The 115343-nt window shown below is 52.3% G+C and carries 96 protein-coding genes and 1 pseudogene (2 of these 97 only partly in view); 54 read left to right on the top strand and 43 right to left on the bottom strand.

The features are described from left to right. The 8 genes and pseudogenes from GW591_RS17040 to GW591_RS17005 all read left to right on the top strand — a co-directional run. On the top strand, positions 1-1061 hold the final stretch of the coding sequence (locus GW591_RS17040; RefSeq protein WP_166861066.1) for a host specificity protein J. 2125 nt of this gene lie to the left of the window's left edge; 1061 of the gene's 3186 nt are visible here — the last part of the coding sequence; the start codon falls outside the window, past its left edge; the stop codon is at positions 1059-1061. Then, a complete protein-coding gene (locus GW591_RS17035) occupies positions 1062-1376 on the top strand; it encodes a hypothetical protein (RefSeq protein ID WP_166861064.1) in 315 nt (104 codons plus the stop codon). A 1-nt stretch (position 1377) separates the two neighbouring features. After that, positions 1378-2052, top strand: coding sequence for a hypothetical protein (locus GW591_RS17030; RefSeq protein WP_166861061.1), 675 nt, complete (start codon positions 1378-1380; stop codon positions 2050-2052). A 124-nt stretch (positions 2053-2176) separates the two neighbouring features. Next, positions 2177-2413, top strand: coding sequence for a phage exclusion lipoprotein Cor (gene cor / locus GW591_RS17025; protein ID WP_166861059.1), 237 nt, complete (start codon positions 2177-2179; stop codon positions 2411-2413). A 58-nt stretch (positions 2414-2471) separates the two neighbouring features. Next, entirely contained in the window at positions 2472-3749 is a 1278-nt protein-coding gene (locus GW591_RS17020; protein WP_166861057.1) for a tail fiber domain-containing protein, read from the top strand. Positions 3750-4925: 1176 nt separating this feature from the next. Further along, positions 4926-5381, top strand: a complete 456-nt coding sequence (locus tag GW591_RS17015; protein WP_166861055.1) for a DUF5680 domain-containing protein — start codon at positions 4926-4928, stop codon at positions 5379-5381. A 712-nt stretch (positions 5382-6093) separates the two neighbouring features. After that, a pseudogene (locus GW591_RS17010) lies at positions 6094-6699 on the top strand (porin); the annotation flags it as partial. A gap of 211 nt (positions 6700-6910) precedes the next feature. Next, positions 6911-7396: an RrF2 family transcriptional regulator gene (locus GW591_RS17005; RefSeq protein WP_013577760.1), complete on the top strand. Its 486-nt coding sequence runs from the start codon at positions 6911-6913 to the stop codon at positions 7394-7396. A gap of 103 nt (positions 7397-7499) precedes the next feature. On the opposite strand, the gene GW591_RS17000 is transcribed toward GW591_RS17005, so the two are convergent. Both GW591_RS17000 and GW591_RS16995 read right to left on the bottom strand, forming a co-directional pair. Further along, a complete protein-coding gene (locus GW591_RS17000; RefSeq protein WP_013577759.1) occupies positions 7500-10652 on the bottom strand; it encodes an efflux RND transporter permease subunit in 3153 nt (1050 codons plus the stop codon). Positions 10653-10668: 16 nt separating this feature from the next. Continuing rightward, positions 10669-11805, bottom strand: a complete 1137-nt coding sequence (locus GW591_RS16995) for an efflux RND transporter periplasmic adaptor subunit (RefSeq protein ID WP_223509661.1) — start codon at positions 11803-11805, stop codon at positions 10669-10671. Between the two features lie 443 nt (positions 11806-12248). Here GW591_RS16995 and GW591_RS16990 point away from each other — a divergent pair, with 443 nt between their 5' ends. The 3 genes from GW591_RS16990 (at position 12249) to GW591_RS16980 (ending at position 14470) form a co-directional block, all read left to right on the top strand. After that, positions 12249-12605 (top strand): helix-turn-helix domain-containing protein, encoded by a 357-nt coding sequence (locus GW591_RS16990; RefSeq protein ID WP_013577757.1) that lies wholly within the window; start codon positions 12249-12251, stop codon positions 12603-12605. Between the two features lie 396 nt (positions 12606-13001). Then, on the top strand, positions 13002-13763 hold the full coding sequence (gene kduD / locus GW591_RS16985) for a 2-dehydro-3-deoxy-D-gluconate 5-dehydrogenase KduD (protein WP_166861051.1): 762 nt from the start codon (positions 13002-13004) through the stop codon (positions 13761-13763). A gap of 68 nt (positions 13764-13831) precedes the next feature. Further along, positions 13832-14470: an RpiB/LacA/LacB family sugar-phosphate isomerase gene (locus GW591_RS16980; protein WP_013577754.1), complete on the top strand. Its 639-nt coding sequence runs from the start codon at positions 13832-13834 to the stop codon at positions 14468-14470. 68 nt (positions 14471-14538) lie between these two features. Here the strand turns inward: GW591_RS16980 and GW591_RS16975 are convergent, their stop codons facing one another. Both GW591_RS16975 and GW591_RS16970 read right to left on the bottom strand, forming a co-directional pair. Then, positions 14539-14859: a cupin domain-containing protein gene (locus tag GW591_RS16975; RefSeq protein ID WP_013577753.1), complete on the bottom strand. Its 321-nt coding sequence runs from the start codon at positions 14857-14859 to the stop codon at positions 14539-14541. Positions 14860-14862: 3 nt separating this feature from the next. Then, positions 14863-16044 carry an oligogalacturonate lyase family protein gene (locus tag GW591_RS16970; protein WP_013577752.1) on the bottom strand — a complete coding sequence of 394 codons (1182 nt, stop codon included), beginning with the start codon at positions 16042-16044 and terminating at the stop codon, positions 14863-14865. A 292-nt stretch (positions 16045-16336) separates the two neighbouring features. On the opposite strand from GW591_RS16970, the gene proP reads away from it, so the two are divergent. Together proP and amyA are read left to right on the top strand one after the other, a co-directional pair. After that, complete coding sequence (gene proP, locus GW591_RS16965; protein ID WP_013577751.1) at positions 16337-17839, top strand: glycine betaine/L-proline transporter ProP; 1503 nt, start codon at positions 16337-16339, stop codon at positions 17837-17839. A gap of 122 nt (positions 17840-17961) precedes the next feature. Continuing rightward, positions 17962-19443: an alpha-amylase gene (amyA, locus tag GW591_RS16960; protein ID WP_153375346.1), complete on the top strand. Its 1482-nt coding sequence runs from the start codon at positions 17962-17964 to the stop codon at positions 19441-19443. A 32-nt stretch (positions 19444-19475) separates the two neighbouring features. Here amyA and GW591_RS16955 read toward each other — a convergent pair whose 3' ends face one another. Genes GW591_RS16955 through GW591_RS16945 form a run of 3 tightly spaced genes read right to left on the bottom strand, consistent with a single transcriptional unit; the run spans position 19476 to position 23110 of the window. Beyond that, positions 19476-20819, bottom strand: a complete 1344-nt coding sequence (locus GW591_RS16955) for a hypothetical protein (RefSeq protein WP_318645857.1) — start codon at positions 20817-20819, stop codon at positions 19476-19478. Positions 20820-20847: 28 nt separating this feature from the next. Beyond that, positions 20848-21420, bottom strand: a complete 573-nt coding sequence (locus GW591_RS16950; protein WP_119262279.1) for a J domain-containing protein — start codon at positions 21418-21420, stop codon at positions 20848-20850. 4 nt (positions 21421-21424) lie between these two features. Next, entirely contained in the window at positions 21425-23110 is a 1686-nt protein-coding gene (locus tag GW591_RS16945) for an Hsp70 family protein (protein ID WP_013577747.1), read from the bottom strand. A gap of 201 nt (positions 23111-23311) precedes the next feature. Here GW591_RS16945 and GW591_RS16940 point away from each other — a divergent pair, with 201 nt between their 5' ends. Together GW591_RS16940 and GW591_RS16935 are read left to right on the top strand one after the other, a co-directional pair. Further along, on the top strand, positions 23312-23923 hold the full coding sequence (locus tag GW591_RS16940) for a TetR/AcrR family transcriptional regulator (protein ID WP_166861047.1): 612 nt from the start codon (positions 23312-23314) through the stop codon (positions 23921-23923). A gap of 113 nt (positions 23924-24036) precedes the next feature. Further along, entirely contained in the window at positions 24037-24717 is a 681-nt protein-coding gene (locus tag GW591_RS16935) for a type 1 glutamine amidotransferase domain-containing protein (protein ID WP_166861045.1), read from the top strand. A gap of 64 nt (positions 24718-24781) precedes the next feature. Here GW591_RS16935 and fbaB read toward each other — a convergent pair whose 3' ends face one another. The 8 genes from fbaB to GW591_RS16895 all read right to left on the bottom strand — a co-directional run bounded on the left by fbaB (position 24782) and on the right by GW591_RS16895 (position 36822). Further along, on the bottom strand, positions 24782-25831 hold the full coding sequence (fbaB, locus tag GW591_RS16930) for a class I fructose-bisphosphate aldolase (protein WP_112151362.1): 1050 nt from the start codon (positions 25829-25831) through the stop codon (positions 24782-24784). A gap of 193 nt (positions 25832-26024) precedes the next feature. Then, on the bottom strand, positions 26025-28400 hold the full coding sequence (locus GW591_RS16925) for a virulence factor SrfC family protein (RefSeq protein WP_191996263.1): 2376 nt from the start codon (positions 28398-28400) through the stop codon (positions 26025-26027). Continuing rightward, entirely contained in the window at positions 28397-31369 is a 2973-nt protein-coding gene (locus GW591_RS16920; protein WP_166861043.1) for a virulence factor SrfB, read from the bottom strand. Before GW591_RS16920 ends, GW591_RS16925 begins: the two co-directional genes overlap by 4 nt. A gap of 4 nt (positions 31370-31373) precedes the next feature. Continuing rightward, entirely contained in the window at positions 31374-32723 is a 1350-nt protein-coding gene (locus tag GW591_RS16915) for an SrfA family protein (protein ID WP_166861041.1), read from the bottom strand. A gap of 209 nt (positions 32724-32932) precedes the next feature. After that, positions 32933-33340 carry a hypothetical protein gene (locus GW591_RS16910; RefSeq protein ID WP_013577740.1) on the bottom strand — a complete coding sequence of 136 codons (408 nt, stop codon included), beginning with the start codon at positions 33338-33340 and terminating at the stop codon, positions 32933-32935. 243 nt (positions 33341-33583) lie between these two features. Then, the gene (locus tag GW591_RS16905; protein ID WP_112197988.1) at positions 33584-34474 is read right to left on the bottom strand and encodes a dihydrodipicolinate synthase family protein; all 891 of its coding nucleotides are present in this window, start codon (positions 34472-34474) and stop codon (positions 33584-33586) included. A gap of 50 nt (positions 34475-34524) precedes the next feature. Then, positions 34525-35970: a DHA2 family efflux MFS transporter permease subunit gene (locus GW591_RS16900; RefSeq protein ID WP_013577738.1), complete on the bottom strand. Its 1446-nt coding sequence runs from the start codon at positions 35968-35970 to the stop codon at positions 34525-34527. Between the two features lie 129 nt (positions 35971-36099). Next, positions 36100-36822 (bottom strand): 2-phosphosulfolactate phosphatase, encoded by a 723-nt coding sequence (locus GW591_RS16895; RefSeq protein ID WP_112151367.1) that lies wholly within the window; start codon positions 36820-36822, stop codon positions 36100-36102. Between the two features lie 140 nt (positions 36823-36962). Here GW591_RS16895 and GW591_RS16890 point away from each other — a divergent pair, with 140 nt between their 5' ends. Beyond that, positions 36963-37886 (top strand): DMT family transporter, encoded by a 924-nt coding sequence (locus GW591_RS16890; RefSeq protein ID WP_013577736.1) that lies wholly within the window; start codon positions 36963-36965, stop codon positions 37884-37886. A 20-nt stretch (positions 37887-37906) separates the two neighbouring features. Here GW591_RS16890 and GW591_RS16885 read toward each other — a convergent pair whose 3' ends face one another. Then, on the bottom strand, positions 37907-39154 hold the full coding sequence (locus GW591_RS16885; protein ID WP_013577735.1) for an LVIVD repeat-containing protein: 1248 nt from the start codon (positions 39152-39154) through the stop codon (positions 37907-37909). A 9-nt stretch (positions 39155-39163) separates the two neighbouring features. After that, positions 39164-40231: a sugar ABC transporter substrate-binding protein gene (locus GW591_RS16880; protein ID WP_112151368.1), complete on the bottom strand. Its 1068-nt coding sequence runs from the start codon at positions 40229-40231 to the stop codon at positions 39164-39166. 221 nt (positions 40232-40452) lie between these two features. On the opposite strand from GW591_RS16880, the gene GW591_RS16875 reads away from it, so the two are divergent. Continuing rightward, positions 40453-41535 (top strand): oxidoreductase, encoded by a 1083-nt coding sequence (locus GW591_RS16875; protein WP_013577733.1) that lies wholly within the window; start codon positions 40453-40455, stop codon positions 41533-41535. Between the two features lie 51 nt (positions 41536-41586). Here GW591_RS16875 and GW591_RS16870 read toward each other — a convergent pair whose 3' ends face one another. From GW591_RS16870 to phoC, 4 genes are all read right to left on the bottom strand, one after another. Then, positions 41587-41898, bottom strand: coding sequence for a hypothetical protein (locus GW591_RS16870; RefSeq protein ID WP_013577732.1), 312 nt, complete (start codon positions 41896-41898; stop codon positions 41587-41589). After that, positions 41876-42400, bottom strand: a complete 525-nt coding sequence (locus tag GW591_RS16865; protein ID WP_013577731.1) for a DUF2778 domain-containing protein — start codon at positions 42398-42400, stop codon at positions 41876-41878. The genes GW591_RS16870 and GW591_RS16865 overlap by 23 nt, the downstream gene beginning before the upstream one ends. Positions 42401-42412: 12 nt before the next feature. Then, positions 42413-42904 carry an Hcp family type VI secretion system effector gene (locus GW591_RS16860; RefSeq protein WP_112197991.1) on the bottom strand — a complete coding sequence of 164 codons (492 nt, stop codon included), beginning with the start codon at positions 42902-42904 and terminating at the stop codon, positions 42413-42415. A 168-nt stretch (positions 42905-43072) separates the two neighbouring features. Further along, a complete protein-coding gene (phoC, locus tag GW591_RS16855) occupies positions 43073-43810 on the bottom strand; it encodes an acid phosphatase PhoC (RefSeq protein WP_013577729.1) in 738 nt (245 codons plus the stop codon). 296 nt (positions 43811-44106) lie between these two features. Here phoC and GW591_RS16850 point away from each other — a divergent pair, with 296 nt between their 5' ends. From GW591_RS16850 to GW591_RS16800, 11 genes are all read left to right on the top strand, one after another. After that, entirely contained in the window at positions 44107-45087 is a 981-nt protein-coding gene (locus GW591_RS16850; protein WP_119262285.1) for a VirK/YbjX family protein, read from the top strand. 386 nt (positions 45088-45473) lie between these two features. Next, complete coding sequence (locus GW591_RS16845) at positions 45474-47039, top strand: MFS transporter (protein WP_014416485.1); 1566 nt, start codon at positions 45474-45476, stop codon at positions 47037-47039. 86 nt (positions 47040-47125) lie between these two features. Continuing rightward, entirely contained in the window at positions 47126-49294 is a 2169-nt protein-coding gene (locus GW591_RS16840; RefSeq protein WP_119262286.1) for a right-handed parallel beta-helix repeat-containing protein, read from the top strand. 68 nt (positions 49295-49362) lie between these two features. Further along, the gene (locus GW591_RS16835; RefSeq protein ID WP_013577725.1) at positions 49363-50043 is read left to right on the top strand and encodes an oligogalacturonate-specific porin KdgM family protein; all 681 of its coding nucleotides are present in this window, start codon (positions 49363-49365) and stop codon (positions 50041-50043) included. A 345-nt stretch (positions 50044-50388) separates the two neighbouring features. After that, positions 50389-50634 carry a hypothetical protein gene (locus GW591_RS16830; RefSeq protein ID WP_014416483.1) on the top strand — a complete coding sequence of 82 codons (246 nt, stop codon included), beginning with the start codon at positions 50389-50391 and terminating at the stop codon, positions 50632-50634. 308 nt (positions 50635-50942) lie between these two features. Beyond that, a complete protein-coding gene (gene mgtA / locus GW591_RS16825) occupies positions 50943-53657 on the top strand; it encodes a magnesium-translocating P-type ATPase (protein ID WP_166861039.1) in 2715 nt (904 codons plus the stop codon). Between the two features lie 121 nt (positions 53658-53778). After that, positions 53779-55452, top strand: a complete 1674-nt coding sequence (locus GW591_RS16820) for a Na/Pi cotransporter family protein (RefSeq protein WP_121019916.1) — start codon at positions 53779-53781, stop codon at positions 55450-55452. 31 nt (positions 55453-55483) lie between these two features. After that, on the top strand, positions 55484-55849 hold the full coding sequence (locus GW591_RS16815; RefSeq protein WP_013577721.1) for a DUF2493 domain-containing protein: 366 nt from the start codon (positions 55484-55486) through the stop codon (positions 55847-55849). A gap of 181 nt (positions 55850-56030) precedes the next feature. Further along, entirely contained in the window at positions 56031-56825 is a 795-nt protein-coding gene (gene otsB / locus GW591_RS16810) for a trehalose-phosphatase (protein ID WP_191996262.1), read from the top strand. Next, complete coding sequence (gene otsA, locus GW591_RS16805) at positions 56822-58228, top strand: alpha,alpha-trehalose-phosphate synthase (protein ID WP_112197996.1); 1407 nt, start codon at positions 56822-56824, stop codon at positions 58226-58228. Before otsB ends, otsA begins: the two co-directional genes overlap by 4 nt. Positions 58229-58255: 27 nt before the next feature. Further along, positions 58256-59926 (top strand): alpha,alpha-trehalase, encoded by a 1671-nt coding sequence (locus GW591_RS16800; protein ID WP_013577718.1) that lies wholly within the window; start codon positions 58256-58258, stop codon positions 59924-59926. Here GW591_RS16800 and GW591_RS16795 read toward each other — a convergent pair. Beyond that, positions 59917-60807 carry a LysR substrate-binding domain-containing protein gene (locus GW591_RS16795; RefSeq protein WP_166861036.1) on the bottom strand — a complete coding sequence of 297 codons (891 nt, stop codon included), beginning with the start codon at positions 60805-60807 and terminating at the stop codon, positions 59917-59919. The genes GW591_RS16800 and GW591_RS16795 overlap by 10 nt on opposite strands. Positions 60808-60914: 107 nt before the next feature. On the opposite strand from GW591_RS16795, the gene GW591_RS16790 reads away from it, so the two are divergent. Both GW591_RS16790 and GW591_RS16785 read left to right on the top strand, forming a co-directional pair. After that, positions 60915-61640 carry a sulfite exporter TauE/SafE family protein gene (locus GW591_RS16790; protein WP_013577716.1) on the top strand — a complete coding sequence of 242 codons (726 nt, stop codon included), beginning with the start codon at positions 60915-60917 and terminating at the stop codon, positions 61638-61640. Positions 61641-61643: 3 nt separating this feature from the next. Next, positions 61644-62042, top strand: a complete 399-nt coding sequence (locus GW591_RS16785; RefSeq protein WP_013577715.1) for a YybH family protein — start codon at positions 61644-61646, stop codon at positions 62040-62042. A 43-nt stretch (positions 62043-62085) separates the two neighbouring features. Here the strand turns inward: GW591_RS16785 and GW591_RS16780 are convergent, their stop codons facing one another. Then, positions 62086-63075, bottom strand: a complete 990-nt coding sequence (locus tag GW591_RS16780; protein ID WP_121019914.1) for a nitrilase family protein — start codon at positions 63073-63075, stop codon at positions 62086-62088. Between the two features lie 114 nt (positions 63076-63189). Between GW591_RS16780 and GW591_RS16775 the strand changes: the two genes are divergently transcribed. Next, positions 63190-64065: a LysR family transcriptional regulator gene (locus GW591_RS16775; RefSeq protein WP_119262289.1), complete on the top strand. Its 876-nt coding sequence runs from the start codon at positions 63190-63192 to the stop codon at positions 64063-64065. Between the two features lie 115 nt (positions 64066-64180). Here GW591_RS16775 and GW591_RS16770 read toward each other — a convergent pair whose 3' ends face one another. Beyond that, entirely contained in the window at positions 64181-64645 is a 465-nt protein-coding gene (locus tag GW591_RS16770; RefSeq protein WP_013577712.1) for a GNAT family N-acetyltransferase, read from the bottom strand. A gap of 193 nt (positions 64646-64838) precedes the next feature. Between GW591_RS16770 and GW591_RS16765 the strand changes: the two genes are divergently transcribed. Beyond that, positions 64839-65234: a YebG family protein gene (locus GW591_RS16765; protein ID WP_013577711.1), complete on the top strand. Its 396-nt coding sequence runs from the start codon at positions 64839-64841 to the stop codon at positions 65232-65234. Positions 65235-65286: 52 nt separating this feature from the next. Here the strand turns inward: GW591_RS16765 and GW591_RS16760 are convergent, their stop codons facing one another. Continuing rightward, complete coding sequence (locus GW591_RS16760) at positions 65287-65919, bottom strand: helix-turn-helix domain-containing protein (protein ID WP_013577710.1); 633 nt, start codon at positions 65917-65919, stop codon at positions 65287-65289. Positions 65920-66053: 134 nt separating this feature from the next. Between GW591_RS16760 and GW591_RS16755 the strand changes: the two genes are divergently transcribed. Beyond that, on the top strand, positions 66054-67448 hold the full coding sequence (locus tag GW591_RS16755) for a M24 family metallopeptidase (RefSeq protein WP_119262290.1): 1395 nt from the start codon (positions 66054-66056) through the stop codon (positions 67446-67448). A gap of 220 nt (positions 67449-67668) precedes the next feature. Then, complete coding sequence (gene fhuE / locus GW591_RS16750) at positions 67669-69879, top strand: ferric-rhodotorulic acid/ferric-coprogen receptor FhuE (RefSeq protein ID WP_166861034.1); 2211 nt, start codon at positions 67669-67671, stop codon at positions 69877-69879. A 70-nt stretch (positions 69880-69949) separates the two neighbouring features. Here fhuE and GW591_RS16745 read toward each other — a convergent pair whose 3' ends face one another. After that, positions 69950-71284: a glycoside hydrolase family 10 protein gene (locus tag GW591_RS16745; protein ID WP_049804369.1), complete on the bottom strand. Its 1335-nt coding sequence runs from the start codon at positions 71282-71284 to the stop codon at positions 69950-69952. Positions 71285-71563: 279 nt separating this feature from the next. Between GW591_RS16745 and GW591_RS16740 the strand changes: the two genes are divergently transcribed. From GW591_RS16740 to arsC, 3 genes are read left to right on the top strand one after another with little or no spacing between them, the layout of a single operon-like run. Then, the gene (locus GW591_RS16740; RefSeq protein ID WP_013578301.1) at positions 71564-71884 is read left to right on the top strand and encodes a metalloregulator ArsR/SmtB family transcription factor; all 321 of its coding nucleotides are present in this window, start codon (positions 71564-71566) and stop codon (positions 71882-71884) included. Positions 71885-71928: 44 nt separating this feature from the next. Next, positions 71929-73218, top strand: a complete 1290-nt coding sequence (locus GW591_RS16735; RefSeq protein ID WP_119262291.1) for an arsenic transporter — start codon at positions 71929-71931, stop codon at positions 73216-73218. Between the two features lie 51 nt (positions 73219-73269). After that, on the top strand, positions 73270-73701 hold the full coding sequence (gene arsC, locus GW591_RS16730; RefSeq protein WP_037032937.1) for a glutaredoxin-dependent arsenate reductase: 432 nt from the start codon (positions 73270-73272) through the stop codon (positions 73699-73701). Between the two features lie 71 nt (positions 73702-73772). Here arsC and GW591_RS16725 read toward each other — a convergent pair whose 3' ends face one another. The 3 genes from GW591_RS16725 to GW591_RS16715 form a co-directional block, all read right to left on the bottom strand. Further along, the gene (locus GW591_RS16725; RefSeq protein ID WP_013578298.1) at positions 73773-75326 is read right to left on the bottom strand and encodes a peptide MFS transporter; all 1554 of its coding nucleotides are present in this window, start codon (positions 75324-75326) and stop codon (positions 73773-73775) included. Between the two features lie 263 nt (positions 75327-75589). Beyond that, positions 75590-76681, bottom strand: coding sequence for an ABC transporter substrate-binding protein (locus GW591_RS16720; RefSeq protein ID WP_119262292.1), 1092 nt, complete (start codon positions 76679-76681; stop codon positions 75590-75592). Positions 76682-76718: 37 nt separating this feature from the next. Then, positions 76719-78848, bottom strand: coding sequence for a TonB-dependent siderophore receptor (locus GW591_RS16715; RefSeq protein ID WP_166861032.1), 2130 nt, complete (start codon positions 78846-78848; stop codon positions 76719-76721). Positions 78849-79191: 343 nt separating this feature from the next. Between GW591_RS16715 and GW591_RS16710 the strand changes: the two genes are divergently transcribed. Continuing rightward, positions 79192-80100: a MurR/RpiR family transcriptional regulator gene (locus tag GW591_RS16710; RefSeq protein ID WP_013578295.1), complete on the top strand. Its 909-nt coding sequence runs from the start codon at positions 79192-79194 to the stop codon at positions 80098-80100. Positions 80101-80305: 205 nt separating this feature from the next. On the opposite strand, the gene GW591_RS16705 is transcribed toward GW591_RS16710, so the two are convergent. Continuing rightward, positions 80306-80527 (bottom strand): hypothetical protein, encoded by a 222-nt coding sequence (locus tag GW591_RS16705; RefSeq protein ID WP_013578293.1) that lies wholly within the window; start codon positions 80525-80527, stop codon positions 80306-80308. A 314-nt stretch (positions 80528-80841) separates the two neighbouring features. After that, complete coding sequence (locus GW591_RS16700) at positions 80842-81747, bottom strand: SDR family oxidoreductase (protein ID WP_166861029.1); 906 nt, start codon at positions 81745-81747, stop codon at positions 80842-80844. Between the two features lie 329 nt (positions 81748-82076). Here GW591_RS16700 and GW591_RS16695 point away from each other — a divergent pair, with 329 nt between their 5' ends. From GW591_RS16695 to dcuR, 3 genes are all read left to right on the top strand, one after another. After that, positions 82077-82394 carry an RcnB family protein gene (locus tag GW591_RS16695; protein ID WP_013578291.1) on the top strand — a complete coding sequence of 106 codons (318 nt, stop codon included), beginning with the start codon at positions 82077-82079 and terminating at the stop codon, positions 82392-82394. Between the two features lie 239 nt (positions 82395-82633). Further along, positions 82634-84253, top strand: coding sequence for a sensor histidine kinase (locus GW591_RS16690; protein ID WP_037032932.1), 1620 nt, complete (start codon positions 82634-82636; stop codon positions 84251-84253). Beyond that, a complete protein-coding gene (gene dcuR, locus GW591_RS16685) occupies positions 84250-84969 on the top strand; it encodes a two-component system response regulator DcuR (protein ID WP_014416701.1) in 720 nt (239 codons plus the stop codon). Before GW591_RS16690 ends, dcuR begins: the two co-directional genes overlap by 4 nt. Here dcuR and GW591_RS16680 read toward each other — a convergent pair. Together GW591_RS16680 and GW591_RS16675 are read right to left on the bottom strand one after the other, a co-directional pair. Then, on the bottom strand, positions 84963-85925 hold the full coding sequence (locus GW591_RS16680; protein ID WP_121019910.1) for an FAD:protein FMN transferase: 963 nt from the start codon (positions 85923-85925) through the stop codon (positions 84963-84965). The two genes, dcuR and GW591_RS16680, sit on opposite strands and share 7 nt — an antisense overlap. Before the next feature lie 24 nt (positions 85926-85949). Continuing rightward, complete coding sequence (locus GW591_RS16675) at positions 85950-88727, bottom strand: flavocytochrome c (protein ID WP_013578287.1); 2778 nt, start codon at positions 88725-88727, stop codon at positions 85950-85952. Between the two features lie 748 nt (positions 88728-89475). On the opposite strand from GW591_RS16675, the gene GW591_RS16670 reads away from it, so the two are divergent. After that, on the top strand, positions 89476-90987 hold the full coding sequence (locus tag GW591_RS16670; protein WP_013578286.1) for an anion permease: 1512 nt from the start codon (positions 89476-89478) through the stop codon (positions 90985-90987). 190 nt (positions 90988-91177) lie between these two features. Continuing rightward, positions 91178-92824 carry a class I fumarate hydratase FumA gene (gene fumA / locus GW591_RS16665; protein ID WP_013578285.1) on the top strand — a complete coding sequence of 549 codons (1647 nt, stop codon included), beginning with the start codon at positions 91178-91180 and terminating at the stop codon, positions 92822-92824. A gap of 76 nt (positions 92825-92900) precedes the next feature. On the opposite strand, the gene GW591_RS16660 is transcribed toward fumA, so the two are convergent. Beyond that, positions 92901-93845 (bottom strand): AEC family transporter, encoded by a 945-nt coding sequence (locus GW591_RS16660; RefSeq protein ID WP_153375296.1) that lies wholly within the window; start codon positions 93843-93845, stop codon positions 92901-92903. Positions 93846-94340: 495 nt separating this feature from the next. On the opposite strand from GW591_RS16660, the gene GW591_RS16655 reads away from it, so the two are divergent. Further along, positions 94341-96026 (top strand): NAD-dependent malic enzyme, encoded by a 1686-nt coding sequence (locus tag GW591_RS16655; protein ID WP_014416698.1) that lies wholly within the window; start codon positions 94341-94343, stop codon positions 96024-96026. 46 nt (positions 96027-96072) lie between these two features. On the opposite strand, the gene GW591_RS16650 is transcribed toward GW591_RS16655, so the two are convergent. Continuing rightward, positions 96073-96846, bottom strand: a complete 774-nt coding sequence (locus tag GW591_RS16650) for a DUF3750 domain-containing protein (protein ID WP_013578282.1) — start codon at positions 96844-96846, stop codon at positions 96073-96075. Positions 96847-98401: 1555 nt separating this feature from the next. Between GW591_RS16650 and GW591_RS16645 the strand changes: the two genes are divergently transcribed. The 7 genes from GW591_RS16645 (at position 98402) to mtr (ending at position 107209) form a co-directional block, all read left to right on the top strand. After that, a complete protein-coding gene (locus GW591_RS16645; protein ID WP_166861027.1) occupies positions 98402-99079 on the top strand; it encodes an SDR family oxidoreductase in 678 nt (225 codons plus the stop codon). An 88-nt stretch (positions 99080-99167) separates the two neighbouring features. Continuing rightward, the gene (locus GW591_RS16640; RefSeq protein WP_225444950.1) at positions 99168-99770 is read left to right on the top strand and encodes a TetR/AcrR family transcriptional regulator; all 603 of its coding nucleotides are present in this window, start codon (positions 99168-99170) and stop codon (positions 99768-99770) included. Positions 99771-99830: 60 nt separating this feature from the next. Then, positions 99831-100754 carry an alpha/beta fold hydrolase gene (locus tag GW591_RS16635; RefSeq protein ID WP_121019908.1) on the top strand — a complete coding sequence of 308 codons (924 nt, stop codon included), beginning with the start codon at positions 99831-99833 and terminating at the stop codon, positions 100752-100754. 138 nt (positions 100755-100892) lie between these two features. Beyond that, complete coding sequence (locus tag GW591_RS16630) at positions 100893-102131, top strand: MFS transporter (protein WP_013578276.1); 1239 nt, start codon at positions 100893-100895, stop codon at positions 102129-102131. Positions 102132-102482: 351 nt separating this feature from the next. After that, positions 102483-104216 carry an ABC-F family ATP-binding cassette domain-containing protein gene (locus GW591_RS16625; protein WP_014416697.1) on the top strand — a complete coding sequence of 578 codons (1734 nt, stop codon included), beginning with the start codon at positions 102483-102485 and terminating at the stop codon, positions 104214-104216. A 70-nt stretch (positions 104217-104286) separates the two neighbouring features. Continuing rightward, entirely contained in the window at positions 104287-105021 is a 735-nt protein-coding gene (locus GW591_RS16620; RefSeq protein WP_014416696.1) for a pirin family protein, read from the top strand. A gap of 943 nt (positions 105022-105964) precedes the next feature. Then, on the top strand, positions 105965-107209 hold the full coding sequence (gene mtr, locus GW591_RS16615) for a tryptophan permease (RefSeq protein WP_013578205.1): 1245 nt from the start codon (positions 105965-105967) through the stop codon (positions 107207-107209). A 166-nt stretch (positions 107210-107375) separates the two neighbouring features. Here mtr and GW591_RS16610 read toward each other — a convergent pair whose 3' ends face one another. The 5 genes from GW591_RS16610 to GW591_RS16590 all read right to left on the bottom strand — a co-directional run bounded on the left by GW591_RS16610 (position 107376) and on the right by GW591_RS16590 (position 111054). Continuing rightward, positions 107376-107555, bottom strand: a complete 180-nt coding sequence (locus GW591_RS16610; RefSeq protein WP_013578204.1) for a hypothetical protein — start codon at positions 107553-107555, stop codon at positions 107376-107378. Positions 107556-107694: 139 nt separating this feature from the next. Continuing rightward, positions 107695-108549: a metal ABC transporter permease gene (locus tag GW591_RS16605; RefSeq protein WP_119262296.1), complete on the bottom strand. Its 855-nt coding sequence runs from the start codon at positions 108547-108549 to the stop codon at positions 107695-107697. Further along, complete coding sequence (locus GW591_RS16600; protein WP_013578202.1) at positions 108546-109400, bottom strand: metal ABC transporter permease; 855 nt, start codon at positions 109398-109400, stop codon at positions 108546-108548. Before GW591_RS16600 ends, GW591_RS16605 begins: the two co-directional genes overlap by 4 nt. Continuing rightward, positions 109397-110176 (bottom strand): ATP-binding cassette domain-containing protein, encoded by a 780-nt coding sequence (locus tag GW591_RS16595; RefSeq protein ID WP_037032910.1) that lies wholly within the window; start codon positions 110174-110176, stop codon positions 109397-109399. The genes GW591_RS16600 and GW591_RS16595 overlap by 4 nt, the downstream gene beginning before the upstream one ends. Beyond that, positions 110173-111054, bottom strand: a complete 882-nt coding sequence (locus GW591_RS16590) for a metal ABC transporter substrate-binding protein (RefSeq protein ID WP_370447456.1) — start codon at positions 111052-111054, stop codon at positions 110173-110175. Before GW591_RS16590 ends, GW591_RS16595 begins: the two co-directional genes overlap by 4 nt. Positions 111055-111301: 247 nt before the next feature. Here GW591_RS16590 and mntR point away from each other — a divergent pair, with 247 nt between their 5' ends. From mntR to GW591_RS16575, 3 genes are all read left to right on the top strand, one after another. Continuing rightward, complete coding sequence (gene mntR / locus GW591_RS16585; protein ID WP_013578199.1) at positions 111302-111745, top strand: manganese-binding transcriptional regulator MntR; 444 nt, start codon at positions 111302-111304, stop codon at positions 111743-111745. Between the two features lie 259 nt (positions 111746-112004). Next, positions 112005-112352 carry a hypothetical protein gene (locus tag GW591_RS16580; RefSeq protein ID WP_013578198.1) on the top strand — a complete coding sequence of 116 codons (348 nt, stop codon included), beginning with the start codon at positions 112005-112007 and terminating at the stop codon, positions 112350-112352. A gap of 14 nt (positions 112353-112366) precedes the next feature. After that, positions 112367-112906: a glycine zipper family protein gene (locus GW591_RS16575; protein WP_119262297.1), complete on the top strand. Its 540-nt coding sequence runs from the start codon at positions 112367-112369 to the stop codon at positions 112904-112906. Positions 112907-112984: 78 nt separating this feature from the next. Here the strand turns inward: GW591_RS16575 and GW591_RS16570 are convergent, their stop codons facing one another. From GW591_RS16570 to GW591_RS16560, 3 genes are all read right to left on the bottom strand, one after another. Continuing rightward, complete coding sequence (locus tag GW591_RS16570; RefSeq protein ID WP_013578196.1) at positions 112985-113797, bottom strand: Cof-type HAD-IIB family hydrolase; 813 nt, start codon at positions 113795-113797, stop codon at positions 112985-112987. A gap of 116 nt (positions 113798-113913) precedes the next feature. Beyond that, on the bottom strand, positions 113914-115086 hold the full coding sequence (locus GW591_RS16565) for an MFS transporter (protein WP_112151393.1): 1173 nt from the start codon (positions 115084-115086) through the stop codon (positions 113914-113916). Positions 115087-115173: 87 nt separating this feature from the next. Next, positions 115174-115343, bottom strand: the 3' portion of a protein-coding gene (locus tag GW591_RS16560) for an ROK family protein (RefSeq protein ID WP_112197327.1). It continues 829 nt past the right edge of the window; the window shows 170 of its 999 coding nt (coding positions 830-999); the start codon falls outside the window, past its right edge; it ends in the stop codon at positions 115174-115176.

Below are 115343 nucleotides of genomic sequence, written 5' to 3'. Positions count from 1 at the left end.
TTGAGGTTACGCTGACCGGTAAAGAGGGTAATCCACCGAAGCCGGTAGGTTTCACGGCCACCGGTATTAACTGGGGTATTCAGCTGAATTGGGGCTTCCCGGAAAACACTTCAGACACCCTAAAAACAGAGATTCAGTACACGCCGAACTCTGATCAATCTAATCCGCTGTTGCTGTCCGACGTTCCCTATCCGCAGGCAATTTATACGCAACTGGGGTTAAGGGCAGGTCAGGTATTCTGGTACCGCGCTCAGCTGGTGGATAAAACCGGAAATGAGTCGGGCTATACCGACTGGATCCGGGGGATGGTGAACGACAATGCAGATGATTATCTGGGCGATATTGCGGATGACTTCCTGAGTTCTGCCGATGGTGACCGGCTGACTGGTGATATTGAAACCAACATCGATGCCATCTTGCAGAATGCACTAAACCTCAACTCGACCATTGATCACCAGTTCGCTCAGAACGGTGAGGTACGCGCTAATATTTTGACTGTAAAAACTACTGTCGCCGAGGTTGATCAGGCGATGGCTGATTTAACAACTCAGGTGCAGGCACAAATCGGTGACGTGACTGCGGCGCTCGAGGACAAACTGACAGCTGTTGTTGATGCCAGCGGCGCTTCAGCTATTTACACCCTGAAAACGGGCGTGCGGATCGGTGGAGTGATGTACAACGCCGGGATGTCTATTGCCGTACTGGCGCAGGCAGGCCAGCCGGTGGTGACGCGAGTGGGCTTTAACGCAAACCAGTTCGTGCTGATGTCGGGATCAGGTGACACGCAGTATTCACCATTTGCCGTGGTGAATGGCCAGGTGTTTATCAGTGATGCGTTTATCCAGGACGGGACGATTACAAATGCGAAGATCGGCAACTTCATTCAGTCTAACAACTACGTAGCGGGTGTATCCGGCTGGCGTTTGGATAAGGGCGGTACTTTCGTGAACTACGGTTCTGGTTCCGGCGGAAAGATGAAAACCACTAACACGACGATCAGTGTCGCTGACGCCAGCGGCGTACTGCGAGTCCAAATTGGTGAGCTGACAGGGGTATTCTAATTGGCTAGCTATGGTATTCAAACATGGAGCGCCTCGGGAACGCCGAATAATACTGGTTTAGTAAAGATCCTGATACTGGGTTCTGTCTATCTCTCAAAAGACCAGGTATCCGGGGCATGGTCGTATTCGGTACCGCCAGGTTATAAGGTGGCCGCGATGCAGTCGCCAGTTATGGGAGCCGAGCTTTCATCAGCCCGACGCAAAATAACCACGACAACGACCGGCGTCTCGCTTTCGAGCGCCGGTGCAGATTATTCAACCGGTACATTCACGGCAGCTGAGGGTTGGCTGATCGTCTACTTAGTGAAGCAATGACATGGCAAATTACGGGGCAATACTGGTCGATGAGTACGGTATTCCGTTCTCAACACCAGACACGACGCCGATGAGTCTGGTCTCAAAGAATGTGTACAACTTTGGCGGAAGCGGAGGTGATATTAATTTGGCCGTATCCGTATCCAGCCCCTTTGTTCTCGCCTTCAAGTCCGATGTAACCGGTGTTTATGGAAGGTTGAGTAATAATAGTGGTGTATACACACTCACGGTAGGCAGGCTTGCTGGTGGGAGTGTGGGAAATGTCACTGTTTATATTTTTGGTATCGTCATCCCTCAGCCCAAACCGGCGTGGGGGATAGCGATAAACAATGCTCAGGGACAGTGCATACTGACCAATGAAACCAAGGTCATGAATCCACCTATCGCTGTTGGAACGCCGGGTAATCCGGCCAACCTTGGGTACAACATAGATACCACACTCAGTGGGAATTATGCGGTAATGCCGCAGATGACTGGCTTAATGGTAGGTGTCATTCATTCTGGGGGGGCAACGCGCCCTTTCCAGTCACCCATTCAGACCTATGCATATTTCAACGGTTCAACCACTCGAATATCCTCCACACAGACAGTCAGTCCGGGAGGCGATCAGCTTGAAAATGTTGGCTATGCAAATTCAAACGACATGATATATACAATTGATATATCCGCTTATTAATCAATGCATTGCTACTTACGATCGTTTTTAACGATCAATTTCTATTAATTGATCTATCAAACTAATTATACCGCCATAAATATCGTTGTTATCGTTCCAGTATCAATATTCAAGGGACAGAAAAATGACAAAAATCATGATGGCAATTGGTCTGGCGGTTTTGGTCTCCGGGTGCTCAGGCATCCTTGAGAAGCAGCATCCTATCTGTAGTGGTACGGCACTCATTGGCGGGCAAGAAACGTCGGTGCAGATTTATGGCGTCCGTCAGGTCGCTCATCAAACTCAGTATCAGGCTGGCGATCCGTTCGGCTGGCGCTGGGTCAGTAAAACTAATTTCATCCGCACAACGTGCGATAAATGATGCAACCCTAATTATCTAAAACCCGCTCCGGCGGGTTTTTTTATGCCTGGAGCAAAACATGTCGGCAGGAACCATCGCATTAACCAATAACTCAGCAACCGTGTCGGGTACCGGAACCGCGTTTACCACCGACTTAAAAACAAACGACTTTATCGTCGTTATTGTTGGTGGTGTGACCTATACCTTAGGAGTCAAAGTAATAGCATCCGCAACATCACTAACGTTAATCACCCCATATGGCGGACCAACCGCCACCGGTAACGCATGGACAGCGGTACCCAATGCGACACTTGTAGGGATTACCGCTCAAGTCGCTGCAGATGTGGCCAAAGCCATTCGCGGTTTGAATCTGGACAAGGCCAATTGGCAACAGGTATTCAGTGGAACGGGTACAATCACGGTGACGCTGCCCGACGGGTCTACTTATACCGGCCCTGCATGGAGCAACATCACGACGTCATTGGCAGCGAAAGCGGCTAAAGGTGCTAATGGGGATATTACGTCACTTACCGGCTTAACGACTGCACTGTCGATAGGCCAGGGCGGTACAGGAGCAACGACAGCCGCGGCAGCACGCACGGCTCTGGGGGCCGCTCCATTGGCGTCACCGGCATTCTCCGGTAACGGCTCGATATCAGGTAACTTTACCGTGGGAGCGCAAGTTTCAGCGGGGCCTGCAGGGTTTTACACTCAAGGATTAAATAACCCAGCAGTTCAAGGCTCTTATATCGGTTGGAACGGAACCGGCCTAGTTGGAGGTGCTGATTTCCTGTGTAATCGTGGGACTGGCGATGGAGGCTTCCGCTTCCGTACTGTCAATAATACAAACACAGCGGTAATCACAGATTTCACCATGCTCAATACGGGTCAAGGTGTCTCGTCTGCGGGGTGGGTGGCAGTATCTGACATTGACGTTAAGATGAACGTTGTCGAAATTGAACCGGAAAAAGCGCTATCAGCACTCACCTCATGGCGGACTTGCTCATGGGATTACTGCGATGTCCCGAGCGAATACGACGAAGCCGGAAAAGTAATTTCGGTAACAAAGGGCGCTAAAGGTTTTGGTTTCATTGCGCAGGACGTCCAGAAAGATTGTCCTGATGCAGTCACATTGACTAAAAACCCGCAGCTTTATATCGACGAGGAAGGGGAGTTCTTCGCGAAAGAGGATACGCTATCGCTCAACACCCTTGGGGTATCAGCTGCATATACTGGTGCTGCTATTAAAGCATTAAAGAAACGCAATGAAGACCAGGCAGAACTTATCTCAGCTTTATCCGAACGGCTAAAACAGATCGAGTCAACGCTTGGGATTAACAACAAACCTGCTTCATAACTTTCTTTCCTTACCGAAAAGTAACCGACATAAACAAAAAAGCCTTCGCGAACGAAGGCTAGTGAATTATCACCAAATTTAGTTTAGGAACAGGAGTGTTACTCCTCTGTTGAGGATAGCTCATGAAGTAGATTTGGCTTAAGTAAATGTAGTTTGTAGTTAAAAAAACCCGCGTTAACGGCGGGTTATCAGAAGATAGGCACTCATGGCGCCTTGGCAGGCTTGCTGCTCTTGTGTCAGCTATTCTTAGTTTAGATGAATTTTGAATAAAGTTTATAAGCGGTAGATACTTTACAAAAAATCTCCGGTTAACATGACTAATATCATTTTTGTTAGTCGGAGTTACTATGCAAGGTGTTGATTCTGCCTATCAAGAGGCATGCAGGATGATTGGTGAGTGTTACCTTATGCTTGCGGAAGATGAGGGGGGAGTCAGTCGGAGGCGTATGGTTATATGGCTGGAGCGAGTCCAGGAAGAAGTTGTTGATTCGAACAGTAAACAAAATGATGCCTTACAGTTAGCGATACAACGCCTAAAGGGTTGGTAGTATACAGGCAAAAAACTCGGCTCTGTGGCCGGTTTGGATTAGTTAAATGACTTAACTAAATAATTTTTGCGGTGCATTCCAAAGGGAAGGGTTATTAAGGTGTATTAGCTCAGACTTGACCTGACACAACTACGGCACAGAGCCAAATCTGATCAGACAGGCAGTTCTGTGCCAGAAGCGGAAGTTGTTAACATATAGTGCATTAATCAACAGGGAGCAGGTCATCATGAATGTGCTGATCTGATCCTGATTGCGGCCAAAAGTCCGATTTATTCAACAAAGCCAGGGATGGTGCTAAAAGATTATATCCAGCCATAGGGGTAATTGAAAAAATTGAGTGCACAAGTGATTATTAGTAATGAGATGTATTATTTAGATTGATTTTGTAAAAAAGCTTCAAATAAATTCCGTTCTTAAGGTTTTTCTAAGGTTACTCATGCATAGTTAGCATCATGAGTAATACGGACTCTCATAGTTGACGTTAAAATTTCATGGGAAGCGAAGATTCCGACATATTTATAAAACAACTTTTATGAATGCTAAGTATTTTTAAATTTCATACCTTTTTAATACATTGACAATTCTAAGGACTTATTATCTGCATGAGATTAAAATTTCGAGAGTGTAAATGGAAGAGTTTTTAATAAAAGCAAATCGTTTTCTTTATAGAAACCCTGAAAATGTAATTATAAATTCATTAACAGGGGGGGATATGAAAGTCATTGAATATAATGATGGTGGCTATACCTATAGAAATTACTTTACGGAGGGGAGGAATATTTACGGGCAAGTAATTATTTCATTTAAAAAATTCCCCATATGGGTTATGCAGTATCAAGGCGGTGCAACCAATGATAGAATTGATGAAATAACCATTCGCAAAATGAAAGCTTTATCAATGAAAAATCAAGGCCTTGCAGATGAACTCTATCCTATTAGAGGGCCTCGAGAAAATAAATCTTCGGGTTTCTTTTATTCCAATACTCTTTTTGGTTCTATCCAAAAATTCCAGGGACAAGAAACAATACAATTTAATGACGAAACATATTACAATCTAATTTTATCAGGAGGGATGTTAGTATGATTCTCCCCCCTTCACTAAGATTCCGGCATACCGACCACAGCTAGCTGACATCAATTGGCCGGAAGCAGTCGTTTAACCAGCTTCTAACCATAGATTGTCTGGACTGATCCGATAGACGATCCTACCCTATAGTTCAACTACAAAATGTCATTTCTGACATCAGTTGATATCCGCTTCTCGCTCTCAGCAGACCTTCAGCGTCACGTTTTTGTCTGCTGTGTGCCACAAAATTTCGGCATTTGATGCTAGTTAGTATCCTAATTTCTAATCAACCTCTTCATCATAGGAGTGAGTAAATTGAAAATTGATTGGCATAGCTCATTACTGACCAGTGCCACTAGCATTGATAAAAAATCGAGGGTTATTCCGGTGGGCAAAATGAGCATGCTGTCGCCAAAATAGGTCAAGATATCCCAAAGCAAGACGTAGCCCTCGACGATGAATAGTAAATACTTCAAAAGAATCAATCGGAAAGTGTGGCATCTCAAGGTAATGGGCTGAACTGTGTTTTTCTATCCATCACACGCTTTGTCCATTCGGCCAAGATCAGCGCATTGACATTCGGCACACCGGCCATATTTCTTTTGTTGTACACCCGCTTAACAAGCATAAACTACCATGCACAAAACAAACTGGGTATGCATACAGCAATATTTGTCTTAGTAAAATAAAACCTTTCTGCAAAACTAAATTTATTCCTCATGAATTCATGGGGATGCGTGGTGGGATTTATTTACGCAAACAAGCTGAAAATCAAGTTAATAATCATATTAAACATATAGTTAATGGACATTTCACTTCCTACGACTTCGGTATGGGTATCACTGCGGGTGCCGCGTATGCATCATCTGACCGTACAAACGATCAGACGACTTCTGCAGGTGAGAATTTTGCAGGAGGGGATAAAGCTGATGTCTGGACTGTGGGTACAAAATATGACGCAAACAATGTCTATCTCGCTACGATGTATTCCGAAACGCGTAATATGACAATGTTTGGTGAGAGTGGTGTTGCAAACAAAACGCAGAACTTCGAAGTAACCGCACAATATCAATTTGATTTTGGATTACGTCCTGAAGTGTCTTACCTGCAATCTAAAGGTAAGGATTTGACTGCAGACGGCAGTAATACTTCTGATAACAACGATAAAGATCTGGTTAAATATGTTTCTGTTGGCGCGAGTTATTACTTCAACAAAAATATGTCCACCTACGTTGATTACAAAATTAACCTGCTGGACAACGATGATAATTTCTACGAAACCAACAAAATCTCTACCGATGATATCGTGGGTGTAGGCTTACAATATCAGTTCTAATCTCCGAAACTTCTCATAAAAGAATCTGAGTACCAAAACCCATCTCCGGATGGGTTTTTTTGTGCCTTAAATCGTGGCTTTCTGTGCGTTTAAGAGGTGTCTGCCTTCAATAATGCAACAGTGTTTGTTATATTATTGACCAGATCACGTATAGGGGATTTCCTCTGTGATACGGTGCTTCACCTAAGACTTGGTTTCTCAGGACAATGACATGTTAGATTATCGCTTTCCGACAGCTATGCAGATGGTGTTTTGTATCGCTCAGTCCCAAAAGGCTGGCCAGCGCTGCACCAGTGCGATTTTAGCAACGGGTCTGGAAGCCAACTCCAGTTTTATCCGCAAACTGATGGTGCCACTGACTCAGCATGGCATTATCGTCTCCACACTTGGTCGCACCGGCTCGATTACACTTGGCCGTCCGGCGGAAGAAATCACACTTCGTGATATTTATTGCGCGGTGATTGAAGATAAACGTCTGTGGGCAGCGCGCCCGGACGTGCCCGCCCGCTGTGTGGTCAGCGCCAATGCCTGCACCTATTTCAAAAACATTGTCAGCGAAGCCGAAGAAGCGTCGTTTCAGGTGTTAGCCCGTCATACCGTTGCGGATGCCCTGGCTGAGTTTGAACGCGGTGGCAAATACAAATGTACCAAAGATTTAGCGGCGCAAAACCCAGAAGATTCGCTCTGTTTGAAATAGAGCGCTGATACGCAAGACGCTGCGCACCGCTCTCAATAAAGCATATAAAAAAAAGCCGGGAGATCATTCTCCCGGCTTTTTGCATTCTGTTGATCTTAACGTTTTACACCGTTTGCGTTTCTAAAACGACTTTCTTACGCGTCACCAGCTTGCGCAGTGCGACGTAGAAAACAGGGGTCAGGAACAACCCGAACAACGTCACACCCAGCATACCGGAGAATACGGTAATACCGGTGACACCGCGCACTTCCGCACCCGCGCCGTGACCCAGAATCAACGGGATAGTCCCGGCGATAAACGCAATCGAGGTCATGACGATAGGGCGCAGACGCAGACGGCATGCCTCAAGCGCGGATTCGATAATCCCTTTACCTTGCAGTTCAAGCTCGCGGGCGAACTCAACAATCAGAATCGCGTTCTTACATGCCAGTCCCATCAGCACCACCAGTCCGACCTGTACAAACACGTTGTTGTCGCCACCGGTCAGCCACACGCCAAACAGGGCCGATAGCATGGTCATTGGCACAATCAGGATTACCGCCAGCGGCAGCGTCCAGCTCTCATACAGGGCGGCCAGCACCAGAAACGCCAGTAACACGGACATCGGGAACACAATCAGTGCAGCATTGCCTTGTGTGGATTGCTGATAGCTCAGGTCGGTCCATTCGATATTCATGCCGTTCGGTAACAGGTTTTTCGACATTGCAGTCAGCTCGGTCATTGCCTGCGTCGAAGAAAGCACGCGGGGATCAGCGTCACCGATTAAATCTGCTGCCGGATAGCCGTTATAGCGGATCACCGGATCGGGACCGTAAGTGGTGGTGATATTCAGCATACTGCCGATTGGCACCATTTCACCTTTATCGTTACGGGTACGCAGATTGGCAATGTCTTCCACGGTGTCACGGAACTGGCCATCGGCCTGTGCCATTACTTTCCAGGTACGTCCGAACCGGTTGAAATCATTGATATAGGACGAGCCGAGATACACCTGCAGCGTACTGAACAGTTCGTCCAGCGATACGCCCTGCGCCTTGGCTTTATCACGGTCAATATGCGCGTCCAACTGCGGCACGTTAGCCTGATATGAAGAAATCGGATACCCCATTCCCGGCGTTTGCATGATAGCGCCGGACATGGTGTTAATCGCGGTTTGCAATGCACCGTAACCCAGCCCTGCACGATCCTGTATATACAGAGAATAACCTGATCCCTGACCCAATCCGAGGATCGGCGGCGGCATAATGGAGAAGGCGAACCCTTCCTGGATCTGCGAAATCTTGGCGTTGATTTCCGCATTAATCTCCGCCGCTGTACGGGTACGTTCGCTCAGTGGTTTCAACGCGAAGAACACCGTACCGGTATTCGGCGTATTGGTGAACTGCAAAGCGTTCAACCCGGGGAACGCCACCGCATCAATTACGCCATCAGTACTTAACCCCATTGCGCTGATTTTGCGGATCACCGCATCAGTGCGGGATAAGGACGCGCCTTCCGGCATTTTCACGCCCGCGATCAGATACAGTTTATCCTGCGTCGGGATAAAGCCCCCCGGCACGGCTTTGAACATAAAGGCCGCCGCACACAACAGCAGAATGTAAACCACAAATACCGCGCCACGACGCCCAAGTGTTTTAGACACTGCATTCTGATAACGGTGTGAACTGGCATTAAAGAACCGGTTGAACGGTCGGAAAATCCAGCCGAACAGGCGGTCGATAAGCCGCGACGGCATGTCTTTCGGTGCACCGTGCGATTTAAGCAGCAATGCCGCAAGAGCAGGGGACAACGTCAGTGAGTTGATGGCCGAGATCACGGTTGAAATGGCGATGGTCACCGCAAACTGCTTGTAGAACTGACCGGTCACGCCCGACAAAAACGCCATCGGCACGAACACCGCACACAGCACCAGCGCGATAGCCACTATCGGCCCTGAAACTTCCCGCATCGCCTGGTGCGCAGCGTCCCTTGGCGCGAGTCCCTCCTCGATGTTTCGCTCGACGTTTTCCACCACCACAATGGCATCATCGACCACTATCCCTATCGCCAGCACCAGCCCGAACAGACTGAGTGTGTTAAGCGAAAATCCGAGCAAATACAGAATGCTGAATGTCCCGATCACAGATATGGGTACCGCCAGCAAAGGAATGATCGACGCGCGCCAGGTTTGCAGGAACAGAATAACCACCAGCACGACCAGCACGACGGCTTCCAGCAATGTGTGAACCACCGCACTGATGGAATCACGGACAAACACCGTCGGGTCGTACGGCGCACGCCAGGTCATGCCTTCCGGGAACCGGGTTGCCAGTTCATCCATTTTGGCTCGCACCGCGTCTGACAAATCGATCGCATTCGCGCCAGGCGACTGGAAGATACCGATCCCGACTGCATCTTTATTATTAAGTTGCGCGCGCAGGGCATAACTGCCGGACCCCATTTCGATACGCGCCACATCACGAAGACGGACAATTTCGCCATTATCACCGCTTTTCAGGATGATTTTGCCGAACTCATCTTCATCTTTCAGACGACCCTGGGCATTGATGGAAAGCAGATAATCACTGTCTTTCGGCATCGGTTCTGCGCCCAGCTGACCGGCAGACACCTGTACGTTCTGTTCCTGCATTGCCTTCACAATGTCAGAAGCCGTCAGACCCCGCGCCGCGACTTTGTTCGGATCCAGCCACACGCGCATGGCATATTCGCCTGCACCGAAAATCTGGATCTGCCCGACACCCGGCAAACGTGCCAGCTCGTCTTTCACCTTCAGCGTGGCGTAGTTGCTCAGATACAGCGAATCATATTTACCCGAAGGTGACACCAGATGCACCACCAGCGTCAACGTTGGCGATTGTTTCTGCGTGGTCACGCCCTGACGGCGGACATCTTCAGGCAGACGGGCTTCGGCCTGGGCCACACGGTTTTGCACCTGAACCTGTGCCTGATCCGGATCGGTTCCCGGACGGAAAGTGACTGTCGTCACCAGCACACCATCAGAACCGGCCACGGATTTCATGTACACCATGTTTTCAACACCGTTGATCGCTTCTTCCAGCGGCGTCGCCACGGTTTCAGCAATCACTTTCGGGTTAGCACCCGGATATTCAGCGCGAACCTGCACGCTTGGCGGTACCACGTTCGGGTATTCGCTGACCGGCAGCAGGGGAATGGCAATCGCCCCGGTGACTAAAATCAGAATCGACAAGACGGCCGCAAAAATCGGCCTGTCGATGAAAAAGCGGGAAAAGTCCATGAGTCAGGATTCTCTTTTATTGAACGGCAGGAGCGGCTGGCGTGACAGTATTAGCCGCCATGCTGACGGTTTTGGCATTGACCGGCATGCCCGGCATGAACACTTTTTGTACGCCATCGATGATGACGCGATCGCCTGCTTCAAGGCCTTTCTGCACGATGCGTAAGCCGCCGTATATACGGCCAATTTCAACATCACGTCGCTGCGCCTTGCCGTCTTTATCCACCACATAAACGAATTTACGATCCTGATCGGTAAGGATGGCTTTATCGTCCACCAGCAGGGCGTTGAACTGTGCGCTGCCTGGCATTTGAACGCGGGCAAACAATCCCGGCGTAAATGTGCGGTCGCGGTTATCCAGCAGAGCACGCATGCGGATCGTGCCTGTGCCGGAGTTCAGCTGATTGTCAGTAAAATCGACGACGCCCTGATGCGGGTAGCCGTTTTCACCCACCAGCCCGACATGAACCGGTAAGCGACTTTGCGGGCTGTCATTGAATTTCCCTTCGCGGGCCTGCGCCTGATAGCGCAGGAACGTCCCTTCATCGACATCGAAATACACGTAGACCGTGTCGAGTGACACCACCGTGGTCAGTACACTGGCACTGTCGCCCGCTGTTACCAGATTGCCGGTCGTGATCATCGCACGGCTGGCGCGACCATCAATCGGGGAGATGACACGGGTGAAATCAAGATTCAACTGTGCCATGTCCAGCTGTGCCTGAGCTGCCAGCACATCTGACTGTGCCTGCGAAGCGGCCGAACGACGTTGCTCCGCAGCTTCTTTCGACACAGCCAGCGAACCGATCAGCGCTTCCGTACGGGCGGATTCACTTCTCGCCAGACTGGCCTGATTGCGCGCACGCACCAGTTCAGCCTGCGCCTGTTCCTGCGCGGCGCGGTAAGTGCGGTCGTCGATGGTGAACAGCACCTGACCCTTTTTCACTTCCTGACCTTCCTGATAATTCACTTTATCGATATAGCCGGACACGCGGGGGCGCAACTGAACACTTTGTACCGCTTCCACACGTCCGTTAAACGCATCCCACTGGCTGATTGGTTTGATTAACACATCTGCCGCGCTGACTTGCGGAGCAGGTGGTGCAGCATTTTGCGCCACGCTGTTGTCACACCCGGCGAGCAGGGCAACCATCAGCGCAACCCCTGAAAGGCGCAACGTCAAAGGCGTACCGCCGGAGCGGCCGCGTACAACAACCTGTGATTTTTGCAGGTTCATCATTATTTTTATTTCCAGTGAGTAAGTACTGCCAGGCAATACACCGGCCTGTCCGCCGGGTAACGTCCTTTGCCTGATCTGACTTTTTTGGGACTTGCGCCGTTCATCAGCACAATAATGTATCAAATATTGATACAATTGATTCGAGGGGATTGTAGGGATGCGCTTACTAAAGTGCAAGAATTACTGTTACACTTTCTGTGCTATTTTACAGAACGTTTACTTCGGGAAAGAGACTATCCGGTAACGGCCAATTAAATGCAATAGTAAAACTTGCATTTAATCGAAAACTGGGTCAACGTATTAAAAGACGAGTCGCCCTCGGGGGGCGCAAACAAAAAAGAAGCAGGAGACTTGCCATGAGAACCGAGGATTTCATTCACGACCTGATCGAGTGGATCGATCACAATCTGGAAGAACGTCTGGATATTAAAACTGTTGCCAAACGGGCAGGGTATTCCCGCTGGTATCTGCAGCGTATGTTTAAAGAGCACACCGGCTTGCCGATGGGTGAATACATTCGTGAGAAAAAACTGAAGAAATCTGCCGATATGCTGGCCAGTAGTGGCGAACCTATTGTCAGCGTTGCGATTTCTCTGGGCTTCGACTCACAGCAATCTTTCACCCGCAGTTTCAAACGCCAGTTTGGTCAGACTCCGGGCGACTGGCGTCGTGGTCTGAACCTGGCAACGGAATGTCAGGGCTGCCTGCACTAACGGTTGCCTCTGCTTAAGCTCTCCGCTTACCTGGTGAGCGTGTACCGCTGGCCCGGCTTCCCTGCCGGGCAGTGAGTTTTTCTCTCCCTCATAAACTTCCCTTTCCTCTCCAGAATTCCTCCAGATGATTAATTTCATCAGGCGCTTTGCTGCGCATTTTTCCTGTTTACAGCGTTCTGTTTCTGGCATTTGCCCGACCCCCTGCGTCAGGACGTGATCAACCCAACAAAAAACGACATCAAAGTTCACATAAATTGAAATGACGTTTCAATTTCTTGAGTTGCGGGAGTTTTATCGCTAAACTCCTTTTATCATTTCGGCGCCGGGCACAGCCCGACAACCAATAATCCTGCGGAAAAGCGTATTCGCCTCCGTTTTATGCATAAAGGAACCATCATGATTCTGGATAATTTCTCGCTTCAGGGAAAAGTCGCGGTAGTGACCGGTTGCGATACCGGTTTAGGTCAGGGTATGGCAATCGGCCTCGCCGAAGCCGGTTGTGACATTGTTGGGATCAACATTGTCGAGCCCACAGAAACTATCGAACGCGTTGGCGCAACAGGCCGCCGTTTCCTGAGCCTGACGGCTGATCTGAGCGACACGAAAGTCATTCCGGCGCTGCTCGAACGCGCTGTCGCAGAAATGGGACATCTGGATATTCTGGTCAATAACGCCGGGATCATCCGCCGTGAAGATGCCATCGAGTTCAGCGAAAAGAACTGGGATGATGTGATGAATCTGAACATCAAATCCGTGTTCTTCATGTCACAGGCTGTCGCGAAGCAATTTATTGCTCAGGGCAACGGCGGCAAAATCATTAATATCGCGTCGATGCTTTCCTATCAGGGCGGTATCCGCGTGCCTTCTTATACCGCATCGAAAAGCGCCGTCATGGGTGTGACTCGTCTGCTGGCCAATGAATGGGCGAAACACAACATCAACGTGAACGCGATTGCACCGGGTTATATGGCGACCAACAACACTCAGCAACTTCGTGCCGATGAAGCACGCAGCGAAGAGATTCTGGGGCGTATTCCTGCTGGCCGCTGGGGCTTGCCATCTGATCTGATGGGGCCGGTTGTGTTCCTGTCTTCACCGGCTTCCGACTATATCAATGGCTACACGATTGCCGTTGACGGCGGCTGGCTGGCGCGTTAATCACGCTAATTACTGACAAATATTCACCGACAGCAGCGGATCACACCGCTGCCCAAAGAGGAAATCTCATGAAAATTGCATTGATGATGGAAAACAGTCAGGCCGCTAAAAACGCGATCATCCTGAAAGAACTCAACGCCGTGGCATCGGAAAAAGAGTATCCGGTCTACAACGTGGGCATGTCTGACGAACAGGATCACCACCTGACATACATCCATCTGGGCATCATGGCCAGTATTCTGCTCAATTCTAAAGCTGTGGATTTTGTCGTTGCAGGCTGCGGCACCGGTCAGGGCGCACTGATGTCTCTGAACATTCACCCGGGCGTTAACTGCGGTTATTGCATTGATCCGGCGGATGCCTTCCTGTTCGCGCAAATCAACAACGGCAACGCCTTATCACTGCCATTCGCTAAAGGCTTCGGCTGGGGCGCTGAGCTGAACGTGCGTTTCATCTTTGAAAAGGCCTTTACCGGTGTGAAAGGAGAAGGCTATCCGGCTGACCGCAAAGAACCTCAGGTGCGCAACGCCGGTATTCTGAATCAGGTGAAAGCCGCAGTGGTAAAAGAAAACTATCTGGATACGCTGCGTGCTATCGATCCTGAACTGGTAAAAACCGCTGTCACCGGCGAACGTTTCCAGAAATGTTTCTTCGAAAACTGCCAGAACAAAGAGATCGAAACCTTTGTGCGTGAAATCCTCGCATAAGATTTTGTTTTCTGTGGGGTCAAAAAAACCGGTGCTCATGGCACCGGTTTTTTTATGATCAGAAAGAATTATAAAAAATCTTGTCGTTGCGGCGTGAACGTGTCGAGCAACACACCTTTTTCCAGACAGACGCAGCCGTGCATGATGTACGGTTTTTTATACAGCGTATCGCCTGCGCTTACTTCACGGGTTTCTTCACCGATCGTGAATTTAAAGCGACCGGACAACACATATGTCAGCTGTTCATGCACGTGGTTATGCATCGGTCCAATGGCGCCTTCTTCAAAATACACTTCAACGGCCATCATGGTGCCGTCATGCGCCAGAACGCGACGGCTCACACCGTCACCCAGATCCTGTAAGGGAATATCTTTTTTAAACGTAAACATCGGTTAGTCCTTGCGTAATGAACTGAGGAGGGCATCCGGGATTTCCGCCAGATACAGTGCCGGTAAGCCTTCGTAATCGGTGGTGAAAAGCACGTGACGGTCATCGGGCGAGAAAGATGGGTGCGGATGCGTCACCTGCCGGTCGCCATCAAGCACTTGCCATGAACTGTTATGCGCGGCCAGAGGAGCATGCTGACGGGTTTTGGCATCGAAAATATACAACCACGGATCGTTTTCAATCGTATGGCTGGCAGTATCTTTCACATCTACCGGCGTACCGGAACCGTCACCGACCAGCAGCGTACCATTCTCGTTGCTCATCAGATGCGAACAGGCCGGCATAGTCATCAGACAGACATCTTCACCAGTTTGCGGATCGAACCGGCGGATGTGGCGGTCATGCTGGCCTTTCAGATAAGACACATACATCAGCGCAGAACCGTCCGGTACCCAGAATTCATGTGTGCAGCTTTCGCCTGGCGCATGCTCTTTCACTTTACGCACATTGCTGCCGTCTTCATTCACCAGCCACATGCGTGCATCAACCAGATCGTGAGGGCCTTCGTGGCAGAAAGCGACGGTGTTGTCATCAAACGGGCGATAAATCGGGTGTCCGAGCCATTCGTTTTTCTCGTGGATCACACGGGATTTCCCGCTGAGTAAATCGACGCGCAACAGACGGCAGTGCGGATTGCTGTGATAAAACGCCTGGAAGATTTTCCAGTCTGACAGGGGCGTCCAGTCCTCACGACTGATCTCGATACCCACCAGACGGGTGCATTCGCTGTTGGCCACCCAGGTGCCGTAGCCAACCCATTCTTCCGGCACCTGATACACGGTGTGCTCACTAAAATCAGCCAGTTTTACGCGCTGCAGGCTACGTTCATTTTTGACGTAGTAAAGATACTGATCGTCCGGAGAGAGGAAACCGCCAAAAGTATTATCGCCTTTGCCTTCCGTCAGTTGCACCGCATTCTGTGTTTTCAAATCCAGCAGGTAATAGTTGCGGTTGCCGTCAAACTCACCGGCAAACAACAGTTTATTGCCATCACGGGTAAAGCATTTTTGATAGAAATAATTGCGATGACACAACACATCGGGCGGCGTTAAACGGGTTACCCGCGCACCGGTCTGAGGGTCCTGAACGGTATGGAAATTAAATTGAATCTGAGAACCTTTTGCCATGATTCACCCCACAAGTAGTTTGAAATCAGCCGGTGTTCTGGCTTCCCTTTCATTAATTAAAATGCAGTTTCATTAATTTGAAAACACATTACCACTTAGTGAGATAAAACGGCGTCGGGTGAAAACAAAAGTGCAAAGCTGATCACAAAACGGTTGGCTTTTGCCACAGCGTAAAACCATCCTATAATGATATAGCTTACTCAAATGCTATTGATACTCTGGATGATTAAAGAGTACGAACAAAATATCTCACGCTTACACGGTGGAGTATTTTAGAAAAGGGATGTAAAAGATGAGATTAAGAAAAAAACGTGTGAAACCTATGCAAATCAATGACATTACTATCATTGACGACACCAAACTGAAAAAAGCCATTACCGCCGCAGCACTGGGCAATGCGATGGAATGGTTTGATTTCGGTGTGTATGGATTTGTGGCCTTTGCTTTAGGGCAGGTGTTTTTCCCGGGTGCAGACCCGGGTATTCAAATGATTGCCGCCCTGGCAACCTTTTCCGTACCGTTCCTTGTCAGGCCTCTGGGCGGCCTGTTCTTCGGTGCGCTTGGCGACAAATTTGGTCGCCAGAAAGTCCTTTCCGTCACCATCATCATCATGTCCGTCAGCACCTTCTGTATCGGGCTGATACCCGGTTATAACTCCATCGGTATCTGGGCGCCCATTTTGCTGTTACTGGCAAAATTAGCGCAGGGTTTCTCGGTGGGTGGCGAATATACCGGTGCAGCGATTTTCGTTGCGGAATATTCTCCTGACAGGAAACGCGGCTTCCTCGGTAGCTGGCTGGATTTCGGTTCCATCGCCGGTTTTATTCTCGGTGCGGGCGTCGTGGTATTGATTTCCAGCATTGTGGGTGAGGCGAACTTCCTCGAATGGGGCTGGCGTATTCCGTTCTTCATCGCTGCGCCGCTGGGCCTGATCGGTATTTATCTGCGTCATGCGCTGGAAGAAACCCCGACATTCCAGCAGCACGTGGATAAAATCGACAGTGATGCACGCAAAGACATCGCTGAACCGCCAAGAGTCTCGTTCCGTGAAATCCTGACCAAGCAATGGCGGCCTCTGATTATCTGTGTCGGCATGGTGATTGCCACAAACGTCACCTACTACATGCTGCTGACCTACATGCCGAGCTATCTGTCCCACAGCCTGCATTACTCTGAAGATCACGGTGTGCTGATCATCATCGCCATCATGGTCGGTATGCTGTTTGTACAGCCATTCATGGGGATGCTGAGCGACCGCTTTGGCCGTAAGCCTTTCGTGATCATCGGCAGCATCGGCCTGTTCATTCTGGCTATCCCGTGCTTCATTCTGATTAACAGTGATGTGATAGGCCTGATTTTCTTAGGTCTGCTGATCCTCGCGGTGCTACTGAACTGCTTCATCGGTGTGATGGCGTCAACGTTACCGGCAATGTTCCCGACGCATATCCGTTACAGCGCGCTGGCGATTGCTTTCAACATTTCAGTACTGATTGCGGGTCTGACGCCCACGATCGCGGCGTGGCTGGTAGAAACAACCAATAACCTGTACATGCCCGCGTATTACCTGATGGTGGTGGCGATGATTGGTCTGGTGACCGGTATCTTTATGAAAGAAACCGCCAACCGTCCGCTGAAAGGCGCCACACCGGCGGCCTCAGACCGTGCGGAAGCGCGTGAAATCCTCCAGGAACATCACGATAACATCGAACAGAAAATTGAAGATATTGATGCGCAGATTGTTGAACTTGAAGCAAAAAGAAAAAATCTGATTGCTCAGCATCCTGATATCAACTGATTCCGTTTTCCAACATGCCCATAGCCGGTCACTTTGCTGACCGGCTTTTTTTTGCCTTTTACCGCATTTTTTTCGTTCCTGCTCCATACTTCATTTCCTGGTCATCTGAATGGAAAGTCTGTATGCAGAATCCTACGTTGTTTCAGTTCTTTCACTGGTATTACCCGGATGGGGGGAAGCTCTGGCCGGAGGTGGCCGAAAAAGCAGCCTGGCTGGCTGAGGTTGGCATTACCGCTGCCTGGCTCCCGCCCGCCTATAAAGGCGAATCCGGGGGATATTCGGTTGGCTATGACACATATGATTTGTTTGATCTGGGCGAGTTTGAACAGAAAGGCTCCCGGGCCACCAAATATGGCGACAAAGAGGGATTACTTGCGGCCATCGGCGCGCTGAAACAGCATAAGCTGGGCGTCATTCTTGACGTGGTGCTCAATCATAAAATGGGGGCGGATGAGAAAGAACGCGTGCAGGTTAACCGCGTTAACATTGATAACCGTGAAGAAATCAGTGATGACATCATTGAAGCGGAAGCGTGGACACGTTTCATTTTTGCCGCCCGTGAGGGCCGGTATTCGAAATTTATCTGGGATTTTCACTGCTTCAGCGGTGTCGACCATATTGAAAACCCGGATGAACAGGGCATTTTCAAAATCGTTAACGACTACACCGGCGGCGGCTGGAACGATCAGGTCGACGACGAGTTTGGCAATTACGATTATCTGATGGGAGCCAACGTCGATTTTCGCAATAACGCGGTCAGCGAGGAACTCAAATACTGGGGCCGCTGGATCATGGAACAAACGAACTGTACCGGTTTCCGTCTTGATGCAGTGAAACATATTCCGGCCTGGTTCTATAAAGAATGGATTGACCATATTCAGGCGGAAGCCGAACAGCCGATGTATCTGGTCGCGGAATACTGGTCATTCGATGTCCAGACGCTGCAAAATTACATCCATCAGGTGGAGGGCAAAACCATGCTGTTCGATGCGCCGTTGCAGCTGAATTTCCACCATGCTTCGAAGCAGGGAGCGGATTTTGACCTGACCACCATTTTTGATAACACCCTGGTTGCCGCCGATGCGGAGCATGCCGTGACCCTGGTGGCCAATCACGACACGCAGCCGTTACAGTCTCTTGAAGCACCGGTTGAGCCGTGGTTCAAACCGCTGGCCTACGCGTTAATCCTGTTGCGGGAACAGGGCGTGCCGATCGTATTTTATCCGGATTTATTCGGCGCAAGTTACGAGGATGAAGGGGACGACGGTAACAATTACACGATTGAACTGCCTGCGATTGTGCCACTGGAAGCGCTGATCAGAGCCCGTCAGCGCTACGCATGGGGGGCACAAACCGATTATTTCGATCACCCGAACTGCATTGCGTTTTCACGCAGCGGCACCGCAGAACACCCGGGCTGCGTGGTGGTGATGTCCAACGGCGAAGCAGGTGAGAAAACGATTGATCTGGGCGACAACTTCGCCGGTAAAAAATGGCGGGACGTGCTGGAAAACCGCGAGGATATCATTACAACCGACGAGCAAGGCAGCGCGCAATTTTACTGCGCTGCCGGAAGCGTCAGTGTCTGGACTCTGGCAGAGTAAAACAACAGCGGGTGGATTAACCACCCGCAACCTTAACGGAAGCCGAAAGCAATCAGCAGGGAATACCCCCCCAGTAATGCGATAAACGCTACAGCTCTGACGATTCCGGCACTTTTTCCCATCAACTGCCGCGGCAGCATCGCCAATATGATAATCGCGTTTAACGGCACGCCGTACCATTTCCAGTGTTTTGGTGCCATCATCCAGAGCACGCAAAAACTGCTGGCACTGAGTACACCATAATTGGTGAATGCCATAACCATATTTCCTGCGTCAGGCTTAAACATCGTGAAGAAGCCCAGCATTATTTTCACCATAATCGCGGTCGAGAGCACCGACAACACACATTCTGTCGCGCATAACATACGCGGGCGGTAACGCAACTTTCGCTCCAGGTAACGGTAACCGTGAATATACAACCCGATAATCGCGATGAGTAAGATACGCGAGCGCCACGGCTCTGAATGCTCACGCGTCGTCAGCATGATCAACAAAAGCCAGAAGCCGTTCAGGAAAACAGTTCCCCAACTTAGCGCTACCCGGGTTTCAGACAGGGTTTTCAGCAGCACAGAATTTAAATAGGGTAATAACGCAGGGTGATACATTCTGATCTCTCTGAGTTTATTGCTCAGTGATGTCATAAAATCGGGCACCAGCTTTGCCCACCAGGGCACGCTTGCACCTTCAACCGTGAGTAACCGCAAGCGCAACCGATTCAGTGTTGAATCCTGATATGCACGTACCATCACCGACCAGTAACGTTTCGCACCAGTCATCTCAACCTGACGTTGCAGGGCCGCCAGCCTGTAAGGTGAGATGCCACCGGGCTGATAATGGTCGACATCCCAGCCCATAATGTCGGAGACCTTGATTAGAAGTGCGGAATATAACCCTTCACGATCACTTAATTGCGCTGCCAGTTCCTGACTGAACAATTCGTGCAGTTCAAGGTTTTGCAGCACATTGCTCTTGAGAAAAACATCCAGACGCTTAAGGCCGGCAGTTTCATCGTCCATCATTTCATCAGTAATTTCAGTTGCCTGTGAAATGATTTTTCGCCGTAGCGCAGTATCACGATAGGTTTCCTGCCTGATCTCATTGACGGGGTTAAACGGAGCAGGTTTTTGCAAAAAGGTCTGTGGGACAACCTCAGCAGATGGCTTATGTATTGTGACAACGTCACTGATTGTCGCGTCATTCCCCTGATTTTTCGCCGCATCAAAGGCTTCACGCAAACGTTGATACCCTTCCGGGTCCTGGTCCGGACGGGTATTTTTCAGCTGTCGGGCATAAGCCCGTTTAATCACGCTGAGATCCTGAGTGGGCTCAATGCCTAAAACTGACCAAATTCCCTGGCTGCTCATTCCATCGCCCACGTCATTAATCCTGAATTCAAAAGAAACATCAGTCTTCACCCCAGCGTGTACCGGAATCATCCCGGCAACGACTTCCGGCAGTATTTTCAATTTGCTGATGCAACGCATCAAGCTGACAAAGCGAAATCCCGACGGGCTGATAATGGTCAATTTCCCATCCCATCAGCGCGGCAACGTTCACCAGCACCGGGCGGGTCAGTCCTTCACGCTCCGCCAGATCCCACGCCAGCTGCTGACTGAACATTTCGCGCAACTGAAGATTTTGCAGCAATTCTTCTGACAGACAAACTTTCAGCAACGCCACGCCAGCCTGTTCATTTTCCAGCAGCAGGCTGACGGTATCGGATACCAGATGGTGGACCTGCGTCCGGCTGATTAATGCGTCATCAGTCATCGGCAAAAGGGGAGATGAATAAGTGACAGCGTCACTGGCATTCCACACATAATCGCCGCGCCGGGCTGATTCAAACGCTTCCCGCAGACGCTGATACGCTTCGGGATCCTGATCGGGTCGCGTGTTTTTGAGCTGCCGTGCATAGGCCCGCTTGATCGCGCTGATGTCCTGCGTGGCTTCTATCCCCAAAACTGACCAGATCGCCATCGGGTTATTCCCACTCACTGCGCAGATGCACCAGCAGCGCCTCAAATTCCTTACGCGCTGCCGCAATCTGCCGGGCATCCTGCGTGTCGAGCACATGTTCAAAGCGATACAGCTGAGCAGCGATAAACTGCCGCTGGTCGCCAAGGCTTTGTTCATAATACGCGTTGGCTTCTGCTACCAGCTGGCGGTTTACCAGTTGCTCACGGGGATGCTGTTTGATGTTTTCCAGTTTCAGCAGACTTGCGGTAATTTGCGCAGGTGTCAGGCTGCCCGGCGCTTTCTCAATCACCAGTTTTTCCACCTGTCCGGTGCTGGTGATTTTACATTCCACTTCCAGAATGCCGTCGAGCGTGTAAGTGAAACGCACCTCGGCGCTCATTTCACCTGCCGGGCGCGGAGGCACATCAACGGCCAGCGATCCGAGCAGTATATTGTCGGCGACCCGCCGTGCTTCACCCTGATAAATGGACAGATTCAGGTACTTTTGCTGATCGGAGATCGTGACAATCGTTTCCACGCGACTCACCGGTACAAAGCTGTTTCGCTCAATCAGCGGCAGAAAATGACCGTCTTCGTAGCCGTCGCCTTTAGGGCGGGAAATTCCGATGCCGAGCGTAAACGGCATCACATCGGTCAGCACGATGTCATCGAGCGCCTGATCCTGCAAGACCAGTCCGGCCTGAATACCGGCACCAAGCGCCACGGCTTCGTCCGGTTGTAACTCACTGCGTGGGAAGCGCCCGAACAGACGGGCCACCGCCTGACGCACCAGTGGCATTCGCGTTGCACCGCCCACCAGCACCACATGATCCACTTCATCGGCGGAGAACCTGGCATCGCGCAGCGCCTGAATCACCGGTTTTTTCATCCGCTCCAGCGTACTTTCACAGCATTGCGCCAGAATTTCAGTGGTCAGCGTCCAGTTCAGCGATCTGTCATTCCACTGGTATCTGAGTGGCGTGCTGTCTTGTGTGGTCAGCTGGCATTTCGCTTTTTCCGCCAGCGTAATCAACTGTCCGAAAAGGGCGTTATCGTCTTTATCCAGCTCCGGATACTGCGCCAGCATCCAGCCAGCAAGACTGCGGGTAAAATCATCGCCACCGAGGAACACGTCGCCGCTGCTGGCCCGCACTTCAATCACGCCTTCGAACATATCGATAATTGAAACGTCAAACGTGCCGCCCCCCAGATCGAACACCAGGAATTTCTGCTCCTGCTGATTCACCAGCCCGTAGGCCAGTGACGCCGCCGTCGGTTCATTGAGCAGACGTTCAACATGCAGTCCCGCCAGTTCACCGGCAGCCTTCACGGCCTTGCGCTGAATATCATTAAAATAAGCAGGAACGGTGATAATGGCGCGCTTCACCTCACAGCCACAATGTTGCTCAACATCCGCTTTCAGGCTGCGCAGCAGAAGGGCGGAGAGCTCTTCCGCACGAAAGTTTTGATGTCCAAGCCGGAACTGATGCTCCGTGCCCATGAAACGTTTAAAACTGGAAAGGGTGAGGTCAGGGTGGGTAAATAACCGCGCCTGTGCAGGCGCGCCGACCAGGACATGACCGTTATCATCGAGACCGATCACTGAGGGTGTCAGATTTTTTCCATAGACGTTAGGAACCAGAACGGACTGACCGTCTTGCCAGATGGCAACTGCGCAGTTTGAAGTGCCTAAATCTATTCCTATCAACATCCGTATCACCCCAGAAGCGTAAACTGTATATAACCGAAAGAACTTTCATCGGCCAAATTTACAGAAAGTTGAGGAGATTTTGTAGATTGCCGGATTTAATTCCTGACGAAAAACCGACATTTACCGGCACTGAGGAACAGTGGACATCAATTTTTTTCTTAACCACTAGACGACTGGTCTAATTCAATGTATTGTCAGCCCATGAACACGACAAAAGCATCTGACACAGGCAAAACTGACCAGCGTAAACACATTCTTGCTGTGGGGCAGTCCCTCATGGCGAAGAAAGGTTTCTCGGCAGTCGGCCTGAATGAAATTCTGACCACCGCGTCCGTACCGAAGGGGTCGTTTTATTACTACTTCACGTCGAAAGATGCATTTGGTGAGGAACTGCTGAAAAGCTATTTTCAGGATTACCTGTCTGCGATGGATGTTACCCTGGCCCAGCCGGGGCTGACGATGGCGCAGCGTCTGATGAATTACTGGCAGCAATGGCAGGAGAGTCAGTCATTTTACGACTGCCAGGGTAAATGCCTCGCCGTGAAACTGGGTGCCGAAGTGGCGGATCTTTCTGAACCGATGCGTCAGGCGCTGAATGACGGCACTTCCGGCATTATCAGCCGCATTGCCCGGGTGATTGAAACGGGAATTAAAGAAGGATCGATGGCCGTCAATGATGCGCCGCTGATTGCCGCACAAGGGCTGTATCAGTTGTGGCTCGGGTCAAGTGTGATGGTGAAAATTTTACGTAATACGCAACCTTTTGACGCCGCCATGACGATGACACAACAGATTATCCATCAGCCGCAGTAAGCTGATGCGTAACAAATGACACCTCACGTTGAGGTGTTTTTTTGAAAGTGATTACAAGACGACTGGTCTACTATATAAGTATCTCAACTGCTTCAACTACCTGGATAAACAACATGAAAATTCTGATGGTTCTGACTTCGCACGACAAACTGGGCAACACGGGCCGTAAAACGGGTTTCTGGCTGGAAGAGCTGGCAGCACCGTATTACGCTTTTAAAGATGCAGGCGCAGAAATTGTGCTGGCATCCCCGGCTGGCGGCCAGCCACCGCTGGATCCGAAAAGTAACGAGCCGGATTTCCAGACGCAGCAAACCCACCGCTTTGAAGCCGATGAACAGGCGAGGGCGCAACTGGCCTCCACCGTGCGTCTGGACAGCATTTCTCAGGCTGATTTTGATGCAGTCTTTTATCCGGGCGGTCATGGCCCGTTGTGGGATCTGGCGGAAGATACAACCTCCATTGAGCTGATCCAGTCATTCCAGGCTGCGGGTAAACACGTTGCGCTGGTGTGTCATGCGCCTGGCGTGCTGCGTCATGTGAAAGATGCACAGGGTAATCCGCTGGTACAGGGCAAAAAAGTCACCGGTTTCACCAACAGCGAAGAAGCGGCGGTTGAGCTGACCGACGTAGTGCCTTTCCTGGTGGAAGATGAACTGAAAGCACTGGGTGGTGTGTATTCGAAAGGCGCTGACTGGGGTTCTTACGTAGTGCAGGATGGTCTGCTGATCACCGGGCAGAATCCGGGTTCTTCCGCAGAAGCGGCAGAATTGTTAGTTCAGCAACTGAGCAAATAATCGAAACAAGTAAACATGGCCGGAAGGGCAATCTTCCGGCCTTTTTTATTGTGCAAAATCAGGATCAGGCAATCGTCACTTTCGTATCCAGGTACACATCCTGAACGGCATTAATCAAGCCCACGCCTTCTTTCATTGATTTCTTGAAGGCTTTACGCCCCAGAATCAGTCCCATCCCGCCAGCGCGTTTATTGATGACCGCTGTACGCACGGATTCCTGAATATCATTTTCACCTGCGGCACCGCCGGAATTAATCAATCCGGCCCGCCCCATGTAACAGTTCGCCAGCTGATAACGCACCAGATCAATCGGGTGCTCGGTCGTCAGTTTGGAATAGACGCGGTCATCGGTATAACCGAATTTAACCGCTTTGTAGCCACCATTATTTTCTGCCATTTTCTGTTTCACAATGTCTGCGCCGATGGTCGCTGCAAGATGGTTTGCCTGGCCGGTTAAGTCGGCGCTGGAATGGTAATCTTTGCCGTCTTTCACAAACGCCGGATTACGCAAATATGCCCACAACACTGTCACCATGCCCAGTTCATGCGCCCGCTCGAAAGCGGCTGAAATTTCTTCTATCTGGCGACGTGACTCTTCTGAGCCAAAATAAATGGTCGCGCCCACAGCCTGCGCACCGAGATTAAACGCCTGTTCCACACTGGCATACAGTGTCTGGTCATATTGTGTCGGATAACTCAGGGTTTCGTTGTGATTGAGTTTGACCAGGAACGGAATTTTATGGGCGTAGCGGCGTGAAACGGAAGCCAGTACGCCGTAAGTTGACGCTACGCAGTTACAGCCTGCCTCGATCGCCAGTTCAACAATATTTTTAGGATCGAAATACAACGGGTTCGCGGCAAACGAGGCGCCCGCAGAGTGTTCAACACCCTGATCGACCGGCAGAATCGACAGATAACCGGTACCGGCTAACCGTCCGGTGTTATACAAGTTTTGCATCGCAGCCAGTACGCGCGGCGAACGGTTATTGTCGATCATCACACGGTCAACAAAATCGGCGCCCGGCAGGTATAGCTGGTCTGAGGTGATGGTGGAACATTGATGCTGAAGAAGTGAATCGGCTTCTTTGCCTAACAACTTAGTGATATCAGTCATAATGGACTCCGTTTCTGCTCTGTGCGGGGCACAAAGCGGTGAATGATATTTTCTTACCCCACTAGGTATAGACGGATTACGCCGGGTTTGTGTGACTCATGCTGCGGTTATGTCTCTGTTTGACGTCAGCCACGCGCAGACACTCACTGTAAAAAAAAACCGGAACAGCATTGTGCGGTTCCGGTTTTTGATATTAGTTGTTGGCTTTCAGTGTATTGAGTAATCGCTCCAGACTTTCCCGCCGCTGCGCAGGGATTTCCCCGCCCGCCGCGTAACCGGCGTTGCGCATGATGCTTTCCTGCAAACCGACCAGCCAGTCGTAAATGTAAAACGCCGTGGAATTGGTCGGCGTGGCAGAAAGTTTTGTCAGGCGGCGGGATGACTTCCAGCTTGCAACGCTTTTCTTCGGCTTGGCAAAAATCTTATTGCCCTTATTGATACGGCTTTCCGGGCGTCCGGCTTCTGCTTGCTTCTCAAAGCCCAGCCAGGCAACAAAATCACCGAGCACCGTCAGGGCACGTGAAACCTGACGATCCGCATGATGCTCATGTTCACGCGTCCCCGCAGATAACGTACCACTGAGTGAACGTACCAGCGCATCGCCCATGTTCAGACGGAAACTGGCGGTGATCAACTCTTCCATCAGCAACTCGACTGTTGGCTTAGCCACGCCAAGCAGGGCGATCAGCGGTTCGTTTTCCGGCAGGCTGCGCAGATGGTTAATCCAGTAACGCTGTACCTGGCGCGCAAACGCCGTGCCGTCGTCCGGTTTTTCCTGCCAGACCTGCACGTCCTGCTGCTCAGCGAATAAATCGATATCAATACCAATACCAAAACTTTCCACGCCAGATTCATCCTGCTCGCCCGTTTCGGCCTGCTTACCGGCATGTTCGTGATAAATACGGTGCAGTTCGTCGCGGCCGGGCAGCAGTTTTTCCAGCAGCTCGCCGTGAACACCCGTGCGGGTTTGCAGCGCTTTAATGACGGTCTGCACCGTACGTTGCTTTTGTGCCGGATCGGCTTTGTCGCCCGCCTGATACCAGCGTCCGAGCAGGTTATCCGCCAGTTCACGACGCAGCTCGTCACGTATTTCGCTCAGACGGTTCAGCCTGATTTCCGGACGAATTTCAGCCGCCAGATAATCTGCCATACGTTGCAGACCGCGATCATCCATCGCCAGCAGCGCGCCCCAGGCATCACCCGGATTGCCCACATGACGCTGAACGGCCTCGTCGAAATGTGCCGATCCGCTCACGCGGCGATCGAACGGCGTGAATACCCACACCAGTCCCGGTTTGCGGCGGTCACGCACCTGCGTGTTTTCGCCGTGCATTTCTTTGACCCAGTATTCCAGCGTGCGGCCCACGGCAACCACGTCATCACGCACGTCAGCCGCCGTGCAAACCATCAGCATGTTCATTTCATGCCGGTCGGTATAACGCTCCGGCAGATAAGAAATTTTTGCGCGGAACAGATCGGAATATTCATCCTCACCGCTTTCATCAGTCAGCGCGCCATAACCCGGCAGATCCAGTAAATCGATCTGTTCGAACAGGACTTCGCGTGGTGGGGAAAGCAGGGGTATTTGCACTTCAGAGGCAAGCATGGTCAGCTCAGCCAGTGACAACGTCACAGATGGCCCGCTTTCATCTCCCCATTGCGGGCAAACCGGGATCTGAATATCCCAGCCGGGCGACTGACTGAAAATACCGTCTGCCGGTTGCATGGCGTCATCAACCAGAATGCTCAACGGTGCCAGCAGGCTTTCTGCACCGCTGAGGTGTTGCAGCGTGTGGGCATAGTGGCGATACGCTGCCGTCAGCGCAGGGTCGTTACCCCATAGCAGAGAGAACAGACGTGCGCGATCGTCGATGTTCAGATAAGGCGCGAGCTTCACCGCCACTGGCCAGTAATGTGCATTCAGATGGCGGAAACGGCGGGGATCGAGGCGAATCATGGAATCCCATAATCCCATAATCTGTTCGCTGGTAAAGCCGTCTACCGGCTCCGGCTGACGGTGCATCATCAGTTTACTGAGGTGCTCGGTGATTTGCTGTGTGTCCGCCACGGGGTAATGACTGTCCGGCTGGAAAGCGCGGATAACGATGCGGGCAAGATCGGCTTCATTGAGCAGCAGCACACGAACCGGAAATGCGCGATCCCTGACGTCTGCCTGACGGGTAAAACGGGTGGCGAAACGCGCCACACGGTTACCGGGGTTAATCTGGGTCAGATAATCGAGCGTGACACCCCCGAGACGAGTCTCCAGCCGTCCGTAATTACCGGCCGCCAGCGAACAAATCAGGTACGATTTCCCGGCCTGAGAATGCCCGTAAAAACCCAGTGCTGGCGGCAGTTCACAGGCCTGTGCCAGGCGCTGTGCTTTCTCGCGACAGCGTGTTAACTGCAAATTCAGCCGGTCGGCTTCCAGATCAAGACGCGGAGCTTCAGCGCGTGTGGCGTCGACCCAGCCCAGCGCCTCGCCGATGGTGTCAGATACCGCCGCAAACTGACGCTGCAAAACATTGGTGGTCAGACCGGCGTTTGTTTCTGTCGTGCTTGTTGTCATGAGACGAATACGCTCCCACTGTCGATCCAGTAATGGCTCTCGCCCAGTGTATTTAGCCGCAGGCGCAGGTGATGAGGAGGCACTTTGGTGCCGTTATCCAGCACCGCGCTGGCAATATCAAAAAATTCCGGCGTCGGATGATCTTCCCCTTTTTTCACCGCCAGTTTCACCCGCAGCACACTGTCACCCGCCACTTTACGCGCCAGTTCAGGTTCCGCGATGGACAGGGTATACAGCGGCGAGGCCGGCCAGCGGTCATTTTCCAGCTGGCGGAAGCCCAGACAAATGGCACCGCGAATGCGGAAACTGGCCGCACTATCGAGTTTGTAATCATGGGCATCAAGATCGATATCACCGTAACAAACGTTATCTTCAGTCAGCACCTGATTGCCGTCGAGCATACCGAGATAGCGCACGGTCGAATACGGCTGGAAATCACCGGCTTTGAAATAGAAGCCCGGCAGACGTAAATCCAGCGCCAGCAGACACAGCATTGCGCCGACGGCTGCTGTGGATTTCGGGTTGTCGATGCGCCCGAGTTTGTTAAACGGATACCAGCCGCTGGTGTGATAACCATCGAGTGACAGCATACGGTTGATCGGCAGCGGTTGCAGATGGCGGAACAACGCCTGAATGCCGGGGAAACGCGAAGGACGACCGGTCAGCAGCAACACATCGCAGTCATGCAACGACACCACTTCACACAGCGAACGCAGGTTCTGCGTAATGCTCATGCGGTTGGATAAAAACTCACTGTGCAGCTTGCTGAGTTTCAGTACCAGCGGTACCTGAAGAATATCAAATACCGCCGAACCGGCAGGCAGAACGCGCTGGATTTCGGTATGCAGATAATCCAGCACTTTCAGCGTCGGTGTCTGTTCCAGCAATTCACCGAATGGCGCATCAATTTCTGCGTGGGTATCCAGCGGATCAAAGCGTTCGTAAACTTCCAGCACTGACCGCGCCAGCGGGATAAAAATTTGCAGCGTACTTTGCTGACGCAAGGTGGCATGCCCGTCCATGCGCCCCTCGCTACCAAACAGGCGCGTCATCAGGCTGTCCGGGTTAGCCAGTCCGGCTTTCTTCAGCGCCGCATGTAACGCAGGTAAAATATAGAGCTGAATGACATCCAGCAGAATATCGTCGCCCGCCACTTTAAAGCCTTCGCGGAACAGCAAACGCGGGGTGATTTTGACATTATTCCCCATCCCGTCATCGAGCCAGTATTGCGTGATGGCCAGATCGGTCGTCCCGCCGCCGATGTCAATCGAGGCGATACGGAGGGTTTTGCCCACCGGTTCATCGTCGGCCAGTTCGCGGTCAGGACGCGCCATGCTGGCAAAAAACTCGCCGGTATGACCACCAAAATTCACCTGCGTTTCGTTGTAGAGATACACCATTTGGCCGCAGGTTGCTTCGTCCCATTCCATCTGCACATCCGGCACCGGCACGCTGCTTTTGGCTTTGTCGTTCTGGTTTTTAAACGCGTCGTCAGAGGGATGCCAGCCCATGGATTTCCACACCAGCCCGATGGCTTCCTGCATACGGCGGCGGAAAATTTCACGCTCCGGTTTCGGCATCGCCGAGGGCAGGGTCAGAATAATATTGCGTAACTGGCGCGGTGCGGAAGATCGCAGCATACGGGTGCGCTGCGCCGGGCTGTTAATTTGCATCAGCGCCTGCGCCAGCAGTTCCGACAGCATCAGCGTCATCACCGAGCTGCGGCTGTAATGGGCGGAGAACACCGGCAGGCGATCTTCCGCAGGCAGATCAGACAGCGGCTGACCGTCGTCATTGATCAGAAATGTCAGCGGCATGGCTGCAGCGACCGGCTCGGTAATCGCACCATGACCGCCCTGGCTGAAACGCCAGCCCGGCGTATAACTGTCTTCATCCCACAAATAACGGCGCGGGCTGGAAATCCCGGTCGATCCTTCCGTTCCTTCGCGCAACAGTGCCAGACGACTGGCTTCCCGACCGGCGCGTAAAATTGACGGCCAGATAAAGGCGTCATCACGGCCGCTTTCGACGGAGAAGTTCGGTTTACCAAAGCGAGCCTGGGCGAACTCCACCCGGCTCTCGAACAGTTCGTTATAGAGAAAATGCGGCTGAGAGAGGTCGCGCAGTTGCAGTTCGCAGGTTTGCTTCAGGCCATCGGTTTCGCCTGCATGGTCTTCCACCAGAATGCCGCAGGTGTGCGAGTTACCCACATCCAGAATCAGATCGACGTTAATCGCCGGTTCCTGCAACGTCGCGCCATTAATTTTCAGTTCAGGGATACCAAGCTGGCTGCCGAGCATTTCCAGCAGATTCAGATAATGTGCCTGATATTCGAATTCACGCAGGGCGACTTTAATATTGCGCGCTTCACGTTCCTCGCGGATAGCGGACTGCTCGGTGAACACTTCACGTAACCAGCCGTCCACCCAGGTCTGATCGAGGAAATCGGGCAGTTCTTCGTTATGCCATGCCAGCGCAAAGCTGATGCCGTTTTTGACGTCATCCGGTGTCGGTGCGAGCTGGGTTTGTTCGTCATCGCCTTCCACTACGCGGGTATCAAAGGCAATCACGACGCGGTGCGTGCTGCCATCCGCTTCCGGGGTATCCAGTTCACGGATTTGCACCCGCGCCCAGTTGTCGGGACCGGCCATAAAGGTGCGCGGCGGATTAAAGCGCAGGAACGGCAACGGCAGCCAGATCTGGTCAAGCAGTTTCAGCGACTGTTCCAGCGGGAAACTGAATTCAGGACGCACCACTTCCGGCGCACCGCCATCCACTCCCGGTAAAAAGTGACGACCATTTTGCGGGTTATAGTCGAGGCGCAATAACGGGCCGTTGGCGCTCTTGCGCACAAATTTGGCAGGCAGTCCGTCATCCCACACCGGCTTCAGCGCGAAGTCGAGGAACTGGATGCCGCTGTCGCGGATCAGGGTAATCTTTTGTTTAAAATCTGTAAGGGTTGCCAGCATGCTGTTATTTACCTTCACGCTTAATGGTCATTGGGTAAACCGTGTCGCCGGTATAGCGACCCTGACACACGGCAGCGCCAGTCGCGCCCTGAGTACAACTGATTTCCGGCATCTGATAACGGGAACCGTCGCTGCATTTCGCCCGGTAACGGCTGTTAATCACCAGATTTCCTGATTGCATCAGACCGGCATTTGCCACCGTGCGGCAGGTCACGCCCGCGCCGTAGGTAATTTTTACCGTACCCTGACCCTGTTTAAACTGATAACGCAACACCGGCGGTTTACCGGTAACCGGATCTTTGATATCCACCACCACATTCCAGTTACCGTTGAGAAATTTGGTCGAGCCGATTTTTACCGCATCAGGTGGCATCACTAAGGCATTTTTGCTGACAGGCACAGCCGGTACAGCAGCGACCGGTGTTTTTTCCACTTCCGCGACGGGCTCCGGAGAAGGCACCACCACGGCGGCCGGTGCGACCGGTAACGGTGTCGGTTCCGGCGTCTTCACTTCGGGGGATTTCACTTCTGTAGCCACCAGTGGCGGGGCAATCACCGCCGGTTCCGTTGTCGCAGCAGGTTTCGGCGCTTCGGTCTTCGCGGTTTCAACTTTTGGCGCAGGCGTACGGGAATATAACCAGCCTGCGGCAGAACCGGCGACGACCAGCGCCGCGACCGGCAGTGCCCAGATCAGCGGAGATTTTTTACGGCGCGGGGTCGCAACCGGTTCCGGCGCCGTAACTTCCTGTTCAGCCGCGCGGGCTTCAATGGTTTTAATTACCCGCACAGGTTCCGGCTTTTCAATGACCGGTTCCGGCGCTTTGATTTTTTCTGCTGCCAGCGACAGCGCTGGCAGGGGTTCATCGGCGGTCAGCGTATTGCGCAGCGCCGCAAAAGGATCAGGATTACTGACGCTGTCGAGGCTCAGGAAGCCCCAGAAGGTCAGTACAGGCTGCCCTCCGACCAGATACACATGGTTTTGATCCGGAAAACGGAAGGCTTTTTCCAGTAACGAGCCAAAAAACTGTGTGGCGGGTTTCTCAGAAGATTTTGCCGCTTTGCTGATTTGCGACACGGTGTCGAGACAGTTCTCGAGCTGGCGCAAAGCCGATGCGCGCGCGGTATCTGTGGCAGCGGCCCAGGAAACGACTTTACCTTCACGGGGGGAATACCAGTCGAGGCGGTCACCGGCCTCATTAAGCTGCGGGATCGCCAGACAGTCGGCAATCACCGGTTGTTTACGCAGACGTAAGGTTTCGCGTAATTGCAGGGCTGATGCGTAAACCGGTAGCCCGTTTTCGCCCAGTGCAAGGATGTCATTGAGACTGCCACTGCGTAAAAATGATTTTGCCACGCCTGAATAGCCTTTATGTGTTTTGCTCCGCGCCAGCGCGCAGGCAGAAAAGGTTCATGATGCTGCCACTTTAGGCGATTTAAGCGAAATCAAACGGGTGAATAAGCGATAAAAAGGGTGGCTGTTTGTGGCGTGGAGCGCGAGGCAAAAGAGGGGAAACCCGTACGGGGGCAAAACGCACTGTCAGCCCCCATGTGGTCGTCAGAAAATTACAGGTGGAAGTTATCGTACAGATGGCGTTCTATCGCCATCAGTTTGTTACGGTCATAATGACCAAAAAACAGCGGCCCGCCAATGGCGTTGATCGCAGCGCCACTGGCTGTGATCGCCGCCGATTTAAAATCACCGGCTTTTATCGCCCCCGCAGTATCACGTGCAAATACCCGGGCTTCTGAAAGTGAAGCCGATGTTTCGTAAAGGCGTCCGTTTGTCACCGCAGTAATATTGCGTGAGATGCTTTGGTACGCCTGCTCCGAAATACCGACATTGGCCTCGCGCAGCATTCTGTTAACGCAATACACCGCCTGCGCGTAAATCGAGAACTTGGTGGTTCTGATTATTTGTTGCTCAAGCTGCCCTCTGCGAAAGAGTCCCTGACCATTATCACCGTATGGCATTATCATTCCTTTTGACTTTCAGTTAAAAACAAACCTCTCCGCGCGGCGGAAAATAGCCTTTCAGCCGCGACGCATAATAATAGAAAGCGATTTATTCCGACCCCTTAAAATCAGAAAAAAGTGATATGACGCAAGGATAAAACGGCAGGGTAACACGCTGTAAGATAATGACATTCACGCTGTGAATGTCATTAGATTTAGAAAGGAACTTAATTAATAATCCACCCTGTTTCAGGCAGTTTTTCAGTGCTGAAATAAGGTATCAAGCACGGAAGTAAGATGCTGACGGGCATCGGCCGACAACGACTGAAGCGGTAACGGCAGACAAGGGGCCGATACCAGGCCAAGAATTTCCGCTGCGGCGGCCACAACGCGCAGGCTGCCGTGCTGACGGAACAGCGCCCAGAGCGGCTCTAACTGAGCAGACAGTGCCTGCGCAGTCTGCGCATCGCCTTTTTGCGCCGCGCGGGTGATCGCCAGCGGAATTTCCGGGAACAATCCGGCAATGACGGAGTACCAGACATCGCCGCCTTGCGTCAGCACCGTGGCGGCCGCCAGATCGCCCGCCGCGCCAAGTGTCACATGAGAAGGGACAAGTCGACGGAGTTGGTCAAGCCGTTTACGCGTGACGAGCGGATCCGCTGAAAGTCCGGGAATTTTGATACTGCCCACATGCGGCAACTGCGCGATACGTCCGTAAAGCTCATCGGTGAAATCGAAATGCGTGGTGGCCGGATTGTCGTAAACACACAACGGCACGGAAAGATGTCGGCTGACGGTTTCATACAGCGTAAACACTTCATCTTGCGTCAGTTTCTGATACGACACCGGTGCCAGCAACACGGCGCTGACGCCTGCCCGCTGGGCATCTTCTGCAAGATGCAATACATCGGAAGTCCGCACCGAGCCGATACTGACCATCACCGGAATACCATTGGCGTGTTCTACTGCCAGCCGCGCAACGCGGTCGCGTTCACTGTGCTTCAGATAGGCATAACTGCCCGTCGAGCCGAGCGCACCAATGGAGTCCACACCCGCACTGACCAGCCGTTCCATCAGCCTGACAAAAGATTTCTCATCAATACCTTTTTCAGTCAGCGGCGTAAGAGGAAAAGCACTTAATCCTGTGAACATCGGGTTCTCCCGTAAGGGTTAATTAACACGACTCATCATAGAGCAGCGATTCACTTTTTGCCCGAAACGGAGGAACCGGCATCCGGTTTCAGGCGCAACATATCCAGCCAGCCGATCAACGTCAGCACAGCAATAACCACGAAGGAGATTTTGAAACTCATGCCGGGCACAGACGCCCAGTCCAGCGCATCAACCAGTTGTTCACCAAGACGGGTACCGAGCGCGCCGACGGTAATCCCAAGCCCGACAGACAGTTGCAATACCGTGCTAAACAGGGTATTGGCATCGGCCATTTGTTTCGCAGGCACGTCGGAAAACGCCAGCGTGCTGATGCCGGTGAACTGCATCGAACGGCTCAGGCCGCCGAGAAACAGCAATACCATCACCAGCCAGTCAGGCGTGTCAGGCGTAAGAAACGCGCAGAACAACAGCGAGAAAACGCTCAGCAGACCGTTAACCACCAGCACCGGGCGAAAACCGAAACGACGGATCAGCGGCGTAGTGGCCGGTTTCATCGCCAGATTACCGGCAAATACCGCCAGCACCAGCAAGCCGGCATGGAAGGGATCCATGCCAAATCCGACCTGCAACATCAGCGGCAGCAGGAACGGCACGGCGCTGATGGTCACGCGAAACAGAGAACCGCCCCCCATACTGATACGAAACGTCGGAATGACTATCGCCCCGAGATGAACCATCGGTTCGGGGTCGCGATAAAGATGCCGGATAGCCAGCACCGAAAGCACCACTCCCGTCACCAGCAACAGTATGGCGGCGGTCCATAAAATGTGGTCCTGACTGATCAGCTCCAGACCGGTCACCAGCGAAAGCATCGCCAGACCGGTCAGTACAAACCCCGGTTTGTCGAAATGCTTCGGCTCCGCGGAAGGTTCCTGCGGAAACAGACGCCATGCCAGCATCATCGCGATAATCCCGAGCGGCACATTGATATAGAAAATCCAGTGCCACGAGGCGTAATGGGTAATAAACCCGCCGAGCGGTGGCCCGAGGATTGGCGCGACCAGCGCAGGCCAGGTCAGGGTGGCAATAGCTTTAATCAGCTGCGGCTTCGGCGTCGTTTTCAACACCGTCAGACGCCCGACCGGCACCATCAACGCGCCGCCGATCCCCTGAATAATACGCAGAATGATAAATTCACTGACGCTGGAGGCCATTGCACAAAACAGTGAGGCCAGCGTGAAAACGCCGAGCGCAAACGTGAACACGTTGCGGGCACCAAAACGCTCCGCCGCCCAGCCGCTGGCAGGGATCAATACCGCCAGCGTGAGCATATAGGCGCTCATCCCGGCATTCAGATCAACAGCAGATACCCCGAAAGAAATCGCCATTTGCGGCAGTGCGGTGGCTATCACCGTACCGTCGATAAACTCCATGAAGAAAGCAGCGGCAACCAATAAAGCAATAACGGAGATCCCGGTATTAACTGCGGAATCTCCCTGCGGATGTTCTGACGCATCCGGTTTACTGTGGCTCATTGTGTTCTGTCCCGGAAAAACCCACTCGCTACACGCTGCAGCAAAAGATAGATGATAAGTATTAAACCTATCACACACCTTTATACGGGTTATAGATCAAATGAAGATCAAAAAGAGCGATTTTTACGCTTAGTCGGCCGACGTGAAAAAATCATCCTGCAACTGACAAGCGAAATCACTGACATCTTCCTGCAGACACAGCGCAACATCAGCAGCAAAACCGCGTCGGGTGAGTTCGCGTGCTGAGCCGCAATCTGCAAGTTCTGCAAGCGTCAGGTTTTGATAAACCGTCTGCGCCGCGCGGGCTTCTGCTGACAACTGACGATTGCGCAGCCGTGAAATCAATCCCCCCGCAGCGACCAGATCTTCAAGCGCCGGGCGAAGACTATTGTCCGGCCATTTTTCACCGGCGGGGATCACCAGAATGCGTGGATACTTTTCACAGGCACGCGCCGTGGCGGTGAGATTGCGCAAGCAGGCGGTGAAAATCGCAGCATTGTGTGTTTTGGCTTGAAAGGTCAGCGCCGATCCGTTCGGCGAAGGCAATACCAGCCGCGTTCCGCTAACCATTTCCTGCAGAGAGCAGGGCGAAAGGGTGAACCCCGGCCCCTGAAAACGCCGGTCAAATTGCGCGCACTGCGCATTCCGCTCAGCGGCATATTGCTGCGCGCTGGCATCCTTCCACGGATACGGAAACACCGTTCCACCGCGCGCGGTGGCGATACTCACGCAGGTAGAAAACGACATGACATCAATAATCACGATGCAATCGGCATCTGCCGCCAGATGCTCCACCGCCTGCGCGCCCCATTCCAGACGCACGTCAAAATCAGCTTGTGAGAAATCAGTCATTACAGCGCCTTCATCAGAATTACAAAGCAAGAAAAAGAGGGTTTTTCGGGCGGAACATTCACTACACTGATTAACACGTTTTAGTTATTCGCCTGCATCAATAAAACAAGACATCAGACAATGTTCAATAGGGGATGTGAATGAAAAGTGGGGATTATTGCCGATTGCTACTGCTGGCGGCGATCTGGGGTGGCAGTTTTCTGTTTATGCGCGTGGCGGCTCCGGCGTTCGGTGCCATCAATACGGCGTTTCTTCGCGTACTGTTCGGATTTGTCGGACTGGTCGTGATCCTTGCGGTACTGAGAACGCCGCGTGATTATCAGCATAAATTTGGCCGCTCGCTGCTGCTCGGGGTGATCAACTCCGGTTTGCCTTTTCTGATGTATTGTCTGGCAGCACGTTGGTTACCCGCCGGTTATTCCGCCATTCTCAACGCCACTACGCCGCTGATGGGTGTCGTGCTCGGCGGTTTATTCTTTCATGAAACCGTGACGCTGAAAAAAGCGCTCGGTGTACTCACCGGCCTGTTCGGCATTACCTTGCTCACCACCACCGGCAGCGCGGAATCGGTGCCGCAATTACTGGCGGGCGTCATTGCCTGCCTGGTGGCAACCGGCTGTTATGCAGTGGCTGGTTTCCTGACACGACGCTGGATCAGCGAACGCGGCGGGTTGGATCCCAAACTGGTGGCGACCGGTAGCCAGCTCGGCGCGACACTGTTCCTGTTGCCCTTTTTCCTTTATACCTCGGCTACCGAAGCGCCGGTGACCTGGGCGCAACCGCTGGTCTGGCTCTGTGTGCTGGCCGTCGGGTTTATCTGTACGGCATGGGCGTACATTCTGTATTTCCGCCTGATAGCCGATATCGGCCCGCTGCGCAGCATGACCGTGACATTTCTGATCCCGCCGTTCGGTATTCTGTGGGGTTATCTGCTGCTGAATGAAACGCTGTCAGAAGGTTTTTTTGCGGGCGGCATTCTGATTTGCGTGGCGGTGTGGCTGGTCCTCAGTCCGGGCAAGTCAGTGGCAGGAAAAACAAAAACGCCCGCACCCGGAACCCGATAAGTTCACAGGCGGGCAAGGGATCAGCCGAGATATTCGATAATGGATAATCCGCCGTTATAGTCGGTGCTGTAGATAATTCCCTGCGCATCGACAAACACGTCGCAGGACTGAATCACCTGCGGCCTGCCAGGACGTTTATCCATCATGGTAACGGGCGCAGCGGGCACCAGCGCACCGGTTTCTTTCGGCTGGTACGGATTGCTGATGTCGTACGCACGTACACCCGCATTCTGGTAGGTCGCGAAAATCAGCGTTGAACTGATAAAGCTGCCCGGCCGGTTTTCATGCAAATTGTGCGGCCCGAAATGCGCCCCTTTGCTGACGTAATCCCGTTCCTCCGGCTGCGGAAAGGTCGAAATACTCACCGGATTCGACGGCTCGCGCACGTCAAACAGCCAGATCAACTTCTCGCCATCTTCCTGATTATCCAGCACTGCCTCGTCGAGCACGACCAGCAAATCCCGGTCCGGCAACGGCAGCGCGGTATGCGTGCCGCCGCCAAATGGCGGGCTCCAGTTGCGGTGAGCAATCAGTTGTGGCGCGCTGCGGTCTTTGATATCCAGCAACGTCAGGCCCCCGTCACGCCAGCTGGCATATGCCGTATCCCCGCTGATAATGGCATGGTGCAGCGCATAACGTTTACCTTCCGGCCAGTCCGGCGTTTCACCGCCTGCGGTATGCATCCCCGGCAGCCACCAGCGTCCGGCGACCTGCGGATTGCGCGGGTCGGCCAGATCAATCGTCAGGAAAATATAATCGCTGTAGCCATCAATCAGGGCTGAAACGTACGCCCAGCGCCCGCCGACATACCAGATGCGATGTACGCCGATACCTTCCAGCGCGAGAAAGCTGATTTCTTTTGGTTGATCGGGCACCGAAATATCAAAGATACGCACACCGGCGCTCCAGCCACGCTGCTGCGTACCCTGAACCGTCTCGCTGACGGAGCGGGTGTAATAGACTTTTTCATCGGCGAAGCGGACATCCGCGAACAAATCGCGGGCGTTGATCACCAGCAGCAAATCGTCATGCGCCTGCAGATGCACATTCCAGGTGCCCGGCGGTGCCGCCACAAAACCGGCAGGGCGCGGATTTTTGGCATCACGCACATCCACAATGGAGAAACCCTGCGACACCATGTGGCCGATATACGCGTAGCCACGATGGACCATTACCTGTACGCCGTCAGGTTTTCCGCCCTGATCGCTGTGGCCGATCAGTCGCATATTACGACTGTATTCCGGGGTCGGGAGAGATTGCGTTGTCATAGTCCGGCCTTATTTTTTGTGCTGCGCTTCAAGGGTTGCGAACCACGGCGCGATGAAATCATCAGATTTGCCCCAGCCCGGAATCACTTTCGCCAGCGATGCGACGTTCACGGCATCAGGGTTGCTTGTCAGCAACGCCTGCGGGATAGCCGAGGCTTTGAATTCATAAGTCTCTGGCGTTTTTTCACCGGCAATTTTGTTAGCGACCAGACGCAGGTTGATCGCGCCGATCAGTTTCGGATCCACCGCCACGCTGAGTTTCCACGGGCTGTTGGCCGCACGCATCAGACCGATATCCTGATTGGAAATATCGATGCTGTAGAGTTTGATTTCAGTGCGGCCATTCTCCTGCAAGGCTTTATACGCCCCCTGACTGAAGGCATCCCAGGTGCCCCAGATCGCGTCGATTTTTCCTTTCGGGTATTTCGCCAGCAGCGCGCCGATTTTATTGGCGGTATCGCCCTGAACATCCGACGACACGGCGCCGACCGATTCCAGCTCATGAATGCCAGGATGGGCGGCTAATACTTTTTTATAGGCATCCTGACGACGTTCCATCGGCGGGAAACCGGCCACCCACAGTTTGACGATATTGGCTTTACCGTTGAAATCTTTTACCAGTTGCCCGACGGAAAGATCGGTGAGCGAGGCGTCATCCTGTTGCGTGACCGTCACGCCGGGAATATCGCCGTTCACCGCCGTATCGAACACGGATACCGCAATGCCGCTGGCGGTAATACGTTTCAGCAAATCGGTGGAATACGGGTCACGCCCCTGCGACAAAATAATACCGTCGTATTTCTGGCTGATGGCCTGATTGACGAAATCCTGGAATTTCGCGTCATCGCCGTTACTGAGGAAAGTACTCACCTGAAAGCCCAGTTTGCGGCCTTCCTGAATGGCGCCGGACACAAACTGCGTGGTGTTGTCATCTGAGCCCAGATTGCGGATCACCGCTATGCGGACCGGCCCTTTATGATCGGCAATGGCTTTCGGCACCGGTGCAGTATCTGCGGCGAAAGATGGAAAAACGGAGAGCAAACTTAACGCCAGTAACGACGCGGAGAACAGTTTCATGTTTATTACCCTGTGTGGTTAATCATCATTTAACGGGAGGACAATTCACGCGAGCCCTTTGTGCAGGCTTTTATAGTGGGTTAATGAATTGATTGTCCGAGTTTTCATGACCGGGTAACACTTGGCAACGAACGAAAAGGCATAAGTTAATGCCAAAGAGTATTAGCCATCCGGATGTCCGGGCGTAGGATGTTAACAGCTTCTAAATTAAGGATTTCCCCATGAGTGATACAGATATCCGTGTGGTTACCGGCCCTGCCAACTACTTTTCTTCCCCCGGTGCCATCGACCGGCTGGCGCAGTTTTATACGCCGCAACAACTGGATAACGCGCTGTGGATTTACGGCGAGCGTGCACTAGTGGCTGCGCAAGATTTCCTGCCGCAAGCGTTTACTGCCCCGCAGGCGAAGCGTGTGTTGTTCGCGGCACATTGCAGCGAAACTGAAGTACAGCGCATTGCGCATATCGGCGGCAATGACCGGCAGGTGGTGATCGGCATCGGCGGCGGTGCGGTGCTGGATACCGCCAAAGTGGTGGCGCGTCGTCTGGGATTGCCGGTAGTGGCCATTCCGACCATTGCCGCGACCTGTGCGGCCTGGACGCCATTGTCTGTGTGGTATAACGACGAAGGGCAGGCGCTGCGTTACGAAATATTCAACGACGCCAACCATCTGGTGCTGGTCGAACCGCGCATTATTCTGCGCGCACCGAAGGAATATCTGCTGGCCGGGATCGGCGATACGCTGGCGAAATGGTACGAAGCGGTGGTACTCAGCCCGCAGCCGGAAAAACTGCCCTTAACCGTGCAGCTCGGCCTGAATACCGCGCTGACCATTCGGGATGTGTTGCTCAACGAAAGCGAAGCGGCATTACAGGCGCAGGACGATAATCAACTGACGCAGCCATTCCTCAATGTGCTCGACGCCATTATTGCGGGCGGCGGATTAGTGGGCGGGCTGGGCGACCGGTATACGCGTATCGCAGCGGCGCATTCGGTGCATAACGGCCTGACCGCGCTGCCCCAAACTGACGCCTTCCTGCACGGCACCAAAGTCGCTTACGGCATTCTGGTGCAAAGCGCGCTGCTCAATCAACCGGAAGTGGTGCAGCAGTTAACCGCGCTGTACAAAGTGCTGGATCTGCCGGTCAGTCTGGCGCAGTTGCAGGTGGATATTCATGATGAGAAACAGCTTTCCCGACTGATTGAGCGCACGCTCCAGCCCGGAGAATCCATTCATCTGTTGCCGGGAAACCCCAACGCCGAACAACTGCGTCTGGCATTTGAGTTTGTTGAGAATAAATAAGGTATCGGGGTCTTTAATTCCCTGAACAGAAAAACCCGGCATCAGCCGGGTTTACTTTATATTTTTACGTTTAACGACCTTAATGCCTGCCTTCACAATTGCCTCAATCATAACCATTATCAACAAGGTTGGAATTAATCCTGTGACGGAGAGCAACACGACAAAAATATCATCCTGCAATCCAGGCCATGGGGGGGCTCCGTAATCTGGTTTCATCAGTTGATCAAAATAATCCGCGATGGCTATCGATTTGATGTATTCATAATCAATCAGCCAGCCGGGGAAGGGCGACAGCAGGTAGTAATCTATAAAAATAAAAAGCGCCAGCCGCACCGCTATCTTACAGAATAAGGCATGGCGCATTCATATCCCCCGTAACTTCGATTTCTCCATATGCCTTCAGATGTATGATTGGGATGTCTCTAGTGTGCGAATTCAACAACGCGCTTCTGAGCTTGTCAAAATCGGCATGATACATGAATGTTAAACACCCATCTGATACGCCGGTACCATCCGGTCGCAATGGATGCAAACGGAAACTTCTGCGCAAGGTCTCACCGATATAAGTTGAATCATCAATCAAGCCATCTTGTCGATACAGGGCAAACCAAGATGAGTAATCATTACCCGTGCGAATATGCTTTTCGTACTCCTTTAATCTCGACCTCACTCCCCCTCTGGGGCGGTCAACAATCCAGTATTTACCCGTCGGAATTGGCCCATTCTCATTACCTCCACAACCTATTCTGTTTGTGTGCGGGAATAAGCCTGAAAATACAGGAAAGATCCCAACCCCAGCACAATAAAGTTTTGCAATTTTTCCACTCTCATAAAGGCGATTAAAATCCACTCTGCATGAAATCATCCCTGTCTCCGTTTATGCGTAAATGCTGGAGTTCCACTGATCGGTAAAACTGATATGTCCGTCGAGGTACAACCATGTAATTTTCTGATACCCAAGGCCAATGGACTCCGTGGGCATACTGGCCTGTCCGTCAGCTTGTTTGAAATTGTGCATATGTGGATTGATGTTAAGTATACGCACGCCTTCCATTGTCATATTCAAAAACTCTTCCTCCATACCAGCCGCATTAATGCGATACCATTTAATCACCGCCTTTTGCAGCTTTTCGCTGGTGGCGACGGCACGGTAGAGGTAGGGAGTAGATTTATCGAACTCTTTTACAAGTCCCATGGTTTGATGAACACGGGTAGATGTCAGCCGACCGGTATTGCCATCGAAGGGTACGGAAAGACCATGCGTGAAGCTTTGAATCTCGATCGCGCCTTCACGGCTTAAAACCTCAGAACTGCCATAAAGTAGTGCGCCATTTGCATCGTATAGCCAGAGATATGCGGGGCTAGCCATAATGAAACTCCTTTTTAAAATGAGGAATGACGTTATGCCTGCGAAGGGGAGTTAACAATTAGTGACCGTTGCAAAAAAGCAATTTTCAGAAATTTAGTATCAATGAGAGATGTGGCATTACAGACTCCCCGGCTTTTACGAAGATCAGGCCGGGGAGGCCAGCAATATTTACGGATGCTGCTTCGCAAACTCTTCTTTGGCTTTTTGCAACTGTTGCTGGAAAGCAGAGTTGGTATGCAGGGTTGCCACTACTGCGGAACCGACGATGCGCGCGGCATCGACATCACTTTGCCAGTGGTAGCCGCAAATTACCCGGCTCTGACCTAAATCGAAACCGCGTTGCAGGATTTGGTCCTGGCGCTGCGGGTTAATTTCGGTCAGCACCAGCGCGGTGGCCCAGCCAATTGAGGTGTGGCCGGAAGGATACGAACCGTTTTTCGACAGTTTATCCTGCTCGGTGGTGTTACAGGTCGGCACGCCGTAGAAGGCAAACGGACGAATGCGCATGTACTTTTCTTTGGCGGAACGCGTCGCCAGATCACCTGCATCTTCAATCATATTGGTCAGCAGTTTGTGCAGTTCCGGGGTGTCTTTGGCGGTGATTGGCGAACCAAAGGCACCGGAGAAGGCGTTCGCGACACCACCCGCACTCAGGTTGGCATCTTCTGCCGCCAGTTTGCCACGTTCAGTTGAGCGCAGCAGACGACCCTGTTCATACATGGCCTGATCGTTCAAAAAAGCAATACTGCCCACTGCGGGTGGTGGCGGAAGCAGCGCCAGACTGTTAATCGCCTGATCGTTTTTTAAGTAGTAGAGGTCTGGTTTGGTGGTCGCATCGTTGCCGGTCAGGGCAAACGCATTGACAGTGAAAAGACTGGCGAGGCAAAAAGTAGTAATAATTTTCATCAAAGTTTCCTTACAACTGCTGAATGATCATCACGAATTCATTTTCGTAACATTTCCCAACATTTCTAAGTTAACCAAATTCTGTGCAATAGCGTTTGTATGATGTCCGAAAACGAGAAACTCATCACGCATATCAATAGATATCAGGCAGTGAGACTGCTTTCAGTCACCCCGGATAAACGGCAGCTAAACGGCCCGCACTTATTCCGACAACCTCGCTTCTCTTTAAAACCACGTTGTAAAGAGGTTTAAAAATTGGGTGATACCGTGATTATTTCAGGCATCGGAAATAGATCATGGAACACATCCCTCTCAATGAAACCGAATCACTCAGCGAAGCGTATCCCGTTGAACACACCATTAAAAAAACCAGCGGATTCAGCCTGTTTGTCGATCTTCTGAGCGGAACGTGCGTGCCGGACACCCTGTGGCGCGACCGGATGTTCCGGGTCAAATACGCCGTGCGCACCTTACTGCATCCGCTCGATACCCTGAAGGTGTTGAATAAGATGGCTGCTGAGCCGGTCTGGCAGGAAGCTTTCACCGTACAGACCAAATTGCCGAGTAAAATTCATAAGCCGTATCTGCACCTCGGTTTACATTCTGCCGGACGTGCTGATGCACTGGTTGATCACTATACATTCGTCAAAAACCTGGAAAACGTCCGCCTGCGCAATACTTTTCTGAGCGCAACCGGCAACACCATCACCCGGTTCACCGGCAAAGACGGTGAAGCTTTCCAGGTGGTGCTGGGTTCCATCGGCAAATCTGAGCGCGAAGGCGAGGCCAACATGTTCCTTTATATGGAGGACACGCTGCTTGCGGCGCTGACGTTTAGCATTGTGAAACGTCCGCAAGGGAGGACACTGATTATCGGCGGCTTCCAGGGGGCACATCGCTCAACGCCACATGAAGTGATTAAACAGGCGACCAAATCCTGTTACGGGTTGTTCCCGAAACGCCTGCTGCTGGAAAGCCTGCAACGTGTCGCGGCCGAAACCGGCGTACAGCGCATTCTTGCGGTCAGCGATACCGGCCATGTGTTCCGCAGCCTGCGCTACCGTCACCGCAAGAAAAACGTATTTGTCGCCAGTTATAACGAATTCTGGGATTCCATCAGCGCCACGCCCGCGTCTTCAGCCTTATATCACGTACCACTGGAACTGCCGCGCAAACCGATGGAAGAGATTGCCAGCAAGAAACGTTCCGAATACCGCAAGCGTTATACCTTGCTTGATGAATTGCATGAGAGCACAGCGTCTTTACTGAACGCCTGACCTCAGATTTACCCGTAAATCACCCGCTGTATCAGGGGCCAGGGAACGGCCTTTTGTTCAGTCCCCCCAACGCTTATGCCTGACCTTCAACGAAAATTCTGATACGGATGTAAAATTCCCGCATGGGTTAAGTGGCGGTTTTGTAGAGCAATAGTCAGTTAATCATTCGATTTAAAACTAATACGATCTGAACCATCTCGTGAATTGTGTATTTTTGATGGTGAGGAATGTTACACGTATCGCAAAATCTTATCGCCAGCCGCCCCCTGCTGTTTTAAATGTGATGTTATTCACATCTATTCATTCATCCCGCCTATATAAAACGTCATCTCTATAAAAACAAAACACCGGTTCATTTTATAAATATCTCTCTGGGCGGATAACCTATGAACGCAGAAAAACCTATTTTATTTAAACATCAGCTGGCGTATGGCGGCGGAAATCTGTTGGGCAGCGGTGCACTGGCGATTGCCGGGATCTGGCTGCTGTACTTCTACACCACATTTTGTGGCCTGACGCTGCTACAGGCATCGGCGATCTTCTCCGTCGCCAGCATCATCGATGCCATCAGTAACCCGCTGATGGGTTATCTCTCGGATAACTTTGGTAAAACACGCCTCGGCAAACGTTTTGGCCGCCGCCGTTTCTTCATTTTACTCGGCGTGCCACTGATGATGTTCTATCCGTTGCTGTGGGTTGAAGGCTTCGGATTCTGGTATTACCTCTCGACTTACGTGATGTTCGAGCTGATTTACACCTCGGTGATGGTGCCGTATGAAACGCTCGCGACCGAAATGACTACCGATTTCTCCGCCCGTTCAAAACTGACCGGCTATAAAGCGATTTTCGGCAAAGTAGCGAACTTCCTCGCCGCGTTCATTCCGGGCCAGTTCATTCTGATCTACGGCAAAGACTCCGCGCAGCCGTTTTTCTACACCGCACTGACGTATGGCGTGATCTTGTTTATCGCCCTGGGTATGTTGTATCTCTCTTCCTGGGAACGCCCGGTAGAAGAAACCACGCCGGTCGATGAGAAGAAAATGACCCTCGGCAAAACCATGCTGACGCTGGTTCGCGACATGAAATCGACATTCCACCTGCGTGTGTTCCGTAAGCATCTGGGCATGTATCTGTGTGGCTTCGGGGCAGAATGGCTGTTTGCTTCCGTTTTCACCTACTTCATCATTTTCGTGCTGCAATATGATCCGACGATGGTTGCCGGCCTGAGCAGCCTGAACTCGATGCTGCAACTGTTCTCTACCGCGATATTTATCGGCATCTGCGTCAGGCACGGGTTCAGCAAGCCTTACATTCTGGCGCTGGGCATCGTGATTTTCTCGGTCATTTGCTACAGCCTGCTGCACGTCCTGCATCTGCCGCAGCAATATGCCACAGCGGCCATGCTGACTATCACGGTCATCTTCGGTATCGGTACCGGCGGCGTGTATTACATTCCGTGGACGGTTTATACCTTCCTGGCGGACATTGACGAAGCCTTCACCGGTCGTCGCCGCGAGGGGATTTACGCCGGTGCGATGACCTTCTCCGGCAAACTGATGCGCTCGGTGATTGTTTTCGTGATGGGTGCCATTTTGAGCTTCTACGGCTTCCAGTCTAAATCTCATACCCAGCCTGAAAGTGCGGTGATGGCGATTGCGCTGGTGTTCTGTATCGGTGTTATTGCGCTGGCGCTGATGGCTATCGTGTTCAGTAATCAGATGAAACTGAACCGCAAAACTCACCTTGTGGTGCTGGGCGAAGTAGCACGTATCAAAGCGGGCGGGCAGATTAGCCAGGTTCAGCCGGAAGTACGGGCGGTGATGGAAGAACTGATTGGTTATCCGTATGAACAGTGCTGGGGTAACAGCGTCGTCTGCCGCAAAATTTTCGATACGCCTGCCGTTGAGGTCACCGAACCCAAACCGATGGTGAGTACCACACAACAACCTTAACACCTGATTTAACTCTATTTTTCCACTTTTCCGACTGGCCGGGTCACCGGCCAGTGACCCCTCACGTTTTTAGGATAAGAACGATTATGTGGGCATCAAAATTTGTCATTGTCGCGCTGTCCCTCGGAATGAGCGTACAAAGCCTGGCCGCTGCATTGCCGGATACCGGCAAACTGGTCTGGCACAGCATCACATTTGGTCAGTCAACCGACGTCAATTTCGCCACCAACGTTCTGCCGGAGAAAATCGGCATGAACGAAACCTTACTGGCAGATGGCAAAGCAGTTCCGGCGGCGGGCACCGTGCTCAGCACGCCGTTCACACTCGAAAGCCGTGGCGGCAAAGTCGGTAACAGTCACGACGGCTTAACTTATTTCTATACACGCTTACCGGCGGAGGTGAATTTCCAGCTTGAAGCGGAGATCACACTCAACCAGTTCGGGCCGGAAAATGGTGCGAAACCCGCCGGGCAGGAAGGGGCCGGATTACTGGTACGCGATATTCTGGGCAATCCGCGTGAGCCGGTGACCAAACCGGGCATTGAGGAGTTACCGGCAGCATCAAATATGGTGATGAACAGCGTCATGGCCATCGGCGATAAACCGCCGGTGCTGGCGATGATTGCCCGTCAGGGCGTACAGCAACCCTGGGGAAATACAGGCATCAGCATGGTACGTGAAAGCTATCATCCGCTGAGTACGCCAGCCCGTTTTTCGCTGCGACTGACCCGCACGGACAACGGTTTTACCGTCGCCTATGCGCCACAAGGCAGTGATCAGTGGGTAAGCAAATCCGTGCAGCGCGCGGACAGCGTGACACAACTGGATAAAACCGGGTATTACGTCGGTTTTTTCGCCTCACGCAATGCCAAAATGACGGTAGATCACGCAAAGCTGACACTCAGCGAAGCGCATACTCAGCCCTCTGCGCCGTATGTGACACCGTCACTTAATGCGCGTATTGAGGTGATGTCATCGCCGGTCATTACCCGCCGCGACAGCGTGTTCCAGTTACGTACTAACGGTGACGGACAGGTGCAGGTTGTTCAGAATGGCAAACCGCTGTTGCCGCAAAAAGCGGTACGCGGTGGTGAAGTGGTCGCCGTTGCGTTTCATGCTGAACAACCGGTGACAGCGCTGAAAATAACCTACACACCGGCAGACGGCAAACCGGTGACGCAGGAATTTGCGGTGAGTATGGCGCTGGTCAGCAATCCTGACCAGTTGTATGTTTCACCGGCTGGCGCGGCAGGTAATGACGGCTCGGCTGAACATCCGCTGGATTTTAACAGTGCCGTTAATCTTTTAGCACCGGGCGGCACGCTGTGGCTGAAAGAGGGTGATTATCCGGAAAGCGTGATCCCGGCAACCGCCAGCGGCACCGAAAAAAACCGGAAAACCCTGCGTTCCCAGGGCGACAACGTAGTGTTTAACGGCCTGACACTCAATGCCAGCTACTGGAATATTCAGGGCATTACCGTTACGCAAAAAAGCTTTCATATTGCCGGAAGCTATAACCATATCGACCGCGTTAAGGCGCATCACGCCGATGATACCGGCATCTGGGTGGCATCGCCGGACGGCATCGGGCGGGCATTATGGGCCAGCCATAATCTCATCAGCAATGCTGAATCCTGGGGAAATCAGGATCCGGGGCGCAAGAACGCCGACGGATTTGCCGTCAAAATGCGCGTGGGCGAGGGTAACCGGCTGGTGAACTGTTATTCCCACGACAACATTGACGATGGTTTCGACCTGTTCAACAAAATCGAAGACGGCCCGAACGGCAGTGTGACCATTGAGCACAGCCTGTCAGTGAACAACGGCAGCAATGGCTTCAAACTGGGTGGTGAAGGATTACCGGTCAGCCATGTGGTGCGTCACAACGTCGCGGTAGGCAACGGCATGGACGGCTTTACCGACAACTTCAATCCGGGTGCGCTGGTTATCGAAGACAACCGCGCAGTCGATAACAAACGCTTCAACTTCCTGTTCCGGCCTTCGCCATACACCACGGCTGACAAGCAGGGCACTTTTAAGGACAACATTTCGCTGCGCACCACCGCAGGAAAGTATGACGATGCCGTGACCGGTAATGTGGATAACAGTAATTATTTTTACGCTGACCACAAAACGGTGAATACAAAGCATCAGGAAATTAAACCGGGAGATTATATTTCTCTGCGGTTGCCGGATCCGATTACCCGTCTTTCAGACGGCGGATTTAATTACGCTGACTTTTTGAAAAACAAATAAAGCGGCGTTATTAACAGTCAATACTTTATATAAAACAATACTACTCAATATCTCTGGGACTTATAAAAATGAAAAATAGCAGACTGATGATCTGCGGTTTACTGCTGGCCAGCGCCAGCAGTCAGGCCGTCACAATTGACCTTCGCCACGAATGGCTCGATGACAGTAAACAACATAAAGACAGGGCGCTGGTCTCCCACCGCTTCGCCAACGGGTTCGGTTTCTCGCTGGAGGCCAAATGGAAATCCGGCGGCGACAATGAGAATAAACCCTTTAATAATCTGGTAGATAATGGTACAGAAAGCACCATCAGCTATCAGGTTAAAGTGACGCCAGAAGTGTTCGTCCAGCCGGGATTCACGCTGGAGTCCAGCTCTGACAGCAGTATCTACAAACCATTTTTAACTGCGGGATATACCTTTGACAGCGGCATTTATTTCAATGCCCGTTATCGTTATGAATATACCCGTTATACCAAAGAAAATACCGAAGACCGTAAAACCAATCGCGGCGAAATATGGCTGGGTTACCGTCTGGCAGACTGGCGATTTGAATATAACTATATTTATAAACACAGCGATCAGATCCTGTATGACAACGACAAATGGGATTATGAGCAGGATTTAAAGGTCGCGTATAATATTAACAAGCAATGGACGCCTTATGCCGAGATCGGTGATGTTTCGGTCAGGAAAACCACCGACGAAAGGCAAACCCGTTTACGCCTGGGGATCCAATATAATTTCTGACGTTATCACATTACGGTGTGACGTCTGTCAGCCGGTCAGCGCATGCTGTCCGGCTATTTCCTCACTGAAATATAAACGAAACATATTAAGCAGTTTTTGCGGGTTGACAATAATAGGGCGCATGGGTAAATTGCACGAGCCGGAAGTAGCGGCCTTTATTAACTTTACATAAGAGACTAATGGACACTGTAACCAGTAACTTGCCGGATGACGCTGAAATAGCGCACCGGAACAGTAAACATAAAATCGATTGTGATCATTTCACCGTTTGGGTGCGCCTCACCAGAGCCTGATGCTCTGGTGTAATCTCACCTCAACCTGAATGTCACGGTCCCGAGGTGTGTTATGAAGTTCAAATCTACCCTTTTTTCTGATGTCAAAACCCTGACATCCATTTTGCGTGTACGCCCGTCCCGCGACCGGACGCTGGCTGCGCATAAGAAAGACTCTCCATCCATTTTTTCTTCTAAAATCAGCAGGGTGAACGCACGCATCACCACATGGCGTGTCAGCCCTGTCACCGGTCAACTGGAGCAACGTTGCATCGTTTCTGACAGCGAAGAACCCCAAAGTCGGTTATCCCTCATCTGATTCAGTCCCGGCATTACGCTGCGCTGAACATCGTCCTGACTGATGCCTGACGGCACTGTCTTTTTATTATCCGCGAAATAGAAATTCTTCGCGTAATAAAAAACACAGAAAAGTTACGCGTCAATAAAAGACACACTATCGGTTTCACTCTGTTTAGGCCCTTTTTAATTAAAGGATAATAAACGGCGGGGAATTCTGCGCGATATGAATTTAATACCGATCACTGAAATGACGTGAAGGGTTTTTACTGCCTGAAATAACAGGCGACATTATTCCCCTGCACGTTATCCGGTGACAGGAGCACCACCATGACTGTACAAAACAACAATACACTCGAAAGAAAAACAGCAGAAAGAAAGAAACAGGCGCTCTCCATGCGCGCGGCTCAGGAAGCCAAAAATGGCATCGACGTGACGCTGATTAATGTTAATGCCAGCCGCGCGGGCCTCACGCATGGTGAAGCGGCGAAACGGCTGGAGAAAGAAGGCTACAACGAAGTGGCACACGACAGGCCACCTCACGCGCTGGTTCAGTTAATCAAAGCATTCAACAACCCGTTTATTTATGTGCTCGCCGTGCTGGCGATAATCAGCTTCTTTACCGATTACTGGCTGCCGCTGCGCGCCGGAGAAGAAACGGATCTGGTGTCGGTTTACATCATTTGCGCGATGGTCGGCCTCAGCGGGCTGGTGCGTTTCTGGCAGGAATACCGTTCGGCAAAATCCGCCGAAGCGCTGAAAGCCATGGTTCGCACCACTGCCACCGTGTTGCGCCGCGACATGCCGGGCAGGCAGGGCAAACTGTGTGAAATCCCGATGCGTCAGTTGGTGGTCGGTGACATCGTGCAGCTTTACGCCGGGGATATGATCCCGGCCGATGTGCGGCTGATCGAATCCCGTGACTTATTTATCAGTCAGGCAGTGCTGACCGGTGAAGCGTTGCCGGTCGAAAAATACGACACGATGGGCGATGTTGCCCCTAAATCGGCCAGCGCCCTCAATGAGGAAAACGAAAACCTGCTGGATATTCCCAACATCTGTTTCATGGGCACCAACGTGGTCAGTGGCACCGCGCAGGCGGTGGTCGTGGCGACCGGCGCACGGACGTATTTCGGATCGCTTGCCAAAGCCATTGTCGGTACCCGCGCTCAAACGGCCTTTGATCGCGGCGTGAACAGCGTCAGCGGGTTGCTGATCCGTTTCATGCTGGTAATGGTGCCGGTGGTGTTCCTGCTCAACGGCATGACTAAAGGTGAATGGTGGGATGCGCTGCTGTTCGCGGTGGCGGTAGCCGTGGGTCTGACGCCGGAAATGCTGCCAATGATCGTCAGCGCCAATCTGGCGAAAGGCGCAGTGGCAATGGCGAAGCGCAAAGTGGTCGTAAAACGCCTGAACGCTATCCAGAACCTTGGCGCCATGGACGTGCTGTGTACGGACAAAACCGGCACGCTGACGCAAGATAAAATCATTCTTGAGCACCACATCGATACGCACGGTCAGAACAATGATTCCGTGCTGCAACTGGCGTGGCTGAACAGTTTTCATCAGAGCGGCATCAAAAACCTGATGGATCAGGCGGTGATTTACTTCTCCGAAAACACACCGGGCTTCGTCAGGCCGCAGGGCTACCGCAAGGTCGATGAAATGCCGTTCGATTTTATCCGTCGTCGCCTGTCGATCGTGGTGAAGGATCCGCTGGAGAATCACCTGCTGGTGTGCAAAGGCGCGGTGGAAGAAATGCTCAGTATTTCCACCCATATGCATGAAAACGGCAAAGTGGTGGCACTGAATCCTTCACGTCGTAACGCGTTACTGGCGATGGCCAACGACTACAACCAGGATGGCTTCCGTGTGCTGGTGGTGGCGACCAGGACGATCCTGAAAGCCGACGTCAAAAAACAGTATGGCACTGACGATGAGCATGATCTGATCATCAGCGGATTCCTGACCTTCCTTGATCCGCCGAAAGAATCTGCGGGTCCGGCGATTGCCGCACTGCGTGATATCGGTGTGACGGTGAAAGTGCTGACCGGCGATAACGCCATCGTGACCAGCCGTATCTGCCGTCAGGTCGGTCTGGAGCCGGGTGAACCGTTACTCGGCTCGCAGGTTGAACGCCTCGATGATGCCTCACTGCGCCAGCTGGTGGAAGAACGCACGGTGTTTGCCAAGCTGACGCCGCTGCAAAAATCCCGCGTGCTGAAAGCGTTGCAGGCCAACGGCCACACTGTCGGATTTTTGGGCGACGGGATCAACGACGCGCCTGCGCTGCGGGATGCTGATGTCGGCATTTCCGTCGACAGCGGCACCGATATCGCCAAAGAGTCAGCCGATATTATCCTGCTGGAAAAAAGCCTGATGGTGCTGGAAGAAGGCGTGCTGAAAGGGCGCGAGACTTTCGGCAATATCATGAAATACCTCAATATGACGGCCAGTTCTAACTTCGGCAACGTGTTCTCTGTGCTGGTCGCCAGTGCGTTTATTCCGTTCCTGCCGATGCTGGCGATTCATTTGCTGCTGCAAAACCTGATGTATGACATCTCACAGCTGGCTCTGCCGTGGGACAAAATCGACAAGGAGTTCCTGAAAAAACCGCGTAAGTGGGACGCAAAAAACATCGGCCGCTTTATGGTATGGATTGGCCCGACCTCATCGATTTTCGATATGACCACCTTTGCGCTGATGTGGTTTGTGTTCAGCGCCAACAGTGAATCGATGCAGACGCTGTTCCAGTCTGGCTGGTTTGTGGAAGGGCTGCTGTCACAAACACTGGTGGTGCATATGCTGCGCACCCGGAAGATCCCGTTCATTCAGAGCACTGCCGCCTGGCCGGTGATGCTGATGACCGGTCTGGTCATGGCGGTCGGTATCTACGTGCCGTTCTCTCCGCTCGGACCGATTGTCGGATTGCAGGCGCTGCCGTGGGAATACTTCCCGTGGCTGGCCGGTACGCTGCTGGCTTACTGCTGCGTGGCACAAGGTATGAAAACGATTTATATCCGCCGTTTCAAACAGTGGTTCTGATCTGCTGAACTGTTATACGCAGAAACCGGGTGCCGTCGCGATGACGGCACCTGCACCCGCTGTGATGCGCGTTAACCGCTGTAACGAATAACAATGACAACCCTGAAAAAGGGGAGCCGCTATGTCTATGACCCACACTGTAACAACCATGACCTCCCAATCCGGCACTACGCTGCTGGTCAATCTGGCAGGCGCTATTGCGCTGCTGCTGTGGGGATCTCACATGATTTCGACCGCGCTGCAACGTGGCTTCGGCACACCGTTACGCCACTGGATGGGCCATCATCTGTCCAGCCGCTGGATGGCGTTGCTCGCCGGGATCGGTATTACCGGTTTGCTGCAAAGCAGCACCGCAGTCAGCCTGATGGCCACCTCTTTTACCGCCGCGGGCACGCTCAGCCTGGCGCCCGCGCTGGCGGTCATGCTCGGCGCAAATGTCGGTTCCACCCTGGTGGTGCAACTGATGAGTTTCAACACCGCGATCGCCATACCGTTGCTGATACTGAGCGGTTTTGTCGTGTTCAAAATGCGCGACCATTCCGGGTTTGAAAGTGCAGGCTGCGCGCTGATCGGCCTCGGACTGATGTTGCTGGCACTCAGCCTGCTGAGTGCCATACTCGGACACATCGAAAACACGGAAGTATTCAGCGCTGTGATGCAGGGATTAGAAGGCGATACGCTGATTGCCCTGATGGTGGCCATCATTCTCACGCTGGTGTGTCATTCCAGCGTGGCAGTGATTTTGCTGATTGCCTCACTCGCCGCCACGGGCGTGATGACGCCGGTGACCGCCATGGTGCTGGTGCTGGGTGCCAATATCGGTGGCGCACTGCCGCCGGTGCTGAACGCCGGTTCGGCGGTGGCGCGCCGTCTGCCGCTGGGTAATCTGCTGGTGCGCGGCGCGGGCTGTGTTTTCGCGCTGGCCCTGATGCCGCTGCTCAGCCATGTTGCCGCGGGTCTTGCGCTGACCACGCCGCAACTTGTTGTGTGGTTTCACACCGCGTTCAGCGCCGTGCTGGCCGGGGTATTTATCGGGCTGACCGGCCCGCTGGCCCGTGTGCTGGAAAGGGTTTTCCCGGAGGAACAACCTGCCGCTGATGCAGAAATGCCGGTGTATCTCGACGAAACCGGGCTTGATGTGGCTTATATCGGGCTTTCCAATTCAGTGCGTGAATCCCTGCGGCTGGCCGACATGCTTAACCTGATGCTCGAACGGCTGCGGACGTTATTCAAGACTGCAGATAATCAGTCTGCGGCTGAAATCCGCCGGTTAGATCATTCGCTTGACGGTCTGAGTGCGGCAATCCGCGCCTATCTGGCGGATTTAGGACAGGAAGGGCTGAGTGACAGCGATGCCGACCGCGCGCAGGAAATCCTGATGTTTGTGATTAACATTGAGCACGCCGGAGACATTCTTTCCACCAGCCTCACCGAGCTGGCGACACGCCGTGCCCGCCGCAATGTACCTTTCAGCGACGTTGAACTGCACAACATGGGTTTGCTGCACACGGAGATCCTGAACAGCCAGCGCCTGGCGGTCACCGCATTCCTGGGTGAAGATCTCTCAGCCGCGCATCAGCTGGTTTCGCGCAAAGAGGTGATCCGCCAGATTGAAGCCAGGGCAAGCCGCGAGCATTTCAAAAATCTGCGTGATGATAAAAATGCCTGGGCGGAATCCGGCGATATTTTCCAGCGTGTGCTGCGTGATTACCGGCGCGTTCATCATCATATCGCTGCGGTGGCGTATCCGGTGATTGATCGCCTGAGCGATGACGCCACGGACACCCGGAAGTAAAAACAAAATGATAAAAACAGAAGGATAGAACATGAGGGTACTGATTTGCGCGGGGCGCTTTTATGCAGATATCAACAGGGTACAACGGGCACTGGATGCGTTTTCGCAATCACACCCGATAAGCGTGCTGATCCACGGCGGACATCAGTCGCTGGGCGCGATGATCGAACGCTGGGCACGCACCGCCGATGTGCACATTGTCCGTTATCCCGCTAACTGGTCACTGCACGGTAAATACGCCGAAATACGCCGCAATCTCTTTATGATGAAAGACAGCCAGCCGGATGTGGTGCTGGCTTTTTCCGGCGGAGAGGACACGCAGGATTGCATAAAACTGGCGCAGCATTCCGGCATCAGTGTGATAGTCAATGCGGCAGAAACCGGCCCCGGTTCTTAACCCCCGGACGGGCAGCCGGCAGGGATTTTTTGCCGGAAATGCCCGCCTGACGCGGTCTGGATTAATCTGATAATCGCTGCAACTCTCCTGTTCAGAGCTATATTTACCTATTGATAATTCATTTCAGAGGTTTTCAACGCAATGACGCGTTGAGCTGTAACTCATTAAAAGGAGAGTCACTTTGACTGCAGAAATTCAGGAAAATACAACCGAAACACCGCTTCTCCCTGTATTGGACAGTCGCCAATACGCCTTCTTTTTCGATGTCGATGGCACACTTGCTGAAATCCGCGCTGAACCGGATGCCGTCACCATCCCCGCTGAAGTTCGTGATCATCTGCAAACGCTGTTTGCGGCCTCTTCCGGCGCGCTGGCGCTGGTGTCGGGGCGTCCGGTGGAACAGCTTGATCAGTTGGTCAGCCCGCTGGTTCTCCCTGCTGCGGGCGTTCATGGGGCTGAAATGCGCGACGGCAACGGCACTCTGCACCGTGTCACCTTACCCGATGATGTGGCGCAAGCGGTGCAACAGACCCTCGAAGCGGGCATGGCCGCACTGCCGGGTACCTTGCTCGAAACCAAAGGCATGGCTTTTGCTTTACATTATCGTCAGGCGATGCTGCATCAGCAGCAGGTATTAGCACTGGCTGAATCCGTGGTGGCAAAATTCCCTGAGCTTGTTCTTCAGCCGGGTAAATGCGTTCTCGAGATTAAACCCCGCGGAAAAGATAAAGGTGCAGCGATTTATACGTTTATGCAACAGACGCCATTTTCCGGGCGTATTCCGGTATTCGTCGGCGATGACCTGACCGATGAAAAAGGGTTCGAAGTGGTTAACGCCATGCAGGGGATCACGGTGAAAGTCGGCGAAGGTTCAAGTCTGGCGCATTATCGCGTCAAAACCGTTCGCGATGTTTACCGTTGGATCGAGGCGTTACAACGTCACACATTAACATTTAACAAGGAGTCTGAATTATGAGTCGCCTGGTGGTTGTCTCTAACCGAATTGCCATTCCTGACGGTTCCAAATCCGCCGGAGGACTGGCCGTGGGCATTCTGGATGCGCTGAAAAATACATCAGGCCTCTGGTTTGGCTGGAATGGTGAGATAAGTGAAATATCGGGCGAAGAAGAGGATGACCTGAATCTGATGGAAGATGACGGCATTACTTACGCTTCGGTTCCGCTTAATCAAAACGATTACGATCTGTATTACTGCCAGTTTTCCAATGCCGTACTTTGGCCAGCACTTCATTATCGTATTGATCTGGTGGATTTCCAGCGTGAAGCCTGGGACGGTTACTGCCGGGTCAATGACATGCTGGCGAAAAGATTGCAGCCGCTGATCAAAGCAGACGATATCTTGTGGATCCACGATTATCATTTACTGCCGTTTGCCGCTGCGCTGCGCAAACTCGGCGTAAAAAACCGCATAGGTTTCTTCCTGCATATTCCGTTCCCGACCCCGGAAATTTTTAATGCGGTGCCGACGCACGATGAATTGCTCAAGATGATGTGTGAGTATGATTTACTGGGCTTCCAGACCGAAGGGGACCGCCTGGCGTTTCTGGATAATCTCAAGGCACTGACCGATATTGAAGATTGCGACGCGCATCAGCATCAGGCATTTGGCAAAACCTTTGCCACTGGCGTATACCCGATCAGCATTGCGCCGGAAAGCATAAAGGAAATGGCCGAAGGCCCGCTGCCACCGAAAATGGCGGCGATGGAACGTGAACTTCGCGAAGCGAAAAACATCATTTCCTGCGAGCGTCTCGATTACACCAAAGGGCTGCCGGAACGTTTTCTGGCCTTTGAGGCATTGCTGGAAAAATTCCCGCAGCATCGCGGTAAAGTGCGCTATTCGCAAATCGCTCCGACATCACGCGGCGACGTGCAGGCTTATCAGGAACTTCGTCATCAGCTGGAAACCGAGGTGGGGCGCATCAACGGTAAATACGGTGGCATCAACCAGACGCCGCTGTTTTACCTCAACCAGCATTTCCAGCGCAGCCTGCTGATGAAATTATTCCGTCTGACGGATGTCGGGCTGGTAACGCCGCTGCGTGATGGCATGAATCTGGTGGCGAAAGAATATGTCGCCGCGCAGGATCCGCAAGATCCCGGCGTTCTTGTTTTGTCACAATTTGCCGGTGCGGCGAATGAACTAACGTCGGCGCTAATCGTCAACCCTTATGACCGTGATGACGTGGCGGCGGCGCTGGATAAAGCGCTGACCATGCCGCTGGAAGAACGGCTTGAGCGTTATAACGACATGATGGCGGTGCTGCGTAAAAATGATATTGCGAACTGGGGCGAAACCTATTTGCGCGATTTATACGCCATTTCGCCACAGGGAGAAAAAAACAACGCTGTCGCATAAACTTTCTAAGCAAGAGGCTTGCTGCATATGCAAAATGCGAATTACCAGACGAATGAAAACGCGCTGTTTGACAGCGAAAACGCTGATAGCGAAGAGACGCGTCTGAGCGAGCTCGAGCCCATTGAACTGATCCTTGACCGGATGATGGATGCGGAACCGGAACCGGGGATGATCGAAGGTTTGCCGCCTTCTGATGCCTTAACGCCTGCCGACCGTTATCTGGAATTGTTTACCAGTGTGCAATCTTCAGGGCTTTTCGAGGACAGCAAAACCTTTCCCGACTGCCCGCCGAAAATGGATCCGCTGGACATATTGCTGCGTTATCGGCGGATAAAAAACCATCCGGGCTTCAACCTGAAACGATTTGTGGACGCGCATTTCTGGCTGCCGGAACATCGTGATGATGAATACGTCTCCGACCCCGGCGATTCGCTGAAAGAGCACATCGACAAACTGTGGCCGGTGCTCACGCGCCAGCCGGAAGACCACGTGCCCTGGTCGTCACTGATGCCGTTGCCCCAGGCCTATGTGGTGCCGGGCGGGCGTTTCAGTGAAACCTATTACTGGGATTCTTACTTTTCGATGTTAGGGCTGGCGGAAAGTGGCCGTAATGATCTGTTGCGCACCATGGCGGATAATTTCGCCTGGATTATCGAGATGTACGGCCATATTCCTAACGGCAACCGCACGTATTATCTCAGCCGTTCCCAGCCACCGGTGTTTGCGCTGATGGTCGAACTGTTCGAGGAAGACGGCGTGCGCGGTGCGCGGCGTTACCTTGACCATCTGAAAATGGAATATGAGTTCTGGATGGACGGCGCGGATTCTCTGGCCCCGAATCAGGCTTACCGGCATGTGGTTTGCCTGCCGGATGGCACGCTGCTCAACCGTTACTGGGATGACAGGGACACACCGCGCGATGAATCGTGGCGCGAAGATGTCGAAACCGCGAAACTTTCGAGCCGCCCGGCGAATGAGGTTTACCGCGATTTGCGCGCTGGCGCGGAATCCGGCTGGGATTATTCGTCGCGCTGGTTGCGTGACGGGCATCGTCTCGCCAGCATCCGCACCACGCAATTTATCCCGGTGGATCTGAATGCGTTTCTGCACAAGCTGGAAAGTACCATTGCCAATATTTCCGGACTGAAAGGGGATAAAGTCACCGAAACGTTATTCCGCCGGAAAGCCGAAACACGCCGCGAGGCCATCAACTGTTATCTGTGGGATGACAACGAAGGTTGTTTCCGTGATTACGACTGGCACCGTCAGCAAATGGCGCTGTTTTCCGCCGCCAGCGTGGTGCCTTTGTATGTCGGACTTGCCAGCCATTATCAGGCCGAACGTCTGTCAGACGCCGTGCGTACCCGCTTACTCACTCCCGGCGGCATCATGGCGACAGAGTATGAAACCGGTCAACAGTGGGATAAACCCAACGGCTGGGCACCGCTGCAATGGATGGCGATTCAGGGCTTTAAGCAATACGGCAATGATGTGCTGGGCGATGAAATTGCCCGTAACTGGCTGAAAACCGTGAATCAGTATTATCAGCAACACCATAAACTGATTGAGAAATACCACATTTCAGGCGACACATCCCGCGAAGGCGGCGGCGGGGAATATCCGCTGCAGGACGGTTTCGGCTGGACCAACGGCGTCGTGCGGCGGTTGATTGGTTTATATGGTGAGAATTACGACTGATTGCCGCATTCCACCTGGGCCACCAGCCAGCGTTCAAACGCCTGGTGGAGCAGGGTTTTCTGCACGCCCACTGGCGTCAGGGCGTGGTAATGGCAGGGCGCGACGGTAATCTGCGGGAACATCGGTATCAGATTCCCGCGACGGATTTCCGCCGACAACGTACTGACCGGCCCCAGCCCGACGCCAATTCCTTCCAGCATCGCATGCAACGAAACGTGAAAATGATCGTAACGGCGAAAGCCGCTGACCGGCGGTTTCTCCAGCCCTGCCGCCGCCAGCCATAAATTCCAGTGTCCGGGACGGGTGAGGGTTTCAACGCGCGGACATTTCAGCACGTCCTCCGGCGTCTCCAGCGGAAAACGTTTGAGCAGCGCCGGTGCGGCCATCAGGCAATGGGTATCGGCCAGAAAAGGGATCGCGGAATATTCCGTGGCACCGGTTTCACGACGGATCAGCAAATCGTAATGCCCCACAATGTGTAACTGCTCGGTATTGGCCGTAGAGATTTGCAGATTTGCCTCAGGAAATTGCGTATAAAAATCATCAAGGCGAGGCAGCAGCCATTTCAGGCTCATGGTGGTTGGCACGCTGACATTGAACACGTTATTCCGCCCGCCATTACCGTAGCGCAGGGCGATATCCGACAGGGTATCGAACGCACCGCCCAGCTCGCGTGCCAGCGTCAGCGCATAAGGTGTCGGCACCCGCCGCTGGCCTTCTTTACGAAATAAATTCACCCCAAACCACTTTTCCACCCCCTGAATATGGCGGCTTACCGCGCCGTGCGTAATGCATAACTCCTGTGCTGCGGCGGTAAAACTCCCGGCATGACAGGCGACAAGAAAGGCGCGGAGGGCCGTTATCGGGGGAAGGGCATGCATGGTCGTTCCTTTTTAATCACGATTATGTGACTTTTTATCACGGGTTACGCCATTTCCTAAACGCTATCATCGCCCGCATTCCCCCTGAGAAAAGGAAATGTGACGTGATGTATGTGGTGATTGCTCTGACGGGCATACTGGCGGGTGTGATCAGCGGCGTTGTCGGCACCGGCGGTTCCATCATGCTGTTGCCGGCGCTGACGTATACTTTCGGCCCGAAAACTGCGATTCCGGTGATGGCGATTGCCGCTATTGTCGGCAATATCTCCCGCGTGCTTCTCTGGCGCAAAGACATCAACATTCGGGCATTTTTGCTGTACGCCATGCCCGGCATTCCCGCCGCCGTTCTCGGCGCAAATACCCTGTGGGAAATGCCCGCCACGCTGTCGAATATGTGTATCGGCGCGTTCTTCTTGTTGCTGATCCCTTTGCGTCATTACGCCCGTTGCCGGGCTTTTACCCTCAGCAGTGCGCAACTGGCGATGGCAGGCGCGCTGACAGGGTTTCTGACCGGTGTGGTATTTTCAACCGGCCCGCTGACCATTCCGGTTTTCGCCGGTTACGGGCTGGTGAAAGGCGCGCTGCTGTCCACCGAGGCTGCCGCCTCGTTCGCGATTTATTTCGCCAAAGCCTCAGCGTTCAGCGTGATTGGTGCAATGCCGTGGCCGGTGTTTTTGAGCGGCTTGCTGGTGGGTGGCGCACTGACGACAGGGATGCTTATTGGCAAAAAATTTGTTATTAAGATGTCAGAGACATCCTTCAACCGCCTGATCGACATCATGTTATTTCTGGCGGGTATCTCTTTACTCTGGAACTCAGCAAAAGGACATTAACGGATGAGTACACACCCGATCCGCCAGGTTATCGAAGCCTGTGACAAAGCCATATCCGTCAGGGATTTTGACGCACTGATGGCGCATTATGCCGAAGAGGCGGCGCTGGTAATTAAACCGGGCATGATTGCCCGCGGCAAAACCGACATCCGCAAAGCCTTTATCGCCATCTCGGATTATTTTCAGGATCAGCTGGTGGTAGAACAGGGCGAAATGCAGGTGATTGAAGGGGCAGAGGATGCGCTGGTGATCATGGAAACGGTGCTGCATTTTCCCGACGGACAGGGCGGAAAGGTGACCACTACCCGCCGTGCCACCTATGTTTTCCGCCATGAACCGGACGGTCGCTGGCTGTGTACCATCGATAATTCATATGGCACATCGCTGTTGGATCAGGAATAAGGCTCCGCAAGGAGCCTTTTTCGCTTCATCCATCCACGGTGATTTAGCGTTTTGGGATCCCCGGTAATTCCTCAGAAAAACGTGCCGTCATTGCATCCCGCTCATAGCCCTGATATTCAGTCAGAATATGATACAAATCGGGTCTGCGGCCTGCCATCCAGCGCCTGCCGGTACTCATCGGGATCAGCGATAAATCCAGATCCGCGCTGACCATCGCATCCGCAGCAACCCAGGTTTCATCGACGATCCGGCCATAAGGGTCGAGGATCATCGCGTTACCGGTGCGTACTTCATCATCATCCGCACCGACGCCGTTACTGAACAAAATAAACATGCCGTTATCGTGAGCGCGTGAGGGCAACCAGCGCATCAGCCATTCCCGGCCGCTGGGACCTTTAAACGCTGCGGTAATCTCTTCTTTGCGTTCAGCACGCTGCTGCCACAATGCCAGCGGTATCGGTTTCATGCCGTGCGGGCTGCGTGAATGTGTGCCGCCTGTCTGATGCGGTGCCAGTAAAATATCTGCTCCCAGCAGGGCGGTGGCACGGGCATTTTCCACCAGATTGTTGTCCCAGCAGATGAGGATCCCGACCTTCACGCCCCAGGGGGTCCCGAACACGGTATAACTGTCGCCGCAACTGAAAGCCTCATGCTCAAAGGCGTGCATTTTGCGGTGGATGTGTAACGAACCGTCAGGCATGCAGGCGGCGTAGGCATTATACAGACGCCCGTCAGCGGCACGTTCGATAAATCCGGCGCCAATCAGCATCTGATGTTTCACGGCCAGCGAGCGGATCAGCGCAACAGAGGGGCCGGTGTCGGCTGGCTCCGCCAGTGCCTGAACGCCAGCAGCATCGAGTTTGGGCACGTGCCAGTAACCGGTGATACACATTTCCGGAAAGGCCAAAATATTGACGCCTTCAATAGCCGCTTTTTCGATAAAACGCTCCATAATTAACAGGTTATATTTTTTGTTACCCGCCTGATGCTGAAATTGAATGACCGCTGCTTTGAGTGTTTTGGGGTCCGACATGATCTTCTCCATACGTCTTCAGGGATTTCGGTTGACGCTGGTATTAGAGCAATGCGACTGATAACTTTATAATGAAATGATTTCCAAATCTGATAACCCAATGGAATATATAAAGTGAACACACGTTTGCTCAGGGCTTTTGTCACACTGGCTGAAAAAGGGAATTATGCGCAGGCAGCGCAGGCGCTTTCCGTTTCACAACCGGCACTCACCAAACAGATCAATCTGCTGGAATCGACGCTGAACGTGGCGCTTTTTGCCCGCGGACGACAAGGCAGTGCGCTGACAGCCGCAGGCCAGCGGCTTTTGCCGGAAGCGGAGAAAGTATTGCGACAAATGGCCGCGTTTATGCAACATGCCAGCCAGGTTGAAAAGGGGGGAGAAGGGCTGCTGGCTGCCGGATTCGGCCTGTCGAGTTTCATCCTGGCGCCACAATGTATTGCGAAATTCCGCGCAGCATATCCCGGCGTGGATATCACGCTGGAAGATCTGCCTTCCGCGCAGCAATACGACATGCTGCAACGCGGGGAACTGCACATTGGTTTTGTGCGTGTCCCGCCGCCTGCACCGCTCAGTTACCACGCGCTGTTTGAGGATAAACTGGTGCTGGTGGTGTCTGAAGATAACGGCGAGGATATGAGTGAAAGGCTCAGGAACCGTCCGTTACTGCGTTTGTATACTGAGCGGGCGGGGGGGCTGAATGCGCAGACAGACCGTTTTTTACAGGAGAATCTGTTTCATGTTTCATCGGTTCAACTGGCGGAGGATATCCAGACTATTGTCGCACTGGTAGCGGCCGGGATCGGCGTGGCGTTGCTACCCGAAAGCGTCGTGCATATTGCGCCGCCGGAGCTGAAAATACTTCCGCTCACCGGCCCTGCGACGCGCTGGCAGGTGGGGATTGCATGGGACGCCCGGAATGAAGATGTCATTCGCGATAACTTTGTGCGGATGGTGACTGAAAATCTCAAAGCCGCTGCCTGTATATAGAACGGTCCGGAATGTGGCCCGCGCCATCAGGCCGACGGCGATAAGTTCACCAATGCGAAAGACCCTGACCAGAATTCAGTTTCTGTTTCCAGCCGTGCGTTCAGGAAAGCCTGAACTACCCGTCTTTGTTCAGGTAAATTCCTGGCCGGGTGATGACCCAGGTGTAGTCAGGTTCGTTAACCGGTGTGTAACCAAACTTTTGATACAACCACGGCGCGGTAGAAGTAAAGAGTGCCATCCGGCGAAGTTTTGCTGTGACCGGATGCGACTGCACACATTCGATCAGCCATGCGCCCAGATTTTTCCCCTGATAATCTTCCAGCACATAGACATCACACAGGTAAGCAAAGGTGGCGTAGTCCGTGATAAAGCGGGCGTAACCGATCTGTTTTCCGTCGTCGAACAACCCGAAGTTCAGGCTGTTTTCTGCGCCAGCGCGCACCGTCTGTTCGTCAATGCCCGGCGCCCAGCTTGACCGGGTCAGGTAGGCGTGAATTGCCGGAATATCCAGTTTTTGAAAATCGGTAGTGATCAGATAAGTGTCTTTGGTCCAGTTGCATACAGCTTTCAGGTTTGTCACGGGAACCTCACAAGTTCGTTGAAAACAGGTCGTTTTCTACCTTACCGGCTAACGCTGAGAAATTCACCCGCGTTATAGTTGCCAGGGTATGTGCCCGGCCTTTGACGCGCCGCACTATAAAAATCAGGCCGGATGATGTATCCTGCACTGATTATTGGTATGCTGTATATAATTACAGTATAAGGAGCGAATCATGGCTGTTGAAACAAAATTTGTTGTGGTCAGAAAAGGTGAAGAGAAAATGACTTTTGCCAATAAGAAAGAAGCAGACGCTTACGACAAGATGCTGGACATGGCGGATGCTTTTACTGAATGGCTGTTACAGAGCAATATCGGGATGGATGAAGCACTGGCGGAAAACATTGCACTTCACCTCGCCGAGCAGAAAGACACCGTCCAGCATATTCTGCGCACCAGCAAATTGCCGGAAGCAGAAATCGCACACCAGCCCGCTGCTGAAACGCCAGCAGAAGCAGAAGCAGAAGAAGTGGTCGCAGAAAACGTGGCTGCTGAAGAAAATGCTGCCGAAGAAAATGTTGCCGAAAAACCTGCCACTGCCAAAAAAGTCCGTGCGGTAAAAGCCGCGTAACTGAGAGAACAGCGTGCGTAACGGCACGCTTTCTTCCCCCCTGATACCACGCTCAGTATTTCAGTGGCAAACGGATCACTTCTTTCAGAATACCGTTGTGGAGCCTCACATATCCCCCCTGTTTCAATTGTGAAAGCACTTTCATGATCGTGCTGCGTGAAAGGTGCGTCTTAAGCTGAATGTAATGGGCAGCAGGAATATTTTCGCGTATTTCCGGCGGTTCTTTCATGAGTTCCATGAGCTGGTGGCGCAGAATTTCATAGGATGTTGGTGCCGTCAGCATTGTGCTTTTGACATAGAGATTGTTGGTCATCCTGAAAAAGTGCTTTGCCATTGGCTCCCACAACTCCAGACGATCAATCAGGGCATGCATCTCCGCCACGGTGGAGACGGCAATCTCAGATTCATCCTGCGCCTGAATAAACATTCTGGCCTCTGAGGGCACCGCACCGCCAATACCAATGATGCCCGGCACTGACAACGTGCCTATCAGCACAGGTTCGTCGTTATGAAAGGTTTTAAACCAGCCTTTGCGAATGAAATAACAATAAAATTCCCCCCTCTCATACAGATGGAAGCGCGAGCCCGCGGGGACAGTACGGAACTGGAGATAGGGAATAAGTTCGGCAAATAGCTCAGCGGTAGCCTGACTGAGGTCTTTGCCCTTATCACTCTCGGTAACCATCGTTATTAACCTCGTCAGGCAGCAACAGCAGGGAATTACCTTAAATTTAGCAGAGTTCCCTGTCCGGTGAATGCGGCCTTAAGAGGCCGTTTGGGGCATAATCCTCTTTCCCCCGCCATGCAAAAGGACACGCAATGAAAGCTGAACATGAGTATTCACTGAAAACCCTCCCGGCTCCCGCGACTTACCCTCACATTCCCACCCCGGTATTATCCGATGAAACCATGGCGTCACGCCTGCGTCATATCCTTCACGCGATGCAACAGCATCAGCTCGACAGCCTGGTGATTTATGCCGACAAAGAACACGGCGGCAATTTCGAATATCTTGCGGGTTTTATCCCGCGCTTTGAAGAAGCCTTGCTGGTGGTGCGCGCGACCGGTGAACTGACTTATGTTATGGGGAATGAAAATCTGAAACTGGTTCCCCATGCGCGCAACGCGGGTCGCTGCCTGCATGCGCCGGTGTTTTCCCTGCCCAACCAGCCGATGAAACATCATCAGCCGCTGCACGATTTGCTTAAATCTGCCGGTATTGCTGACGCGCAGCACGTTGGCATTGCAGGCTGGAAACTGTTCAGATGTGACCCTGTCACGGATAAAACCACCTTTGATGTGCCCGCGTTTGTCCTCGACGCAGTCCGAAAGGCCGCGGGCGTGGCTGGAGATGTGGTCAACGCCACCGGTCTGTTTACCTCGCCAGAAAATGGTGCGCGGCGGATTAATACCGCTAATGAAGTGGCGTTTTATGAATACGGCGCCAACCTGGCCTCCACTCAGGTGCTTGCGGCGCTGGATACGATTGCACCCGGCAAATCAGAAAAAGAAATCGGTCAGTTACTGGCAGGAGAAGGCCAGCACGGGAACGTGATTATGATTGCCGCGACGGGCGAGCGTTTCGCCCATGCGAATCTGTATCCTTCCGACAAAACTATCCGGCATGGCGATAAGTTTTCGCTCACCGCCGGATACAAAGGAGGCCTCACCAGCCGTGCGGCGTATGTGGTGGCGGCGGAAAATGAATTACCGGAAGAGGTTTCGGACTGGTTGCAGCGGCTCGCGATACCCTATTACCACACGGTAGTAACCTGGCTTGAAGCACTGCGCATCGGGCTGACCGGCGGCGAGCTTTATCAGCTTGTTGAGCAAACGCTGCCACAGAGCATCTATCACTGGCATCTCAATCCCGGCCATCTGGTTGCAGATGAGGAGTGGTTGTGTTCTCCGGTATACGGTGGCTCAGTGATCCCGTTTGAAAGTGGCATGTTGTTTCAGATTGATATTATTCCGTCATTACCCGGCTATGGTGGCAGCAGCATCGAAGATACGGTAGGGCTGGCAGATGAATCACTGCGAAAAGAGCTGGAAACGCAGTTCCCGGAGGTCTGGCAGCGTATGGTCACCCGTAAAAAATACCTGACGGACGTGCTGAGTATTCGCCTTTCCGAGGACGTGATTCTGCTTTCCAATACTGTCGGTTACCTGCGGCCTTTCCTGCTGGATAAGTCGCGGGCTTTGGTGCGGACGTAAAGCAATTTTCCTCATCATTAAACCCGGTGAAGTTCTTCGCCGGGTTCTTATTTTCCTCTGAATTTTTTGCATTCATAATTTGTTACTTATTAAGATGAATCCTCTGCGCGACAGGGTTAATGTTAATAATTACTATTCACATTCTCATTTCGAGCTGTTCTGGTTAAAACAATAAATAGAAACAGACTCGCCCTTAAAAAAATTGCTATGGGAATGTGTTATGTCTTTGAATGGCAGGGTATATGACGTGCAGCAGGGTGCGTTAAAGGTAAGAAAAACATTTACGGTTTCCACACTGGCGCTGGCGATTTTTGTTCTGGTGAATCCGGCGCAGGCCGCTGAAACCGGCAGTGGGACGACAGGCACCGCGAATACCGCCGCATCCGGCTCGCAGCAGGATATGGTGATTGAAGGTTCGGCGACCGCCGCTGCCAGCGACGGGCAGGATTACGCGGTCAAAACCACCACTGCGGGCACCAAAATGAACCTGACGCCGCGCGATATTCCGCAGTCGGTCAGTGTGATCACCAAACAGCGCATGCAGGATCAGAACCTCCAGTCGGTGGGCGACGTGCTGAATAACACCACCGGCATCTCGACGGAAGTCATCGACAGCGAACGCGTATCCTATTTCTCCCGCGGTTTTTACATCAATAATTACACTTACGACGACATTCCAACGTCCGTCAGCGACACCTGGAATTTTGGTGATGCCGCCGAAGACACCGCGATTTATGACCGCATCGAAGTGGTGCGTGGCGCCACAGGCCTGATGACCGGGGCGGGCAATCCGGCCGCCTCTGTCAACATGGTGCGTAAACACGCCGACAGCAAAGAATTCACCGGCGATATCAGCGCCAGTTACGGAAGCTGGAACAAACAGCGTTACGTGCTCGATGCTTCCGGCCCGCTGAATCAGGAAGGTTCGGTGCGCGGGCGCGTGGTAGCCGGTTATCAGGATCAGGACAGCTGGCTGGATCGCTATCACAAGCGTAAAAAATTCTTCTACGGCGTGGTGGATGCCGATGTGACCGATAACACCACCGTGTCGCTCGGTTACGATTATCAGGAAAATAACACCGGCAACCCGACCTGGGGCGGCCTGCCAACCTGGTACACAGACGGCTCGCGCACGCATTATGACCGCAGTACCAACACTTCCGCCGACTGGACGAATTATGCTATTCAGTCGCGTAAAGTGTTCGCCAACGTTAAACATGACTTTGATAACGGCTGGACATTCCGTGTAAACGGCACACATGGCGAGCAAACGTTTAATGATAAATTGCTGTATCTGATGGATTTCCCGGATCACACGACGGGCACTGGTCTCAGCGGTTTTGGCAGTAAAGACCGTGGCACGCGCAAAGTGGATTCCCTCGACACTTACGCCACCGGGCCGTTTGAACTGTTTGGCCGTCAGCACCAGATGGTGGCTGGCGTCAGTTACAGCCGCCAGCACAACCAGACTTACAGCGCAGACGGTTCTCTCGACAGCGACACAATTGGCAGTTTTGGCAACAGCTGGAACGGCAATGTCAGCGAGCCGGAGTGGGGAGACTGGTATCTGAATGCGGACGATGTCATCCGCCAGAAAGCCGGTTATTTCGCCACCCGCTTCTCACTGGCGGATCCGCTTTCGCTGATCGTTGGCGCACGTTATACCCAATGGAGCACCAATGGCAGCAGCGGCAGCATGAGCAAGAACAACATCACGCCATACGGCGGTCTGGTGTATGACATCAACGACACCTGGTCGGCATACGCCAGTTATACGTCCATCTTCCAGCCGCAGACTGACCGCGATATCAACGGCCATTATCTGTCCCCAACCACCGGGAAAAATTACGAAACCGGGCTTAAATCCGCGTGGATGGACGGTCGTCTGACCGCCACAATGGCAGTATTCCGTATCGAACAGGATAACGTGGCACAGGAAGATGGCAGCAATTACGTTAACGGCTCCAGCGAGCAGGCGTATGTCGCGGTCAGCGGCACCGTCAGCAAAGGCGCTGAGTTTGAGATCAACGGCGCGGTGACCGACAACCTGCAAATGACCTTTGGTGCGACGCGTTATGTGGCGAAAGACGAAACCGGCAACCGTCTCAACAGCAATATGCCGCAGACCCAGCTGAAATTGTTCAGCCGCTACCAGCTACCGATGATGCCGGATCTGACCGTCGGCGGCGGTGTAAACTGGCAGAACCGCACCTTCCAGGATGCCACCGGGCCGGACGGCGAAACGCATCGTGTATCGCAGGGCAGTACCGCGCTGGTGGACCTGTTCACGCGTTATCAGGTGACAAAACAGCTGTCCGTGCAGGCCAACATCAACAACCTGTTTGACCGCACGTACTACTCGTGGCTCAGTGATTACGCCGTTTACGGTGAACCGCGCAATGTCTCGGTCAGCGCAAATTACACGTTCTGATATGAAGGTTTAACGCGCAATAAAAAAAAGGCACCGCCTGCGTGTTCAGGCGGTGCCTTACTGTCTTATTTCAGCTTCCCCAGCGGCTTTTCAGGTAACGGACCGCGTCCAGCGTCTGCGGCTGGTTGAGGTAGTTTTCGCGGAACAAAATCGTGCCGTTAATTTGCGGTACGGATTCATTCATATCGAGCTGTTTCTTCAGCTCCGGCACGCCGCCGCTGACCATCCAGTCCGGTTCATTTTTGGATGGTTCACCCACTTTATACAACGCCACACCAATGTAGAGCCGCGTATGTGTGGGCTTGACCACATTTGCCCACCAGTTTGCCAGCACGTCATAACGCGCCGCCTTGCGGGAGAATGGCCAGTACAGTTGCGGTGCAATATAATCGAGCAAACCTTGTTGCACCCATAGGCGGGTATCCGCATAGGCTTCATCGTAAGCCGCTGCGCCGGAAGTTTGTGAACCTGCCGGATCATGCGACACGTTACGCCAGACACCCGCCGGACTGACGCCAAATTCCACACCCGGTTTCAGCTGTTTTATGGTGCGTGAAACCTGCTCAATCAGCATCTGGGTATTGTGACGCCGCCAGTCGGCTTTAGAAGCGTAACCCTGACCGTACTTCCGGAACGTCAGGCTGTCATCCAGCGAGGAACCCGGTGATTCGGAATAAAAATAGTCATCAAACTGCACACCATCGACAGGATAACGCGCCACCACTTCCGCCACGATGCTGGTGATCCAGTCGCGCGCCTCAGGAATACCAGGGTCCACCACGAAACGATCCCCGGAGGTTCGGATCCAGTCGCGGTGCAGCACAAACACGCTGGCAGGGTGCAGTGGCAATGTCTGATTCAGTTCCGCCACAGTCGAAGGTTTGGTGTTCACAGACACACGGTAAGGGTTAAACCACGCATGAACTTTCATCCCGCGCTTGTGCGCTTCATCGAGCATAAACTGCAACGGGTCATAACCCGGATCCTGACCAATTTTACCCGTCAGCATATCTGACCACGGCAAAATTTTTGAAGGCCAGAACGCAGTACCGTCAGGTTTTACCTGGAAGAAAACCGTATTGATGCCCAGACTTTTAAGCTTATCCAGCTTGGCAGTCAGCGCTTGCTGCTGCTGGCTGATGCGCAAAGACGCACTGCCAGCATTCACCGAATTAACCGGTGGCCAGTCGAGGCGGGAAACGGTCGCCAGCCAGACGCCGCGCACGGGTTCATGACTCTGCACAGGTTGACCAGGAAGAGGGTGCTTCGCCACTGGCGGCAGCGGCGTCACCAGTGATTTTGGCGGTGTCGAGGCACAGCCAGCCACCAGTAACAGCGCAAAAGCCACAACGGCACCAGGGTGTTTGACGGCGGTGACGCAAGGAAAATGACGGGAAAAAGCGATGATAAACTCCGGTGATGTCTGGTCGTCGCGCGAAAAGAAACATTTTCTTATTATTGAAATTAAAGTCAATCACTCATGCACTTAGCGCTGACGTCAGCGCAATCTGCAAACCTGCCAGGATTCCGATTTCTGGAATCTGATATTATATTTAACATAATCATGATTATGCGCACCTAAAGCAGGCGCCATATTTCCCTGAGTTCATTTCTGAAATCTGTGCTTTGAAAGCCATCATATATGGATTAGCATATGTTTTACTAATCCACAACGGGACTCAATATGTTACAGCCTGCGCAGCTTTTTAAACTGCTTGCCGACGAAACGCGCTCGACTATTGTGATGCTTCTCAGGGAATCAGGAGAACTTTGCGTTTGCGATATCTGTGCCGCAACAGCGGAATCACAACCCAAGATCTCCCGTCACATCGCGCTGTTACGTGAAGCCGGACTGGTCACAGACCGCCGGGAAGGAAAATGGGTACATTACCGCCTCTCACCACAAATGCCTGCATGGTCAGCGGCGATTATCGATTCTGCATGGAACTGTGACCGCGAAAACATACGCCGCAAGCTGAATAATAAGTCACCGGTTTCATGTTAAAACCATAAACACATTCACTATAAAAAATATGTAGGGAGTCGATCATGTTGCTGGCAGGTACTATTTTTTTACTCACCCTGATTCTGGTTATCTGGCAGCCCCGCGGGCTGGGCATTGGCTGGAGCGCCATGCTGGGTGCGGGTCTGGCATTACTGACGGGTGTCGTTCACCCGGGTGATATTCCGGTTGTCTGGCAAATAGTCTGGAACGCAACGGCCACTTTTATTGCCGTTATCATTATCAGCCTGCTGCTGGATGAATCGGGTTTCTTCGAGTGGGCGGCACTGCATGTTGCACGCTGGGGAAACGGACGCGGGCGTCTGTTATTTACCTGGATTATTTTACTGGGCGCGGTGGTCGCTGCCCTGTTCGCCAATGATGGTGCCGCACTGATTCTGACGCCGATTGTCATGGCGATGCTGCTGGCTCTGGGTTTCAGTCGCGGCGCGACATTAGCCTTTGTCATGGCAGCCGGGTTTATCGCGGATGTTGCCAGCCTGCCGCTGATCGTCTCAAATCTGGTGAATATTGTCTCGGCTGATTTCTTCAACCTGGGATTCACGGAATATGCGTCCGTCATGGGCCCGGTTAATCTGGCAGCCATTGCGACAACACTGGTCATGCTGCACCTGTTTTTCCGCAAAGACATCCCGCCGGTTTACGATATTTCTCTGCTGAAACAGCCTGCTGAGGCTGTCCGCGATGCCAGCACCTTCAAAGCAGGCTGGCTGGTTCTGATCCTTCTGCTGGCGGGTTTCTTTGGTCTTGAACCCCTCGGCGTACCGGTCAGCCTGGTCGCCGCTGTCGGCGCACTGATCCTTTATATTATCGCCAGGAAAGGTCACATCATTAATACCGGCAAAGTGCTGCGCGGCGCGCCGTGGCAAATCGTCATTTTCTCGCTGGGTATGTATCTGGTGGTTTATGGTTTACGTAATGCCGGGCTGACGCACGCCCTGTCTGCCGTGCTGAATCAGCTGGCAGAACAGGGTTTATGGGCCTCTACGCTGGGAACCGGCTTTATCACCGCCTTCCTCTCTTCCATCATGAACAATATGCCGACCGTGCTGATCGGGGCGCTGTCGATTGATGGCAGCACAGCCACGGGAGTCATTAAAGAGGCGATGATTTATGCCAACGTGATCGGCAGCGATCTGGGGCCAAAAATCACCCCGATTGGCAGCCTGGCAACACTGTTATGGTTGCATGTGTTGTCACAGAAGAATATGACGATTACCTGGGGATATTACTTCCGGGTGGGTATTGTCATGACTCTGCCTGTGCTGTTTGTCACGCTGGCAGCTTTAGCGCTGCGGTTGTCTGTGGCGCTGTAACGGATGTTTAACGCCTGACCTCACACTAAGATTGAAAAAGAGAACCTCCTGATGAGCAATATCACTATTTATCACAACCCGGCCTGTGGTACATCGCGCAATACCCTTGAGCTGATCCGCAACAGCGGCGCTGAGCCAACCGTGATTTTTTATCTTGAAACCCCACCGGCCCGTGAAGAACTGGTAAAACTGATTGCGGATATGGGTATTCCCGTGCGGGCCTTGTTACGCAAAAATGTCGAGCCGTATGAGCAATTAAAACTGGCAGACAATCATTTCAGCGACGATCAACTGATCGACTTCATGTTGCAGTACCCGATTCTGATCAACCGGCCGGTGGTTGTCACGCCGCTGGGCACCCGGTTATGCCGCCCTTCTGAGGAGGTATTAGCAATCTTGCCTGATGCGCAACGTGGCGCGTTCACCAAGGAAGACGGTGAAGCAGTTATTGATGAAAACGGCAAACGTATAACGAAAATCTAAAAAAAATAAGGCCGGTCATCAGACCGGCCTTATTGATTCTTAGCGGTATTCGACAAACACCTTACCCGCCATCAGGCATGTGATACCGGTTTTTGTTCTGTCTTAGACTGGGCGTTTTCCAGCATTCTGCGAACCGGAATGATCAGGACGAACAGCACCGCAGCGCAGATCAGCAACGCAATGGAGCAACGGGCGAACAGGTCAGGCAGCATATCCAGCTGATCGGCTTTTACGTGTCCGCCAATCAAACCGGCCGCCAGATTCCCCAGCGCACTGGCACAGAACCACAGGCCCATCATCTGACCGCGCATTCTTTCCGGCGCCAGCAGCGTCATGGTCGCCAGACCAATCGGACTCAGGCACAGCTCACCGAGCGTCAGCATCAGAATGCTGCCCACCAGCCATAATGGCGATACACCTGCCCCGCCGCTGTTCAGCACGTTCTGGGCAGCCATCATCATGATCCCGAAGCCCGCCGCCGCGCATAAAATGCCGATGATGAACTTGGTGATGCTGCTCGGGCGCACGTTTTTACGCGCCAGCAACGGCCATGCCCAGCTGAATACCGGTGCCAGCAGGATGATAAACAACGCATTGATGGACTGGAACCAGACGGCAGGAATTTCAAAATCACCGATCATGCGGTTGGTGTAGTCGTTGGCGAACAGGTTGAACGAGGTCGGTTTCTGCTCAAACGCAGACCAGAAGAAAGCAGCCGAGACCAGCAAAATAAAGCACACCAGCAGTCGGGCGCGCTCTTTCCGGTTCAGTCCGGCAAACAGGAACAGATAGATAAAATAGAGCGCAACGGACGCCGCAATCACATACACCAGCACGCTGGCGACGGCAACCGGGTTAATGACGATCACGCCCTGCGAGATCAGCGCAACGATGATTGCCACACCGGCGGCCAGCGCCAGCAGCCAGACACCTACACCGTTTTTCTTAGCAACCGGACTGTTCCAGGTGGAATCCAGTCCCACTTCGCTGTCGTAACGTTTCATGGCCGGCACGGCGTACAGACGGAAGATAATCAGCGCCACCAGCATACCGATCCCCCCGATACCAAAGCCCCAATGCCAGCCATGCGTTTTTATCAGCCAGCCGGAAATCAGCGGCGCGATAAACGACCCCATGTTAATGCCCATATAAAACAGTGAGAAACCGCCATCACGACGCGCATCACCTTTTTTATACAGCGTGCCCACCATGACCGAGATGCACGTTTTGAACAGGCCGGAGCCGAGAACAATAAACATCAGGCCGATAAAGAACAGGCTGTCGCCCATGAAAGCGGAAAGCGCAATCGACAGGTGGCCGAGCGCAATCAGAATCGATCCGTACCAGACCGCCCTCTGCTGCCCGAGCCAGTTATCTGCCAGCCAGCCGCCCGGCAGCGCCGCCAGATACATACAGCCAGCAAATATACCGACGATAGCTGATGCGTTTTCACGCGCAAGCCCCATACCGCCGTCGTAAACCGTCGCCGCCATAAACAGGATCAGTAAAGGACGGATGCCATAAAACGAGAACCGCTCCCACATTTCAGTGAAGAACAATGAGCCGAGCGGATAAGGATGGCCGAAGAAGGTCCGGCTTTCGTTTTTATTAACAGAGGAATGCATAAATTCTCCAGAGAAAGTCTGTCGTAATCGTTGTGAATACCCTTGCCCGGCGGCTGTCTTGCAGCCGCTCTTAAGCATTCAGCGCTTATTATTTGATTGCCGAATACCGGTATTGTCTGGCATTAACCGCAGAAGTTTTAGAGGAAAAGTCGACTAATGTCCACTTTTACAGATTTTATAGCGGCAGAAAACCGGACATGGCAGGTGAATTTACGAAGAAAAAAGCCCCTCAGGATAAAATATGCATTCAGAACAACGCCCCTTCACCGGTTGCCGTTGGCAAAATATGTGCCGGTATAGGGGATTGGCAGGTAGTCATGAAAGATCTGTTTTAATGTCTGCTCAGGTTCGATATCCGCAAACACATCAGGATAAAGGGTTTTTGCCATGAACTCGGTCGCGGCAACATGCCACGGGCTGAGGTAGAAATTATGCCATATCATCCCGGTGCGGCCGTTATGCAACGCTTTAAGTTCACGCAATCCATTCTGCCTGGCAGTCAGTTCCCGCAGACTTTGTTGTGCCATTTCCGGTGATATGGCGGGCCCCAGTTTCAAATCATTCTGATCATCAGGAGAACCTGCACCCGTGGCGAAATAAACCTCAGGTTGCGCCATGATAACCGTTTCTTCATTCAGCTGGCCAAAGACACCCTGCACCGTTTTGCTGGCGATATTATCCCCTCCGGCAAAATTCAGCAGTTCACCAAGACTGCCTTTCACGGCAGTCACGCAACATTCATTGCGACGTCCAAGATGTAACTGAAGCAGCACCGTCGGTTTGTGGCCGGAATAAGCGGCCAGACGATCATGGATAACCTGCATATGAGTATCGTAAAAGTGATTAAATGCCTGGGCGCGTGCAGTCTGGTTAAGCACCTCGCCCAGAATACTCACACTGCGCGTAGTATTTTTCAGCAGATGGACACGAAGATCGATTTTCACTATCGGGATATGCGCAGCGTTGAGCATTTCTTTAAGACGCAAATCGGCATCGTCATAGCGCGCAAGGCTGGGCAGGATCACCAGATCTGGTTTCAGCGCCAGCACCTTTTCAGGGTTCATATCATTTGTTCCCCCCAACCCCAGCGACGGAATCGTCAATATATGCGGAAAACGCTGCGCAAAAATGTCCCAGGTCTGGCTGTCATACTTCTTCAGATCGAGTGGCCAGCCGACAATCCGTCTGACAGGATCACCCGTTTCCAGAAGGGCCAGCGTATAAAGCATCCGGCTTTCGCCCAGCACGATACGTTGCGGATTATCGGGAATGTCCACATGATTACCGTCGATATCGATCACTGTGCGGGCCTGTACGCCAAAGCCCGTCAGCAACAACATAAACAGCACAGTCATAACAGAATATCTACGCGCTCGCGGAGTCAACCGCAGATCAGAATTCAACACTTGCCTGCACCATAAGATTACGGGTTTCACCTTCGCGCACGCGCAGGTTACCGCCGCTGGACGTGTAATAATGTTTGTTGAACAGGTTATTCAGGTTGAGTTTCAGCTGCGTCTTCTCCCCGAACAGACGGTTGTTCCACGCAACAAAACTGTCAGCCACAACATAATCAGGTAACGTGAAACTGTTCTCCGGGTCTCCCGCACGGGTGCCGACATAACGCGCCCCGCCGCCGACACGGAAATCACCCGGCAGGCCGTTAATCACCAGATTATGGCTCAGATAGAGCGCGCCCGAATGGCGCGGCGCATTCTGCAAACGGTTGCCGTTATTCGCAGAGTTTTCACCATCATCCACAATTTCGGCTTTGTCATAGCTGTAATTGGCACTGACTTCCCAGTCAGGAAGGATCTCACCATTCAGCTCAAATTCCGCCCCGCTGGAGCGTGCTTTATCAATGGCGCGTGTTTCGCCGTTAATGCTCAGTGACATGTCCCGCTCATCGATACGGTACAGCGCCACGCTGGCAAACATGCGTGGCGTAATCTGCCATTTACTGCCCACTTCCCAGGTAGTGCCTTGTTCAGGTTTTCCTACGTTGCCGTCATCGTCTACATCCGTTGAGGGTGTAAAGGATTTGCTGACGCTGCTGTAAAGAGACACCTCTGGCGTGACTTTATAAATCAGACCGGCCTGAGGTAAAAACTTATTCCCTTCGGAATCAAGCGTCTGAACGACGGGATCAAAGCCTTTTGAGGCTCGTTGCTCATAATGTTGATAACGGCCGCCAAGCACCGCAATCCAGTCCGGTGTCAGTGAAATGCTGTCTTTGGCATACACCGAACGACTGTGTATCCGGTTCAGGTTATTGCCGTTAGCCGTATTCTCAGTCGTGCTGTCGGCGACCGGGGAGAGAATGTCGTATTGCGGATCCATAAAGTTAAAGCTGCTGTTGGCTTTGCCCTGGTATTGATGCGCACGATAAGTCTGGTTCATCTCATAATCAGTGCCCAGCACAAGATCATGATTCATAGCCAGAATGTCCTGTGAACCCAGCAGATCCCAGGAAACATATTTGGTCTTGTGATTAAAACCGCGATTGGCATCCGCCCTGCGCGTCACGGCGCCGGTTGTCGCGTTAACCGCTGTCACCCTGACTTCGTCATTATTGTAGCGGCGCTGGTTCCATCCCAGCGTCAGGCGGGTGCTCCAGTCATCGCTGAACTGCCAGTCATAATGGGCGTTCAGCGTTTTATTATGACCCCAGGCGCGGTTTGACTTGTCATCCAGCCGGTCCTTATAGCCAATATCGATCGGTTTACCGTTAATAAAAGCGGTTCCGCGATCGTATGGAATGTCGTAGCGGTAATCAGAATAGCTGATCAGGAAACTGGCCTTTTCGCCGTACCACTGCAGTGAAGGCGAAATCAGGGTGTGTTTATCACTGCCAAAATTACGCCAGTAATCCTGATCCTGTTTTTCCGCAATCATGCGAAAAGCAAAACCATTACCCAGCGGGCCGGTGACATCCACTGTCCCTGCTCCGCCACCTTCACTGGCGTAACGTCCGCTGACTTTGGTGTGCCAGTCATACTGCGGTTTTTTACTGACCAGGTTGATGACACCCCCGGGGTTTTGGATCCCGTAGAGTAATGACGCGGAACCTTTCAGCACTTCAACCCGCTCGGTGGTGGCATCAAAATTGAGACCCTGACTGCTGCGGACGCCGTCGCGATAAATGGACCCATCAGAGTTGGAACCAAAACCACGCCGGACAAATCCATCTTCCGTGCCCGCGAGCGTATTCCCCTCACTGACACCGCTGACAAAACGCATCGCATCAGAAAGACTTGTGGCCTGATAATCGTCAAGTTGTTGTCGGGTCACGACGCTGACCGATTGTGCCTCGTTAAGGCGCGGTGTGGGCGTTTTACTGGCAACAGAACTGGTGCCTGCGCTGTATCCCTGATCGTTCGCCTCATTTCCTGTGATGGTCAGCGTGTCGCTGTCTGCGGCTGAATACCCTGTAACAGGCGCCAGCATCGCAACGCCATAAATAGCAGCAAGAATCGCCGGATGGCCTTTTCTTTTAAAATCAAACAGTTTTTTATTATTCATTTCAATCAACCCGGTGTTAAATATAACGCACTTCCCCGTAATGCAATTGATAATCATTCCAACATGCAGATATGTAGTAGTAAATGATATGTTTCAGAATTTTGCTACAGGAAGAAATCATGACTTTACGGCAGGCATCTTGCTTTCAGCAGAACTTAACAAACTGTTTTTAAATAATTTTTATTGAAACCTGACGTTTCAGGCGCATAGGGTTCCGGTTCAGCACAGAAGAATTTGAATATTTTTGCTGCTAAAAACGCTACATTGTTAAAATAAACCCACAGTGTGAATGCTTTGCATTCACCGGTAAGCCTTTCAAAACTAAAAGGATCGGTAAAATTACATGGCTGCCATTCCGGTAAAAAGACGTATTGATGTTTTCGGTGAACGCTACCGCGCCCGGGCGCCCTCACTGTCTCCCGGCTTGCAGGCGGTGGTGTCTTATATCCACAACAACCGTGAATCGGCGCTGGAAGCCACGGCAATGGATATTGCAGCCGCGACAGAAGTTTCGGATGCCACTGTAGTACGCGCCGTTCAGGCACTCGGTTTCGCCGGATTACGCGACATGAAAAAGACGCTGGAAGCCTGGTTTGGTACGGCGGTGAACTCGGAAGAGAAGATGAGCACGACGGTCAGCGAACTGGCCAGCGATATCAATTCGGGTATCAACTTCGTTCTCGACGGGCATAAACGTGCCTGCGATACGCTGGCGGAGCCCGCTAACCGGCAGGCCATTTCTGAAGCTATCGCGCTGCTGATTAATGCGCGCCAGGTGGCGGTGTTTGGTCTGAACGCTTCAGGCATTTTAGCGGACTACAGCACACGGCTTTTTAGCCGGATTGGCATTCCGGCAGTATCACTTAACCGCTCAGGCATTGCGCTGGCGGAACAGCTCATAAACCTGCAACGCGGCGATGTCCTGATCATGATGGCGCAGAAAAGTGCTCATCGTGAGGGCAGAACGGCAATACAGGAAGCAAAGCGTCTGAATATCCCTCTCATTTTACTGACCAACGCCAGTGATTCTTTTTTTGCAAAGCAAGCTGATATTGTCATCAATGTTCCGCGCGGTGGTGAAAATGGCCGCATGCCGCTCCATGGCACGGTACTGGTCTGTCTGGAAATGCTGATTTTATCCCTTGCCTCGGCTACCGCATCGCGGACCCTGAAAACCATGAAGCGCATTCAGGATCTCAATCAGTCTCTGAAATCCGCGAATAAAATCAGAAAGTTGCAGGACGGCGTGTAGGCCAGACGACCTGTGATACTGAACTGGCACTAAAAATGGTAACGGGGAAACACCGGACACCAGTCCTGCTGTTTATCTCGTCGTTATTTGCAGGAGCAGGCATGGGCCGGGGACAACTGGGCGGGCTGGCATTAATCATGGTGATATCTTTGTCTGTTTGCGCTTCAATGTTTATTGCCAGTAAGGCAAAACGGACGCTGAATATTCAGAGAATAAAATTATGCAATTTGCCAGGTTCGGTCAGGAAAGTGTCATAGGAACCACTGATATACATACCGTCCCTGAAGATAACAACTTCTTCCACCCGCACCGGGTGTTGGCAAACGGCACAAATCAGAGAATGTACGGTCTCTGCCAGGGGCGAGTTCACTGCGGCGATGAAACGATCTGCCCCGCATTGCTCGCAAACAATTTTGATATCCGGCATGTGATGCACTCTGCACAAAAAAGAAAATGATTCCTTCAAATATAGCATAATTGGAATAATCTGATTGCTTATTATGAAATCGATATCTATCAAAGCATTTTAAGGCAAAAAAAAGCCCGCATGCAAAGCGCGGGCAATCACACAGACACGAAGAATAAAAGCAGTGGTTATCTGGTACCTGTAAAAGATGAGTAAAGATGACGGGTTATGCCGAATTAATTAGCAACGTAATTATTTATGACGTACCAATGCGCGGGAACATGCCTGAATAAAAAAGCCCGTCAATGACGGGCTTTGGCGGTACTGAAGGCGGCTTATACCGTGCCAGTTCCCCCATCAGAACACCAGATTTGTCCTGAGGAATAGCTGTTGTCGTTTGAGGCCAGCGTCACGTATATCGCGGCGATTTCCGCAGGTTGCCCCGGACGCTTCAGAGGAGCCTGCTCACCAAACGACTCGATTTTTTCCTGCGGCTGACCGCCTGAAATCTGCAACGGCGTCCAGTATGGCCCCGCTGCAACGCCGTTCACGCGGATGCCATCCTCCGCGAGCTGTTTAGCCAGCCCTTTGGTGAAGGCCATGATCGAGGCTTTGGTTGATGAATAATCGAGCAAGTTATCGCTCGGTAAAAACGCCTGCACGGAGGTGGTATTAATGATCGAACCGCCGCGAGGAATGAATTCCAGCGCCGCTTTGGTTATCCAGAACATCGCATACACGTTAGTTTTGAACGTGGCGTCAAACGCTTCAGTGGTCAGATCCTTAATCGAATCACAGAACTGCTGACGACCGGCGTTATTGACCAGCAGATCCAGCCCGCCGAGTTTCTCTTCGGCTTCTTTCACCAGTTGCTGGCAGAATTTCTCGTCACGGATATCGCCCGGAATGGCGATCACTTTCCGCCCTTCGGCCCATAACAGATCGACCACTTCTTTGGCATCGGGCTCTTCTTCCGGCAGATAATTGATGGCGACCTGCGCACCTTCGCGAGCGAAGGCAATCGCCACCGCACGACCAATGCCGGAGTCACCGCCGGTGATCAGCGCTTTACGGCCTTCCAGCCGGGCACTGCCTTTGTAGGTTTTTTCGCCATGATCGGGGACAGGGTGCATTTTGCTGGCCAGCCCCGGAAACGGCTGCTTCTGATGCTCAAACGGCGGCGTCGGATACGCATCAACGTGAGGTTCATTCAGGGAAGTCGGGATTGTTTTGTTGTTCATAAACACTCCTTATTTTTAAAATGAATCTACAAAACGCATGTAGAAAATGAATGAACCTTAACCATAGAACATACAGACAGGCTGGTTGAAATCATCGGACGGTTCTGAAGTCATATCAGCAACGGCACAGCCTTAAATGTCATCATGACCGGGCTGGCTGTTGCGCCATTTGCATTTCGACACAAAAAAACCTCCCAGCCTGCGCTCACTTTCTCGTTATTATCCTGCCCTACAGAAAAAGCACAGGCTTCGGCTTTACTGCTCATACAACGGACTGGCGGCATATCACCGAGGCAGGCATTAAGTTGATGGTTTTAACGGGATAATCTATGCGTCATTCTAAAATTGTTATGTTATCAGCCCTGGTTGTTTCATCGTTGTTACCTCTGGCTAACACGGCATTTGCCGCGTCAAACTCACATGAAATCAAATCGTTCTACGATGATTCCAAATTGTATTCCATCGGCGATCAGGTGCCTGCGCTGTACCGCACCAAACCCTATGAAATCGTCGGCTGGCAGGAACGTCACCTGCCTGCACCCGATGCGGGCAGCCACTGGACTTACATCGGCGGCAGCTACGCGCTGATCACCGACACCGACGGGAAGATCCTCAAAGCCGAAAACGGCGATATTTACTTCCAGTAATCTGTCATCAGGATTGCAAAGATAAGGCCTGAAGAGATTCGGGCCTTTTTTATTGAGGTTCCCGCACCGTAAATCGCACTTTCGAAAGTAATAAATAGCGGAAGTATCAAGCAAATAAACATATCATTATGCGTGAACAGGGATGGTTCACGCAGAGTTCTACGCCATACCACCGGATGAACAACGCGAACCATCAAAATTATCAATGAGCATTTGGCTCTATTCTCTCCGGGGCTCCCATGAGCGACTCGCAGCAACGCCATTCCGTGCGCAAGCACCCCATGAAACTCAGCACGTCAGTCAGCCTGATGATAAGCGCCGTGATTGCGTCTGTTTTGCTGGTTGTCCATATGCTCTATTTTGTTCAGGTGAGCGACACCACCCGTGATGGTGTGAAAGAAAAGGCCCTGGCCGTCGCCAGAACCATGGCAGATTTGCCCGAAACAAAACGCGCTCTGCTGCTGCCCCCTGACAGTAATATTATTCAGCCCATCGCCAGCGCAGTGCAAAAACGTAATGACCTGCTCTTTATTGTGGTCACCAATATGGATGGCATCCGTTATTCGCATCCGAATGCGGATGTGATCAGTCATCATTTTATCGGCGATGACATTAATCCGGCGCTGCTCGGCAACGAAAATGTCTCCATCAACAAAGGTACGCTCGACAAAGCGCTGCGCGTATTCACGCCGGTCTATGATGATCACCATAAGCAAATCGGTGTGGTTGCCATCGGGATTTCGCTGGTCAAAGTCACTGAGCAAATCAATAAAAGTCGCTGGAGTATTCTGTGGACGGTGCTTTTCGGCCTGATGGTCGGCGCGCTGGGCACTTACTGTCTGGTGAAATTGCTCAAACGTATTTTGTTCGGGCTGGAACCTTATGAAATTTCGACACTGTTTGAACAACGTCAGGCGATGTTGCAGTCGATCAAAGAAGGGGTGATAGCCGTCGACGATCAGGCGCATGTCACGCTGATCAACCAGACGGCGCGGCAGACTTTCCGTGAAACCGCCATCGACGTAACGCCGGACGCCGATTCCCTGCCACTTATCGCCAACCTTCGCGATGTGCTCAATACCGGCGTGCCGCGCCGTGACGAAGAAATCAACTTCAAGGGGCGTTTGCTGCTGAGCAACACCGTACCGGTACGCAACAACGGCGTCATCATTGGCGCGATATGTACATTCAGGGATAAAACCGAAGTCAGCCAGTTAATGCAGCGCCTGAGCGGAATGGTAAACTATGCAGATTCGTTGCGTGAACGTTCGCATGAATTCATGAACAAACTGCATGTGATCCTCGGATTACTGCACATGAAAAGTTATGCTCAGCTTGAGGATTACATTCTCAAAACGGCCAATAACTATCAGGCGGAAATCGGTTCACTGTTGCTGAAAATAAAGTCTCCGGTGATTGCCGGTTTCCTGCTCAGCAAGATGAACCGCGCATCGGACACCCGGCATCTGTTAACGCTCAGCGATGACAGTCTGCTGCCGGATAATAATAATGAAGATCAGGTGGCAGCACTGATTACCGTGCTGGGCAATCTGATTGAAAATGCGCTGGATGCGCTTGGCGATCAGCCTGATGGTGAAGTCAGCGTCTTGCTGCACTATCAGAATGGTTCGCTGGCCTGCATCGTCAGTGATGACGGGCCGGGCATTCAGCCGGAAAATATTGACGCAATATTCGAAAAGGGTGTGTCGTCGAAAGGCGATCAGCGGGGCATGGGACTTTTTCTTGCTAAACAGCAAGTGGAAAGCCTCGGCGGAACGATTACTGTAGAATCGGAACCTGATGTTTACACTCAATTTTTTGTACAACTTCCCTGGGATGCCGAGAGGACAAATTCTTGATCAATGTACTGATAGTTGATGATGATGCCATGGTGGCAGAGCTGAACCGATGTTATGTCGGCCAGATTGACGGCTTCGCGTGCTGCGGCACCGCGTCGACGCTGCAACAGGCGAAAGATCTGGTACTGAATTCAGAACTGTCTATCGACCTGATTTTGCTCGACGTCTATATGCAGCAGGATAACGGGCTGGATTTGCTGCCTGAACTGCGTAACGCCCGACGGCCTGTCGACGTCATTGTCATTTCTTCGGCTGCAGATGCAGAAACCATCAAAAAATCGCTTAATTATGGCGTGGTGGATTATCTGATCAAACCGTTCCAGTTTTCCCGTTTTGAGGAAGCACTGACCGGCTGGCAGCAGAAGAAAACACTGATGGATAATCAGCAGTATTACGAACAGTCAGACGTTGACCGGCTGATCCACGGCAACAATACTGCGGCGGCGGACACCAAAAAGTTGCCGAAAGGCTTAACGCTGCAGACATTACGCACATTGTGTCAGTGGATTGATGCCCATCCGACAATGGAATTTTCCACGGATGAACTGGCAACGTCCGTGAATATTTCGCGGGTGTCTTGTCGTAAATACCTGATCTGGCTGGCACAGATGAACATTTTGTTCACCAGCATTCATTACGGCGTCACGGGCCGGCCGGTATATCGTTACCGTCTGCAGGCCGATCACTACTCGTTGCTGAAGCAGTACTGTCAGTAAGTCACCAGACGATAACGGTCATCCAGTGGCATGAAGGTAAACTGCCGCTGAGATGACAAGATAATCCGCCCGTCGCGGGTGACGAAAATCGCCTCGATGTGCGGAATCTGCGACATATATGCCAGACTCTTCTCCACGCCCATCCCGTACAGCAACGTTGTCCAGATATCCCCGTCTATTGAATCCTCAGAAACAATGGTCACGCTGAGCAGTTCGTTATCCAGCGGATAACCGGTTTTCGGGTCAAGGATATGATGATAACAGTGCCCGTCCAGTTCGAAATAACGCTCGTAAATACCGGACGTCACCACCGATTTGCCGATGACGTTGATCACACCGATCAGCGCGTCCGGGTCCGAAAACGGTTTTTTCAGCCCAATCGCCCATGCCCCTTCCGCACCGGAACCCAGCGTTTGTACGTTACCGCCCAGATTGATTAATGCGTTCTCAACCTGTTGTTCCCGCAGGTAATCCCGCACAACATCGGCGATATAACCTTTGGCAATCGCCCCGAGGTCGATTTCCATGCCGGCTTTTTGCAGAAACACCGAACGGGTTTGTTCATCAAGGATCACGTCTTCAGGATCGGTCAGCGCCAGCAATGTCTTGATATCCTGTGCAGCCGGGATGGTGTGACCGTTGAAGCCGATTTTCCAGCGCTTGACCAGCGGGCCGATGGTGAAATTAAAATGGCTGTCCGGCAGGCAACTGATGGCTTTCGCACGGCGGATTAATGCATAGACCGGTTCGCTGACGGTGACAGGGTCACGTCCTGCGGCATGGTTAATCGCCATAATATCGGAGTGCGCGCGGTTCACCGTGAAGGTGTTTTCCTGCAATTTGATCAGCCTGAAAACGCCAGACGCCAGACTTTCGTTATGTTCAAACAGCTTGAGAAGAATGGGCGAACCCATCAAAACAGCGGAATAAGCATAAACACGATCGTCTGGCGTCATTGTAATACCCTGCGTGATAAACGGTTACCGCATCGCGAATTTCGCGGCGTTTTGCCCTGCAAGGATACCGAAGATAATGATATCTGCAACGGCATTACCGCCGATACGGTTGCCGCCGTGGATACCGCCAACCACTTCACCCGCCGCAAATGCGCCGCCGAGCACCTGTTGCTGCGCGTCCAGCACGCAGGTTTCGGTGTTGATGGTTACGCCACCCATGGTGTGATGCACGCCGGGTGCGATACGGATAGCATAGAACGGCCCCTGATTGATCGGGTGGCGCAGCGCAGTTTTACGGCCAAACTCCGTGTCGTGCTGTTTATCCACGGCGACGTTGTAACTTTCCAGCGTTGCCAGGAAGGCATCGGAGTTCATTTCCAGTTTCGCCGCCAGATCACGTGGTGAACTGCCGCTGATAACAAACCCTTTCGCAATGTATTCATCAGCCGCTTTATTGTTCAGGCGCACCTGCTCGTCAAACACCACGTAAGCAAATTTCTCCGGCAACGCGATGATGTTCGCCGATACTTTGTCGCGGGTTTCCATTTCGTTGAAGAAGCGTTTTCCCGCCTGACTGACCAGAATCGCCCCGCCGCCACGAATGGCCTCCGAAATCAGATAAGACGTGGTTTGTTCAACCGTAGGGTGGATCTGAATTTCGCCCATATCCACCGTGCCTGCGCCAATATTCTGCAGAATGGCGATGCCGCTACCGGTGGCGCCTTTGTGGTTGGTGGTCACGAAACCGTCCAGTTCAGGGCGATATTTCACCACCATTTCGCGGTTGGCGCTGAAACCACCGGTGGCGACGATCACGCTTTTGGCATTAATCATCAGCACTTCATTGTCGTCATTGAGCAACTGCACGCCCTGTACCGCACCATCGGCATAACGGATTTCCGTGACCGACGTATCGAGCATCACGTCGATATTACGTTTGTTAAGATTCTTCACCAGACCGCTGATCAGGAAGCCGCCCACTGCACTGCGGTCCGCCGGACGGTGCGTGCGGTCGATGCTCATCCCGCCGGTAATGGTGATGTCACTCAGTTCAATATGGTGATCGGCCAGCCATTCCACCGCCTGCGGCGCACGTTCGATGAACTCTTTCAGCAGGACAGTATTGTTTTTGAACTGACCGCCTTTCAGGGTTTCCTGATAGAACAGCTCTTTGCTGTCTTCGATACCTTTCAGGCGCTGATAACGGGTTTCCGCGGCGTTCATACCGACCGACGCTTTAATGGTGTTACCGCCGATGGTCGACATTTTCTCGACGATCAGGACTTTCGCCCCTTCGTCACAGGCCTGAATCGCTGCCGCCAGACCGGCACCGCCGCTGCCGACGACCACAACGTCGTAGTTTTGTGGTTCATTCAGGCTGCCGCCCTCTTCCAGCAACTGCGCTTTGCAGGATTTGGCGATGGCTTTGGAGACGGCTTTTTTCACCGCTTCACTTTGCTCGGTTGCGCCGGTCACCGCATCGACGTGCGGGCTGTTAGCGTCGAGAATACGGCTGCGGATAATTTCAAAGCTGGTGGTGAATTCCACATCCGTGTCCGCGCCCGCTTCCAGCGCGATATCCGTAATGCGGTCGGTTTCCAGACTGACGTTAACGGCCAGTTCATGCGCAGGATCCTGCACTTTTTCCCGGAACACACCGGCTTTGAATTTCTTCGAGGTCATGCTCATGTCGCGGATCATCGCGTCCACCAGCGAGAAACGCCACAGCGGTTCAGGAATGGTCAGGGCTTCGCGTTGTGTGCTGTCGATAAACAGGTCGAGTTTCTGATCGGCTGCGATACGGTCAGTCCAGTCCGGATAAGCGATGCAGGCTTTACCGATGGCGATCATGTCATAGCCGTGTTCAAGCGCCATTTCCGCATCGGATTTATTCACGATACCGCCCACGCCCATCACCGGAATTTTGGCCAGTGTGTCGGAACGCATCGCGACATATTTGTCGATCAGTGGCGTCGGATCAGTGGTATCAACAATGGAAGGACGCAGCGAGTACCCGAGGGAGAAATGCAGGTAATCCAGCCCGCGGGCAGCAAGCTGTTCCAGCAGATACATTGTGTCGGCAAAACGGATCCCCGGTTCTTCCAGCTCTTCTGGTGAGAAACGATAACCGATGATGAAAGAAGAATCGGCGTATTTCTTCGCCATCTCATGGGTGATATCGAGAACAGCCAGCGGGAAGCGGGCGCGGTTTTCGCGGCTGCCGCCCCATTTGTCGTCACGCTGGTTGGAATTCGGCGAGAAGAATTGCTGGATCAGATAGGTGTTCGCGCCGTGGATTTCCACGCCGTCAAAACCGGCTTCAATCGCACGACGCACGCCTTCACCGAATTTGGTGATCATGCCGTCAACTTCATCTGCCGTCAGTGCCACCGGTGTGGCTGCACCGTCACGTGGTGCCGCCAGTGCGCTTGGCGCAACCGGCTGCTGGCCACCAATCAGTTTTGGCTCGCTCATGCGGCCACCGTGATAAATCTGCAAAAGGGCTTTTGAGCCCTGAGATTTCACGGCTGCGGCGATTTTTGCCAGACCGTCGATTTTGCTGTCGTTATCGATACCGATAGCGCCGGGGAATGCCAGACCTTTATCATCGACAAAACAGCATTCAACAATCACGGTGCCGATGCTGCCGGCACGGGCGCGGTAATATTCAACCAGCTCGCTGGTGACGGTGCCGTCGTAAAAGCCGGTGCAGGTGGTCATTGGCGCCATCAGAATGCGGTTTTTCAACTCAGTACCATTGGGCAGAGTGAACGGACTTAATAACAGGTGGTTGGTGCTCATAATAATTACTCCAAACTTTAAGGTTTTAAATTCTGAATTCGTTATCGGCGCGCTATTTGAGCTATTTGAGATAAGCGCAGTGGAGTATTGATTTATTATTCGTTGTTTTTATTTCAATGCCGATGTCATGCTATTAATATAAGTTTATTTTTACTTCCAAAACTTATTACATTAGTTAATTAACTATTTATCTATTAACTTAACACCTGTTATATTAAAATTATGTTAACTATTAAATTAAATAATCACATTAATGCAAACTACAATCTTATTTGTATTTAACTGATGAGATGATTATTACATCCTCCGGGCTTTTCCCTTCGGCAGATCACGGAACCCGCCCGCTGGCAAGAGGTGGCAGATCGCCTGATGAGGGAGTGTGGCTGTGAATGACTCTCATTTTGCCCTACTCCATTTTTTGCTTTCCGTTACCCCGAAAGATACCCCCGTCACAAATTGCCCTTTAATTAATCAGGCAGGCTCTGCATAACGGTTTCATACGATTTAAAAAAGAATTCAGCACCGTATTTTGTTGATCAAGATCAACAGTTAAAAATAGGGAAAACGCATTATATAAACATTTCCTCCCTCTTACGGGGAATAGTAAGCACTTAACAAAAATAACAATAACGAGGCAATTAACATGCCACTATTGAATAATTAAAAAAAAGATTAAGTAACTAAAAAAACCAAACGATATCTTACCTATGCATCATCACAATATTCCTAACTACCTAAGATAAATATTATGAGCGAAATATCAAAAACTGCGGTGAAAGAACCAGCGAAAAAAGCCGAATCCGGCAAAAAAAATCGCTGGATCTTTATGGTACTTCCCGTGCTGGTGTCCGTGCTGTTGCTGCTCGTTCCTGTACCTGCCGGTCTGGAACCTCATGCCTGGCACTTCTTCGCCATCTTTGTGGGCGTCATTATCGGTCTGATCTTCGAGCCATTGCCGGGGGCCGTTATCGGCTTAACCGGTGTGGTGGTCATCGCCCTTTTCAGCCAGTGGTTGCTTTTCAGCCCGGCTGAGCTGGCGGATCCTAAATTCAAAACCGCAGCACAGTCCTTCAAATGGGCGGTCAGTGGTTTTGGCAACTCCACGGTATGGTTAATCTTCGGCGCGTTCATGTTTGCCGCCGGCTACGATAAAACCCAGTTCGGCCGCCGTCTGGCGCTGATTCTGGTGAAATATCTTGGCCGCCGCAGCCTGACGCTCGGTTATGCCATCACCTTTGCTGATCTGTTACTGGCACCCTTCACACCGTCCAACACCGCGCGCAGCGGCGGCACGATCTACCCGATCATTGCTAACCTGCCGCCGTTGTATGGCTCAAAACCGAACGACCCGAGCGCACGTAAAATCGGTTCTTACCTGATGTGGGTGGCGATCACCGCAGCCTGTATCACCAGTTCGATGTTTCTCTCTGCACTGGCGCCTAACCTGCTGGCGCTGGGTATCGTGAACAGCGTAACCGGTATCAACATTTCGTGGGGCACCTGGTTCATCGCCTTCCTGCCGGTCGGTCTGCTGCTTCTGTTGACTATGCCGCTGCTGGCGTACTGGTTCTACCCGCCGGAAGTGAAAATCAATGACGAAGTGCCGCGCTGGGCAACCGCTGAGCTGGCAAAACTGGGCAGAATGTCCCGTCACGAAATCCTGCTGCTGGTGTTCGTCTGCTGCGCGCTGGCGATGTGGATTTTCGCTGCGAGCTTTATCGAACCGGCCATGGCTGCTTTGCTGGTCGTGGTACTGATGCTGTGGACCGGCGTTCTGAACTGGAACGACATCACCAGCAACAAACCGGCCTGGAATACCTTCGCCTGGTTCGCCACGCTGGTAGCGCTGGCTGACGGCTTATCCCGCACCGGTTTCATCGCCTGGCTGGGTAAAGAAGGCGCAGCACTGATGGGCGGTATCTCCCCGGGCGCGGCGACAATTGCCCTGCTGCTTGCGTTCTACCTGCTGCATTACCTTTTCGCCAGCACCACGGCGCACACCACCGCCCTGTTACCGGCTATGCTGACCATCGGCGCGGCAATCCCTGGCATTAACATGCAGGTATTCTGTTTGCTGATGGTGACGTCTCTGGGTGTTATGGGGATCATCACACCTTACGGTACCGGCCCAAGCCCGATTTATTACGGCAGCGGTTATCTGCCAACCAAAGATTACTGGCGTCTCGGCACTATCTTCGGAGCCATCTTCCTGATTGCCTTACTGGTCATCGGTTATCCGTGGATGATGATGATGTTCTGATTGTGGCGATAAAATCACCCACAAAGCATTAACAGAGCATTTACTGAAAGAAAACATATAAACCCCGTTGCCAGCCTGTGTATTTGGCTGGCAACATACAGAACGAATATAAACGTCGCCCCGAACACCCCTGCTATACCGCATCAACAGTCCCACCCGTGGCGACAAAAACGGAAAAAGTGAGAAAACAATGTCGAACAAACCGTTCTATTATCAAAATCCCTTCCCCGTTTCCAAAGATGACACCGAATATTATCTGCTGACCAAAGAACATGTCTCCGTCAGCACCTTCGACGGCGAAGAAGTGTTAAAAGTGGAACCGCAGGCGTTAACGCTTCTGGCGCAACAGGCGTTCCACGATGCCTCTTTCATGCTGCGCCCTGCACATCAGCAACAAGTGGCTTCCATTCTTCATGACCCGGAATCCAGCGAAAACGACAAATACGTTGCGCTGCAATTCCTGCGTAATTCTGAAATTGCGGCCAAAGGCATTCTGCCAACCTGTCAGGACACCGGCACCGCAATCATCATGGGTAAAAAAGGGCAGCGAGTCTGGACCGGCGGCGGCGACGAAGCCAGCCTGTCTCAGGGTGTGTATAACACCTTCATCGAGGATAACCTGCGCTATTCCCAGAATGCCGCACTGGATATGTACAAAGAGGTAAACACCGGCACCAATCTGCCTGCACAAATCGACCTCTACAGTGTCGATGGTGACGAGTACAAATTCCTGTGCATCGCCAAAGGCGGCGGTTCTGCCAACAAAACCTACCTGTATCAGGAAACCAAAGCGCTGATTACCCCGGCGAAGCTGAAAGATTACCTGGTTGAGAAAATGCGCACGCTGGGCACGGCAGCCTGTCCGCCGTACCATATCGCGTTCGTGATTGGCGGTACGTCTGCTGAAGCAACGCTGAAAACCGTAAAACTGGCGTCCACCCATTACTATGACGGTCTGCCAACGGAAGGTAACGAACACGGTCAGGCATTCCGCGACGTCAATCTGGAACAGGAACTGCTGGTGGAAGCCAACAATCTTGGTCTCGGCGCGCAGTTCGGTGGCAAATACTTTGCCCACGATATCCGCGTAGTACGTCTGCCGCGTCACGGTGCATCCTGTCCGGTCGGGATGGGCGTTTCCTGCTCCGCAGACCGTAATATCAAAGCCAAAATCAATCGTGACGGTATCTGGATCGAAAAACTGGAAGACAATCCGGGCCAGTACATCCCTGAGGCCCTGCGTGAGCAAGGCGAAGCGGGGGTGGTGAAAGTTGACCTGAATCGTCCGATGCCTGAAATCCTGGCGCAACTTTCTGAATATCCGGTATCTACCCGTCTTTCCCTGAGCGGTACGATTATCGTTGGCCGTGACATCGCACACGCCAAACTGAAAGAGCGTCTGGATAACGGCGAAGGCTTGCCGCAATACATCAAAGATCACCCGATCTACTACGCAGGCCCGGCGAAAACCCCGGAAGGATACGCTTCTGGTTCTCTCGGCCCGACCACCGCAGGACGCATGGATTCTTACGTGGATCTTCTGCAATCCAACGGCGGCAGCATGATCATGCTGGCCAAAGGTAACCGCAGCCAGCAGGTGACCGACGCCTGCCATAAACACGGCGGTTTCTATCTCGGCAGCATCGGTGGCCCGGCAGCGGTGCTGGCGCAGCAAAGCATCAAGAGCCTGGAATGCGTGGAATATCCTGAATTAGGAATGGAAGCCATCTGGAAAATCGAAGTCGAAAACTTCCCGGCATTCATTCTGGTGGATGACAAAGGCAACGATTTCTTCCAGCAAATTCATGCAAATACCTGCGCGAAGTGTGTGAAATAAACGCCTGCTGAAAGACAAAAGGCCTGCCAGAAATGGCGGGCCTTTTTTATGGGTAAAACGTCGCAAATCAGCGCATTTACGACATCATGTAAATCACGAGACCTTCTGTCACTATGCCCAGTGCGGTGCCGATGAGTATTGAGGAAGACGCGGATTCCACATAGGTGTCGCTGCGCACGGCGAACATGCCTGCAGCAATGGCGGAAGGCGTTGCGCCGATGATCACCACCTGCTGCATCAGCGTATGGCTCAGCCCAAATGCCAGACCGGCAGCGGCCATAATCGCGGGCTGGATCAGGTTTTTCATGCCGATGTTAGTGACCGTATGAATATTCAGCGTCGGGCGCTCGCCGAAGAACAACAGACCCAGCGCGAACAGAGAAATCCCGCCTGCGGTTTTACCCATCATTTCCACCGACGAGGACACCAGTTCCGGAATTTTAATGCCAGCCAGACTCATCGCCACACCCAGCACCGGGATCCAGACAATCGGATTGCGTACGGCTTTGAACAGATTATTCAGGATCATCTTGCCGAGGCTGCCCTGTTGAGCCAAATCGCTGTTTTTGTCACCCATGCGGATCAACACAATCGTCAGCGGGATCATCAGCACGCTGGTGATAAGATTACCGACCAGCACCCCCAGAAAACCTTCCGGCCCGATAAGCACCGCCAGTACAGGCGCGCCAAAGTAAGCCATATCCGGGAACGCGCAAACCAGCGACTGAATGGCGCTGGTTTTGATGTCATGGCGGAAAAACCAGCGCGAGATGCACAACGTCAACAAATAAGAGCCCATCAGGCCAATCACCAACACTGCCATAAACGATAAATTCTGAATCTTGGCCGGATCAGTATGTAATGCACCGATAAAAAGATGTAATGGCAGCGCGAAACGGATCACTACCGTGGCTAATACCGTAGCATCGTCACGTTTCATATAACCCAGTTTCCCGCTCAGCCAGCCTAATACCATAATAAACACTAAAGGAAATAATGAGGATAAGAGTAATGTCGGCATAATATGACCTTTTCTTTATTATTGTTGATGAGATAATTGAAGGAACAAAATGGCGGTTAGTTATATTATTTAAAAACCAACATCATTGTGACCCGTGTCACATCTGCCTTTATGGCAATAATAACAATAATTACTTAATAACAAATTACAGCAAATACAATGAGTTAAAATCAATACATTAATTTAACTTAAATATCAGATAATTTATTTACTCAAATTGAACCATCCGGAAACATTCAAAAACATTATGCAGAACTCATCACTAAAAAAGTATTAAAACGTTTTTGTAATTTAAGTAACCGGAATCAGTGCCTGTGTCGTGTTATAAAAAACAAATAATAAACAATCATCTTATTCAGGCTGCTATGGCCATTGGTTTTATTTTGGTAGTTCATACACTAATTCGACCGGTTATAGGATTTTACTGTGAGGGATCCGGCAACGGGAAATAACGTACCGGAAATTAACTGAGTTCAAATGTTCTAAGGCTTAATGATGTTAAAAAAACGCCCGCTCTACACCCACTACACAGGTTCATTATTACTCGAAAACCCGCTGCTCAATAAAGGCTCGGCCTTCAGCCGTGATGAACGTCTGGCGCTCAATCTTAACGGACTGCTGCCCAATCAGGTTGAAACTATCAACGAACAGACTGACCGCGCCTATTCTCAATTCTCTGATTTCAAACGTGATATCTCCAAGCATGTCTACCTGCGCAATATTCAGGACACCAACGAAACCCTTTTCTACAATCTGGTGAATTCACATCTGGAAGAAATGCTGCCGATTATCTACACCCCGACGGTCGGCGAGGCCTGCGAACACTTCTCCGATATATACCGCCGTGCCCGTGGCCTGTTCATCTCTTATCCTGATCGCGAGCATATCGATGAAATGCTGCAAAACTTCTCCAAAAATGACATCCGGGTGATCGTTGTCACCGACGGCGAACGCATTCTGGGACTCGGTGATCAGGGGATTGGCGGCATGGGCATTCCTATCGGCAAGCTTTCGCTTTATACCGCCTGCGGTGGGATCAACCCGGCCAACACGCTGCCGATCATGCTTGATGTCGGAACGAATAACGCCCAGCGCCTCGACGATCCGCTGTACATGGGCTGGCGCCACCCGCGCATTACCGACGGCGAATACAATGAATTCATGGATATGTTCATTCAGGCGGTAAAAACCCGCTGGCCGGATGTCCTGCTTCAGTTCGAAGACTTCGCGCAAACCAATGCTATGCCACTTCTGGAGCGCTACCGCGAGGAGTTGTGCTGTTTCAATGATGATATTCAGGGCACCGCGGCGGTCACGCTGGGCTGTCTGATTGCCGCCAGTCATGCCGCAGGCACCCGGCTACGCGACCAGCGGGTCACCTTCCTCGGCGCAGGTTCTGCCGGTTGCGGTATCGCGGAGAAAATCATCGCGCAAATGGTGGCAGAAGGTGCTTCCGAAGACGAAGCGCGCAGTCAGGTCTTTATGGTGGATCGGTTTGGCCTGCTGACAGATGACATGCCGAATTTGCTCGATTTCCAGCGTAAACTGGTGACAAGTAAAAACAAAATCAGCCACTGGAATGTGGACAACCAGAATATCTCGTTGCAGGACGTGGTGCATCATTCCAAACCAACCATTCTGATTGGCGTTTCCGGGCAACCGGGGCTGTTTACCGAAGAGATCATCCGTGAGATGCATCACAACTGCCATCATCCGATCATCATGCCACTCTCGAACCCGACTTCCCGTGCAGAAGCCCGTCCTCAGGACGTGATCGCCTGGACCGAAGGTGCCGCGCTGATGGCGACAGGCAGCCCGTTCGCACCGGTACATTATCAGGATCACACGTACCCGATCCCGCAATGTAACAACGCGTATATTTTCCCCGGGCTGGGGTTAGGCATTCTGGCGTCGGGAGCGCGCCGCGTGACCGATAGCATGTTGCTGGCTGCCAGTCAGGCGCTGGCCAGCCTTTCTCCGCTGGCGACCACCGGAAAAGGGTCATTATTACCGGCTATTGCCGATATTCAGCATGTGTCTAAAATCATTGCCGCCGAAGTGGCGCGCGTCGCGCAACGGGAAGGCGTGGCACCGGAAGTTTCAGAAGATGAGTTACAGAGTCGTCTCACCAGCGAATTCTGGAAACCGGAATACCGGTCTTATAAACATTCGTCGTTCTGATGTGTATGGCCGGTACCTCGTACCGGCCTGTTGCGCACTGACATCGTTAAAGCTCCGCTTTCCCCGGATTATCAAAGCCTACCCGCCCGACAAACGGCAAACGCAACGCCGGATTCTTCACATCAATGCCCAGGTTCAGCCCCAGCACATTGACTTCAATGCCCTCTTCCACACCCAGCGTCACGCCCAGCAGTCCCAGCAAAGAAACCTGCACGCCGCGCCCGGATGGCGGTAAACCGATCGGATTGGTAATGCCGCGGTAATCTTTGCCGATCGCATTGGAAGGAAGATCAAGCTGCAGATCCGGCACTTCACGGCCGATGTGGGCGATAAACGTATTGCTGTTTGGCCCCGGCCACGCGTGATAGGTATGCGGATACGGGTAACTTTTGATCGCTGCTTCTATTTTGGGGATCATAATCTGCGCCTGCGCGCCGCGGTGATCAACCAGTATACGGGGCTGCGAGCCAAACCAATACCCATCTGGAATAGCATAATCGCGGCGTACCACGTTGGTGCTGCCCCAGCTGATCACGTCATAACGGGTGAACTCTGTTTCCCCTTCACGTTTGTAAATTATCCACGGATGCACCGCCACCAGCCCGCGCCAGCCATAAGTCGGTGCAGCATAAATCTGGATAATAGCGATACTTTTCAGTCTGGCAGGATCCGGCGCAATACCGGCTGAAGTCCGTCGTGCCGTTGACCAGCTCTGGCCTGCAGGTTCTGTCCGTGTTTGTGTCGCTTTCGCGTAGCTGTATCCGAAAGACAGCAGTAAAACCAGAACAAACCCGAGACTTACCCATTTTATGGCGATCATGCTTTATTCACCTTTGCCGGTCCGTTCAAAAGAACAACGGTACTCATTCACCGAGAGGCTGGCAACGTGAAAGTCTGTTGTAAATCACAAAATTTGCTGCAAATAGCCGATTGTGATTGGGGGAATGCCAGGGGATAGAAACGTGAATCATGCGATGTTGCAAAATATATGGAAAAATGCGGATGACTGATGTAAGCCTGATCTGTAAAGTGCAATGCCACTCCTGGCACCCAAACTATCATTATCTTTTTTCCCGGGTACAGGATGGTATGGCACTCTTCCTTATGGGCGATTTCAATCAGCCTCGAGGTTGAGTTTATTAAGGTATGAAGCGCGCCCATGTCGGGAAATTTGACTAATTAGAGTAACGATAAGATGAAAATGAAATTCATACCGCCAATCATTGTACTGGCAGGTGCTGTCGGTTTTATGGTGTGGTTCTTTGTTAGCGGAGCTGCAATGCCTGGCGGCTGAAAGAACATCAATAAATGTGAGGCGTTTTTTGCAGACAAGTCTCTATTACTTCAGATGCACCTGCAATTCAGTTAAGAAGGGCTGTATCTCGTTTGAGAATTTGAAAAAGCACCGTCACCAGGCGGTTTTTTTATGTTTAACGTTACCAGCCCTGAAGCCGTCGTATCGCGAGCTGTAAAGCAACGTTGGGTCTGCCATTTGTGTCTATAGCCTCGTCCTGCGCGCGCTTAAGGCATAAGACTATGCGTCCCGCGCTAAAGTCTTCACCCGCCTGAGCAAACATTAAGCAGCATTCGCCTACCATCCTGCACCCTTCTCCAAAAGCCGAATTTTTACCTTGCATAGTTACTCCAGTAAACAGTAAACCTGAACATCAGATTTAACATAATAACTGAAATAATTGGATAAAGTTTGCGCAATGCATGAATTTCATCCCATTCTCATCTGAATTGCTCAAAACGTCGGTGAATTTTCTTTAATTACTAAACCCATTTCATTAAGCCAAATTCCCGGAAGAGACTAGTATGTTTTCGGGAGCATCGCTCTCGTTCCAAAACTAAATATTTAGTGATGATTCACTGGCCTTCGTTCGCGAGGGCTTTTTTGCGTCCCGATACTGACCTCATGCAGCGAACACAGCTATTTATGGGCTGTTATCCTTTTGATTGGATAATTATTACTCCGCTATGCTTATTTGGTTCTACCCGATCAAATTTCAAAACTGATGTTTATTGCCCGCCTGTCGCGGGCATCTTTTTATGATGCACAGTGTGTCATCAAACACCTGGTTGCCAGCATCGTTAACAATGAACGTTACCACGCCTTCAACCACAATCGCGCCATAGTCACTGGGCTCACAGGTGATTGAAGCCGCCTTTCAGCAGTCCATAAAGTCCCCGTCCATCATCAGGCGCTCCGACGGCGCGTCCCGGTTATCTATCAGTCCGGCGGCCAAAATCAGACTCCAGCCCATTGTTGCAGCCGCCTTGCTGACTCATACTGCCCGTAACACTGAAGAGATTTCGCGCATTAAATGAAAACAACAAATTGACGTTAACGCTTTGATTATAAAAGGATGAATATGACTGACTCTAAGAAAGCATTGATCATCGGCGCATCACGCGGTATCGGTTTGGGTGTGGTGGATGTACTCGCAAAACGCGGCTGGCAGGTCACCGCCACAACACGTGATGCCGTTCCGGCCAAAACACCGGCGGCTGTTGAATGGGTAAAACTGGACATCAATAAATCCGAAGCGCGGGAAGCGGTAAAAGACGCGCTGTCCGAAAGCCATTTTGATCTGATTTTTGTGAATGCAGGCGTATTTGGTCCGGATCATCAGGATATTCATCAGGCCAGCGACGAAGAAATTATTCAGCTATTTTTGACTAACGCCATTTCCCCTGTGCGTTGCGCCAGTGAATTACTGCCTTTCCTGAACCACCGTACCGGTGTGCTGGCGCTGATGACCTCTGAGCTGTCGAGTCTCAATGAGAATGACGTGGCAACTTATCCGCTTTATTCCGCCAGTAAAGCTGCGCTGAATATGCTGACCCGCGGGTTGCAGGCACAGATTGAAAAACAAGAACTGACGCTGCTTTCCGTGCATCCGGGCTGGGTACAGACCGATATGGGCGGTGAAAATGCCACGCTGACCGTGGCCGAAAGCGCCACCGGCATTGTTGATCAGTTCGAAGCCTGGCGCGGCAAAGGTGGCCATCACTTTGTTGAATATTCAGGCCGTGAACTGCGCTGGTAAATATGACGTGAGCTGACAAAGGGCTTGATCAGTTTTTGTGTTAATGCCACCATTAGGAAATAAACGTTTCCTAATGGTGGCATTTTTTATGGCATTCCCTTCACCGAAGGATCGCGGTCGTCCGCGTGAATTCGATACTGAACTTGCACTGGATAACGCCATGACGGTATTTCGCGAAAAAGGCTTTCATGCGGCGTCCATCAGCGATCTGAGTCAGGCCATGAACCTTACTGCAGGCAGTATTTACAAAGCCTTCAGCGATAAAAGGACCCTGTTTCTCAACGTATTTGAACGTTACACCTCGCGGCGAAATACCCAGTTACGCCAGCAAATTGAACGCATCTCCACCGGCCGCGAACGCATTGCCGAAGTGCTGCGTTTTTATCTGCGTTCTTCTCATGAAATTGAAGGCCGCCGCGGGTGTCTGGTCGTCGGCAGCACCGTCGAATTACTCACGCTGGATGAGGAACTCGCCGCACTGGTGCGTCAGGCTATTATGCGCAATAAATTGTTCCTGACCTCCCTCATTGAACAGGGCCAGCAAGACGGTTCTGTCACCCCGGATATTGATGCGCAGGCCGCGTCATCCCTGATGTTATGGATTATTTTGGGCATGCGTGTCGCCGGTAAAGTCGAAAACAATCACGCCAGCGAAACCACGCTGGAACTGGCGCTTAAAATTCTCGATTAAAAATTTTTTCTCATTTAGGAAATGATTATTTCCTAAACATGACTATAACGGAGATTGGCTATGAACGAGGTGACCCCTTCTGTTGTTGTTACTGCCGAACCCTTTGCAGTGGCTGACCCCACCCTTTGCGGTTTTACCCATCGCTACGCCACGGTCGAAGGCGTGAGGATGCATTACGTCAGCGGCGGTAATCCGCAAGGCAAAGTCTTGCTGTTGCTGGCGGGTTTTCCGCAAACCTGGTACGCATGGCGTAATGTGATGAACGCGCTGGCACAGGATTTCTGGCTGGTGGCACCAGACCTGCCCGGTCAGGGTGATTCGGACCGCCCGCAGACCGGTTACGACACACAAAGTCTGGCGCAGAAAATCCACGGGTTAATGCAGCTTCTCGGGCATAAGCGTTACTCGCTGGCAGCGCATGACGTCGGCGCGTGGGTCGCTTATCCCTGCGCGGCGATGTATGGCGAGGAAGTACAACACCTGGCGCTGCTGGATGCGGGGATCCCCGGAATCACCTTGCCGGACGTGCTGCCGGTCACACCGGACAAATCGTGGAAAACCTGGCATTTTGCCTTCCACACATTGCCTGATTTGCCTGAAGCGCTGATCGCCGGTAACGAACGTGTCTATCTCGACTGGTTTTTGCGCCGGAAAACCGCTGCGCCGGATGCCTTCACAGATGACGATATCAGCGAGTATCTGCGGGTGTTCCTCAAAAGCGGCGGCCTGCGCGCCGGGCTGGCGTATTATCGTTCGGTTACTGAATCTGCGGAACAGAACCGCACACTTAATCGTGCCGGAAAATTAAAAATGCCGGTACTGGCGGTCAGCGCCGATCAGGGTTCGATCCCGGACATGGCCGTTCCCCTGCGCGCTTTCGCTGAAAATGTCACCGGCATCATCATCCCTCACAGCGGCCATTTCATTCCGGAGGAACAACCGGAAGTCTTAGCCCGTCACCTGCATAGTTTCTTCACAATGTGAGATGAAGATTTGCTGAACTTTTTATGATAAACATAGAACTCGGATTGTTTGTTAATAATTTGTATTCACAATAATTGCCGGGCTAACGAGTTTTCAAAAACCACAGACACGGCATCTTTCATTTTTCAGGGATTTGTCATGTCTGCTGCTTCCGGTAATTCAGACTCACTGTTACGGCACCGCTCGTTTGTCGCTTTCTGGATCGCCCGTGCAGCGTCCAGCTTTGGTTTCCAGATGCTTTCCATCGTGGTGAGCTGGCAGATTTATTCGATCACCGGCCGGGCGTTTGATCTCGGGCTGATCGGGTTGGTGCAGTTTTTACCTTCCGTCGCGCTTGCGCTGGTGGCAGGCCACGTTGCCGATCAGTTTGACCGCCGCCGCGTGGTGCTGCTCGGGCAAATCGCCGAATGGGTGGCGATTGGCTCGCTGGCTTATCTGACGCTGACACATCACGTCAATGAAGTGGTCGTGCTCGGACTGATTTTCGTGATTTCGACTGCCAAAGCGATGGAAGCCCCTTCATTACAGTCGATGTTGCCCGCGCTGGTGCCACCGAATTTGCTGGCCCGCGCAATGGCCGCCACCAGCGTTTCCGGACAGGCCGCGTCGATGGTTGGCCCGGCGCTGGGTGGCTTTCTGTATGTCGCGGGCGCGGGTGTGGCATACGCCGTGTGCGCCTGTCTGTATCTGTTATCTATCGTAATGGTCAGCCGTTTACGCTATGAACAGGCACAGCCGCATCGTGTACCGGCAACCTTCAAAACGCTGTTCGCAGGCATTGGTTTTATCCGCGCCCGCCCGGACGTGCTGGGCGTGATTTCGCTCGACTTGTTCGCGGTTTTACTCGGTGGCGCAACCGCCCTGTTACCCATTTTCGCTCACGACATTCTGCATACCGGTCCGTGGGGATTAGGCTTGCTACGTGGCGCACCGGCGGTCGGCGGTCTGATCGTCGGGTTCTGGCTGAGCCACCGCGCACTCAACCGTAATGTCGGAAAAATCATGTTCGCCGCCGTCGCCGGTTTCGGTGCCGCCACACTGGTTTTCGCGTTTTCCACTTCGCTCTGGTTATCGATGCTGGCGCTGTTTGCTCTCGGCGGTTTCGATATGATCAGCATGGTGATCCGCGGTGCGCTGGTACAGCTTGATACACCGGATGACATGCGCGGTCGTGTCAGCGCCGTGAACTCCATCTTCATAAACACCTCGAATCAGCTCGGTGAATTTGAATCCGGTCTGCTGGCCGCCTGGGTTGGCGCAGTTCCCGCCGCAGCCATCGGCGGTGTCGGCACGCTGATCGTGGTCGGATTGTGGATGACCTGGTTCCCCGGCCTGCGAAAAAGGCAGAAGCTGGAAAATGAAGTCGTTGAAGCTTAATCGCATCACGACACGCAAATCAGCGCCGTCCCTCTCATGAGTGGACGGCTGGGATGGCGTTATGCGTTTTAACGAGTTGCTCTGACTGGAATAATTCAATAATCCCCAATATAATCAGCTCATTCATTCACCAACGTTATATAAGGAGGATTGCCATGCTGACCCGTGAAGTTTTTTTAATTTCACTCGTCCTTAGCGATCGTCACTGCTCAGGCATTTCCGGCACCGTGCCGCGATAACCTGCTTGAGCGAAGCTAACTGACAACCTGAGAACTTCCCTCCGGCTTACCGGTTATCGTCGGCTTTTCTGACGACAGGCATCTTTGTGCCTGAAAACCTGAGTAAGCATTCATGACGACTTTATTATCCGCACAATCTTTATCTTTCGATAACGCCTTCGGCCCGTTACTGGCTGAGATTTCCTTCGGCCTGAAAAAAGGCGACCGCATTGGTCTCATCGGCCATAACGGCTGCGGCAAAAGCACCTTGCTGAAAATCCTCAGCGGTGAACTGGCGGCCTCCTCCGGCACCGTGACACTGGCGAATCAATGCCTGATGGCGCGCGTTGAACAGCATCTTCCCGCAGAACTCAATGATTGTACCCTGCTGGAATCGGTGCTCGGTCATCTGCCCGGCAGCCTTCATCAGCCCGAACCCTGGCAGGCGCAGGTGCTGCTTTCGGACCTGGGTTTTGATGAAAATGCCTGGGAACTGACGGCGGGTACGCTCAGTGGCGGCCAGCATACCCGTCTGCTGCTGGCGCGGGCGCTGATCCACCAGCCGGATTTACTGCTGCTCGATGAGCCAAGCAATCATCTGGATCTGCCGACATTACTGTGGCTGGAGCAGTTTCTGAAAAACTGGGCGGGCAGCTTTGTGCTGGTTTCCCATGACCGCAGTCTGCTGGACAGCGTAACCAACTCAACCTGGATCCTGCGCGATAAAACGCTGCAATTTATCCGCCTGCCTTGTACCCAGGCACGTCAGGCGCTGGAAGAAAAAGACATTGCCGACGCACTGCGTCGTAAAGCGGAGCAAAAGGAAATTGACCGCGTGACACTGAGCGCCAAACGGCTGGCCGTCTGGGGCAGCGTTTACGACAATGAGGGACTGGCGCGCAAGGCCAAGCAAATGGAAAAACACGTGGTGCGCATGAAGGAAGATCAAACTGACGTCACCGCAGGCAATCAGTGGAAACTTCGCCTGAACGGCGAAGCGCTGGCGGCGGATCGCGTGCTGGCGCTGGCTGATTTACAGGTGCGACCGGCGCCTGATGCCCCGGTGCTGTTCACCCTTGATGAAATGCGGGTGAAGAGCGGCGATCGTATCGCGCTGGTCGGGCGTAACGGTTGCGGTAAATCATCCCTTCTGCACAGTTTGTGGCAGGCGTTTATCTGCCCGGAAACGACGGTCAAAGGCGTGATTTTCCACCCGCGCGTGCGAATGGGTTATTACGATCAGAACCAACATCAATTGCAGGATAACGATTCGCTTTCTGATGCCCTGGCGCATTTCGCGCCGCTGACCGAAGAACAGCGAAAAATGGCGCTGATTGGCGCGGGATTTCCGTATATCCGTCATCAGCAAAAAGTGAGCACGCTCAGCGGTGGCGAACGTTCACGGCTGCTGTTTATCGGCCTGACGCTGGCGAACTATTCCCTTTTGTTACTTGATGAGCCGACCAACCATCTGGATCTGGAAGGTAAAGAGGAGCTGGCGGAAACGCTGAAAACCTTCAGCGGCGCAGTGCTGATGGTTTCCCATGACAGGACGCTGATCGAGCAAAGCTGCAACCGTTTCTGGCTGATAGACCAGCAGCGTCTGGAAGAATGGCATTCCCCCACGCCGGTGTATGCGATTCTGGCAGGCGCGGTTCCTCCTGCCGACGCGCCGGTGTCGGACGTGAGGCTGGAAAGCGTGGTGATTCAGGAAACTGAAGAGGAACGCTTGCTGGCGACACTGATGGCGCTGGAAAACAAGCTGGAAGACGACCTGGCGCGCAAACCAAAGCATCAGAAACCGGAACTGCAACGCCAGTGGCAACAAAAGATTGATGAACTGAATGCGTTGCTGGATCTGCTTTAAAGACATATGTTAAGAAACAGTATATTGATTTTTACTTACACAACGCATTGCTGTTCCTGCCGGAGAAATTATGTTTAACGTTTTACGTGCTGAGCCTAAAACCACCTTCGAATACGGCCCGTTCCGTATCCGCCGCATGCGCCCCGGGAAAATTCTGCCCGAAAATAGCGATGATGCATTCGGACCGCTCAGTGTTATCGATCATGCCAACCTGGAACTGGGTACGCTGGTGAAAATGCATGAGCATAACAACGATGAAATCTTCAGCTATATGTGGCGCGGTTCGATGGTGCACGAAGATTCTGCCGGTCATCGGATATCGCTCTCACCGAAAAAGCTGATGATGATGAATGCCGGAGAAAGCTTCTGGCATGAAGAATCCACGCCGCTGGTGCCCGCCGAAATGTTGCAGATTTTCATTCGTCCGCGCAAAGCAAACCTCGAGAGTCGTGTGCAGTTCATGGAACGTCCGGACGGCGTAAAGCAAAACGAATGGACGCTGCTGGCCGCGCCGGAAGGGATTGAATCCCCATTGGAAATTCGTCAGGCAGTATATGTTTATGACATCCGCATGGATGAAAATACCACCACGGAAATTCCGGCACATCCGGGATTTGCACAGTGGTTGTATGTCATGGATGGCGAAATCAGCATTGCGGACGTCAGCCTGTCAAAAGGTGATGCGATCAGTGATGAGGAAAGTGCATTGCCTGCCGCCTCGGCAAAAAAAGAAACCACCCTGGTGTGTTTCCTCGTTTGTCTGGGTGCGGAAGCCATTCTGGAAGGGGCGATTAGCGGAAAGTAATTAAAATCTGGCAGTTAAAATATAAAAGCCCCAGTTGTTAAACCGGGGCTTTTAAGGTACTACCAAATTAATATTTAACATTCATCAACTTAATTACATATTACAACTTCTAAAGATGCACATATTTTCACAGGATATATTTTGAAGCCAGGTAACGCTATCCTCCTATAATTTTGTGGAATAACATCGGTATCCTGTTAATTTCACTTATACCGGTTTTCAGTCGGGATAAATGAGTACATCACCCTCGCGATATATACTCTTTGATGCGTGACCTTACTCTCGTCGCGATATTCTCGATTTCAGACTTAACGTACCCAAATCGCGAACATTACTCTGACTAACAAGGCGTTACATCATCGCGTTTTCTTCCACATCATGCGATTTTACAGCTTTACTGCATGGCCTTAAAGCATCATCTCACGGATTTTAAATGACAATCCGGTGTTGAATCACCCAAACTAAAATACTTCGTGGCCTTTATCGCATCTCATTACTTGCAAGTTTATCAACCTGCTAAATGCACCGCGAAATAAAATTTTCATCCCATTTCTCTCTGGTGCTGAGTTCTAATCTACTCGTTATAAATCGTGTGTCAACCCTGTATTTACGAACAGGTTTTTTAATCTATGCCATATTAGAAAACATAATGAAATCTGTGACCTATACCAAAGATATTGATAAGGCAAGTAACCAAAAAGTCGAATAAAAATAATCCTGCGTGCACATCTCCTGCCTCCCCGCCCCGCTGAACGTGATAACAACTACTTTTGTACCAGCAAGCTAGTTCAACAGTGTACATCAGTGCTTAAATCCACTATATTGCTGCGCTCATGGCCCTGACCGCAGCATAAACGCGCGATTTTCGGACAATTTTCATATCAAATCTTTTACAGCAATTCACTTAACGAATCGTGATAAAAGCCACGCGAGGATCCGCACTATGGCGACGCTTTCCGTGACCGCTCCGCAGCATTCTGTATTGGGTGGCGCAATGATTATCGGTGGAACTATCATCGGTGCAGGGATGTTTTCTTTGCCGGTGGTGATGTCCGGAGCCTGGTTTTTCTGGTCAGTTGCCGCATTGATTTTTACCTGGTTCTGTATGCTGCACTCCGGCCTGATGATCCTCGAAGCGAATCTTAACTATCCTGTAGGGTCGAGTTTTAATACCGTCACCGGCGATTTGCTGGGGAAAAACTGGAACCGGCTGAATGGCATGACCATCGCGTTCGTGCTGTATATCCTGACTTATGCTTATATTTCTGCCAGCGGTTCGGTTATTCAACATACGCTGCGCGAAATGGCAGTGAGCTTTTCTCCCCGCCTCGGCGGCCTGCTGACCGCACTGGCAGTTGCGTTTATTGTCTGGCTCAGCACCCGCGCCGTGAGTCGCATGACCGCAATTGTGCTGGGTGCCAAAATCATCGCCTTCTTCCTGACATTTGGCAGCTTACTGTGGCACATCAAACCGGTAAATTTGCTTAACAGCGTGGAGTTGAACCCGAGTTACACACCGTATGTGCTGGCGACGCTGCCGTTTTGTCTCGCCTCGTTTGGCTATCACGGTAACGTACCGAGCCTGATGAAATATTACGGCAAGAACCCGCAGATCATCAAAAGATGCCTGTTGCTGGGTACCCTTATGGCGCTCGGGCTGTATGTCATCTGGATGCTGGGCACGATGGGTAACATTCCACGCACGGCGTTTATTGGCATCGCCGAACGTGGTGGCAATATTGATGTGCTGGTGCAATCGCTGAGTCAGATCCTCAACAGTGCGGGGCTGGATTTGCTGCTGACCATTTTCTCCAACTTCGCCGTGGCCTGTTCATTCCTGGGCGTGACGCTCGGATTATTCGACTATCTGGCTGACCTTTTCAAATTCGACGACAGCCGTACCGGTCGATTTAAAACCGCACTGATCACTTTTGTGCCGCCAATCATTGGTGGTGTGATCTACCCGGATGGTTTTATTTACGCGATTGGTTTTGCCGGTCTCGCCGCCACGGTCTGGGCGGTGATTGTTCCGGCACTGATGGCACGGGCATCACGCCAGCGCTTCGGCAGCCCGCTCTACCGTGTATGGGGCGGCAATAAAATGATTGTGCTGGTGCTGTTGTTTGGCGTACTGAATGCGGTAGTGCACATTCTGTCGAGCATAAATTTACTGCCGGTATATCGTTAAATGATTTCCACCCGTTTTGTCCGTCGGACAGGGCTGGTGCATCAAAAGACATAGGGTATAGCAAAGACAGAGGTGAGGCAGGAAGGATTTCTGAAGGCAATCACATCACGCAGCCTGCTCTTTGCTTAATACAAACAGGCCGCGATCATAGAGAAGGTCGTTAACGTTACGCTTTATTCACTGAAACAATTTCTTTGATGAAGGTGAAGTTCGAATCGCCGTGATCAGTTTTGATCGTCGGGTAAATTCTTTCGCCTTTCTTCACAAAGCCAGTGACTTCATGGGTTGAGCCGTTCTTGACAGTAAAGCTATCGCCAACACTGATGGAACTTGCAACTTCGCTCATAACAATCCTTAACTCTTACTTCATTGAACTTCAATAAACCCGTGTGTTGCTGATCGATGGTAGGCTTTTATGCGGCAGGTAGCCAGCGGCGTCATCAGAATCGCTCAAAAAGGGAATACGGCGTCCTGACGCGCCGGTACTAAGTATTCGGTGCGGCCTGACGCGGCTTAATCGATTTGCGCAGTAAATTCGCCGTCAGCGCCAGCAGGAAAATGGCCGCCTGCACCAGAACGATTGTCGGCCCGGTCGCAGCATCAATATAGAAGCTGATAAAAGTGCCTGAGATGGCCGCAAAAAGTGACGTTGTCACGGAAACCACCAGCATCTTCGTCAACGTCTTACACAGCAGAAACGCCGTAATGCCCGGCGTAATCAGCATCGCCACCACCAGCACCACACCGACAGCCTGTAACGCTGCGACAATGGTCAGTGCCAGCATACACAACAACGCATAGTGATAAAAACGTACCGGCAGCCCGATGACTTTCGCCTGTACAGGATCAAAACAAAACAGCATCAGGTCTTTAAATTTGAGGATAATCGCCATCGTCACGACAGCGGCGATAATCAGGGTTTGCAACATTTCACTGTCGGTCACACCCAGCACGTTGCCAAACAAAATGTGGCTGAGATGCTGCTCGGTATTCACCCGCGAGAACAGCACCAGACCACCGGCAAACATACCGGAGAAGACGATCCCCATTACCGAATCTTCTTTCACCCGGCAATGTTCTTTGATGAAACCCGTCGCGACCGCGCAAAACAGGCCGGAACCGAACGCGCCAATCACCAGCGGAATTCCTGCCAGATAGGCCAGCACTACGCCCGGAAGGACCGCATGAGAAATGGCGTCCCCCATCAGCGACCAGCCTTTAAGTACCAGAAAACAGGAAAACATTGCGCAGACGATACTGGTGGCCGCAGCGGTCAGCAGAGCACGTTGCATAAAATCGAAGCTCAGCGGCTCCATCAGCACATCAAACCAGGACATCATGCGCGGCTCCGGTTTTTAATGCGGAAATGATTCACCAGCCAGCCATGTTTCGGCGCGAACAAGAACGCCAGCAGGAAGACGGTGGTTTGCAGACAAACAATCACCCCGCCGGTTGCACCATCGAGGAAATAACTCAGCCATGCCCCCGCTGCACTGGTCACTGCACCGATGATCACAGAAATAATGAGCAGGTGTGAAAAACGGTCTGACAGCAGATAGGCCGTTGCGCCGGGTGTGATGACCATTGCGATCACTAAAATTGCGCCGACAGTTTGTAACGCCGCTACGCTGCACGCGCTGAAAATAGTGAAGAAAATCACTTTCAGCCACAGCGGCGAAAGGCCGACCGAAACCGCATGCGCTTCGTCGAAAAATACCGCCAGCAGGTCACGCCAGATAAGACACAGCACCAGCAGCGAAACGCCGACAATAATTTGTACCTGTAAAATATCGGCGTCATCAATCCCTAAAATATTGCCGAACAGAATCGACTGCACGTTAACGGATGTCGGGTTAAGCGACACCAGTAACAGGCCAAGGGCAAAGAACGTGGAGAACACAAAACCGATAATCGCGTCTTCCCGCAGTTTGGTGAAGTGACGCAACAGTGTCATGCAAAGTGCGGCCAGAATACCGGTCCCGAATGCGCCGATCGCGTAGGGAAAGCCCAGCGCGTAAGCGCCTGCGACACCGGGCACTACCGAATGCGACAACGCATCGCCCATCAGTGACCAGCCTTTGAGCATCAGATACGCCGATAAAAAGGCACACACTGCACCGACACCGGCACTCACCCAGATGGCTTTCACCATATAGTTGTACTGAAACGGCTCCAGCAACAGTTCGGTCATACCGCCCGCCTCACCGGTTCTTGTGGCACCAGATAGCCGATATTACGCAGCGCACCGCCAAAGGTATTTTCAAGATTCTGATGGGTAAAGGTGGTTTCCAGCGGACCGGAAGCCATCACCGTGCGGTTAATCAGCACCACGCGATCACAAAAATCGGGCACGCTGGCGATGTTGTGCGTCGACACCAGAATCAGATGTCCTTCCTCGCGCAGTTGTCGCAGCAATTCGATAATGGCGTTTTCAGTTTTGATATCCACGCCGGTAAACGGCTCATCAAGCAACATCACCCGCCCTTGTTGTGCCAGCGCACGCGCCAGGAAAACGCGTTTTTTCTGACCGCCGGAAAGCTCTCCAATCTGGCGGTGGGCCAGCTCCGTCAGCCCAACACGCGCCAGCGCGGAAGCAACTTGTTTTTTATCTTCCTGTGAGGGAATGCGCAGAAACGACATTTTGCCATAGCGCCCCATCATCACCACATCCCGCACCAGCACCGGGAAATTCCAGTCCACCTCTTCCGACTGCGGCACATACGCGATCAGATTTTGTTTCAGTGCTTTGGCGACATTGAGGCCATCAAGTGTCACCCGCCCGTGCGTCGGACGGATAATCCCCATAATGGTTTTAAACAGCGTGGATTTACCGCTGCCGTTCACGCCCAGCAGTGCGCAAATCGAGCCGCCGTGCAGCGTGAACGAGGCATTCTCAATCGCGGTATGCCCGTTGTTGTAGGTCACCGAAATATCATCAACCTTGAGATGCAGCCTGGTGTCACTCATTGTCCGAACCCTTCTGCGATGGTACTCACCGTGACTTTCAGCAAATCAATGTAAGTCGGCACCGGCCCGTCAGCGGCAGACAGTGAATCGACATACAACACGCCGCCATATTTCGCGCCCGTCTCTTTACTGACCTGCTTCGCCGGTTTGTCCGAGATTGTGCTTTCGCTGAATACCACCGGGATATTTTGCTGACGCACCAGATCGATGATTTTTTTCACCTGCTGCGGCGTACCCTGTTCTTCCGCGTTGATCGGCCACAGGTAGGCTTCTTTCAATCCATAATCTTTCGCCAGATAACTGAACGCGCCTTCGCTGGTCACCAGCCAGCGCTGTCCTTCCGGGATTTTCGCCAGACGCTCACGCAACGGCGCATCGAGCAGGCTGATTTTTTCGGCATAATTTTTAGCATTGCGGTCATAAACGGCGGCGTTTTCAGGGTCATATTTCACCAGCGCGGCGCGGATATTTTCGACGTAAACCAGCGCATTTTTCGCGGACATCCAGGCATGAGGGTTTGGATTACCGACATACGGTCCTTCCTGAATAGGCAGAGGCGCGATGCCGTCCGTCACTGTCGCAGAAGGCACATTCCTGATGTTGGCAAAAAAACGACCAAACCAGCGTTCAAGGTTAAAACCGTTCCACAAAATGAGATCCGCCGACTGGGTTTTCACGATGTCGCGCGGCGTCGGCTGGTAATCATGAATTTCTGCGCCGGGTTTGGTGATGGATTCTACCGTCGCCGCATCACCGGCAACGTTCTGCGCGATATCCTGGATCACTGTGAAAGTGGTGACGACTTTAAACTTCTTTTTGTCTTTTTCGGCCGCCTGCGCGTTTCCGGTGATCAGCGCCACGATCATCCCGACCAGCATCAGTCGCAAACGAAACGGCGAATAGCTGAATAATTTTAAAATGCTTTGTCCTTTTTCCATCAAATCTCTCCTGTCACTCTGCGCATTAACCGGCGGTTTATTATTCAGGTATAGCACAGGCTATACTCCATAGCCAAGGCAAAGTTTTCAGAAATTGGTAGATGTGTGTACTTGGTTTACAATGCGTGAGTTGCCGTGGTGTACGCGGCAACGGTAAAAACCGTTGAGCAAGAAAGAGGCAGGCGTAGTGAAAGAAAAAAAAATAAATCCATTACTGGATGTGGAAGAACACGCTCAGGGTTTTTTACAGGTGCGCGAGGCACATCGCCGGGAATTAATGGACGATTACGTTGAGCTGATTTCAGACTTAATCCACGAATTTGGCGAAGCGCGTCAGGTCGATTTGGCCGCGCGGCTGGGGGTTTCTCAGCCTACCGTCGCAAAAACGCTCAAACGACTGGCCAATGCCGGGCTGGTTCATCAGTTACCCTATCGCGGAACCTTCCTTACGCCTGAAGGTGAGCGGCTGGCAGCGGAAAACCGCGAGCGTCATAACGTCGTAGAAGCGTTCTTTATTGCCCTTGGGATCAGCCCCGAAACCGCGCGCCTCGATGCAGAAGGTGTTGAGCATCACGTCAGCGATGAAACGCTTGAAGCGTTCAGACGCTTTACGGCAGAGAAAAAATCCTGATTTAACGCCGCATCTCATCCGCCGCCGGGTTGGTTTTTTAACAGAACCGGGCGGTTTTCCCCGATATTCCCACGCCCTCTCCGATGTTCGTAAAGTAATCTTTTCCCGTGAATTTTTTGCTCACAATTGCTGGCGTTACCTTGTCAGATTCACCCTGATCTCCCGCCAACCTTTTCCCACACTTGGGCGTATCGTTACGCTCAGGAATGGTGGCATTTAAGCCATTCCCTGTATCCGATCATTGCGCGTCGAGGTTGTTATGAAAAGGTTGTTGTTGATGCTGACCGCTGGCGTGCTGATGTCTGCCAGCTTTGCATCGTTTGCCTATGGCTATTACGGGCATGGTTATTATGGTCACGGCTACTATCACGGTGGATACGGTGGACCGCGCATTATCGTCGGCATCCCCTGGGGACCACCACCGCCTCCGGTGTATTACGGGCCGCCGCCGGTGGTCTACGTTACACCAGCACAACCGCAGACATATGTTGAGAAAACTCCTGACTATGCCTATTACTGCCAGAATCCTGCGGGCTACTATCCGCATGTGCAGCGCTGTCCGCGCGGCTGGATGAAGGTGGTTGTAGGTGATTCCGCACCGCGTTAACAGGCGATAATTTCATGAACAGGTTCACTCCGCTGGCGGTTATCGCCCTGACTGCAGCGCTTTCCGGCTGCGTTTCTCCTCCCACCCGGCCCGATGTGATGGTGTTACCCGGCACCGGTAAGGATTATCAGCAATTCCGTATGGATGAAATGGCCTGCCGGAATGACGCCTACAACAGTGTTAACGGCGGCGCACAAACAGCCAACAATAACGCAGTCAATACCGCCGCGGCAGGCACCGTTGTAGGTGCGGCGGCGGGTGCGCTGCTAGGCGCGGCGTCTCATCAGGCCGGAGCGGGCGCGCTGGTTGGCGCAGGCAGTGGTTTGTTGATTGGCAGCGCGATGGGCAGTAACGGCGCAGGTGCCAGCAGCGGTAATTTGCAGAATCAATACGATACCGTCTACACCCAGTGCATGTATGCCAAAGGCAATAAAGTGCCGGTCGATGCCAGCTATGGTTACAGTGCGCAACCTCAGGCACAGTCAGAGGTGCCACCGGACTACTATCCGGCCCCGCCGGGAAACAACGATGTTCCTCCGGATTACGTACCTTAAGTTTTTGCACAATTAAAAAGGCTGCCCGTTCTCTGGCAGCCTTTTGTTTCAGTTCACTTTTCTTCAGTCTTTCGTCGTTCAGGCAAACGGCGCACGGTCATTAAGCACATCATCGATAATGTTCAGCACACCCTCATCGCTGTTTGATGGTGCCGTGTATTTTGCGGCAGCTTTGGCCGCTGCCGAGGCGTTTTCCATCGCAAAACCAAATCCGCAATAGCTGAGCATTTCGAGATCATTTCCGCTATCACCGAAGGCCAGCACTTCCTCATCCCGGATACCGTAGATTTTCTGGATTTTTTGCAGGCCGCAGGCTTTGTGATTTCCGCTGATGATCAGATCCACCGAACCGTGCCCGCTGGTAACCGGCGCAACAATATTGCCCAGATGGCGGGTAATTTCGCCCATAAGCGGATAAACGTCATCCTCCCTATAGCTAAGTGCGAATTTGAAAATCGTGTCGTGAATTTCGGCATAATCGCTCACTTTGCTCAGGCGGTGATAGTAACGACGCATCCGGCTGATAAAAGCTTCATCGGTGCCATTCAGTACATACGCGCCCTTTCTGCCGCAAACGATGGTGTTAATGCCCGGTGTCCGGCTGATCCAGTGCAGTACGTCAGCGACCTGTTCAGGTTCGAGTTTGCCGCAATAAACTTCTTCTTTTTTGTCGACGACATAACCCCCACCTTCCGCCACATAGGCAATCTGTTCATCGATGTCATCGAAGAAAGATTTAAGCTGGTAATACTGATTACCGCTGGCCACCACAAATTTGATATCGCGCGCCAGCAGTTGCTGATATTGCTCGCGAAAACGGATTTTATTGTATTCATGTTGCGGGTTCAGAAAGGTTCCATCCATGTCTACGGCAATAAGTTTTACGGCCATCACAGCTCCTTGCAGGGTCGGATTTTTATCATTAACAGTAAAAGAAGGCTGACGGGGTTGAGGCGCCAGCGGGCAAATTTGCTACTCAGTTATAAAACCTTGATCTTTGAAAACAATCAATACTTCAGTTTGTATGCGCCAAACGTGATGATAAGAAACGCGGCAGCTACCGCCGAAAATGCCACATATAAACTGGATAAATGGGCGATAAAGCCAATGACTGCCGGGCCACCGAGCACACCGAGATACCCAAGTGTGGCAACCATCGCCACAGACATATTCACCGGCATCACTTTCTCCTGGCCTGCGAGGGTAATCAGTACTGGTACGATATTGGCCGCACCGATACCGACCAGCGCAAACCCGCATAACGGCAGGATCCAGCCCGGTAACAGCACCACCATCAGGTAACCGGCGATCCCCAGCACACCGCCCACCACCAGAATTCTTTTGCGTCCCAGCGCGCTGACAATGGCATCGCCGGTCAGGCGCATCAGCGACATCGCGACAGCAAACACCGCAAAGCCCCAGCCTGCATGTTCCAGCGCCAGCCCGCGCTCACGAGTCAGAAATACGCCACCCCAGTCGAGCACCGCACCTTCAGCCATAAAACAGATCATCGCCATCACGGCCATCAGCGCGAGGCGAAAATTCGGCCTCGCTTTAGGTTTGCCCTCAGCCCCGTCTTCCTCATGCGCGCCAAACGGTAACATGCCGCGGAAAGACCAGGCAGTCACGATGACAACCAGCGCCACGGCAAAAAACGTGCTGCCGAGCGGCGAAATACCGGCACTGAGCAGTAACGCGCCGCCACCGGCCCCGGCAATACCGCCGACGCTCCACAGGCAATGAAAGCCAGACATCAGCGGTTTATCCGCTGCCTGTTCAACCAGCGTTCCCTGCACATTGACCGCAACATCAGCCAGACCAATTCCCATGCCGAAAATAAACAGACTCAGCGCCAGCAACCCGATATCACTGAACACCGCCAGCAACGGCAACATCAGGCAATACAACACCACGGCGGCCACAATCACCGCCCGGCAACCGAACCGGCCAATAATCCGACCGGAACCCAGCATCGACAGCAGTGACCCCGCACCCAGGCACAGCAACAGTAATCCGAGATCACCCGCTTCGGAATGCGTACGCAACTGCGCGTAAGGCACCAGCGCCGCCCACAACCCCATCGCCATGCCGGTAACAAAAAATATAGCCCGCGTGGCGACACGTCGGGCAGGACTTCCGGCATGCGCGTTGACACTTTCCATTTCAGATGACAGTGACATCAGGTTCCCCCGGCAGAAAATTAATTATTAAAAGACTTTTAATAAGTGGCAAGTATAGAGGTGAGGACAAAAAAAAGTCAATACGGATTACTCGCCGAAAGCGACGTACAGATTGTAATTATGCAGGGTCAGTTCGGTGATGCCTTGCAGATAATCCTTACGCATGGAGGGGCGGTAAGTCAGTTCAGGCATATGTTGCGCGGGAATATACTGCTGGCAGAGTGCCGTCAGTTGCGGGATCAGCGCTTCGCTGATTT

The sequence above is a fragment of the Rahnella aceris genome, assembly GCF_011684115.1.
GTDB lineage: Bacteria > Pseudomonadota > Gammaproteobacteria > Enterobacterales > Enterobacteriaceae > Rahnella > Rahnella aceris.
Note: the sequence above shows the minus strand (reverse complement) of the source record. Positions and strands in the feature narration are given on the sequence as shown.

Coding starts and splice junctions, on each gene's coding strand:
- GW591_RS16890 (WP_013577736.1), top strand. CDS start 36,963: ATGAAAAGTGGGGATTATTGCCGATTGCTACTGCTGGCGGCGATCTGG.
- GW591_RS16715 (WP_166861032.1), bottom strand. CDS start 78,848: ATGAATAATAAAAAACTGTTTGATTTTAAAAGAAAAGGCCATCCGGCG.
- GW591_RS16650 (WP_013578282.1), bottom strand. CDS start 96,846: ATGATCGCCATAAAATGGGTAAGTCTCGGGTTTGTTCTGGTTTTACTG.
- GW591_RS16635 (WP_121019908.1), top strand. CDS start 99,831: ATGAACGAGGTGACCCCTTCTGTTGTTGTTACTGCCGAACCCTTTGCA.
- GW591_RS16760 (WP_013577710.1), bottom strand. CDS start 65,919: ATGGTTACCGAGAGTGATAAGGGCAAAGACCTCAGTCAGGCTACCGCT.
- GW591_RS16995 (WP_223509661.1), bottom strand. CDS start 11,805: ATGGTTGCCCTGCTCGCCGGGTGTGACAACAGCGTGGCGCAAAATGCT.
- GW591_RS16640 (WP_225444950.1), top strand. CDS start 99,168: ATGGCATTCCCTTCACCGAAGGATCGCGGTCGTCCGCGTGAATTCGAT.
- GW591_RS16820 (WP_121019916.1), top strand. CDS start 53,779: ATGTCTATGACCCACACTGTAACAACCATGACCTCCCAATCCGGCACT.
- GW591_RS16590 (WP_370447456.1), bottom strand. CDS start 111,054: ATGCTGGTCGGGATGATCGTGGCGCTGATCACCGGAAACGCGCAGGCG.
- kduD (WP_166861051.1), top strand. CDS start 13,002: ATGATTCTGGATAATTTCTCGCTTCAGGGAAAAGTCGCGGTAGTGACC.
- GW591_RS16670 (WP_013578286.1), top strand. CDS start 89,476: ATGAGCGAAATATCAAAAACTGCGGTGAAAGAACCAGCGAAAAAAGCC.
- GW591_RS16710 (WP_013578295.1), top strand. CDS start 79,192: ATGGCTGCCATTCCGGTAAAAAGACGTATTGATGTTTTCGGTGAACGC.
- mgtA (WP_166861039.1), top strand. CDS start 50,943: ATGACTGTACAAAACAACAATACACTCGAAAGAAAAACAGCAGAAAGA.
- GW591_RS17020 (WP_166861057.1), top strand. CDS start 2,472: ATGTCGGCAGGAACCATCGCATTAACCAATAACTCAGCAACCGTGTCG.
- GW591_RS16945 (WP_013577747.1), bottom strand. CDS start 23,110: ATGTTGATAGGAATAGATTTAGGCACTTCAAACTGCGCAGTTGCCATC.
- GW591_RS16595 (WP_037032910.1), bottom strand. CDS start 110,176: ATGAGTGACACCAGGCTGCATCTCAAGGTTGATGATATTTCGGTGACC.
- cor (WP_166861059.1), top strand. CDS start 2,177: ATGACAAAAATCATGATGGCAATTGGTCTGGCGGTTTTGGTCTCCGGG.
- GW591_RS16625 (WP_014416697.1), top strand. CDS start 102,483: ATGACGACTTTATTATCCGCACAATCTTTATCTTTCGATAACGCCTTC.
- GW591_RS16695 (WP_013578291.1), top strand. CDS start 82,077: ATGCGTCATTCTAAAATTGTTATGTTATCAGCCCTGGTTGTTTCATCG.
- otsA (WP_112197996.1), top strand. CDS start 56,822: ATGAGTCGCCTGGTGGTTGTCTCTAACCGAATTGCCATTCCTGACGGT.
- GW591_RS16835 (WP_013577725.1), top strand. CDS start 49,363: ATGAAAAATAGCAGACTGATGATCTGCGGTTTACTGCTGGCCAGCGCC.
- GW591_RS16765 (WP_013577711.1), top strand. CDS start 64,839: ATGGCTGTTGAAACAAAATTTGTTGTGGTCAGAAAAGGTGAAGAGAAA.
- GW591_RS16900 (WP_013577738.1), bottom strand. CDS start 35,970: ATGAGCCACAGTAAACCGGATGCGTCAGAACATCCGCAGGGAGATTCC.
- GW591_RS16785 (WP_013577715.1), top strand. CDS start 61,644: ATGAGTACACACCCGATCCGCCAGGTTATCGAAGCCTGTGACAAAGCC.
- GW591_RS16845 (WP_014416485.1), top strand. CDS start 45,474: ATGAACGCAGAAAAACCTATTTTATTTAAACATCAGCTGGCGTATGGC.
- GW591_RS16940 (WP_166861047.1), top strand. CDS start 23,312: ATGAACACGACAAAAGCATCTGACACAGGCAAAACTGACCAGCGTAAA.
- GW591_RS16920 (WP_166861043.1), bottom strand. CDS start 31,369: ATGCTGGCAACCCTTACAGATTTTAAACAAAAGATTACCCTGATCCGC.
- GW591_RS16675 (WP_013578287.1), bottom strand. CDS start 88,727: ATGAGCACCAACCACCTGTTATTAAGTCCGTTCACTCTGCCCAATGGT.
- GW591_RS16860 (WP_112197991.1), bottom strand. CDS start 42,904: ATGGCTAGCCCCGCATATCTCTGGCTATACGATGCAAATGGCGCACTA.
- GW591_RS16620 (WP_014416696.1), top strand. CDS start 104,287: ATGTTTAACGTTTTACGTGCTGAGCCTAAAACCACCTTCGAATACGGC.
- GW591_RS16830 (WP_014416483.1), top strand. CDS start 50,389: ATGAAGTTCAAATCTACCCTTTTTTCTGATGTCAAAACCCTGACATCC.
- GW591_RS16800 (WP_013577718.1), top strand. CDS start 58,256: ATGCAAAATGCGAATTACCAGACGAATGAAAACGCGCTGTTTGACAGC.
- GW591_RS16990 (WP_013577757.1), top strand. CDS start 12,249: ATGAGAACCGAGGATTTCATTCACGACCTGATCGAGTGGATCGATCAC.
- GW591_RS17000 (WP_013577759.1), bottom strand. CDS start 10,652: ATGGACTTTTCCCGCTTTTTCATCGACAGGCCGATTTTTGCGGCCGTC.
- GW591_RS16655 (WP_014416698.1), top strand. CDS start 94,341: ATGTTAAAAAAACGCCCGCTCTACACCCACTACACAGGTTCATTATTA.
- GW591_RS16970 (WP_013577752.1), bottom strand. CDS start 16,044: ATGGCAAAAGGTTCTCAGATTCAATTTAATTTCCATACCGTTCAGGAC.
- GW591_RS16950 (WP_119262279.1), bottom strand. CDS start 21,420: ATGGCGATCTGGTCAGTTTTGGGGATAGAAGCCACGCAGGACATCAGC.
- GW591_RS16780 (WP_121019914.1), bottom strand. CDS start 63,075: ATGTCGGACCCCAAAACACTCAAAGCAGCGGTCATTCAATTTCAGCAT.
- mtr (WP_013578205.1), top strand. CDS start 105,965: ATGGCGACGCTTTCCGTGACCGCTCCGCAGCATTCTGTATTGGGTGGC.
- GW591_RS16575 (WP_119262297.1), top strand. CDS start 112,367: ATGAACAGGTTCACTCCGCTGGCGGTTATCGCCCTGACTGCAGCGCTT.
- GW591_RS16980 (WP_013577754.1), top strand. CDS start 13,832: ATGAAAATTGCATTGATGATGGAAAACAGTCAGGCCGCTAAAAACGCG.
- arsC (WP_037032937.1), top strand. CDS start 73,270: ATGAGCAATATCACTATTTATCACAACCCGGCCTGTGGTACATCGCGC.
- GW591_RS16870 (WP_013577732.1), bottom strand. CDS start 41,898: ATGCGCCATGCCTTATTCTGTAAGATAGCGGTGCGGCTGGCGCTTTTT.
- GW591_RS16790 (WP_013577716.1), top strand. CDS start 60,915: ATGTATGTGGTGATTGCTCTGACGGGCATACTGGCGGGTGTGATCAGC.
- GW591_RS16610 (WP_013578204.1), bottom strand. CDS start 107,555: ATGAGCGAAGTTGCAAGTTCCATCAGTGTTGGCGATAGCTTTACTGTC.
- GW591_RS16600 (WP_013578202.1), bottom strand. CDS start 109,400: ATGACCGAACTGTTGCTGGAGCCGTTTCAGTACAACTATATGGTGAAA.
- phoC (WP_013577729.1), bottom strand. CDS start 43,810: ATGAAAATTATTACTACTTTTTGCCTCGCCAGTCTTTTCACTGTCAAT.
- proP (WP_013577751.1), top strand. CDS start 16,337: ATGAGATTAAGAAAAAAACGTGTGAAACCTATGCAAATCAATGACATT.
- fbaB (WP_112151362.1), bottom strand. CDS start 25,831: ATGACTGATATCACTAAGTTGTTAGGCAAAGAAGCCGATTCACTTCTT.
- GW591_RS16975 (WP_013577753.1), bottom strand. CDS start 14,859: ATGTTTACGTTTAAAAAAGATATTCCCTTACAGGATCTGGGTGACGGT.
- GW591_RS16865 (WP_013577731.1), bottom strand. CDS start 42,400: ATGATTTCATGCAGAGTGGATTTTAATCGCCTTTATGAGAGTGGAAAA.
- GW591_RS16910 (WP_013577740.1), bottom strand. CDS start 33,340: ATGCCATACGGTGATAATGGTCAGGGACTCTTTCGCAGAGGGCAGCTT.
- GW591_RS16925 (WP_191996263.1), bottom strand. CDS start 28,400: ATGACAACAAGCACGACAGAAACAAACGCCGGTCTGACCACCAATGTT.
- GW591_RS16740 (WP_013578301.1), top strand. CDS start 71,564: ATGTTACAGCCTGCGCAGCTTTTTAAACTGCTTGCCGACGAAACGCGC.
- amyA (WP_153375346.1), top strand. CDS start 17,962: ATGCAGAATCCTACGTTGTTTCAGTTCTTTCACTGGTATTACCCGGAT.
- GW591_RS16850 (WP_119262285.1), top strand. CDS start 44,107: ATGGAACACATCCCTCTCAATGAAACCGAATCACTCAGCGAAGCGTAT.
- GW591_RS16680 (WP_121019910.1), bottom strand. CDS start 85,925: ATGACGCCAGACGATCGTGTTTATGCTTATTCCGCTGTTTTGATGGGT.
- GW591_RS16875 (WP_013577733.1), top strand. CDS start 40,453: ATGAGTGATACAGATATCCGTGTGGTTACCGGCCCTGCCAACTACTTT.
- fumA (WP_013578285.1), top strand. CDS start 91,178: ATGTCGAACAAACCGTTCTATTATCAAAATCCCTTCCCCGTTTCCAAA.
- GW591_RS17030 (WP_166861061.1), top strand. CDS start 1,378: ATGGCAAATTACGGGGCAATACTGGTCGATGAGTACGGTATTCCGTTC.
- GW591_RS16700 (WP_166861029.1), bottom strand. CDS start 81,747: ATGAACAACAAAACAATCCCGACTTCCCTGAATGAACCTCACGTTGAT.
- GW591_RS16660 (WP_153375296.1), bottom strand. CDS start 93,845: ATGCCGACATTACTCTTATCCTCATTATTTCCTTTAGTGTTTATTATG.
- GW591_RS16705 (WP_013578293.1), bottom strand. CDS start 80,527: ATGCCGGATATCAAAATTGTTTGCGAGCAATGCGGGGCAGATCGTTTC.
- GW591_RS16735 (WP_119262291.1), top strand. CDS start 71,929: ATGTTGCTGGCAGGTACTATTTTTTTACTCACCCTGATTCTGGTTATC.
- GW591_RS16580 (WP_013578198.1), top strand. CDS start 112,005: ATGAAAAGGTTGTTGTTGATGCTGACCGCTGGCGTGCTGATGTCTGCC.
- GW591_RS16815 (WP_013577721.1), top strand. CDS start 55,484: ATGAGGGTACTGATTTGCGCGGGGCGCTTTTATGCAGATATCAACAGG.
- GW591_RS16645 (WP_166861027.1), top strand. CDS start 98,402: ATGACTGACTCTAAGAAAGCATTGATCATCGGCGCATCACGCGGTATC.
- GW591_RS16795 (WP_166861036.1), bottom strand. CDS start 60,807: ATGCATGCCCTTCCCCCGATAACGGCCCTCCGCGCCTTTCTTGTCGCC.
- GW591_RS17005 (WP_013577760.1), top strand. CDS start 6,911: ATGTTAGATTATCGCTTTCCGACAGCTATGCAGATGGTGTTTTGTATC.
- GW591_RS16905 (WP_112197988.1), bottom strand. CDS start 34,474: ATGTTCACAGGATTAAGTGCTTTTCCTCTTACGCCGCTGACTGAAAAA.
- GW591_RS16840 (WP_119262286.1), top strand. CDS start 47,126: ATGTGGGCATCAAAATTTGTCATTGTCGCGCTGTCCCTCGGAATGAGC.
- GW591_RS16565 (WP_112151393.1), bottom strand. CDS start 115,086: ATGTCACTGTCATCTGAAATGGAAAGTGTCAACGCGCATGCCGGAAGT.
- GW591_RS16885 (WP_013577735.1), bottom strand. CDS start 39,154: ATGACAACGCAATCTCTCCCGACCCCGGAATACAGTCGTAATATGCGA.
- GW591_RS16755 (WP_119262290.1), top strand. CDS start 66,054: ATGAAAGCTGAACATGAGTATTCACTGAAAACCCTCCCGGCTCCCGCG.
- GW591_RS16690 (WP_037032932.1), top strand. CDS start 82,634: ATGAGCGACTCGCAGCAACGCCATTCCGTGCGCAAGCACCCCATGAAA.
- GW591_RS16720 (WP_119262292.1), bottom strand. CDS start 76,681: ATGACTGTGCTGTTTATGTTGTTGCTGACGGGCTTTGGCGTACAGGCC.
- GW591_RS16880 (WP_112151368.1), bottom strand. CDS start 40,231: ATGAAACTGTTCTCCGCGTCGTTACTGGCGTTAAGTTTGCTCTCCGTT.
- GW591_RS16630 (WP_013578276.1), top strand. CDS start 100,893: ATGTCTGCTGCTTCCGGTAATTCAGACTCACTGTTACGGCACCGCTCG.
- GW591_RS16605 (WP_119262296.1), bottom strand. CDS start 108,549: ATGATGTCCTGGTTTGATGTGCTGATGGAGCCGCTGAGCTTCGATTTT.
- GW591_RS16895 (WP_112151367.1), bottom strand. CDS start 36,822: ATGACTGATTTCTCACAAGCTGATTTTGACGTGCGTCTGGAATGGGGC.
- GW591_RS16570 (WP_013578196.1), bottom strand. CDS start 113,797: ATGGCCGTAAAACTTATTGCCGTAGACATGGATGGAACCTTTCTGAAC.
- GW591_RS16725 (WP_013578298.1), bottom strand. CDS start 75,326: ATGCATTCCTCTGTTAATAAAAACGAAAGCCGGACCTTCTTCGGCCAT.
- GW591_RS17015 (WP_166861055.1), top strand. CDS start 4,926: ATGGAAGAGTTTTTAATAAAAGCAAATCGTTTTCTTTATAGAAACCCT.
- GW591_RS16935 (WP_166861045.1), top strand. CDS start 24,037: ATGAAAATTCTGATGGTTCTGACTTCGCACGACAAACTGGGCAACACG.
- fhuE (WP_166861034.1), top strand. CDS start 67,669: ATGTCTTTGAATGGCAGGGTATATGACGTGCAGCAGGGTGCGTTAAAG.